This window comes from Amycolatopsis nivea (assembly GCF_004522235.1).
GTDB classification, from domain to species: Bacteria; Actinomycetota; Actinomycetes; order Mycobacteriales; family Pseudonocardiaceae; genus Amycolatopsis; species Amycolatopsis nivea.
Genome location: NZ_SDLT01000017.1, coordinates 56989 through 172331 on the forward strand (window position 1 = coordinate 56989; position 115343 = coordinate 172331).

Annotated in this window: 90 protein-coding genes and 1 pseudogene (2 of these 91 only partly in view); 32 read left to right on the forward strand and 59 right to left on the reverse strand. The window is 70.0% G+C overall.

Going from position 1 to position 115343, the window contains the following annotated elements; genetic code table 11:
* Nucleotides 1-12903: the 3' portion of a WXG100-like domain-containing protein gene (locus EIZ44_RS21050; RefSeq protein ID WP_134730632.1), read on the forward strand. It extends 2181 nt beyond the left edge of the window; 12903 of the gene's 15084 nt are visible here — the last part of the coding sequence; its start codon lies beyond the left edge, outside the window; the stop codon is at nt 12901-12903.
* 43 nt (nt 12904-12946) lie between these two features.
* Entirely contained in the window at nt 12947-13456 is a 510-nt protein-coding gene (locus tag EIZ44_RS21055) for a type VII secretion system-associated protein (protein ID WP_205673249.1), read from the forward strand.
* Nucleotides 13457-13538: 82 nt separating this feature from the next.
* On the opposite strand, the gene EIZ44_RS21060 is transcribed toward EIZ44_RS21055, so the two are convergent.
* A complete protein-coding gene (locus EIZ44_RS21060) occupies nt 13539-14549 on the reverse strand; it encodes a helix-turn-helix domain-containing protein (protein ID WP_037812648.1) in 1011 nt (336 codons plus the stop codon).
* A gap of 168 nt (nt 14550-14717) precedes the next feature.
* Between EIZ44_RS21060 and EIZ44_RS21065 the strand changes: the two genes are divergently transcribed.
* Nucleotides 14718-16610: a putative Ig domain-containing protein gene (locus EIZ44_RS21065; protein WP_134730637.1), complete on the forward strand. Its 1893-nt coding sequence runs from the start codon at nt 14718-14720 to the stop codon at nt 16608-16610.
* Nucleotides 16611-16882: 272 nt separating this feature from the next.
* Here EIZ44_RS21065 and EIZ44_RS21070 read toward each other — a convergent pair whose 3' ends face one another.
* Genes EIZ44_RS21070 through EIZ44_RS21085 form a run of 4 tightly spaced genes read right to left on the reverse strand, consistent with a single transcriptional unit; the run spans nt 16883 to nt 20606 of the window.
* Nucleotides 16883-17806: a ribokinase gene (locus EIZ44_RS21070; RefSeq protein WP_205673251.1), complete on the reverse strand. Its 924-nt coding sequence runs from the start codon at nt 17804-17806 to the stop codon at nt 16883-16885.
* On the reverse strand, nt 17803-18837 hold the full coding sequence (locus EIZ44_RS21075) for a phosphotriesterase family protein (RefSeq protein WP_134730641.1): 1035 nt from the start codon (nt 18835-18837) through the stop codon (nt 17803-17805). Before EIZ44_RS21075 ends, EIZ44_RS21070 begins: the two co-directional genes overlap by 4 nt.
* On the reverse strand, nt 18830-19825 hold the full coding sequence (locus EIZ44_RS21080) for a DMT family transporter (RefSeq protein WP_043834132.1): 996 nt from the start codon (nt 19823-19825) through the stop codon (nt 18830-18832). Before EIZ44_RS21080 ends, EIZ44_RS21075 begins: the two co-directional genes overlap by 8 nt.
* A 31-nt stretch (nt 19826-19856) precedes the next feature.
* Nucleotides 19857-20606, reverse strand: a complete 750-nt coding sequence (locus EIZ44_RS21085) for a glutamine amidotransferase (RefSeq protein ID WP_134730643.1) — start codon at nt 20604-20606, stop codon at nt 19857-19859.
* A 111-nt stretch (nt 20607-20717) separates the two neighbouring features.
* On the opposite strand from EIZ44_RS21085, the gene EIZ44_RS21090 reads away from it, so the two are divergent.
* Together EIZ44_RS21090 and EIZ44_RS21095 are read left to right on the forward strand one after the other, a co-directional pair.
* Entirely contained in the window at nt 20718-21707 is a 990-nt protein-coding gene (locus EIZ44_RS21090; protein WP_037812660.1) for a LacI family DNA-binding transcriptional regulator, read from the forward strand.
* On the forward strand, nt 21704-22762 hold the full coding sequence (locus EIZ44_RS21095; protein ID WP_134730645.1) for a M20 family metallopeptidase: 1059 nt from the start codon (nt 21704-21706) through the stop codon (nt 22760-22762). Before EIZ44_RS21090 ends, EIZ44_RS21095 begins: the two co-directional genes overlap by 4 nt.
* A 198-nt stretch (nt 22763-22960) precedes the next feature.
* On the opposite strand, the gene EIZ44_RS21100 is transcribed toward EIZ44_RS21095, so the two are convergent.
* From EIZ44_RS21100 to EIZ44_RS21120, 5 genes are all read right to left on the reverse strand, one after another.
* Entirely contained in the window at nt 22961-23602 is a 642-nt protein-coding gene (locus EIZ44_RS21100) for a GntR family transcriptional regulator (RefSeq protein WP_037812839.1), read from the reverse strand.
* Nucleotides 23603-23675: 73 nt separating this feature from the next.
* Entirely contained in the window at nt 23676-24140 is a 465-nt protein-coding gene (locus EIZ44_RS21105; RefSeq protein WP_134730647.1) for a ribose-5-phosphate isomerase, read from the reverse strand.
* Nucleotides 24137-25819 carry a dihydroxyacetone kinase family protein gene (locus EIZ44_RS21110; protein WP_134730649.1) on the reverse strand — a complete coding sequence of 561 codons (1683 nt, stop codon included), beginning with the start codon at nt 25817-25819 and terminating at the stop codon, nt 24137-24139. Before EIZ44_RS21110 ends, EIZ44_RS21105 begins: the two co-directional genes overlap by 4 nt.
* 27 nt (nt 25820-25846) lie before the next feature.
* Nucleotides 25847-26620 carry an SDR family NAD(P)-dependent oxidoreductase gene (locus EIZ44_RS21115; protein WP_134730651.1) on the reverse strand — a complete coding sequence of 258 codons (774 nt, stop codon included), beginning with the start codon at nt 26618-26620 and terminating at the stop codon, nt 25847-25849.
* A 31-nt stretch (nt 26621-26651) separates the two neighbouring features.
* Nucleotides 26652-27473, reverse strand: a complete 822-nt coding sequence (locus EIZ44_RS21120) for a sugar phosphate isomerase/epimerase family protein (RefSeq protein WP_134730653.1) — start codon at nt 27471-27473, stop codon at nt 26652-26654.
* Between the two features lie 187 nt (nt 27474-27660).
* Between EIZ44_RS21120 and EIZ44_RS21125 the strand changes: the two genes are divergently transcribed.
* From EIZ44_RS21125 to EIZ44_RS21135, 3 genes are read left to right on the forward strand one after another with little or no spacing between them, the layout of a single operon-like run.
* Nucleotides 27661-29004, forward strand: a complete 1344-nt coding sequence (locus EIZ44_RS21125; RefSeq protein WP_043834145.1) for an MFS transporter — start codon at nt 27661-27663, stop codon at nt 29002-29004.
* A gap of 27 nt (nt 29005-29031) precedes the next feature.
* A complete protein-coding gene (locus EIZ44_RS21130; protein WP_308196535.1) occupies nt 29032-29916 on the forward strand; it encodes a transketolase in 885 nt (294 codons plus the stop codon).
* A complete protein-coding gene (locus EIZ44_RS21135) occupies nt 29913-30908 on the forward strand; it encodes a transketolase family protein (protein ID WP_134730655.1) in 996 nt (331 codons plus the stop codon). The genes EIZ44_RS21130 and EIZ44_RS21135 overlap by 4 nt, the downstream gene beginning before the upstream one ends.
* Nucleotides 30909-30932: 24 nt before the next feature.
* On the opposite strand, the gene EIZ44_RS21140 is transcribed toward EIZ44_RS21135, so the two are convergent.
* Genes EIZ44_RS21140 through EIZ44_RS21160 form a run of 5 tightly spaced genes read right to left on the reverse strand, consistent with a single transcriptional unit; the run spans nt 30933 to nt 39348 of the window.
* A complete protein-coding gene (locus EIZ44_RS21140) occupies nt 30933-31661 on the reverse strand; it encodes a TetR-type transcription factor C-terminal domain-containing protein (protein ID WP_043834150.1) in 729 nt (242 codons plus the stop codon).
* A gap of 19 nt (nt 31662-31680) precedes the next feature.
* Nucleotides 31681-33213, reverse strand: coding sequence for an FAD-dependent monooxygenase (locus EIZ44_RS21145; protein WP_134666775.1), 1533 nt, complete (start codon nt 33211-33213; stop codon nt 31681-31683).
* Nucleotides 33210-34889 (reverse strand): (2,3-dihydroxybenzoyl)adenylate synthase, encoded by a 1680-nt coding sequence (locus tag EIZ44_RS21150; RefSeq protein WP_134730657.1) that lies wholly within the window; start codon nt 34887-34889, stop codon nt 33210-33212. The genes EIZ44_RS21145 and EIZ44_RS21150 overlap by 4 nt, the downstream gene beginning before the upstream one ends.
* A gap of 10 nt (nt 34890-34899) precedes the next feature.
* Nucleotides 34900-37221 (reverse strand): hydantoinase B/oxoprolinase family protein, encoded by a 2322-nt coding sequence (locus EIZ44_RS21155; RefSeq protein ID WP_037812686.1) that lies wholly within the window; start codon nt 37219-37221, stop codon nt 34900-34902.
* An 18-nt stretch (nt 37222-37239) separates the two neighbouring features.
* Nucleotides 37240-39348 (reverse strand): hydantoinase/oxoprolinase family protein, encoded by a 2109-nt coding sequence (locus tag EIZ44_RS21160; protein WP_134730659.1) that lies wholly within the window; start codon nt 39346-39348, stop codon nt 37240-37242.
* 195 nt (nt 39349-39543) lie between these two features.
* On the opposite strand from EIZ44_RS21160, the gene EIZ44_RS21165 reads away from it, so the two are divergent.
* The 4 genes from EIZ44_RS21165 to EIZ44_RS21180 are packed head-to-tail and all read left to right on the forward strand — an operon-like array spanning nt 39544 to nt 42402.
* On the forward strand, nt 39544-40290 hold the full coding sequence (locus tag EIZ44_RS21165; RefSeq protein WP_037812690.1) for a maleate cis-trans isomerase family protein: 747 nt from the start codon (nt 39544-39546) through the stop codon (nt 40288-40290).
* A gap of 23 nt (nt 40291-40313) precedes the next feature.
* Nucleotides 40314-40934, forward strand: coding sequence for a VOC family protein (locus EIZ44_RS21170; RefSeq protein WP_037812693.1), 621 nt, complete (start codon nt 40314-40316; stop codon nt 40932-40934).
* Complete coding sequence (locus tag EIZ44_RS21175) at nt 40931-41176, forward strand: hypothetical protein (protein ID WP_037812696.1); 246 nt, start codon at nt 40931-40933, stop codon at nt 41174-41176. Before EIZ44_RS21170 ends, EIZ44_RS21175 begins: the two co-directional genes overlap by 4 nt.
* The gene (locus tag EIZ44_RS21180; protein WP_134730661.1) at nt 41173-42402 is read left to right on the forward strand and encodes an alpha/beta hydrolase; all 1230 of its coding nucleotides are present in this window, start codon (nt 41173-41175) and stop codon (nt 42400-42402) included. Before EIZ44_RS21175 ends, EIZ44_RS21180 begins: the two co-directional genes overlap by 4 nt.
* 39 nt (nt 42403-42441) lie before the next feature.
* Here the strand turns inward: EIZ44_RS21180 and EIZ44_RS21185 are convergent, their stop codons facing one another.
* Complete coding sequence (locus EIZ44_RS21185) at nt 42442-43386, reverse strand: hypothetical protein (protein ID WP_134730663.1); 945 nt, start codon at nt 43384-43386, stop codon at nt 42442-42444.
* 143 nt (nt 43387-43529) lie between these two features.
* On the opposite strand from EIZ44_RS21185, the gene EIZ44_RS21190 reads away from it, so the two are divergent.
* Complete coding sequence (locus EIZ44_RS21190) at nt 43530-44492, forward strand: MFS transporter (protein WP_134730665.1); 963 nt, start codon at nt 43530-43532, stop codon at nt 44490-44492.
* Nucleotides 44493-44589: 97 nt separating this feature from the next.
* On the opposite strand, the gene EIZ44_RS21195 is transcribed toward EIZ44_RS21190, so the two are convergent.
* Together EIZ44_RS21195 and EIZ44_RS21200 are read right to left on the reverse strand one after the other, a co-directional pair.
* Nucleotides 44590-45669, reverse strand: a complete 1080-nt coding sequence (locus EIZ44_RS21195; protein ID WP_134730667.1) for a DUF6801 domain-containing protein — start codon at nt 45667-45669, stop codon at nt 44590-44592.
* 68 nt (nt 45670-45737) lie between these two features.
* Nucleotides 45738-46976 carry a DUF6801 domain-containing protein gene (locus EIZ44_RS21200; RefSeq protein WP_134730669.1) on the reverse strand — a complete coding sequence of 413 codons (1239 nt, stop codon included), beginning with the start codon at nt 46974-46976 and terminating at the stop codon, nt 45738-45740.
* 320 nt (nt 46977-47296) lie between these two features.
* Here EIZ44_RS21200 and EIZ44_RS21205 point away from each other — a divergent pair, with 320 nt between their 5' ends.
* The 3 genes from EIZ44_RS21205 to EIZ44_RS21215 are packed head-to-tail and all read left to right on the forward strand — an operon-like array spanning nt 47297 to nt 49518.
* Nucleotides 47297-47860, forward strand: coding sequence for a hypothetical protein (locus EIZ44_RS21205; RefSeq protein WP_240691364.1), 564 nt, complete (start codon nt 47297-47299; stop codon nt 47858-47860).
* Nucleotides 47857-49041, forward strand: coding sequence for a lipase family protein (locus EIZ44_RS21210; protein WP_134730671.1), 1185 nt, complete (start codon nt 47857-47859; stop codon nt 49039-49041). Before EIZ44_RS21205 ends, EIZ44_RS21210 begins: the two co-directional genes overlap by 4 nt.
* A gap of 3 nt (nt 49042-49044) precedes the next feature.
* On the forward strand, nt 49045-49518 hold the full coding sequence (locus EIZ44_RS21215) for a GtrA family protein (RefSeq protein ID WP_134730673.1): 474 nt from the start codon (nt 49045-49047) through the stop codon (nt 49516-49518).
* A 28-nt stretch (nt 49519-49546) separates the two neighbouring features.
* On the opposite strand, the gene EIZ44_RS21220 is transcribed toward EIZ44_RS21215, so the two are convergent.
* Nucleotides 49547-50728, reverse strand: a complete 1182-nt coding sequence (locus EIZ44_RS21220) for a PucR family transcriptional regulator (RefSeq protein WP_134730675.1) — start codon at nt 50726-50728, stop codon at nt 49547-49549.
* Between the two features lie 198 nt (nt 50729-50926).
* Between EIZ44_RS21220 and EIZ44_RS21225 the strand changes: the two genes are divergently transcribed.
* The 4 genes from EIZ44_RS21225 to EIZ44_RS21240 all read left to right on the forward strand — a co-directional run bounded on the left by EIZ44_RS21225 (nt 50927) and on the right by EIZ44_RS21240 (nt 56661).
* Nucleotides 50927-52126, forward strand: a complete 1200-nt coding sequence (locus tag EIZ44_RS21225; protein WP_134666801.1) for a PucR family transcriptional regulator — start codon at nt 50927-50929, stop codon at nt 52124-52126.
* Between the two features lie 822 nt (nt 52127-52948).
* Entirely contained in the window at nt 52949-53902 is a 954-nt protein-coding gene (locus EIZ44_RS21230) for an alpha/beta fold hydrolase (RefSeq protein ID WP_134730677.1), read from the forward strand.
* Nucleotides 53903-54098: 196 nt separating this feature from the next.
* Nucleotides 54099-55433 (forward strand): PucR family transcriptional regulator, encoded by a 1335-nt coding sequence (locus tag EIZ44_RS21235; RefSeq protein ID WP_134730679.1) that lies wholly within the window; start codon nt 54099-54101, stop codon nt 55431-55433.
* Between the two features lie 31 nt (nt 55434-55464).
* Entirely contained in the window at nt 55465-56661 is a 1197-nt protein-coding gene (locus EIZ44_RS21240; RefSeq protein WP_134730681.1) for a PucR family transcriptional regulator, read from the forward strand.
* Nucleotides 56662-56748: 87 nt separating this feature from the next.
* On the opposite strand, the gene EIZ44_RS21245 is transcribed toward EIZ44_RS21240, so the two are convergent.
* The 12 genes and pseudogenes from EIZ44_RS21245 to EIZ44_RS21300 all read right to left on the reverse strand — a co-directional run bounded on the left by EIZ44_RS21245 (nt 56749) and on the right by EIZ44_RS21300 (nt 68429).
* Nucleotides 56749-57369, reverse strand: a complete 621-nt coding sequence (locus tag EIZ44_RS21245; protein ID WP_134730683.1) for a hypothetical protein — start codon at nt 57367-57369, stop codon at nt 56749-56751.
* Nucleotides 57366-57872, reverse strand: coding sequence for an Rv1363c family protein (locus tag EIZ44_RS21250; protein WP_134730685.1), 507 nt, complete (start codon nt 57870-57872; stop codon nt 57366-57368). Before EIZ44_RS21250 ends, EIZ44_RS21245 begins: the two co-directional genes overlap by 4 nt.
* Complete coding sequence (locus EIZ44_RS21255) at nt 57869-58975, reverse strand: MlaD family protein (RefSeq protein WP_134730687.1); 1107 nt, start codon at nt 58973-58975, stop codon at nt 57869-57871. Before EIZ44_RS21255 ends, EIZ44_RS21250 begins: the two co-directional genes overlap by 4 nt.
* Entirely contained in the window at nt 58975-59946 is a 972-nt protein-coding gene (locus tag EIZ44_RS21260; RefSeq protein WP_134730689.1) for an MCE family protein, read from the reverse strand. Before EIZ44_RS21260 ends, EIZ44_RS21255 begins: the two co-directional genes overlap by 1 nt.
* Nucleotides 59943-60941, reverse strand: coding sequence for an MCE family protein (locus EIZ44_RS21265; RefSeq protein WP_134730691.1), 999 nt, complete (start codon nt 60939-60941; stop codon nt 59943-59945). Before EIZ44_RS21265 ends, EIZ44_RS21260 begins: the two co-directional genes overlap by 4 nt.
* Nucleotides 60941-61951, reverse strand: a complete 1011-nt coding sequence (locus EIZ44_RS21270; protein WP_240690791.1) for an MCE family protein — start codon at nt 61949-61951, stop codon at nt 60941-60943. Before EIZ44_RS21270 ends, EIZ44_RS21265 begins: the two co-directional genes overlap by 1 nt.
* Complete coding sequence (locus tag EIZ44_RS21275) at nt 61948-62964, reverse strand: MCE family protein (protein ID WP_134730693.1); 1017 nt, start codon at nt 62962-62964, stop codon at nt 61948-61950. Before EIZ44_RS21275 ends, EIZ44_RS21270 begins: the two co-directional genes overlap by 4 nt.
* A gap of 172 nt (nt 62965-63136) precedes the next feature.
* Nucleotides 63137-64321 carry an MCE family protein gene (locus tag EIZ44_RS21280; protein WP_134730695.1) on the reverse strand — a complete coding sequence of 395 codons (1185 nt, stop codon included), beginning with the start codon at nt 64319-64321 and terminating at the stop codon, nt 63137-63139.
* Nucleotides 64318-65133 carry an MlaE family ABC transporter permease gene (locus EIZ44_RS21285; RefSeq protein ID WP_134666823.1) on the reverse strand — a complete coding sequence of 272 codons (816 nt, stop codon included), beginning with the start codon at nt 65131-65133 and terminating at the stop codon, nt 64318-64320. The genes EIZ44_RS21280 and EIZ44_RS21285 overlap by 4 nt, the downstream gene beginning before the upstream one ends.
* Nucleotides 65134-65965 (reverse strand): annotated as a pseudogene (locus EIZ44_RS21290) (MlaE family ABC transporter permease).
* Nucleotides 65962-66708: a hypothetical protein gene (locus EIZ44_RS21295; protein ID WP_134730697.1), complete on the reverse strand. Its 747-nt coding sequence runs from the start codon at nt 66706-66708 to the stop codon at nt 65962-65964. Before EIZ44_RS21295 ends, EIZ44_RS21290 begins: the two are co-directional and overlap by 4 nt.
* A gap of 110 nt (nt 66709-66818) precedes the next feature.
* Entirely contained in the window at nt 66819-68429 is a 1611-nt protein-coding gene (locus EIZ44_RS21300) for a DUF6801 domain-containing protein (protein WP_134730699.1), read from the reverse strand.
* Between the two features lie 254 nt (nt 68430-68683).
* Between EIZ44_RS21300 and EIZ44_RS21305 the strand changes: the two genes are divergently transcribed.
* The gene (locus EIZ44_RS21305) at nt 68684-69619 is read left to right on the forward strand and encodes an ATP-binding cassette domain-containing protein (protein ID WP_134730701.1); all 936 of its coding nucleotides are present in this window, start codon (nt 68684-68686) and stop codon (nt 69617-69619) included.
* Nucleotides 69616-70449 (forward strand): ABC transporter permease, encoded by an 834-nt coding sequence (locus EIZ44_RS21310; protein ID WP_134730703.1) that lies wholly within the window; start codon nt 69616-69618, stop codon nt 70447-70449. Before EIZ44_RS21305 ends, EIZ44_RS21310 begins: the two co-directional genes overlap by 4 nt.
* On the opposite strand, the gene EIZ44_RS21315 is transcribed toward EIZ44_RS21310, so the two are convergent.
* The 5 genes from EIZ44_RS21315 to EIZ44_RS21335 are packed head-to-tail and all read right to left on the reverse strand — an operon-like array spanning nt 70446 to nt 82213.
* Complete coding sequence (locus EIZ44_RS21315; protein WP_240691365.1) at nt 70446-71588, reverse strand: glycosyltransferase; 1143 nt, start codon at nt 71586-71588, stop codon at nt 70446-70448. The genes EIZ44_RS21310 and EIZ44_RS21315 overlap by 4 nt on opposite strands.
* Nucleotides 71564-72340, reverse strand: a complete 777-nt coding sequence (locus EIZ44_RS21320; RefSeq protein WP_134730707.1) for an alpha/beta fold hydrolase — start codon at nt 72338-72340, stop codon at nt 71564-71566. Before EIZ44_RS21320 ends, EIZ44_RS21315 begins: the two co-directional genes overlap by 25 nt.
* Nucleotides 72328-72618, reverse strand: a complete 291-nt coding sequence (locus EIZ44_RS21325) for a phosphopantetheine-binding protein (protein WP_134666837.1) — start codon at nt 72616-72618, stop codon at nt 72328-72330. Before EIZ44_RS21325 ends, EIZ44_RS21320 begins: the two co-directional genes overlap by 13 nt.
* Nucleotides 72615-76451 (reverse strand): beta-ketoacyl synthase N-terminal-like domain-containing protein, encoded by a 3837-nt coding sequence (locus EIZ44_RS21330; protein ID WP_134730709.1) that lies wholly within the window; start codon nt 76449-76451, stop codon nt 72615-72617. The genes EIZ44_RS21325 and EIZ44_RS21330 overlap by 4 nt, the downstream gene beginning before the upstream one ends.
* Nucleotides 76445-82213: a type I polyketide synthase gene (locus tag EIZ44_RS21335; protein ID WP_134730711.1), complete on the reverse strand. Its 5769-nt coding sequence runs from the start codon at nt 82211-82213 to the stop codon at nt 76445-76447. Before EIZ44_RS21335 ends, EIZ44_RS21330 begins: the two co-directional genes overlap by 7 nt.
* A 272-nt stretch (nt 82214-82485) precedes the next feature.
* On the opposite strand from EIZ44_RS21335, the gene EIZ44_RS21340 reads away from it, so the two are divergent.
* The 4 genes from EIZ44_RS21340 (at nt 82486) to EIZ44_RS21355 (ending at nt 86218) form a co-directional block, all read left to right on the forward strand.
* Entirely contained in the window at nt 82486-83274 is a 789-nt protein-coding gene (locus EIZ44_RS21340) for an SDR family oxidoreductase (protein WP_134730713.1), read from the forward strand.
* 1 nt (nt 83275) lies between these two features.
* Nucleotides 83276-84238: an aldo/keto reductase gene (locus tag EIZ44_RS21345; protein WP_134730715.1), complete on the forward strand. Its 963-nt coding sequence runs from the start codon at nt 83276-83278 to the stop codon at nt 84236-84238.
* 271 nt (nt 84239-84509) lie between these two features.
* A complete protein-coding gene (locus EIZ44_RS21350) occupies nt 84510-85724 on the forward strand; it encodes an LppP/LprE family lipoprotein (RefSeq protein WP_134730716.1) in 1215 nt (404 codons plus the stop codon).
* Between the two features lie 71 nt (nt 85725-85795).
* A complete protein-coding gene (locus EIZ44_RS21355) occupies nt 85796-86218 on the forward strand; it encodes a hypothetical protein (RefSeq protein WP_134730718.1) in 423 nt (140 codons plus the stop codon).
* Between the two features lie 66 nt (nt 86219-86284).
* On the opposite strand, the gene EIZ44_RS21360 is transcribed toward EIZ44_RS21355, so the two are convergent.
* Entirely contained in the window at nt 86285-86653 is a 369-nt protein-coding gene (locus EIZ44_RS21360) for a cupin domain-containing protein (protein ID WP_037812704.1), read from the reverse strand.
* 133 nt (nt 86654-86786) lie between these two features.
* Between EIZ44_RS21360 and EIZ44_RS21365 the strand changes: the two genes are divergently transcribed.
* Both EIZ44_RS21365 and EIZ44_RS21370 read left to right on the forward strand, forming a co-directional pair.
* Nucleotides 86787-87407, forward strand: a complete 621-nt coding sequence (locus EIZ44_RS21365; protein ID WP_134730720.1) for a TetR/AcrR family transcriptional regulator — start codon at nt 86787-86789, stop codon at nt 87405-87407.
* A gap of 19 nt (nt 87408-87426) precedes the next feature.
* The gene (locus EIZ44_RS21370) at nt 87427-88296 is read left to right on the forward strand and encodes an SAM-dependent methyltransferase (protein ID WP_134730722.1); all 870 of its coding nucleotides are present in this window, start codon (nt 87427-87429) and stop codon (nt 88294-88296) included.
* Between the two features lie 20 nt (nt 88297-88316).
* On the opposite strand, the gene EIZ44_RS21375 is transcribed toward EIZ44_RS21370, so the two are convergent.
* Together EIZ44_RS21375 and EIZ44_RS21380 are read right to left on the reverse strand one after the other, a co-directional pair.
* Nucleotides 88317-89138, reverse strand: coding sequence for an MBL fold metallo-hydrolase (locus EIZ44_RS21375; protein ID WP_240691366.1), 822 nt, complete (start codon nt 89136-89138; stop codon nt 88317-88319).
* Between the two features lie 34 nt (nt 89139-89172).
* The gene (locus EIZ44_RS21380; RefSeq protein ID WP_134730724.1) at nt 89173-89808 is read right to left on the reverse strand and encodes a TetR/AcrR family transcriptional regulator; all 636 of its coding nucleotides are present in this window, start codon (nt 89806-89808) and stop codon (nt 89173-89175) included.
* 102 nt (nt 89809-89910) lie between these two features.
* Between EIZ44_RS21380 and EIZ44_RS21385 the strand changes: the two genes are divergently transcribed.
* Genes EIZ44_RS21385 through EIZ44_RS21395 form a run of 3 tightly spaced genes read left to right on the forward strand, consistent with a single transcriptional unit; the run spans nt 89911 to nt 91887 of the window.
* Complete coding sequence (locus tag EIZ44_RS21385) at nt 89911-90321, forward strand: DUF4345 domain-containing protein (RefSeq protein WP_037812712.1); 411 nt, start codon at nt 89911-89913, stop codon at nt 90319-90321.
* Nucleotides 90322-90351: 30 nt separating this feature from the next.
* Nucleotides 90352-90684: an antibiotic biosynthesis monooxygenase gene (locus tag EIZ44_RS21390; RefSeq protein WP_134730726.1), complete on the forward strand. Its 333-nt coding sequence runs from the start codon at nt 90352-90354 to the stop codon at nt 90682-90684.
* Nucleotides 90685-90723: 39 nt separating this feature from the next.
* Nucleotides 90724-91887, forward strand: a complete 1164-nt coding sequence (locus EIZ44_RS21395) for an FAD-dependent oxidoreductase (protein WP_037812714.1) — start codon at nt 90724-90726, stop codon at nt 91885-91887.
* Nucleotides 91888-91897: 10 nt separating this feature from the next.
* Here EIZ44_RS21395 and EIZ44_RS21400 read toward each other — a convergent pair whose 3' ends face one another.
* The 11 genes from EIZ44_RS21400 to EIZ44_RS21450 all read right to left on the reverse strand — a co-directional run bounded on the left by EIZ44_RS21400 (nt 91898) and on the right by EIZ44_RS21450 (nt 104527).
* Nucleotides 91898-92533, reverse strand: a complete 636-nt coding sequence (locus EIZ44_RS21400) for a hypothetical protein (RefSeq protein ID WP_134730728.1) — start codon at nt 92531-92533, stop codon at nt 91898-91900.
* 156 nt (nt 92534-92689) lie between these two features.
* Nucleotides 92690-93841 (reverse strand): acyl-CoA dehydrogenase family protein, encoded by a 1152-nt coding sequence (locus tag EIZ44_RS21405; RefSeq protein ID WP_134730730.1) that lies wholly within the window; start codon nt 93839-93841, stop codon nt 92690-92692.
* Nucleotides 93841-95508 carry an AMP-binding protein gene (locus EIZ44_RS21410; RefSeq protein ID WP_134730732.1) on the reverse strand — a complete coding sequence of 556 codons (1668 nt, stop codon included), beginning with the start codon at nt 95506-95508 and terminating at the stop codon, nt 93841-93843. The genes EIZ44_RS21405 and EIZ44_RS21410 overlap by 1 nt, the downstream gene beginning before the upstream one ends.
* A gap of 102 nt (nt 95509-95610) precedes the next feature.
* Nucleotides 95611-96201: a TetR/AcrR family transcriptional regulator gene (locus EIZ44_RS21415; protein WP_199818128.1), complete on the reverse strand. Its 591-nt coding sequence runs from the start codon at nt 96199-96201 to the stop codon at nt 95611-95613.
* A gap of 644 nt (nt 96202-96845) precedes the next feature.
* Nucleotides 96846-97619 (reverse strand): TIGR03084 family metal-binding protein, encoded by a 774-nt coding sequence (locus EIZ44_RS21420; protein ID WP_240691367.1) that lies wholly within the window; start codon nt 97617-97619, stop codon nt 96846-96848.
* 8 nt (nt 97620-97627) lie between these two features.
* A complete protein-coding gene (locus EIZ44_RS21425; protein WP_037819311.1) occupies nt 97628-98392 on the reverse strand; it encodes an enoyl-CoA hydratase/isomerase family protein in 765 nt (254 codons plus the stop codon).
* The gene (locus EIZ44_RS21430) at nt 98385-100370 is read right to left on the reverse strand and encodes an acetyl/propionyl/methylcrotonyl-CoA carboxylase subunit alpha (protein WP_134730734.1); all 1986 of its coding nucleotides are present in this window, start codon (nt 100368-100370) and stop codon (nt 98385-98387) included. The genes EIZ44_RS21425 and EIZ44_RS21430 overlap by 8 nt, the downstream gene beginning before the upstream one ends.
* Nucleotides 100371-100381: 11 nt before the next feature.
* A complete protein-coding gene (locus tag EIZ44_RS21435; protein ID WP_134730736.1) occupies nt 100382-101980 on the reverse strand; it encodes an acyl-CoA carboxylase subunit beta in 1599 nt (532 codons plus the stop codon).
* Complete coding sequence (locus EIZ44_RS21440; RefSeq protein ID WP_134730738.1) at nt 101977-102825, reverse strand: phosphate acyltransferase; 849 nt, start codon at nt 102823-102825, stop codon at nt 101977-101979. The genes EIZ44_RS21435 and EIZ44_RS21440 overlap by 4 nt, the downstream gene beginning before the upstream one ends.
* Complete coding sequence (locus EIZ44_RS21445; RefSeq protein ID WP_134666877.1) at nt 102822-103157, reverse strand: AtuA-related protein; 336 nt, start codon at nt 103155-103157, stop codon at nt 102822-102824. The genes EIZ44_RS21440 and EIZ44_RS21445 overlap by 4 nt, the downstream gene beginning before the upstream one ends.
* Complete coding sequence (locus tag EIZ44_RS21450) at nt 103154-104527, reverse strand: acyclic terpene utilization AtuA family protein (RefSeq protein WP_134730740.1); 1374 nt, start codon at nt 104525-104527, stop codon at nt 103154-103156. The genes EIZ44_RS21445 and EIZ44_RS21450 overlap by 4 nt, the downstream gene beginning before the upstream one ends.
* 195 nt (nt 104528-104722) lie before the next feature.
* Here EIZ44_RS21450 and EIZ44_RS21455 point away from each other — a divergent pair, with 195 nt between their 5' ends.
* On the forward strand, nt 104723-106309 hold the full coding sequence (locus tag EIZ44_RS21455; protein ID WP_134730742.1) for an AMP-binding protein: 1587 nt from the start codon (nt 104723-104725) through the stop codon (nt 106307-106309).
* On the opposite strand, the gene EIZ44_RS21460 is transcribed toward EIZ44_RS21455, so the two are convergent.
* The 9 genes from EIZ44_RS21460 to EIZ44_RS21495 all read right to left on the reverse strand — a co-directional run.
* Nucleotides 106294-106851, reverse strand: coding sequence for a GNAT family N-acetyltransferase (locus tag EIZ44_RS21460; RefSeq protein ID WP_134730744.1), 558 nt, complete (start codon nt 106849-106851; stop codon nt 106294-106296). The genes EIZ44_RS21455 and EIZ44_RS21460 overlap by 16 nt on opposite strands.
* Nucleotides 106852-106926: 75 nt before the next feature.
* Nucleotides 106927-108321, reverse strand: a complete 1395-nt coding sequence (locus EIZ44_RS21465; RefSeq protein WP_134730746.1) for an MATE family efflux transporter — start codon at nt 108319-108321, stop codon at nt 106927-106929.
* Nucleotides 108322-108341: 20 nt separating this feature from the next.
* A complete protein-coding gene (locus EIZ44_RS21470; protein WP_238605310.1) occupies nt 108342-109397 on the reverse strand; it encodes a PLP-dependent cysteine synthase family protein in 1056 nt (351 codons plus the stop codon).
* Nucleotides 109394-110734, reverse strand: coding sequence for an alanine racemase (locus tag EIZ44_RS21475; RefSeq protein ID WP_205673252.1), 1341 nt, complete (start codon nt 110732-110734; stop codon nt 109394-109396). The genes EIZ44_RS21470 and EIZ44_RS21475 overlap by 4 nt, the downstream gene beginning before the upstream one ends.
* The gene (locus tag EIZ44_RS45160) at nt 110725-111705 is read right to left on the reverse strand and encodes an ornithine cyclodeaminase (protein ID WP_205673253.1); all 981 of its coding nucleotides are present in this window, start codon (nt 111703-111705) and stop codon (nt 110725-110727) included. The genes EIZ44_RS21475 and EIZ44_RS45160 overlap by 10 nt, the downstream gene beginning before the upstream one ends.
* Before the next feature lie 292 nt (nt 111706-111997).
* The gene (locus tag EIZ44_RS21480; protein ID WP_134730750.1) at nt 111998-112756 is read right to left on the reverse strand and encodes an ABC transporter ATP-binding protein; all 759 of its coding nucleotides are present in this window, start codon (nt 112754-112756) and stop codon (nt 111998-112000) included.
* Nucleotides 112747-113829 carry a FecCD family ABC transporter permease gene (locus EIZ44_RS21485; RefSeq protein ID WP_205673254.1) on the reverse strand — a complete coding sequence of 361 codons (1083 nt, stop codon included), beginning with the start codon at nt 113827-113829 and terminating at the stop codon, nt 112747-112749. Before EIZ44_RS21485 ends, EIZ44_RS21480 begins: the two co-directional genes overlap by 10 nt.
* Nucleotides 113826-115007, reverse strand: coding sequence for an ABC transporter substrate-binding protein (locus EIZ44_RS21490; RefSeq protein ID WP_134730752.1), 1182 nt, complete (start codon nt 115005-115007; stop codon nt 113826-113828). The genes EIZ44_RS21485 and EIZ44_RS21490 overlap by 4 nt, the downstream gene beginning before the upstream one ends.
* 126 nt (nt 115008-115133) lie before the next feature.
* Nucleotides 115134-115343 carry the 3' end of a helix-turn-helix transcriptional regulator gene (locus EIZ44_RS21495; protein ID WP_134730754.1) on the reverse strand. The gene runs 627 nt beyond the window's last position, so only the last 210 of its 837 coding nucleotides appear in the window; its start codon lies off the right edge, out of view — the gene reads right to left on this strand; it ends in the stop codon at nt 115134-115136.

A 115343-nucleotide genomic window follows, 5' to 3' on the forward strand; every position in this document is an offset into this window, starting at 1 on the left:
CCGAACCCCGGGGCAAACACCAATCCCAGTGGCAGCACAAGCCCGTCAACCAGCACAAACACCAGCCCAGGCTCCACTCCCGCCAATCAAGGCACGAACGGTGCCGACCACCACGCCGCGCCGCCCCCGTCCACGCCGGACTCGGTCAAAACCGGGACCCCCACCCCGCCACCGTCCACACCCACCCCCGCCGGGCCGCGAGACTCGACCCCTTCGACCCCGGATTCACCGGCCAACCCCGCCACCAGCCCATCACCGAGCGGCCACCCTGTCTCGCCGCCCGCGACCGGCGCCACCCACACGCCCACCCCGCACCACGACACCGGCCTCCCCGGCTTCGGCGGCCAGAACGCGTCCCCGCACTCCGTCACCGACACCAGCCAGGCGAACGGCTCTTCGAACCCGACGCCCCGCCCCGGTCCGGACACCGCCCCCGACCCGTCCGGCCACACCGGCCCGGTTCCCTCGACCAACGCTTCTTCAAGCTCGTCGCCCGGCCCGAACGTCACCGCCTCCCCGGCCCCGTCCGCTCAGCATGGCCCCGAGACGAACTCGTCACCTGACTCCGTCCGCACCCCGAACACCAGCCCGAGTTCCACCAGCACCAACCCGGACCCGGCGACCGCCCAGCAGACCAAGCCGGTGCCTCCGCCGACGTCAACCAGCGTCAAGGGCATCGACTCCACCCCAAGCCCCTCCCCGAAAACCACCGTCGACGGCTCGAACCCCGCAACCGAACCGAGCCCCGTCCGGACCTCGGTCACCGGCCCGACGACCGGCAACCTCAACCCGGCAACCAACCCGGGCTCCAGCACCGATCCGAACCCAGCCGCGAAACCCGTCTCGAGCCCTGCCCCCGGCCCGGAGCCGACGACCAAGCCGAGCCCCACCCCGGACCCGAGCCCCACCGCCGACCCGAGCGCCCACAGCAATCCGGCCACCAACCCCAGCCCAAGCCCGGCCCCCAGCCCGGATCTGGCAGCGAAGCCCAGCCCCGCCGCGGATCTGAATCTCACCCCGTCTCCCAACCCGAACGTCACTCCCAACCCGGGCACCGATTCGCATCCCGCCACTAACTCCGACCCATCTCCGGCGACCAAGCCCAGCCCCGCCACAAACCCGAACAACGCTGGCAACCTGGGCACCCGCACCAATCCCCATCCGGCCACCAACCCGAGCCCGACTACACACCCGGACCCGGCCGCCAACCCGAGCCCGGCTACCCGGCCGGACCCGGCCAGCAATCCGAACCTGGCACCGTCTCCGGGCCCGAACCTGACCACCAACCCGGATCCGAAGACAGGCACTAACCCCGCTGCCGAACCCAGCTCGAGGCCGAACGCTCCCGGCAGTCCAAGCCCTGACCGCTCCGCCAATCCCACCGGTGACCCGGTCACCGATTCCAGCCCGAACCCGCCTGCGAAGCCAGCTTCCGAACCGAAGCCGTCCGCCAACCCGGCGCCGGCCGTGAATCCGCGCGCAGCCACATCACCGAAACCCGGCTCGGATTCCACCAGCTCTGCGAAGCCCCAGCCGACTCCGGACGACGCCAACAACAACCAACCGCCGAACCCGGCGAAGCCGATCGGCACGAAGCCCACTCCGGCCCCGCGCTCCCGCGACAACACCACGCCGCGCCGGGACCTTCACACTCCAGTCGCGTCACCCAAGAGGCCCGCGGCAACACCCGAGAGCCCCAACCTCCACACCCCAGTCGCAGCGCCCAAAAAGCCCGCGACAACACCCCAAAGCAGCAACCTCCACACCCCAGTCGCAGCACCGAAAAAGCCGACCCCCGCCGCCGGCCCGGGGCCGAATGTCGGCAAGCAGCCGCCTATCACCGGCGGGAAGGGCGACTTCGCTCAGCACCTCAAGAACTTCAAGTTCACCGTCGTGCACGAAACCGGCATCATCGGCAACCTCGGCACCCGCAACGAGAACAACCAGGACAGCATCGGCGTCGTAGCCACCGTCGCCGCGACTCCGGACGACAATCTCCAGGCCATCGCGGAAAAGTACGCAGGCGGGTTCACCGGGAACTCCGCCGACGGACGGTTCGGCCTGGTCATCGGGATCAACGGCACACCAGGCTCGGAACAAGCGATCAACCAGAAAATCCAGCAATTCCAGAATACCTGGGACAACCGCTTCCCGGTAGCGATTATCGGGTTCACCTGGAAACACCCGAGCAACCCGAACATCGACCAGAAGACCATCCCGTACGGCGGCATCCGCGAAACGATGGTCCGGAATCCGGTCACCGAGCAGCTCGTCGGGCAAATCCGCGAAGCGGGCGGGACCAACGAGGTCTACCTGCACACCGGCGACGCCGACGTCCACTCCCTCAACACCCGCACCGGGCCGCTGTTCGACGCGGTCAATACCGTGGTCCAGCAGAATCCCGAAGGGCCGCCGGAGGTGATCAGCGGCGGGTACAACGTCCGGCCCGAGGACGGGGATCTCGCGAATCGCGCGGCGCAACTGGATCTCGACGTGCGACAGGCGCTCGCCGGGGTGGACTCTCGGGCGGTTTACTTCCCGGAGCCGAACACTTTTGTCCGGATGGAGGGCAACAAGCTCGAGAACGACGCGACCTTCGGCACCAAAAACCCGAACACGGGGAATTTCGATTACGGTGCCAAGGAAGGCCAGGGCCTGATCGATTCAGTGCTGTCGCAACGCAATCCGAGCTGGCAATACAGCGACCATCCGACGGCGATCGCGAAGTTCTCGTCCGATCTTGCCATTCAGACCAACGGCACCCGGATCGCGAGCAAGGTCGGCACCGATCCGAACGGGATCACCGCACTGACTCAAAGCCACGCCAACGAAACGACGTGGTCCGATCTGCTTGGCCATTATCTCGGCAACCACACGACGCTCGACCCCAATCTGGCGAAGATCGCCGCGAAAGCCGCGTTCCACGGGATCACTCCGAGCGGGCCGAATCCGAACCGGCCGGAGGTGTTTTCCGAGGTTGTCGCGAATTTGCCCAAGAACGAGCGCACGTCGCTGGTCAAGGGCATGAAGGAGAACGTCGAGGACGGCAAGAAGCTCGCCGATCTGACGCTCGCCACCCGGCAGGCGCTGGTCGACAATCTCAGCGGAAATCGTCCGGCGACCACGCAAACTCCTGCTGCTGCGCCCAAAAACAACGGGCAGGCAAAGGAAACACCGAAGCCGAACCCGAAGACGCTGCCGGGTCCGAAAGACTGGAACGGTCGTCGCGACACCGCGCCGGTTACGCGGTTTTCCTCGGAGCGGTTCGATCCGATCAAGAAGATCGCCGGGCAATTCACCGGAAACCGCGACGGGCTCAAGGGCGGGCAGCTCGCCGGGGCGATGGCGCACATCCGGTTCGACGTGCGGCGGTTCGAGATCGCGCCGGGCCAGTGGGTGCGCGAGCACACCATTCCGATCGACCTGACCTCGCATTCCGGGTCGGTCACGCCGCAGCAGCGAGAGCAATTCGTCCAGGACCTGCGGCAGCATCTCGAAGACTGGGTCAACCAGTCGTCCCGGCTGCCCGGCGGCGACCAGCTGCATCTCCGGCTCGACGTCCGCGTCACCGACGACATCCACCCGGACGACACCGGCTGGCAGGCCGACCCCAGCCGCCGGGTCCCGGTCAACGTGCACGATTCCACTGTGGACCCCGACACCCCGGACACGAACCAGCTCAACTGGGACGTCCACGACTCGCCCTTCGGCGTCACGCACGAGCTGATGCACTTCATCGGCCTCGGCGACGGCTACAAGAACGACGAAATGCTCTTCAACCGCCAGGACCAGCCTGGCGTGATGGGGCCGGACGCGTGGCACGATTCGCGGCTCAACCCGGGCAACCTCGCGCAGATCGAGCAGGTCTCGAACACCGCGAACATCCGCGATCACCACCTCGGCGACGCCCCCGCACCGAACCCGACGCCGCACCAGGACGACCACCGCTCGCAGCCAGATCCGGACAGCAGGCCGAACCTGCACACCCCTATCAAGGCCCCGCAATCCGACAGCCAAACACCGAACCAGGACCACGCTCAGCCCGGGCCAGACCACAACGCCCCCACGAACACAGCGGAGCAAAACCAGAACCAGCAGGACGCCGTACTCGTAGCGGACGAGCAATCCGAGGAGGAGCCCGACACCCGTCCCCTCGCCGACCGGCTGCCCGAGTTCGTCCGCGACGGCAAAGCGCTCGGCTCCGTGGTCCCGGTCGACGTCCGCGGCGCCAAAGACGTCGGCACGAGCATCGAAAACCTGATCCAGCGCCTCAACCCGAAGCAGCAGAACCCGCCGCAAATACACGGCATCGACGCGATCACCGATTCCCTGTCCGGCCCTGAGTTCGAGTCCTTTATGGGCGACGGCCGCAAGCAAATGGTGCGCGCCGGCGAGAAATGGTACGAGGTGCACGTCACCGCGGAGCCGGACTTCAGCTCCGTCAACGCCGACCAGATCACCAAACTCCCGCAACCGACCATCGGCGACGTCAAGAACGAGGTCAAGACCACCCACGCAAGCCCGAACACCGACACTACCGCGAAAGTCGTCGGCTCCTCGTACTTCGCGTTGTTCCCGGCCGGACCGTACGCGTCCGTCGGCGGCACCGCGCAGCTCGCCAGCCCGTCCGCGGAGCACACCGGCACCACGACCGGGACCGATCAGCGGGTGATCCGCACGGCGGGCGACATGCAGCGGGCCGACGCTCCGGTCACCTACCGCATCACGGTGCGCAACGAAACCGGCGGCCTGGTCGGCTCCACAGTGGACGGACAAGTGGGACTCGTCCTCTCCACCGACCTGTCCAACCTGAAGCAGGAACCGACGGTCGGGCCCGCGGAGCCGAAGCCGGACTGGGCCAAGAAGATCGAATTCCTTTCTCCGGAAGCGGTCGACTTCGACGAGAACGCGCTCTTCGATCAGGTGAGCAAGAACCTGCATCCGTCGGTGACCAAATTCGGTGCCCCGGGCCGTACCTCGTTGCGGGAATTCCTCAGCCGCGGCGGGGTGCGCGGCATGCTCGGCACCGCGATGCAGGGCAGTCCGGTGGTGTCGAACGACCTGCTCAGCCCGCACGGTGCCCACCGTGACGCGGTCCAGCTGGCGGCGCGGCCGACGAAGGTCGAATACCTCGGCACAATTCCTGGCGACAGCGAACTGCGCTTCAACGATTCCTCGGTAAACGGCGGAAGCACCACCGTCTCGTCGAAATACGGCGGCGAGGTCAATGCGATCTTCGGCGGCGGTTCCTATGTACCCGGGACGGTCGGCGGCGTCGGCGGGGTCAGCGGCAGTTATTCCCGGAAGGTCAATCAACAGTCCACAAGCGGCACCAGCTTCACCAACAAGTCCACGGTGAACGCGAAGGGCGACATCGGCCTGTACAAGGTCACCGTCGACCTCGAGGTCACCACCTCAACCGGGGAAACGACCACGATCCAGGCCACTTCGTACACGCGGATGGGCTTGCCCGAGGCGAAAGCCCAGGGGCTTCCGGTGCCGAAGAATACCTCGCCGAAGTTCAAGGACGTCGGCGCGCGCTACGAACCGCCCTATCTCGCGGCGGCCATGGCGGCGGGCACTGCGCGGCCCGGATCGTTCGAACCGGCGACGCGCGTCCAGCCGCAGATCGAAAACGCGCTGCGGAACCTGCCGGGTGCGGACAAGTTCCTGCCCCGCTGGGACAAATTCCAGGGCGACAACCAAGGCTCCGGCCGGGACATCTCCGAGCGGTTCGCGAACCTGCGGAAGATCGCCTCCACGTTCTCGGTCGCCTCGCTGCGGGGCAAAATGGACAGTCTGTTCACGCAGGGCGTTTCAGCGCAGTTGAAGAAGCGCGGGCTGTTCACCGACGAGTACATCAACGTCACGGTGAAGGCGAAGCCGGGACCTGGCCGTCACCTCGGTCAGGCGGACGGCCGCTCGGTCAAGAACAGCAACGAAACCAGCCCCTCGCTGACCAGCGCGACCACCACCGAACGAGGCTGGTCGGTCGGTCTCGAAGGCCGCGTGATCATTCCGGGCGCCAGCGCCGGCGCGAACCTCGGCATCAGCCCGACCGTCAGCCCGCTGCAGTACTCGGACAACCGGACCTGGAAGAATTCCGGCGGCCCGACGGTGACCACGACGACCGGCAAGGGCGGCAGCCCGGATTCGCAGGTCTTCGAGCACGACGTCGAGTTCGAGGTCGAGATCACCAGCTACACCCGCCACCGGCCGTGGGTGCGGCGGCTGACGCCCGGCTCGCCGTTCCGGGTCACGCCGAAGGTGTCCACAGTGGCCAAAACCGGCGATCCCGGCCTGCCGAAGATCGACGGCAAAGTCGACTTGTGGATCAACGACGGCGCCGCGCTCGCCAAGGACCCGGCCGAATTCACACCGGGCAAGCCGGGCGTCGTCTCGATGTCGCCGAACGATACCCCGAGCATCGACGACCTGCTGACCCAGCAGCAGAACCAGACGCCGCCGAAGTTCCTGCACGTGGAAGCGTTTGCGAACACCGAGGCGCTGCGGGACGAGGCGCTGCGCCAGCTCCAGCGCGCGGCCGGCGGCGACGCGGTGCTCGGCCTGCCGGGCAGCGAAGCGCGCGCCCGCGTGGACCGGATGTTCTCCCCGGAAAACTTCCGCGGCCTCACGCCGAAGCTGCTCAAGCAGGGCGGTACCGCGAACGGATTCCGCTACGACCGCCGCGTCGCGGACCGAGTCGGCGGCCTCGGCGTGGGCGTCTCGCTGAGCAATCCGAAGCTCGTCGCGGTTTCGGAAACCGGCGGCGGGGACCGGACGTATTCCGGCGGCTCGAAAGCCAGTTACGAAGGCACGCACAAGCAATCCGTCGAAGCCAACGTGCAACTCGGCCTCACCATCCGGCCGCCGGGCAGCGACACCCACGGCCAGGGCCAGTTCTTCGGCACCGCGAAATGGAGCCCGTGGCAGCGCAGCTCCGGTTCGTCCCAGGAGATCACCGCGAGCGTCGACCACACCAACCGGTCCTCTTCGGACAGTCGCACCGTGCTGGTGCAGTACGATTCGAATGTCCGGCTGATCGCGGAAAGCCGCCAGGAAGGCCTGGTCAACGGATCGATTTCGCGCGCGGGTGCGGACGTCCATCTGCCGGGTTCGGTCTTCGTGGCGATGACCGAGGACGAGGCACGCGCGGAAGGATTGCTGCCGCCGGTCGAACCGCGCACCCCGGCACCCGGCACACTTTCGGCTCCGCCGCTGGTAGGCGGCAAGTCCAGCTCGCTCGGCTCGGCGGTGCTGGAAGACGCACCCAACCTGACGAAGCTGGTGCAGGACGCCCGGCAGCAGCTCGGCAAACTCGGCGACAGGCTGCTGCCGAAATCGGTGCTGAACGATTCGATGAACAACCTCCAGCGCACGCTCGACACTGCCTCTCCGGAAGCAGTCACGTCCCTTGTGGACAGTGCGCTCGACGGCGGCGTGTCCTTGCTGGCACAAGACGCGGGCGTGCTCTGGACCGACAATTACCAATTGCAGCTCAAAGCGAAGATCCTCGACACGCAGTTCCTGGGCGTGAAGCACGACGGCAGCGAGGTCGACCACGTCGTCAACTCGACTCAGACGGACAAAAAGAATTCCGGCCACGGCTCGTCTTACGGCGGACAAGTACGAGGCGCGGGCCGCGGTCTGTTCCAGGACAGCCAGCCCAAGGTCAGCGGCTACGACGGCGCGTACCTCGGCGCTACCGGGACCCGCGCGAAGACCGACCAGACCGTCGAGGCCAAGACCACGACCACCGCGTTGACCTCCTCCTCGAGCGGACCGTCGGCGCGGTACCAGCACCAGGTCCAGTTCGAGCTGGTCGTCGCCCGGGACGGGCGCACCTACCCGGTCGCTTCGCAGGAGGCGACCGTGACGTCGCGGTCGTCCGCGGACGACCACCGGATCTCCGGCGACGAGCAGTACCACACCAAACTGTACGGATCGCGGACGACCGAACTCAGCGCCACGGAGTCCACTCAGGACCGTCTCCAAGCGTGGCAGCAGGAAGGTTTCGGTCCCCTGCCGAAGTCTTCGACCGTGGAAGGGATCCGTGGCGCCGCGGATGTGCGGGCCGGCGCCATCCGCGCGTTGCGGCTCGCCGGCGCGGGCAACGGCCTCACCGGACCCGGCACTGGCGCGCACAACACGCTCTCGTCCTCAATCACCAACGAAACGCTGCAAGCGCATCTGCCGAACATGGTCGGCAAACCCTTCGCGACCCCGGATCTGCATTCCTCCGCGGTAACCGGCAGCAGCCACGCCTCGGTGAAGGTCTACACCCGCGTGGTGAAACCGGATCTGACCGGACTGAGCGATTCGGTCAAATTGGAGCGTTCGGACCAATCCGGATCCACTTTCACCGGCGAGGCCAAGGAAACGGTCACCGGCGAACAGCAGGGCAATATCGGCACCGGCGGCATCACCGACCCGGGCCGGAACACGCATGCCTGGGGCGGGCTCGACGTGCGCGGCCCGGTCGGGCAAAGCGATCCGACGTCCAGCACCGCCGCGGCGCAGCGGTCCGTCGTCGGCAAGGACAAGGGCCGGACCGGGCTGGTCGGGTTCGACGTCGAGTACCGGATCGTCGCGACGGTCGACGGCAAGACCGCGGCGGTCGAGGTGCGGGTGCCGCAGTCGTCGCGGACGCGGATGAGCGAAACGGACCTGGAACAGTCGCTCGGCCAGCCCTTGCCGGAGACGCTCACCTCGGCGCAGGACGCGGTGAAGAAGGCCGCCGAGGATTGGCGCACGGCGGAAGAGGAACTCGAAAAGGCACAGCGCGACTACGACGATGCGTGGCTGTCCGAAAACGACAACGTCCGCACTACGACCGACGGCGCACGCGGGCTGCACCTCCCGGCCGACGGCAATCCCGTGCAGCAAATGCGGCAAGCCGTACAGACGGCGCAGAACGAAGCTCGCGACGTGGGCCAAGCCTTGCGCGCAGGCAATGACGAGATCACCCGGCTCAACGAACTCGACGAGCAGCTTCTGTCGCTGGCTCTCGGCGAGGAACCGGGTTCTGTCGAGCAAAGCGATCTGGTCGCGAGGGCCTGGGACGCGCAACGGCAGGTCCAGCAGATCCGGAACGAGCAGGCGAACCTGGTCCAGCAGCGGCAGGCCGCGCAGGATCGCGCCGCGGAAATCCTGGCTGTGCTGGACGAGTACCGCAACAATCACACCGACCACACCGCGCGGCAGGACGATGCGGCCAACCGGATCCAGGAAGCCCGCGACAAAGCCGACGAGGCGCTGCGGAAATGGTGGCAGGCTAAGTCCGAAGTGGACAGCCAGATCAACGCGCACGCCTGGCCGCGTCCGGCGGAGAACACTGTCGAAGAACATCGCGAAGGCACTGTCGAAGCGAACGACACTGTGTCCGGTTGGGACACTGACACCGACCGGCCGTACAGCTTCGACCCGCACGAAATCCAGGTCCGCCAGATCACCGACGGCTCCGGCCGGGTTCGTGCTGTCTCGTTCCTTCCGGCGAACGAGCACACCGAAAGCGTCGAACGAGACTGGGTAGCCAACAATTCCGGTACGGTCAGCACCCTTCCGCAAGGCGCGACACCGGAGAAGTTCGATCCGCTTCTGAGGCAGGCCAACGCCAACGGGGCGACGCCAGAACTGTCCGGCCGCCGGTTCGGCGACTGGGCCGACCACACCGCGGCACCGTGGGACGACGACTCCCTCTTCGTTTTCGCCCACGGACGCGAACAGTCGGTCAAGGTGACTTTGCTGGGCGGCAAGACTGTGCGAGTCGACGGCGATACGTTCGCCCGGATCGTCGCGCAGGCCGCGCCGCTGGCGCAGTCCCATTCGGTCACGCTCATCGCATGCAGCACCGGCCAGACCGACGGACCAGGCGGACTGGCCCACGACTTCCAGCGAGCACTCAGCGAACTCGGCGGTCCGTCCACAGTGCACGCGCCGACCAAGCCTGCGTTGTTCGGCCGGGATTCGGCAACGCTCGGCAAGGCCATCGGCGCTAAGGACGGCTTCACCACAGTCACCGACGGCGGTCATTTCCGCACCTTCGGCGATCCTTCAATGCAGTCCACAACAGACAGTGCGACGCCCGTCGAGGAAGCCCGTTACTCCTCACCCGAGGATCTCGTGGCAGACCTTCGGCAGACCGCAGTCAACGGCCCAGCGCCAGCGCCGTTGCTGGGACCTGACCTGTTCGGCCTGTACCGCGCTCCGGAGCCGCCGGAATTCCTGCGCGGACACGACTTCCGGACCCTCACCGCCGGACAGGGCATCAGCTTCCTGGAACTGCTGGACCTCGCCAAGGGCTACCAGCTGAGCAGTGAACACTTCGATCCCGCCAACCTCGACGACAATCGCGACTGGACCCTCGAGAAGGAACGACCGGACGAGAAGCTGTCCGCTTGGGCGCCCGGCAACGTCGAACCGCTCGCCAAGACGACGTCCACCCCCTTGCTGATGCACTCGATCTGGCTGGGCGGACCGCTCAAGGACACCGGCACGATGCACGCCTTCCGCCGCAACTTCGGCGACGCGGCGGACCGGCTCGGCGACGGCATCGTCCCCGTACTGTGGACGGACGTCCCGCGCTGGCAAACCGAACTGGCTCTGACCACCACCGCCCCGGAAGAGGGCCCGGATCCGCTGCACGACGTCCGGGACCTGCTGCGCTGGGCCGGCGAGCACCGCGTCCAACTGGTCAATGTGGACGAAGTGTTCACCAGCGAGCATCCCATGCGGACACAGGAGTTCTATCTGTCCGAAGTGGCCAAACAGACCGGCCCGGGGTTCGCGGCGGCGAGCGACATCCTGCGGCTGGAGCTGATGCACCGGTTCGGCGGTCTCTACACCGACGGCGACAATGTCGTGCACGGCCTGGACGACGTCGTCCGCGCCGCCGAGTCCGACGCCGGCTACGCGGTGCACCGGGTCGGCGGGAACATCGCGAACTCGGCGTTCACCATGTCGAAAGGACACCCGTTCGCCTCGTCCTATTTGGACCAGCTGCGGGACAACTACGGGCAGACGCAAGCGAATCTGATGCCGCGCGAAGTGGACTCGCTCGGCCAGGGCTTCTTCGCCACGCCGCTGGGCCGGGTGCACCGGCAGTCGGTGATGTACCGTTCCGGCCCGGTCGCGATGACCGAAACGGCCCGGCGGATCGGCCTGAGCTCCGCGCTCGAACTCCCGGGCATGACGGAGATCCGGATGAACAGCGACCACAGCTGGCTCCTGCCGCCGCAGGGCGATCCGGCCCCGCTGGCGGACCGGTTCGAGACGCTGGAGCTAACCCAGCGCGTGATCCAGACGCTGGTGCGCGGCCTGCACAACCGGGACGGTGACCTGCATCTGACCGCGGTCGAACCCGCGGTGCACCGGCACGCCGACCCAGATCTGGTGTGGCACGCGGCGTTGTCCTACATCGCGGCGAACCCGGAGCTGTCCGCCCTCGTCCGCACCGTGACCGACCGCAGCAGTTACACCGGCAAGGTGCACGACGTTCCGCTCCCGCCCGCTGCCCGCGCGCTGCTGACCGTCGACGACAGCCGCGTGCACTACCACCTCGGCGAGGTCCAGCGCGGCGCGACGATGCAAGCCGCAGACGCCGTCCTGGTGGCAGATACGCCGCTGGATAACCTGATCTCCCGCCTGCGTTCGACGGACGGCCCGGTCCCGCCGGTCGAGGTCACCGGAACCGGACCGAACGGCCGAGCACACGCCACCGCCGCGGCGCGCGAACTGGCCGGCAAGCTCGCCGATGCCTTGGGTTCCGACGTGCTGGACCGCGTCCCGGTGAAGATCCGAGTGTCCGAGGGGGGCGGTCAAGTCAGGATCGCTTTCGGCCCGGGTATGTCGACTGGCACGCCAACGCCGAGGGTTTTCCGCGGCCTGGACGACTCCCCCGCACCCGCGACACCTCGGCCATGGACACCTGACGGCCGTACCGTGGGGGTCCACTACGGACCGTCCGATGTGTCCGTCCCTAATGGATCGTCCTTCTTGACCACTGACGCAACAGCGATCCGAAACTTCACCGAGCAGTTGCGTATCGACGGCACAGACCGTCCAGCCGACGCCGTCCGGCTGCCCGCGGCCGAACACCCGACTGCGGATTACTTGCTCAGCGGCACCCCCGACGCGGACCTGATGATCGAAGAACTGGTGCGCACCGCCACGCACCGCTGGTGGTTCCGTCCGACGCCGCCGGCCGGGCCGATCCCGCTGAACGACCGGGACGGCACCGCCAAGCTGCTCGGCTGGGTGCTCGCGGAACTCGGCCGCGGCGAATCGGCGGCTTCCCTCGCCGAGGACGTCGCGCGGCACGAACGACCGGACCTGATCTGGACCGCCGCCCGCGAACTCGCCGCGCTGTCCCCGCAACACGCCGACCTGGCCGAGCAGCACGCCGTCCTCCATCTGCACGGCGTGACCGACACCTTGCTGGGCAAGCCGGACGCCGCCGGAGTGCTCTCCGACCTCGCCCAAGCGACCCGAGACGGCGCGGACGTCACGCGGATCGCCGAGGCAGTCGAGGTCCTGGAACGGCATGGCGCCCTGGACGCCGTCCTGAGCGCCCCCGGCGGCCGAGCCTTGCTGCTCGAAGAACTCACCCGGCTCGCCAACCGTCCGAACCCCGATGGTTACGCCCGCGACCTGGCCGCCGTCATCCAGAAACTGGCCGCGAAGGATCTGCCCGCGGCCGCCTTCCGCACTGCGCTGCGGAATGCCCTCGACGGCCCGAGGACGCGCCCGAGGCCGCACCGGCTGAGCGTCGTCGGGCTGGGCTGGCTGGACCGTTGGCATACGGCCGCAGCCATCCGCCGGTACCAGGCGGAGGAACGCGCGGCGTCCGCTCGCCAGGCCGCTGAACTGGCCGAACTGGCGCAAGGAAGTCCCAGCCATGAGTGAAGCCCGCCCGGTAGATTCATCGGACGCGAAGGAGGCGCCAGCGATGTCCGAGGACCAGTGGGTGCTGCTGGTCGACCCAGCGTGGACGGCCGACGGCAGCGAGGCCCCGACCCCGCCGCCGGAGGCCGTGGTCGGCGGCTGGCTCGCGCGCGAAGACGGGTCCGTCAGCCGCTTCGAGCCCAACCCGTCCTACGAACCGTCGGCGGAAGACTCCCCGACCGACCCGCTGGACGCCGTGCTCCGCCTGACCGCGCGCGGCGAGGCGGACTTCGATCAACTGGCCGCCGTCTTCCGCGAATCGGCCTTCGCGGTGGCTGTGGATACCGATGAGTCTCCGCTCGTCGCGCCGTCGCCGGACAACATCCCTTGCCTGCTCGTCACGACCGCCCCGGCACACCGTCGCCGAGTGCGCGCCGCTGGTTGGCGTCCGGCTGGTCCTGTCGATCTGCTCCGTTTGCTGAACGACTACGACGGGGTTGACCTGCTTCTCAATCCTGGGGCGCCGGGGTGCCTTCGGCTGCTGGCTGACAGCGTGCGGGAGATCATGAGCTGACCGGCGGGTCGGTGCTCAGCGGACAGATCGCTCCGGGCTGGCGGCAGGCGGGGCGTGCACCGGACGCATGCCACCCCCCAGCTCACAACGGCACCGACCGCACCGGCGAAGCGCCTGGCTGGCTGTCCACCGAAAGCCAGTCGTTCCGCGTCGCGTGCAGAGCGAGCTGGAACCGGTTCGCCGCGCCCGTGCGAGCCATCAGGTTTTCCAGGTACCGGAACATCGTCCGCCTGCTCACGCCGAGCACCCGGGCGACCTGGTCGTCGGTGAGGCCGGCGGCGAGCAATGCCAGCAGCCGTCGTTCGCTGGGGCGGATCTCCGGGCCGGAGGTGTCGTCGGCGAGGCCTAGCGGCAGCGCGACTTGCCAGCACATGTCGAACAAGCCGGCCAGTGCGTCGAACAGGCCGCACGAGCGGATGAGCAGCACAGTGCGGTCCGCGCCGGACAGGGCTGCGCAGTCGTCGACGATCAGCAGTTTCACCGGGACCTCAGGCAGCACCCGGGCCTCCTCCCCGCGTTTGCCGCAGGGCAGGATGTTTTCCTCGACGTACTCGGGGCGTTCCAGCGCGAGCCGCCCGTAGACGGCGCGGTAGCGGACGCCGCGGGCCAGGTTCTCGAGTTCGATCTCGTTGGCGTCCGCGTCGGCGTAGTACGGCGGCGAGTCCAGGCCGCGGACCTCCTTCCGCGCCGCTCGTTCCAGTTGCTGCACCCGTTCGGCGGCAGTGGTTCCGCTGACTACCTCGATCATCGAGTCGGCGTCGTAACGGACCGCATGTCTTCGGTATTGCTCGTACAGCCGGGTCATCGCCGCGCGGGCTCCGGCCAGCTCGGCCTCGCGTTGCCTGCTCAGCACTTCCAGCACCGGTTCCGGGCGCAGCGCGGACATCGGCGAGCCGGGGCCGTCGACCGGGCCGGCCAGTCCGATTCCGGCGAGCACCGTCAGCACGCGGCGCACTTCGCCGGGGTCGCGGCCGGTCTCGTGCGCTAGCCGATCAGGCGGAACCGGTCCCGACGAAAGTAGGTCGAGATAGATTTCTGCTTCGTCCGCTTTGAGCCCGAGCGTCAGGAGATGGCCGATTGCTTCGGGAACCATTCGGAGGCACCTCCACCGGGCTTGCCGACACCATTGCGCCACTGGCACCAGCGCGTCACCGCCAGGGCTGAACGAACTGTAGACAACGGGGCACCGAATGGCCCGACGCCGTTCGCAGGAAATTCCCTGGGAGGGATCGTGTCCCGTTCAGCCCGAAGAATCCTTGCCATGGCCGGTTTCGCGGCCTTGGCCTTGACCGCCCCGGCCCTGCCCGCCGTGGCCGCGCCCGCCGCGGCGCATCCGACCGCCCGCGTCTGCGCCGAGAAGGCGAAGCCCGGCATGGTCACGTGTTTCGCCGAACGCCAGACCGACACCATGCGCGCGCTGCTCTCCCCCGGCGCGCTGCCCAGCGGGTTCGGCCCCGCGGACCTGCGCTCCGCCTACAACCTCACCGCCGCCGGCAGCGCCTCGGCGACGGTGGCGATCGTCGACTCCAACGACGACCCGAACGCTGAATCGGACCTCGCGAGCTACCGCTCCACCTACGGGCTCCCGCCCTGCACCACCGCGAACGGCTGTTTCAAGAAAGTCAACGAAAACGGGCAAACCAGTCCGCTTCCGTCCGCCGATTCGGGCTGGGCGGGCGAAATCTCGCTCGACGTCGACATGGTTTCGGCGATCTGCCCGAATTGCCACATTCTGCTCGTCGAAGCGAACCAGCCGAGCATGGCCGATCTCGGCACCGCGGTGAACACCGCCGTGTCGATGGGCGCGAAGTACGTCTCGAACAGCTACGGCGGCGGCGAGGACGGCTCCGAACCCTCCTCCGACTCGAGCTACTTCCACCACCCCGGCGTCGCGATCACCGCGAGCACCGGCGACAACGGCTACGGCATCAGCTACCCGGCCTCGTCGCAGTACGTGACCGCGGTCGGCGGCACCTCGCTGACCCGCAACAGCAGCGCCCGCGGCTGGGGCGAAACCGCGTGGAGCGGCGCGGGCAGCGGCTGCTCGGGCTACGTGACCAAGCCCGCCTTCCAGAACGTGACGACCGCTTGCAGCAAGCGCGCGGTCGCCGACGTCTCGGCGGTGGCCGACCCGCAGACCGGCGTCGCGGTGTACCAGACCTACGGCGGCAGCGGCTGGGCCGTGTACGGCGGCACCAGCGCCTCCGCCCCGATCATCGCTTCGGTCTACGCCCTCGCCGGCACGCCCGGCGCGTCCGACACCCCCGCCGCCTACCCGTACTCGCACACCGGCAACCTCAACGACGTGACCTCCGGCAGCAACGGCAGCTGCTCGTCCTCGGTGCAGTGCAAGGCCGGCCCGGGCTGGGACGGCCCGACCGGTCTCGGCACCCCGAACGGCACCGCAGCCTTCACCGCGGGCACCCCGAGCGGCGGCGTCACGGCGAACAACCCCGGCAGCCAGAACGGCGTCGTCGGCACCGCGGCGAAGCTGCAGCTCTCCGCGTCCGGCGGCAGCGGCGGCTACACCTGGACGGCGACCGGCCTGCCCGCCGGACTGTCGATCAGCTCCGGCGGCCTGATCTCCGGCACGCCGACCACCGCGGGCACGTACTCGGTGACCGCGACCGCCAAGGACTCCTCCGGCGCCACCGGCTCCACCACGTTCAGCTGGACGATCGCCCCGACCGGCGGCGGCACCTGCTCCGGCCAGAAGCTGGGCAACCCCGGCTTCGAGAACGGCACCAGCCCGTGGACCGCGTCCAGCGGAGTCGTCAGCACGTCGTCCAACGGCGAGCCCCCGCACAGCGGCAGCTACCTCGCCTACCTCGACGGCTACGGCAGCGCGCACACCGACACGGTCTCCCAGTCGGTGACCATCCCCTCGGGCTGCCACGCGACGCTGAGCTACTACCTGCACGTCGACACCGCCGAGACGACCACCTCGACGGCGTACGACAAGCTCACCGTCAAGGCTGGGTCGACCACGCTCGCCACCTACTCGAACCTGAACCAGGCGAACGGATACCAGCTGCGCACCGTTGACATGTCGGCGTACGCCGGCCAGACGGTGACGCTCACCTTCACCGGCACCGAAGACTCGAGCCTGCAGACGTCCTTCTGCCTCGACGACACGGCGCTGACCGTGAGCTGACCCTGCACCGGAGGAAGGCCGTCCCGTACGCGGGGCGGCCTTTCCTTGCGGGGCAAGGAACTTTCACCTCGCGCGGATGCGGAATGCCTCAGCCGGGCTCGGCGGCATGTAGATCAAGCAGGATGCCGCCCGGTCACGCGCAGCCCTCGGTACCCACCGGCGACCGGTCCAGCATTGCCAGACCGTCGCCGTCGATCATTGCCACGCCGTTGCCGTAGAACAAATCCGAGGCCACTCACCGGCGGCCGCTTCCCGGCCAGGAAGCCGCGGCGTCACACCTCGACCACCTCCGCCAGAGTCGGCAGCGAGGGATGCGCCCCGTGCCGCGTCACCACGACCGCGGCTACTTTCGCTGCGAAACCACAGGCCGCCACCACATCCGCGGTCGTCGGCTCACCGGAGATCTCCGCGAGCCGGGCAGCAAGCGCCCCGACAAACGAATCCCCCGCGGCCGTGGTGTCGACCGCCCGGACCGCAACGGCAGGGACATGCGCGGACGACGAGGCGTCGAGCACCGCGCACCCCTCCGCCCCCAGCGTCACGATCACCCATCGGCAGCCCGCCGCGAACAGGTCAGCGCTGCCGCGTTGCAACCCGTTGCTGTCGAAGGGATCTTGGCCGGTGAGCTGCCGGAACTCGATTTCGTTCGCCACCACCACATCGCTGAACGGCAGCAGCTTCCCGGCCACGTCGGCGGCGGGCGCGGTGTTGAGTACCGTCAGCACCCCGCGTGCGCGAGCAGCCGCGAACGCGCGTTCCGTCGCGTCGGGCACCGCCTCCAACTGGCCTACTGCGACTCGAAGACCTGGCATCGCGTCGATCGCCGCTTCGGCTGTCGTTGCGGGGATGTCGGCGTTCGCCCCGGCCACGACAACGATCGAGTTGACGCCCTCCGCGTCGACGGTGATCGCTGCTCGGCCGGTGGGCAGCGGCGACCTTCGCACATGGGTGACGTCCGCGCCCTCGGCGACGAGGGCTTTCAGGTACTCGTCGCCGTCCTCGTCCTGGCCGACGCATCCGATCACCGCGACGTCCGCGCCGAGCCGGGCGGCGGCGACGGCTTGGTTGCCGCCTTTTCCGCCCAGTTCCCGGCTCGCCGAGAATCCCATGAGGGTCTCCCCTGGTTCGGGTATCCGCGGTGCTTGGACGATGTGGTCGACGTTGAGCGACGCGACGACCGCTACGACGGCGCTCATGCGGTCAGCCATCGCACCGGGACATCCCGCATCAGCCGGGCGACCGCGTCGGCCGGGACGCCTTCGGCTTCGAGCAGATCGGCGAAAACAGTCGGCACGAAGACCAGCCCGTTCCCGCCGTTGTGCGTCCACATCTGCTTGAGGAACAGGTCGTGCGACAACATGATCTGCTCTCCGAAGCCCTCGTGCACCCATCGCGCCACGGCGTGCGCGGTCTGGGAAACCGTCGGGGCCACGCCTTCGCCGGGGAACGAAATGTCGAGGCCGATCATGTCGAACTCCAGCAGCACGCCGCGTTCGAGCAGCTCGCGCTGGTAGCCGGGATCGTCGCCGGACGGATCGCTGTGCGCCAGCGCGACTTTGCCCGGCAGCGCACCGCATTCGTCCAGCACCAGGTCGAGCACCTCGTGCCCGCGGCGTTGCCAGCCCGGCATGTGGATGTTGAGCCCGACGTTCGGCCGGGCCGCCTGCGCGAGCGCCGCGGCGCGCAGCGAAGCCCGTTCCCCGTCGGTGAACAGCGGCGAGACGCCGACCTCGCCGATGACGCCGGCCCGGATTCCCGTTTCGCCGACGCCCTCGTCCAGTTCCGAGAGAATGCGCGCGGTCTGCGCTTCGACGGCGACCGCGGTGATGCGCTCGCCCTCGAATTTCTCCAGGTACGCACCGGTGCCCATGATGACGGTGACCCCGGTGGCCTCGGCCACCGCCGCCAGCGCTCGCGGGTCGCGGCCGATCGCCGCGCTGCCGGTCGCGTCGACCACCGTGCCGCCGCCTGCCGCGGCAAACGCGGCCAGCTCGCGCACGACACTCGCGTGGTCCTTCACCGCCACGTTGTCGGCGCAGCAGTAGGGATCCTGGCGAAGCAGGAACTGCCAGCTAGGCCCCACTTCCGCTTCGACGAGCCGCCGAGTGGAGGCGTAGGAGGGTTCGGCGACGGCGGAGGACAGGTCGTTGAAGAGGTGCTCGTGCGGCAGCACCAGCCCGAGGTCCGCCGCCTCGACCGCACCGAGGACGCCGCGCACCTCAGCCACGATGCACCTCGGCGGGCTGGGCGAGGACCGCCGGTTCGGCCGTGTGCCGGGACGGAATCATCGCGATCGCCGCGGCCGCCAGTGCCACGAGCGCGCCGAGGACGGTGACCAGGTGCAGGCTGGACCCCGCCGCGGGAGCGACGACCTCGAGCAGCAGCGACCCGATGAGCTGGCCGGCCGTGGAGGCCAGCCCCAGCAGCAGCAGGCCCAATCCGCGCACCAGCAAGGCCATCAGCGCGATCGACAACAGGCCGAGCGGCCCGCCGAAGTACATCCACCACGTGCCCGGCAACGCGAAGTGCGCGCCCGAAGCCGCCATCCGCACGACGTACACGAGGCCGAGCGCCACGAAGCCGATGAGGAAGTTCCAGGTGATGGAGATGAACATCGAGCCGGACAGCAAGCCGATCTCGGAGTTGCCCGCGGGCTGCCAGCCGGCGAGCAGGCCGCCGACGAACGGCATGATCGCCAGCGCGATCATGTGCGGGGCCGACCAGTTCGGGGACACGACCAGCACCGTGGCGCAGATGGCGAGGATCGCCCCGGCGATGCGCGGCGCGCTCATCGCCTGCTTGAACGGGACGCCGATGCCGAGCCGGTCGCACACCACGCCGGAGATGACCATGCCGGAGATCAGCGAGGTCTGGAAGATCGCCACGCCGAGGAAGCCCACCGTCACGCCTTCGGAGAGCACGATCACCGCGCCGCACAGGCCCGCGAAGAAGTTCCACCGCGGGATCTCGCCGCGTACGAGCTGACCCGGCAGCCGGAAGAACGCGGCGCGCGTCCGGGCCCGCGCCAGCACGATGACCAGCATCAGCACCAGGCCGGTGCCGAAGGACACCAGCGCGGCGGCGTGCCCGTCGCCGAGTTCGGTGCCGAGATGTCCGTTGACCAGCGACTGCAACGGGCCGAGCATGCCGGCGAAGACGGTCGCGATCGTCAGCACGACGACCGAGGTCGCGCGCCGGGTGGGTGACGTACTCATCGAATCCTCCTTGATCCCGAGTGCGCGCGGCTCAGCTGTCGCGTCCGGCGAGCCAGGTCAGCGCCTGGGCGAAGAGCTTGCGGTAGCCGTCCCAGCTCATGAACTCCTCCGGAGCCCAGTGCGGGGAGATGTCCGAGGTGAACGCGAGGGTGCGGCCCTCGCCGAACCGCCGCGCGGCCAGCATGACGTCGCCCTCGACGGTGGCGAGCAGTTCGGCGTCCGGCTTCAGCGTGGTGTGCTGGTAGCCCAGCAGGATCGGCCATTCCTGATCGAGACCGGCGACCACCGGGTGGCCGGACTGCACGACCTGGGCGCGGACGCCCTCCGGGGTCTCGACGCGGTCGTCGAACGGGTCGATGTCGACCGGGAGGATCTCCTCGATCGGCGTCCGGTGGTAGTTGGCCTTGCCCTCGAAACCCTGGAAGCTCAGGTAGCCGCCCGCCATCATCAGGCCGCCGCCCCGGACCCACTCGCGCAGCAGCTTGAGCCGGTTGGGCGTCGGGCGGCCGCGGGTGAACGTGTCCGGGTGCAGCAGCAGCGTGTTGGAGCCGACGTCGGAGAGCAGCACGACGTCGTAGGCCCCGAGTTCCTCCAGCGTCTGCGGGAACTTCTCGGCCACGTCGTGCGAACGCAGGTGAGTCACCTCGACCCCTTCCGCCGCCAGCACCGCCAGCAGCCGCTCGCACCCGATCTCCACCTGCGTGTGCGCGAACGGGTCGTATCCCTTGTGGTCGATCGTCGCACTGACCCACGACTCCCCGGCTAGCAGGACCTTGACCATCGACGACTCCTTCGGGCGAAAGCTTTAGCGTGTGTTGCGCAACATAGCGCAACAACGCCAATATAGGATGCGGTTGCAGTCGCCGTCAACGCTCGAACGGGGAGGAGCCGGATGTCGCTGGCGAAGGTGGCCCGAGAGGCCGGGGTGGCGGTGTCGACGGTGTCGAGGTACGTCCGGGGCGAGCTCAACGTCGCCTCCGAGACGGCCCGGCGCATCGATGCCGCACTGTCCGCCGAAGGGCATCCGCCCGTCCAGAAACAGGTGACCGGGCTCAGCCTCGGCCTGGTGGTCCCGTCGCTGGACAACCCGTATTTCTCCACGCTGGCGGACGCGGTGGCCGACGCCGCCGCGACGGACGGCATCGACGTGTTCACCGCCCTCACCGGCTCGTCGCCGTCTCGGGAGCGCGCCAGCGTCGAGCGCCTGATGCGGGTGCCGGACGTGGGCGGGCTGATTTATTTGGGGATGAACAGCACCAACGAGGCCTTCGCGGGCCGGCTGGCGGGCGATTTCCCGGTGGTCTTCCTCGACAAGTACGTCGAAGCCGCCGGACCGAGGATCGCGCACATCACCGCGAACAGCTTCGGCGGCGCGTACCAGGCGACCACCCACCTGATCTCCCAGGGCCACCGGCGCATCGCCCACGTCGGCGGCCCGGCCGGGCTGCGGACGGCCGACCAGCGCGAGGCCGGGTACCGCGCGGCGCTGAAGGCGCACGGGATCGAGGCCGACGAGGCGATGATCGTGCGCGGCACGTTCAGTTCGGCGTTCGGCATGAACTTCTTCGCGCACATGGCGCGAGCCGGCGCGGAGCCGACCGCGGTGTTCACCGCCAGCGACATCGCCGCGGTAGGCCTGCTCGAAGCCGCCCGCCGCGCCGGGGTCGCGGTGCCAGGGGACCTGTCGGTGATCGGCTGCGACGGCATCACCCTCGGCGAATGGACCTCGCCGCGCCTGACGACCGTTGCGCAACCGACCGAGCAGATGGCCCGCAAAGCAGTCGACGAGATCACCCGCCTCGCGGCCGGGGACAGCCCCGCCGACCACGTGCTCTCGATGCAGCTAGTCGTCCGCGAATCGACCCGGGAGTACTCCGCATGACCGACGACGCCCTTGACCTGCTGCGCGACCTCGTGCGCCAAGACACCACCTCCGGCAGCAACGCCGCACAGGCCGCCGCCCAGGAACTGGCGACCTCCTACGCCACGGCTATTGCGGGCGTACGCGTGCTGCAACGTTCCACCACCGGCCGCCCGTGGGTACTGCTCGGCACCGGATCGGGCAGCGGGCCACTGTTCGTATGCCACATCGACACCGTCCCGGTCGGCTCCCCCGATCTGTGGGACCGCACCCCGTTCTCCGCGGACACCGACGAGAAGTACCTGCACGGCCGAGGCAGCGTCGACATGAAGGGCGGCCTGGTAGCCGCCCTGGAAGCGTTGCGCAACGCCGCGGAAGCCGGTGCCGACGCACAAGTCCTGATCACGAGCGACGAAGAAATCGGCTGCCGCGGCGCGGCGGAGGCCGCAAGCTCGCTGGAGCTGACGCCGCAGATCGTCGTAGTACCCGAGGCAACGCAAAACCGCGTCTCGCTCGGCCATCGCGGAGCCACGTGGCTGCGCCTCGCCGCGTCCGGCAAAGCCGCTCACGGGTCCACACCGCACCTCGGCCGCAACGCGATCCAACTACTCGCCGACCGGGCCCTGGGTGCGCTCGACTCGTTTCCGCTGTCCACTGAGGACTATCTGGGCAAGGAGACCGTCAACGTCGGCACCTTCGAGGGCGGAACCGCGACGAATATCGTTCCCGCTGCGGCAGTTCTGACGCTGGACGTGCGCACCGTAGACGGAGGAGCGCCCGCGATCGCCTGGGCGTCTTCGCTCGATCCGGCAATCAGTACCGAGGTGGATCTCGACCTGCCCGCCGTCCGGACCCCACGCCTGCCGGACGCGCTCTCCGACCAAGTCACCGCTCCAGCCGCCACCTACTTCACCGACGCCTCAGCATTGGCCGGATCGGTGGCCGGAGCCCCGATCGTGATCTGGGGACCAGGAGACCCACGCGAAATGCACGCAGCGAACGAAAAACTGGAACTGAAATCCTGGCAAGAGGCGTCGCGCAACTATCAAGAACTGGTACTTTCCGCCGCACGGTGACCCCACAGTCCAATATGGACTGAGACCCCGCCGCTCGACCCCCCAACCCAATACGCCCCCGCACCGATGCACCCAACGAGCGAGGCACCCACACCACCCCCGCACCCCAGACCGTCAGCACAATCAAGCTTCGGGGTGCCCCACGCAACCCCCACGGCAATGTCGCCGCCAGGCGACGAGCCGAACACGAACAGCCGACTACCCAAGATCAATACGAGGCCGAGTCCGCACAGTCCCGAACAACAACGCCTGCCCAGTAGCCGCCATATGATCCGAAATCACCTGCTGCGTCTTGACCGGATCCCCCGACTCAATAGCGGTGACGATCTCCAAATGCCGCCCAGCACTCATATTCGACAGCGCCCGCTCAAGCCCCCGATACATGATGCACATCCGAATCGCCCCCTCGAGCAGCTTCCAGGACCGCACCAGCGCGTCATTGTCCGTAAGCTCCACAAGCAGCTCATGGAACGCCAGATCAGCCTCGATCTGCGCCTCCAGCGACACCCGCTCCGCACGAGCCATCGCATCGACCGCTTTCCGCAGCTTGGCGCAGTGCTCCTCCCGGTAGTAACTCGAGGCCAGCGTCTCCCCCGCGAGCGCCTCCAGCGCGGCGCGCACGGTGAAGGTGTTGATGATGTCCTTCTCGTTGATCGAGCGCACGGTGACGCGACCCCGCTCGCCGTACGAGACCAGGCCTTCCTGCTGCAGTTCGCGCAGTGCCTCGCGCAGGGTGCCCCGGCTGATCCCGAGCTGTTCGGACACCTGGACCTCGCCGAGGTGGCTGCCGGGCGGGAACTGGCCGGTGGTGATCGCCTCGCGCAGCGTGTCGACCGCCATCTGGCGCAGGTTGCGGCCGGGTTGGCTAGCCGAAGCCGGACGGCTCACCGCACGCCTCCTCTCTGACTCGGCGTCAGCACCGTTCGTAGTCGTCGAGCAACTGTACCTTCGCCGCGCTCGGCGACCGGTCGTCGAAGGCGTACCCGAGCCATTCGCGCACGAGCCGGCGGGCGAGTTCGAGGCCGATCACCCGCTGGCCCAGGGCAAGCACCTGGCAGTTGTTGGACAGCACCGAGCGTTCCGCGGAGAACGAATCGTGCGCGGTGGCCGCGCGGATCCCGGGCACCTTGTTCGCCGAGAGCGCCATGCCGATCCCGGTCCCGCACACCAGCACCGCGCGGTCGGCCGTGCCCGCCCGGATCGCCTCCCCCGCGGCGAGCCCGATCTCCGGGTACGGCCGGTGTTCGTCCTCGGCGCCGCGGTGCACGCCGAGGTCGAGCACCTCTGACACCCGCGGATCCGCGCGCAGGTCGCGGGCGAGTTGTTCTTTGTAGTCCAGGCCGGCGTCGTCGCAGCCGACCGCGATCCGGTAGGTCATCGGATTCCTTCCGCGAGAGTGCGCACGATCAGTGCGAGGGAAACGGCACCGGCGTCCGGGGTGCCGACACTGCGTTCGGCCAGCGGGCGCGCCCGGCCTTTCTTCGGGGTCAGCGCGGCGGTGTCCCGCGCCGCGGCTTCCGCGACCGCGGCCGCTTCCGCCCACGGCTTCCCCACCACCAGCGCGGTACGGAACGGTTCGAGCGCGTCGACCATCGTCTTGTCGCCTGGTTCGGCACCGCCGAGTCGCACGACCCGGTCGGCGAACGCGTCGACCACGACCCGGACGTCGACGACACCCGATTCCGCGCCGATGGCTTCCCCTGCCGCACGCAACCCGGCGCCCCAGAGGACACCGGACGTGCCACCGGCCCGAGCGGCCCACTCGTCCCCGGCGGCCGCGAGGCAATCGCCCGCGCCCGCCCCGTCGTGCCAGGCGGACTCGGCACCCGCGAGAGCAGCGTCGATGCCGCGGACCATGCCGCGTCCGTGGTCGCCGTCCCCGGCGACGGCATCGATGGCGCCCAGCTCGGTTTCGGCTCCGTGCAAGGCTTTTCGGACCGCGCGCAGGCCGTCCAGCACCGCTTCGGCGAGCTTTCGCGACTCAGGCGAGGCAGCGGCGTAACGCGGCGCAGCGGGTTCGGCCACGACCTCGGCTACCGGGGCGGCGGCCGGTTCGTGCCGGGTTTCGCCGCGACGGAAGGCGGGCGTGGCGGCAGGCGCGCGCCACCAGCGTTCCAGTTCCTCGTCCAGCCAGGTCACGGTGAGCGAAACGCCTGCCATGTCGAGGCTGGTGACCAGCTCGCCGACCTCCGGGAGCACCGGGGTGTGGCCGGATTCCCGCAGCAGCGCGGCGATCCGCGTCCACAGCACGAACAGTTCCTCGTGCTTGACCGAACCGAGGCCGTTGAGCACCACCGCGACGCGATCGCCCGCACCGCCGGGCTTTTCGGCGAGGATCCGGCCGACGAAGTCCTCGGCCAGGACAGCGGCGGACGGGAGCGGGAGGTCGCGCAACCCGGGTTCGCCGTGGATGCCGAGGCCGAGGCCCATCTGCCCGTCCGGGACGGTGAACAGCGGGGTGTCCGAGCCGGGGAACGTGCAGCCGGAGAACGCGGTGCCGATCGTGCGGGTCGCCGCGTTGGCCTTGCGCCCGGCGCGCACGACCTCGTCGAGATCCAGGCCTTCTTCGGCGGCCGCGCCAAGGATTTTGAAGACCACGAAGTCGCCGGCGATGCCGCGCCGCTGCTCCGCTTGTTGCGGCGGGGCGCTGGCGATGTCGTCGGTGACCACGACGTGTTCCGCGCGGATCCCGCGTGCCCGCAGCGTTTCCGCGGCGAGACCGAAGTTGAGCACGTCGCCCGCGTAGTTGCCGTAGCTGAACACCACTCCGGCACCGGAATCCGCTGCTGCCGCCACCGAACAGGCGTCCTGCGTGGACGGCGAGGTGAAGAGGTTTCCGCTCACCGCGCCGTCGGCGAAACCCGGCCCGATCACGCCGTAGAACGCCGGGTAGTGCCCGGATCCGCCGCCCGGCAGCACCGCGACTTTCGGCCGGGCGGGCCGGTCCGCGCGCACCGCGCCGCCGGGCACCCGCCGCACCGCGCCGGCGTGCAGATCGCAGAACCCGGCGAGCGCGTCCTCGGCGAACGCCGCCGGATCGTCGTAGAGGTAGGTCATCGCGTGTGCTCCGTCCTCAAGGGAGGGTCAGTGGAGGAACGAGCCGCCGTTGACATCGATCGTGGTGCCCTGCAGGTAGCCCGCGTCTTCGGTGGCGAGCCAGGCGATCACCCCGGCGACGTCGTCCGCGGTGGCCTGCCTGCCGAGCGGGACGCTGCGGGTGATCGCGGCTTCCAGTTCGGCGGTGGTCGATTCGGCGCGGATGTCGGTCTCCACCGCGCCGGGCGCGACCGCGTTCACCGTCACCCCGGCGTCGCCCAGTTCCCGCGCCAGCGCCTTGGTGAAGCCGAGGATCGCGGCTTTCGCCGTGCTGTACGGGGTCCGGCCGAACACGCCGCCGCCCTGCTGCGCCGACACCGAGGACATGTTCACGATCCGTCCCCAGCCCGCCTCGATCAGGTCGGGCAGGAACGCCTTCGTGACCAGGTAAGTGCCGGTCGCGTTGACCGCCAGCACTTTGTTCCACAGGTCGAGCGTCGTCTCCAGGAACGGGACCGGAGAGGTGATGCCCGCGATGTTGACGACCGCGCCGACGCCGGGCAGGCGGCCAGCGTCGACCTCGGCCCGCACGGCCGCGTACGCGGCGAGCACGGACGCTTCGTCGGCGACGTCGACGCCGTGCGAGAAGGCGGTCGCACCGGTCGCCGCGAGTTCGCCGGCCACTTCCTTGGCGGCGGGCTCGTCGAGGTCGAGCACGACGACCGCCCAGCCGTCCCTGGCGAAGCGGGCGGCGGTGGCGCGGCCGATTCCGCGGGGCGCGCCGGCTCCGGTGATCACGGCGGTGCGACGGGTTCCGGTCATGTCCGTTGTCTCCTTGGCGTCAGAAGGGAAATCAGAGAGCGGCGAGGTAGGCGGCGGCTTTCACCGCAGCGGCCGGACGTTCCTCGTCGGTGACGTCCCGCGTTTCGAGTTCGAGAGAGCTGTGGCCGCGGTAGCCGGTGGCGCGCAGCGCGGCGAAGGTCGCGGTGAAGTCCACGTCGCCGTTGCCGATGCTCAGGTTGATCTGGCCCGGCGTCGCGTCGCGGAGGTGGACGTGCGCGATCCGTCCGGCGAACCGGTGCGCGAACGCGGCCGGGTCGCCGCCGGACGCGACGATGTGGCTGGTGTCGAGGACCAGCCCGACCGCCGGGTCGAGCCGGTCGGCCAGCTGACCGGCGAGGTCGACGGTGTGGCAGAGCCGGAACAGATGCGGCGCTTCGCACCACAGCTCGAGGCCCCGGCTCGCGGCCAGCGCCGCCGCCCGGCCCAGCTGGTCGGCGACGAGGTCCAGATCCGCTTCCAGGCTCGTCACCGGCTCGTGCGACGACGCGCCGCACGGCAGCACGAGCGCCCGCGCCCCGCACGCGGCGGCCAGGTCGAGCAGCCGCCGCAGGTGGGCCGCCCGGTCCGCCGCCTCCGCCGGGGCGAGCGGGCGGTTCAGGTCGCCGACGTCGCCGTTGACCGAGCGCACCGCCAGCCCGGACGCACGCACCTGCCCGGCGACGATGCGCACCGCCGCGTCGGTGAGGTCGTACGGCACGTGGTCGCAGACCCCGGGCAGCGCGCCGAGGTCGATCTCGGCGAAGCCGCAGTCCGCGACAACCGCCAGCGCGGCGGGCAGAGGCAGGTGCCGGAAGCTGATCGTCGAGCAGCCCGGCGCGGGGAGGCGTTCCATGGTCGGCAATGTTAACAGAGAAGTGTCAACAGACAAGGCCACGCCGAATGATCAGTTCTCACAAGGGATTATCTCCGGTATTCACTGTTGACAGAGCAGCCAGCAGAGCGCACGATACGCTCCATTGTTGACAGCCAGGCAGCTCGATTACTGTCGAGACGGCCGCTGGACGAGAGAGGCGATCGACATGCGCAGCGAAGCGCTCACCATGCGGGGCCCGGTGCACGGCACCGCGGACGCCCGCCGGGTGGCCTGGGGCTCCACCGCCGGGGCCGTGATCGAGAGCTACGACTTCATCGGGTTCGGCACCGCCGCGGCGCTCTACCTCGGCCACGCCTTCTTCCCCGGCGCGTCGCCCATCGCCGGCACGCTGTCGGCGTTCGCGACCCTCGGCGTCGGATTCATCGCGCGGCCGCTCGGCGGGATCGTCGGCGGGCACCTCGGCGACCGGATCGGCCGCAAGCCGGTGCTGGTCGCGTCGCTCATCATCATGGGGCTGGCGACCTTCGCCATCGGCCTGCTGCCGACCTACGCGACGGCGGGCGTGCTCGCGCCGGTCCTGCTGGTGACCGTCCGGATCGTGCAGGGCCTCGCCTACGGCGCCGAGTGGAGCGGCGCGATCCTGATGACCTACGAGCACGCGCCGTGGCTGCGCAAGGGCAGGTTCACCGGGATCGTGCAGTCCGGGTTCCCGATCGGGCTGCTGCTGGCGAACCTGGTGTTCCTCGTGTCGGTGAACCTGCCCGGCGACTGGGCGTGGCGGGTGCCGTTCCTGGCCAGCCTGGTGCTGGTGATCGTCGGGCTGGTGCTGCGGGCGAAGGTGCCGGAATCGCCGGTGTTCCAGGACGTGCGCGACAGCGGCGACCTGGTGAAGGCCCCGATCGCGGCGGTGCTGCGCGACGACTGGCGCAACGTGGTGCGCGGCATCGGCCTGCGGATCGCCGAGACGGCGGGCTACGCGGTGTCGATCACCTACCTGATCTCGTACCTGAAGTCGGAAAAGCTCGCCAGCAGCGGGGAAACGATCCTGGCGCTGTGCATCGCCTCGGCGATCGGCATCGCCGCGACCGTCGGCTGGGGCGCGCTCACCGACCGGGTCGGCCGCCGCTCGGTGTACGTCTGGGTGACGCTGTTCGCCGCGCTGTGGGCGATCCCGATGTTCCTGCTCGTCAACACCGGCACGCTGATCGCGATCGTGTGCACCGTCGTCGTCTCCTACGGCGTCTGCCAGAACGCGCTCGCCGGATCGCAGGGCGCGTGGTTCCCGGAGCTGTTCCAGGCGGGCACCCGCTCCTCGGGCGCCGCGCTGGCCTACCAGATCTCGGCGATGATCTCCGGTCTCACCCCGTTCGTCACGACGCTGCTGTTCCTCGGCATGGGCTGGCTCGGCCCGGCGCTGCTGTTCCTCGCGTTCTCGCTGCTCGGCCTCGTCTCGGCGCTGGTGACCCGGGAAACCTGGGGCCGCGCGGAGCGCGAGGCGGCCCGCGCGGCGGTCGCGAGCTCCGCGCCGGCCGCCCAGCCCGCCGCCTGAATCCCTGTCGCCGAAAGGAAAATCGCTGTGAGTCTCGACCTGATGACGCCGACTTCGTTCCGGCGACGGCTGGACGCCTGCGCGGAATCGGCGTACCGCATCCGGATGGGCGTCCTCGACGAGGGCGAAGCGCAGGGCGAGGGCTACGTCGGGCAGGCGCTCGGCGCGGCCGACCTTCTCGCCGTGCTCTACCGCGACGTCCTGCGCTTCGACCCGGCGGATCCGGAGTGGCCGGACCGCGACCGGTTCCTCCTGTCCGTCGGCCACTACGCCCTGCTGCTCTACTCCGCACTCGCCGAGGCCGGGGTGCTCCCCCGCGAAGAACTGGCGACCTACGCCGCGGACGGCTCGCGGCTGCCGATGTCGGCGATGGCCACCTACACGCCCGGCGCCGAGATCTCCGGCGGTTCGCTCGGCCACGGGCTGGGGCTCGCCGTCGGGATGTGCCTCGGGCTGCGCGCGCAAGGCCGGACCGGGCAACGGGTCTTCACGCTGTTCAGCGACGGCGAACTCAACGAAGGGTCGACGTGGGAGGCCGCGATGAGCGCGGCGAGCTGGCAGCTCGGCAACCTCGTCGCGTTCGTCGACATGAACGGGCTGCAAGCGGACGGACCGACCCGTGACGTCCTCGCCCTCGACCGCCAAGAAGACCGCTGGCGCGCCTTCGGCTGGCACGTGCAACGCGTCGACGGCAACGATCCCGAGGCGTTGCTGCGCGCGGTGGACGAGGCGACCGGCAACGCGTCGGCCGTCGGACAGCCGCACCTGGTCATCTGCGACACCGTGGTCGGCAAGGGCGTCCCGTTGCTCGAAGGCCGGGAAAAGCTCCACTTCATGAAGATCGCCGCCGAGGAATGGCCTGTGTGCAAAGAGCAGCTGACCGCCGGACACGAGAAGAGGACCCGCCGATGACCGTCGCCCAGCCGCAGCGCTCGGCCGCGATGATCGCCTCGATCGCCGACCCCGGGGTGCGCACGACGCGGGCCCCGTTCGGCGACGCGCTCGTCAAGGCGGCCGAGGCGGACCAGCGGATCGTCGGGCTCGCCGCGGATCTGGCGAAATACACCGACATGCACGTGTTCGCCCGCGCGTTCCCGGACCGGTTCTTCCAGATGGGCATGGCCGAGCAGGTGATGATGGCCGCCGCCGCGGGCATGGCCGAGGTCGGCCAGATCCCGTTCGCCGCCACCTATTCGGTGTTCGCCACCCGGCGCGCCTACGACTTCCTGTGCCTCGACATGGCCGAACCGGGGCTCAACGTCAACATCGTCGCGGCGTTGCCCGGCCTCACCACCGGCTACGGCCCGAGCCACCAGGCGACCGAGGACGTCGCGATCCTGCGCGGGATGCCCGGACTGACCATTGTGGACCCGTGCGACGCGGTGGACATCGAGCAGGCCGTGCCCCAGCTCGCCGCGGCACCCGGCCCGAGCTACACCCGGCTGCTGCGCGGCGCGGTCCCCCGGATCCTCGACGACTACGACTACTCCTTCGAACTCGGCAAAGCGAAACTGGTCCGGCCCGGCGACGACGCCGTTTTCGTCTCCTCCGGCCTGATGACCATGCGTGGCCTCCTCGCCGCCGAGCAGCTGGCGAAGCGGGGAATCGACGTGGCGGTCGTGCATTGCGCGACGCTCAAGCCGTTCGACGAGGAGACCGTGCTCGCCCAGATCGCGGGCGACCGTCCGGTGTTCACCCTCGAAAACCACAGCGTGATCGGCGGCCTGTTCGAAACCGTCGCCGCCGCCCTCGCCCGGCGCGGCATCGGCAAGAAGGTCGTGCCGATCGCCCTGCCGGACGAATTCCTGGCCGCCGGCGCGCTCCCGACGTTGCACGACCGCTACGGCATTTCGACGAACGCCGTGACCGACCGGGTCCGGGAGGAGCTGTCCGCGCGGGCCTGACCGAACTGGCGCGCGCCGGACGTCTTACGCCCGCCCGGATTCGTCCGGGCGGGCCAGCCGCTCGACCAGATCCAGCTCGAGCCGGACGTTGGCGAGAATCCCTTCCACCGTCGGGGATTCCGGTGCGCGGTCGTCGCTCCGGACGGTGCGCACGGCCATCTCCGCGAGCTGGTCGGCGGTTTCCTGGTCGTCGCCGCCTTCCTGGTGCCACCAGGCGATCCAGTTGAGCATGCCGATGACGCCGAGCGCCGCGGTGCGCGGGTTGACGTTGCGGAAGCTTCCGTCGGCGATGCCGCCGTCGATCACCTCGACGAGTTCCTTCAGCACGCGCCTTCGGCTCGCCCGGTAGGACTTCGCGAGGTGCTCGGGCAGATCGGATTCCGACCGGATCATCAGCCGGAACCGGTCCGGGTCCGCCATCTGGTGCAGCGCCAGCGTCTGTGCCATGCGCCGCAGCTTCGCGGACGGGCTCAGGTCCGCCAGCGCGTTGATCTCGCGGAGCAGCTGGGCGGGCTGGTCGGCGATCTCGCTGACCAACTGGGCGAACAGGTCGTCCTTGCTCGCCACGTAGTGGTAGACCGCCTGGCGGGTCAGGCCGGTCGCGTCGGCGATGTCCTGCAGCGTCGTCCCGGCGACCCCGCGCTCGGCGAACAGCCGGGCGGCGTTCTCCTTGATCTCCCGTTCGACCAGTTCGCGCCGCACGCTGGGGCGGCCCCGGCGTTTGGGCGGCGGGTCGGCGGCAGGGGAAGTCATAGCGGCCAAGGCTAGTCCATCACCCGGTGAAGGCCACGAGATCGACACGCTCGCTGGCGAGCGCGCCCGCGGCGACGGCCCGGAACCCGGCGGGCACGTCCGCGACCAGGAGCGCGCCGGTCGCGCGGCGGATGCGCTCGCCGAGGTCCAGCCGGTCGAGGGTCGCCTCCCGGTCGCCGGGGCCGGTCAGCCAGTACGCGCTCGCGGGTGGCAGGCCCGCGATCAGTTCGGCCGCCTCGGGGCTCCACGGCCGGACCGAGATCTCGACCGGCAGCGTCCCGGCCGCGGTCCGCAGCGCCTCCGGAGCGGTGCGGCCGGGGAACCTCCGCCCGCCCGCGGTCAGTGGCCGGTCGAGGATCCACTCCGTGACCGAGGCCGGGCACGGGACCTCGTCGGTCCCGACCCCGCCGAACGCGGCGAGACCGGGGACGGCGACCTGCGGCGCGGACTCCGCGAACCGGTCGACGGGCACCTTCCCGGCCCGCGTCATGTACGCGACCATCAGCTGCTCCACCGGCATCGACAGGCGCTCCGGGAACGAGTCCCACCACGCCATCGAGCGTTCGGCGATGGACTGCAGGTGTTCGACGGCGGGCCGCCGCTCCGCCTCGTATGCGGCGAGCGCGTCGTCGAGGCCGTCGGCGACGAGCACGGCCCGGTCGAGCGCGATCGCGTCCTCCATGGCGAGTTTCGTCCCGGAACCGATCGAGTAATGCGCGGTGTGCGCGGCGTCTCCGAGCAGGACCACGTTGCGCGTGTGCCAGCGGCGGCACCGGATCGTGCGGAACCGGAGCCATTTGGTGCGATTGCCGATCAGCCGGTTTCCTTGCAGGGTCTCGGAAAACGCCTCCTGGAGGTAGCCGAGCGAGCGCTGGTCGCTGTCTCCGTTGGGCGTCTCGCGGGTCGAAACGTCGAATCCCGCCCGCCGCCACGTCTGCTCGTCGGTTTCGATCAGGAAGGTGCTGCGGTCGGCGGCGTACGGATAGGCGTGCGCGACGAAGGTGCCGTGCTCGGTAGTGACCGGGGTGAAGATCGCCCGCGGCAGCGCGAAGTCGGTGCCGCACCACAGATACAGGCCCTCGCCCTCGGCGATCTCCGGACCGAACTCCTCGGCCAGGTCGGTCCGGGTCGCGCTCGAAATCCCGTCGGCGGCGACGATCAGGTCGGCATCGAGCTCCGACACCGCCCGGCGCTCGCCGAAGCGCAGCTCCACTCCGGCGGCTTCGGCGTGCTTTTGCAGTACGGACAACAAGGTCGCGCGTCCGATGGCGAGCAGTTCGCCGTGCGCGAGACGCACCTCCGAGTCGCCGACGCGCATCGACATCTCGTGCCCGTGCGAGGCGGCGACGATGCTGTCGAGCGATTCCTCGTCGGCGAGCCGCAAATTCCGCTGCGTCCGCGACGCCAGCCCGACGCCGAATCCGAAGGTCTTGTCCGGCACGCCTTGTTCGTAAACCGTCACCTCGGCGCCGGGATGACTGCGTTTGAGCAGCCGGGCGGCGTACAGGCCGCCCGGCCCTCCGCCGAGGACGGCGATGGTGTCGAGCTTCATGCTCCGGCTCCTCGCGGGGTCGGTCCGGCCGCGAGCGGTGCCGCCGCTTCGGCCCGGAGGCGCTTCTTGTCGATCTTCCCGACGTTGGTCTTCGGCAGTTCCGGCACCCAGACCAGGCGTTCGGGCCACTTGAACTTGGCCACGCCGAGCCCGTCCAGATGCCGCTGCACCTCGGGCATCGTCAGGGTCTGCCCGGTCGCGGACACCAGGAACGCGCAGGCCTTCTCCCCCAGCCGCGCGTCGGGCATCGCGACCACCGAGGCGATCGCGACGTCCGGGTGCTTCATCAGCAGCACCTCGACCTCCTCGGCGTTGACCTTCTCGCCGCCGCGGTTGATCAGGTCCTTGATCCGGCCCTCGATCGACACATGCCGGCGGCCGTCGACGACGTGGACCGCGGCGAGGTCGCCGGTGCGGTAGAAGCCGTCCGAGGTGAACGCGATCGCGTTGTGTTCGGGCGCGTCGAAGTAGCCCGGGATCGTGTACGGACCGCGGCAGCACAACTCGCCGACCGCGCCGTCCGGCACTTCGGTCTCGGTGCCCGGTTCGAGGATCCGGACTTCGTCCGACGGCGCGATCGGCGTGCCGACGGTCGTCGTGCGCAAGGCTTCCGGATCGCCGGCCCGGCTCGCCAGGAACATCCCCTCGGACATCCCGAACATCTGTCCCGCCCACCGCGTTTCGCCGTCGTCCACGCGCCGGAACACGTCCGGCGGGACCTTCGCCCCGGACAGCACCGTGCGCCGGACCGTGGGGAGGACCGCGTCGAACTCGGCTGATCGCAGCGCCTGGTAGTGGCCGTGCCCGATGAGGACGTCGGTCACGCCGTGCTCCGCCATCAGCGCGAACGCGGCGACGTGGTCGGGGTTGGCCAGGACCAGGGTCGCGCCGACCGAGTGGGCGGCGTGCAGTGCGCAGGAGATGCCGGCGTTGTGGATGACCGGGATGAGGTGCGCGAGCCGGGTGCCGGCGTCCCATCCCAGCGCCTGGGCGTACAGGAGCGCGTTGTTCCAGTACTCGGCGTGGATCCGCGGGATCACCTTCGGCACTCCCGTTGTCCCGCCGGACAATTGGAACACCGCGACGTCCTGCGGATCGGTTTCCGCCTCGACGCTTTCGACGAACGCCCGTGCTCGCGCCGGATCGATCCCGGCGCCGAGGTCCTCGATCCGGTGCGTTCCTTCCGCCGCGCCGACCGTGAGGACGGTGCGCAGCGTCGGATGTCCCTCGGCGACCTGGCGGGCGAACGCGACCAGGTCGAACCCGAGCCCGGCCTCGACCAGATGCGCCGCCGCGCCGACCTTGCGGCTGATGTGGCCGATCTCGTGCATCCGGTGCTGCGCGAGCGTCGCCACCGGCACCAGGCCCGCCTTGAGACAGCCGTACCAGGCGAGCACGATCGCCGTCCGGTTGGTCGACTGGAACAACACCGGATCGAGCCGACGCAGGCCCAGGCTGCGCAGCCCGGCCGCGATCCGGTCAGTGCGCTCGTCGAGTTCGCGGTAGGTGAGGACACCTTCGGCGGTAATGAGCGCGGGGCGATCGCCTTGCCGCAGCGCGGATTCGTGCAGCCGCGCGCTGATCGGCAGGTCGCTCCATTCGCCGCTCTCCCGGTAGCGGCGGGCGCGATCGGCGGGGTACCGGACCACTCGCCCGTCCCAGTCGAATGCGGTCACTGAATGCTCCTCAGTCGATCGGCGCGGCGGTCAGCAGCGCGGTCAGTTCGCCGACGTGGTCGGGGTGGTCGGCCGGAACGACGCCGGAGTAGACCGCGGACCAGCAGCCCGGGCAGCACTGCTGGCGGAACACGACCTCGGCGTCCACGTACTCCGACGGAGCCGAAACCACCTGCGGTCCCGCCGTGCTCGACGGCCCCTCGTAGCGGGCCAGCGCCAGCTTCCCGGATTTGGTGTCGCCCAGCAGCCGGCCGCAATGCGCACAGGCGATCACGCGGGCCTCGCCGATGGCGACCTCGGCCAGGTTGTCGTCGATCCGGCGCGCGTTGCGCAGATCCACTGTCGCCTCTTGGGAAAGCGGCGTCTCGGAACGGTCGCGCCGCTCGTCCAGCATGCTCGCACGCAATTCGGCGGTGGCGGACTCGTCGAGTTCGCCGTTCGCGATCACGACGCCGTAGTTGGTGCGGGCGCCTTCAGCGGTCACCTTGCCGTTCGCCACATCCCAGGCGACCGCGTCGGCATCGCGGCGCAGCGGATCGCCGTAGCCTCCGCCGCCCTGCCAGTGCATGTACAGCACTTCGCCGGGAGCCAGGTAACTCTCCGCGTAGCAAGCACCGATTTCCTTGGTGCCATTGAGTTCTTCGAGGTTGCCCGGCAGCTGGCCCGACGAAAGCAGTTCCTGCACCCCGGAATCGCGCGCCAGGATCTCGAGACCGGTGTTGCCGGGGAGTCCGCCCGCGAGGCCGCCGTTCTGCGCAACGGCCTTCCCTGCGGACGCGAACACCAGCCCCATCGGCAAGCTGCTGCCGTACGGGGTCACGGCGAGCGACGCACTCACCCCGCCGCGCATCCGCCCCGGTCCGCCCGAGTCGGGTTCTTCCCGGCGCCAAAGCGTCAGCAACGGGTAGAGGAATTCGGTCATTTCGGTGTCCGGGATCCGGCCCATCGGAATGCAGAACAGGCCGCCGGTGTCCATGCCGTCGGCCACCGGACGCGCGCCGTAGCCGCCCGCCATCGGCTCCATCAGGATGTTCAGGAACGGCGCCGGCTGCTCGCCGCGCTCGTCCAGCCCGGCGACGATCGCGGTGTCCCACGTCCCGCAGCACGATGCCTGGACGCTCTTGCCGAGGTCGACGTCGCGGTCGAGCATCTGCGCGAGGCATTCGGCGATCAGGTTCCCGGTGAGCCAGGCAGGTCCGATCGGGCCCCGGCTGACCGCGGCGGGGAAGGTGGCGTTGTTGATGGTGCCCTCTTCGGAGATCAGCTCGAAGCAGCGCATCAGCCCGCCCGCGGCCCACGGGATGTCGCCGGCCAGCACCGGCAGCACGGCGAGCATGACCCCGCCGCGCATCCCGGCGTAGGTGCAGTTGATGACGCCGGCCTGCGGGTCGGTGCCGGTGAAATCGAAGACCAGGCGATCGTCCGATTTGGTCATCGCGACGGTGATCTTGTGCAGCCGGCGGTCGCCGGTCGACGCCTGGTCCTGGTAACCGGTGGCCTTCCAGGTGCCGTCCGGCAGCCCGCGCAGCTTGGTGCGCAAACGCGCCTCGGAGTCGTTCATCATCCGCTTCATCACGGCCTTGACGGTGTCCGCGCCGTACTGCTCGATCACCGCGAGGAGCCGGTCGCGGCCGACAGTGTTGGCCCCGATCTTGGCGCGCAGGTCGAGGCCCACGAGCATCGGGACGCGCGAGCGGCGGGTCCAGGCGTCGGCGACGTCGCGCTGCAGGACGCGGTCGCGGACCACCTTGATCGGCGGCGTCGGCACCGATTCGGAGAAGACGTCCTTGGCCCCGGGGTCGAACGAGCCGAGGCCGGAACCGCCCAGATCGGGTTCGTGGCAGATCGCGCTGGTCCACGCGAAGAGCTTGCCGTCGTGGAAAATCGGCTGGTACACGATGACGTCGCTCTGGTGCAGCCCGCCGCCGACCCAGGGGTCGTTGCACAGGAACATGTCGCCGTCGGCGATGCCGGGGTTGGCGGAGCGGTGCTCCAGGGTCCAGTAGATCGCGAGGTCGACGGCCCCGACCAGCATCGTGTTGTAGAGGCCCACCTGGACCTCTTGGCCCACCTCGTCGCTCACGGCGAAGTCGAAGTCGTTGGCGTCGGTGACGATCGGGGAACCGGACATGCGCTTGAGCGCCTCCCCCATCTCGTCGGTGACCGACCACAGCCGGTGCCGGATCACCTCGTAGGTGAGCGGGTCGACGGCGTCGATCTGGTCCTGGGTGACGGTGTGCAGCGGGACGGTCCCGCCGACGGCCCGGCTGAGCGCGTCGGGGTCGAGCGGGCGGCTGGAGAAGATTTCCGAGCCGGGGATCGGTGCGGTCATGCCAGTTCTCCTTGGGGCTCAGGCCTGGTCGAGAGCGATGTGCAGGTTGCCGAGCCGGTCGACGGTCCCGGTCGTGCCGTGCGGGACCACGACGGTGGTGGTGGGTACCTCGATCACCGCGGGACCGCGCAGCACGTGGCCCGCGCGGAGCTTGGTGTAGTCGTAGATGGCGGTGTCGGCGTAGCCCTGGCTCGCGCCGAGGCACACCTTCCGGGTGCCGGTGAGCGCCGGGGACGCGTCCGCGGAATCCGCCTTTTCGAGTTCGGGCAGGGTCGGCGAGAACGGCAGGACGCCGGTGCCGCGGACGCGGTAGGTGATGGCCTGGATGCCGGCCTCGCGGAATCCGCTGTCCTGCCCGAAAAGCGTGGCGTAGCGGGCTTCGAAGAGATCCGCCGCCTTCGCCACGTCCTCGGCGGCCAGGTCGCCGCTGGGGATCGGGGTCGCCACTTCGGCCAGCTGCATCGTGTAGCGCATGTCGATCTCGCGCTCGATTTCGACGGCCGAGAACCGCATGCCCTGGCGTTCGAGCATCTCTCGGACCTCGGACTCGAGCTCCTCGAAGTTGCGCTGCACGCGGACCGGGTCGAGCGGAAGCGCCGCCGGGTCGGAAAGTTCCTTGGCCAGCACGATGTCCGACGAGGCGAGCCCGTACGCGGAGAACGCGGAAGCGACCTGGCCGAGCGGCACCACGACATCCGTGGCGCCGATCTCCTGCGCGTACCGGCCGCAGTGCGCGGGACCGGAACCGCCGAAGGCGTACACGATGAAGTCGCGCGGGTCGTGTCCGGCCTCGACCACCGTCTTCCGCAGCAGGTCGCCGGTCTGCGCGTTCTGCACCTCGTAGATCGCCGCGGCGGCTTCTTCGACGCTCAGCCCGAGCGGTTCGGCGATGCGGGTGCGGATCGCGTCGCGGGCCAGCCCGACGTCGAGCGCGCGCCGCCCGCCCAGCAGGCCGCGTTCGGGGATGATGCCCAGCACCAGGTTCGCGTCGGTGTTGGTGGGCTCGGTGCCGCCGTTGCCGTAGCAGGCCGGGCCGGGGACCGCCTGCGCGCTGTGCGGGCCGATCTGGAGATTGCCGCCCGCGTCGATCCACGCGATCGCGCCGCCGCCGGAGCCGATGGCGTGCACCTCGAGGGTGGGCACGTTGATCGGATGGTGGTTGATGATCGTGGTCGACGACCGCACCGGTTCGCCGTCGACGACGAGCCCGGCCAGGAAGGTGGTCCCGCCCGCGTCGGTGGCGATGATGTTGCGGTGGCCCAGCTGCTCGCCGAGCGACACCGCGCCGACCACGCCGCCGGTGAGCACCGAGCCGACGGTGGAGATCGCGTTGCCCGGAGCCTCGGACGCGGCGACCGCCCCGCCGTTGCTCTGCATCACCAGCAGCGGTCCGGCGAGCTTTTCCTTGCGCAGCTTGCTTTCCAGCTCGCCGAGGTAGTCGCGCAGGCCCGGGCCGACCTGGGTGCTCATGATGGTGGTCGCGTTGCGCGCGAACTCGCGGATGCGCGGGGACACCTCGCTGGAGATAGCGACGAACAGGCCGGGGTCGATCTCGTGCGCGATCTCCCGGATCCGCTGTTCGTGCGCGGGATTGCGGAACGACCACAGCAGCGACACCGCGATCGCGGAGATGCCGTCGGCGACGAGGGCGCGCACGGCGGCGCGGACCTCGTCCTCGTTCAGCGGGACGACGACCCGGCCGTCGCGGTCGACCCGCTCGGTGACCTCCAGCGCGTGGCGCTTGCGGACCAGCCCGTGCGATTTGCTCTGCCCGATCGGGTTCTGCAGCTCCTCCGGCGCGCGCCCGAGGTAGCGGCCCTCGACGTTCATGATGTAGATCGAGTCGCGGTGGCCCTTGGTCGTCAGGAAGCCGATGTCCGGGACCTGGTTCATCACCAGCGCGTTGAGCGACGAGGTGGTGCCGTGCGCGATGTGGTGGGTGCGGGACAGCATCTCCGCCACCGGGACGCCCAGCTGCTCCGCGAGCACGCCGAGCACGTCCATCACGCCGTCCGAGTAGTCCGGCGGGGTCGAGGCGGTCTTGCCCGCGAGCACCAGGCCCTCGCCGTCGTCGAGGACGGCGTCCGTGAACGTGCCGCCGACGTCCACTCCGATTACGTATGCCATGAGCTCCGCTCTCCCTTGAGCTGAACGATCCTAGGTGACCCAGATCACTGGTTCGACTACAATGACGATTATTCGACGCTTGCGCAGAAAAAGTCAAGGGGATGTGCGCATCGCCCCCTGCCTGCGCGGACGACTTGACTGTTTTACATGAGCGTCGAATACTCGTCGTAGACGCAAGGAAGTGAAGGGACCCGCATGAGCACCCACCGGATCGGGCTCGTCGTACCGAGCAGCAACGTCACCGTCGAGACCGAGATGCCGGCCCTCCTCGCGAGGCACCCCTCCGCGGAGTTCTCGTTCCACTCGACGCGGATGCGCATGCACACCGTGTCGCCGGCGGGCCTCGCGGCGATGAACGCCCAGCGCGAGCGATGCGTCATGGAGATCGCGGACGCTTCGCCGGAGGTGATCCTGTACGCGTGCCTGGTGGCCGTCATGGTCGGCGGCCCGGGCGAGCACCGGCGGGTCGAGTCCGCCGTCGCCGAACAGCTCGCCACCGGCGGGTCCGAGGCCCTGGTCCGGTCCAGCGCCGGTGCGCTGACGGAAGGTCTGCGCGCACTCGGCGCCCGGCGGGTCGCCTTGGTGACGCCGTATCTGAAGCCGCTCGCCCAGCAGGTCGTGGACTATCTCGAGGCCGAGGGGTTCGAGATCGCCGGCTGGCGGGCGCTGGAAGTGTCCGACAACAACGAGGTCGGCTGCATCCCCGGCGAACGGGTGATGGCGGCCGCGCGGTCGCTTGATCTGTCCGATGTGGACGCTCTGGTGCTCAGCTGCTGCGTGCAGATGCCCTCGCTCAGCCTGATCGAGCCCGCCGAGCAGGAGTTCGGGATTCCCGTGCTCTCCGCCGCGACCGCCGGCGCGTACAGCATTTTGCGCAGCCTCGGCCTCGACGTCTCGATCGACGGCGCGGGCAGTCTCCTGCGCGCCCGCGCCACTGTCTGATACCGCCGGAAAGGAGAACCAGCATGTCCGAAACACACCTGGTGAAGGGCGTCGACCACGTCGCCTTCCCCACGTTCGACCCGGCCGGGACGGTCCGCTTCTACCGGGACACCCTGGGTTTCCCCGTGGTGCACTCGATCTGCGCCGCGGGCTGGGGCCCGGAGCAGCATCCGGATTTCATCCACTTCTTCTTCGACATCGGCAACAACGACCGGCTCGCGTTCTTCTACTACTTCGGGCTGGACCAGTTCGACGGCGGCCCGCAAGGCGACGTGTACGCGAAGTTCGCCGAAGACGTGCCGCTCTTCTTCATCCGCTCGCGCCACCTCGCGATCCACGTGGACAGCGAGGAGCACCTCCTGGAGTACCGCCGCCGGCTCGACGCGAGCGAGTGGCCGGTCGAAATGCAGATCCAGCACGAGACCATCGAGTCGATCTACACGCACGACCCCAACGGATACATGGTCGAGATCACCCGGGCGCTGCGTCCGGTGACCCCGCAGGAAGACCTCGACGCGAACCTCACCATCGACGCCCTCCTCGACGTCGTGTCCGGTCCGGCGCCGTCGATGGACGCACTGCTGGTCCGCAAGGCGGAGCTCATCGTCGAGCGGTCTTCGGCGGCGGAGGTGCCCGCGCGATGACTGCCGTGTTCTTGTTGGATGTCCCCGAAAACCAGCCGATCGTGGCGGTCGCGGCCCAAGCCGACACCGTCACCGTCGACCGGGTCGGCGCGTATTTCAAAGTCAGCGCCCCGGGTCCGATCGTGATCGATCGCCGCGCCACCGGCTGTCGGCACGCTGTCTGGTACAGCAGCATCGCGGGCCTGCTGGACGCGAAAATCACGCAGTGGGACAAGGACGCGCTGCGGCTGGAAGCACGATGACCGCGCGACTCGGCGCTGGACGGTACATTGAGACCGCCGAAATCCCTTCTGGCACCGTCACTTCCGCCCACGAGCTGACCACATTAGACGGCGCGAAAGTCTCCGGCGTGCTGCGCGCACTGCCCGGTGCCGACACCGTCGTGTCGATCATGCATCCGCGGATGGACACGACCCACCACGTGCTCGTCCCGGAACTGGTGGCACGGGGTTTCGCGGTGTGGACGCAAGGCACGCGCTCGCCGAACAACGACCTGAACCTGATCCACGAACAGGCACTGCTAGACGTTGCCGCCGGTCAGGTTTTCCTGCGGGATAAGGGATTCTCCGCCCGGGTCACGCTAGGCCACTCCGGCGGCGGCACCCTGTTCGCGTTCTACCACCAGCAAGCAGGACTGCCGCCGGAACGACGACTCACCGCCGCCCCGTCCGGCCGACCGGTCGACCTGGCGTCCGCAGACCTGCCCGCCCCGGACGGTGCCGTGTTCCTCGCCCCGCACCCCGGCCAAGGTGCGCTGCTGCAACGGCTGATCGACCCGTCAGTTGCCGACGAGTCGGATCCGCTGTCCGTGCTCCCAGAGCTAGATCCGTTCTCGGCCGCCAACGGTTTCGCCCCTCCCCCGTCGTCTTCGGCTTATTCCGCTGACTTCATCGAGCGCTACCGCACAGCTCAAGCCGCCCGGATCGCCCGCATCGACGCGGAAGCCCGCGCCCGCGTCGCCCTCGCCACCGAAGCCCGCGCCCGGTTCAAGACCACCCAGGACCCCGCGGACCGCCGAGCGTCCCTGGCACCCCGAGTCCTGACTGTCTACCGCACCGACGCTGACCTGCGCTTCGTCGACCTGTCGCTGGACCCGAACGAGCGCCCGTACGGCTCCCTGTTCGGCCGCCGCCCCGACCTAACCGACTACGGCTTGGTCGGCTTCGCGCGGCTGGTGACCCCGGAAGCATGGCTGTCGACCTGGTCGGCGAACACGAGCAACGCCTCGTTCCTGCGCTGCGCGCCGGGCGTGCGGACCCCGTCGCTGTTCGTGGAACTCACCGGAGACGCGGCTTGTTTCCCTGACGATGCGAAGGCGATGGTCGCTGCGTTGGGCGCTGAGGATGTCGAGCATCGTCAGGTACCGGGGACCCATTTCGGCGGCCCGCTTCGGCCGGGCGAACCTACCGGGGCCAGTCTGGCGGCGGCGGAGATCGGCGAATGGCTTTCGGCTCGGTTTCCGGGGTGAAGGTGCGCTCACCGCGGTGCCGCAGGGACTCCGCCGACCTCAGCGCTTCACCACAACCCTGCGGTAATCGCGAATCCCCACGACGGTCAATGCCACCACGATCACCCCGGCTGAGCAAACCTGCGCGAGCACTATCTCGTCGAACGGGATGATGCCGTTCTTCAGCACCAGGTTCTGGACCAACGCCAGCGCGATGCACAGGGCCAGCGCGAACGTCCATGCCGGGCGTGGTTCGGAGCGGAGCCGGAGCAGCAGGTATCCGGTTCCGGCGATCGCGCACAGCCAGACGAGCGGGGACAACCCGGTGAGCCGGTCGAGGCCGCCCGGGAGCCCGAACCTGAGCGCGAGGACGGGAGCGAGGAGCAGGCTTCCGCCGATGGCCCACCACCACGGTCGCGTCGGGGGCAGCGGGGCGTCGGCGTGGAAGGCTGGCAGCAACAGCACCAGCGGAAGCCACTGCGGAGCGAAGTACGCGGCCGCTTCCGGGCTGGGATGTTTGATCAGGAACCAGATCGCGCCGGCGGTCAGGATCGTCACGGCAGCGACCCGCGCCAGGCGGCGCCAGCCGTCGACCAGCAGGACGAGCGGGATCAGCGCGGCGGCCAGCGGGATGAGCTCGGTGATCAGGTCCGATGTCAGCGCGGCGCGGAAGGTGCTCGGGTAGGGGCCCGAGAGGGTGCGGAGCGTCCAGAGCGTGTTGCTGACGTTGCAGGCCGATTTGAGCACGTCCCAGAGCAGGCCGAGGAGCGCGACCTGCCGGACGAGATCACCGAGGGCGACTGTTCGGGCGGGTGCTGCCCGGGCTGCCAACCGGGTGCGTACGCCCAGCGCCAGCACCGCCCACAGTTCGCTCCACAGCGCCTTGCGGTCCTGCTCGTCATGCAGGTCAAGCAGGGCTCCGACCATCTCGTCGCCTCGGTCGGCGCGGTACCAGGCCGGGAGGACGCGGACCAGGGCGCGGTACTTCGTCTCGGTGCCGATCATGCTCGTGCCTCCGCTGCGTGCCGGCTTCGCACCATGGTCCACATATATCCTAGGACGATATATAGCGGCGTACGTTGCTTCGTCGGCCGCGAAACTTCGCCGAAGCGGCGTTGAGGCTGCTCATCCGCCCCTACGGTCACTCCATGAAGTCTTTGCGGGATGCCCTCTCGCTGGATGAACTCAGGGGGAAGAAGGAACGGTTCTTTGCGGTCTCGATGGCGATCCTTTACCTCGGCACCGGCCTGTCCTACTCCGCGCTGGCGATCTACCTGATCCGCTACGTCGGCCTGCCTCCGCCGGTCTACGGGGCGGGCATGAGCGTCGCCGCGGTGGTGGGGATCGCGGCGGGGCCGCTGGCGGGATGGCTGGCCGATCGGCGCGACGGACATGCCGTTTACGCCGCGCTGGTGTGGTTGATGGGTATAGCCACCTTGAGCTTCACCGTCGTGCCGGGCTGGGTGGCGCTTGTTCTGCTGAGCGTGCTGGTGGCATGCGGCCGAGGCAGCGCGGCGGTGATCGGTGCGCTGATCGGGCGGGCCGTCGATGCCGAACACCGGGTGCCGTACCGAGCGGTGGTGAAGTCGCTGAGCAATGTCGCGATGGTCGTCGGCCTCAGCCTTGGTGCGCTGGTGCTGGGATTCGGGTCGATTGTCGCGTTCCGGGTCAGTTTTGCCGTCGAGGCAATGACTTTCGTGGTCGCCGGGATGCTGGTTCGGACAGCCGGGAAGCCCCTCGCGCCGAAGCGAGCGGATCCGGCGCGGACGGACGAGCCGGGTGCGGGCCGGGCGAACGTGGTGCGGGACCGGCGGTTCGTGCTGCTGACGATCGCCAACGGCGTGCTGACGTTGTCGGAATCGATGATCACCATCGCGTTGACCGATGTGCCGACGGCGGCCAGGGCGGCCCGGCTCGGTGCGCTCCTCCTCGCCGCGGCTGCCGTGCTGTTTCCGGTCGGGGCGCTCGCCGATCGCGGTGCTATCGCTGTCGCCGCGATCGCGCTGGCCGTCGTAGCGGAGAAGTGCTGTACGGCACCGCTTCCTGGTGCTTTCTCCACGACCCGGCGCTCGGCCGATCCGAAGGCTTCTGCAACATGGGCTTCGGCCTGACGGCCGCATTTCTGGCGACCGGAGCGCGCAGCCGGAACACGGCGCTCGCCCGACAGCCTAGGCGAGCACCGCGCCCCGCTTCCCGATCCCCCGGGGCCTACCGTGCCGTCAACGCGACAGCGAAAGCGTTCCCTTCCCCCTGAAACAACGAACTGAGGTACCCGGTGAAGGCACCGCAATCAGTCAACGGCGGGATCGCATACGTCCCAGTCACCGGGCCGCCGGCGGCCAACGCGAACCCGGTGCCAGTGCGCAAATCGACCGGGATCGGTGCGCTCGTACGGCAATTCTGGTCCGCGACGGGCAGGCCGAACAGCGACACTTGCGGCACCGCCAACGTGAGGTTCGTGTGCGCGACGAAACCGCCGTCGCCCAACGAGCCGGTTTGCTCGCCGTCTGGTGCGAAGCGCAGTTCGGCAGTTCCTGGCACGAATCCGAAGAGCTTGAACGCCGCTTGGGCCGGGTCGAATGCCGGGCGGTCGCTGAAAGACGGCTGCGTGGTGACGGCGAAAGAACCGTTGAGCGGCACCGTCGTGCCCAATGCCTTCACCGTCGTCGTGCCGGTGAGGCTGTAGTGGTAGCCGCTCTGCGTGGTGCCGACGTCGAAGCTCAGCAGTACCGAATCCTGTCCCGGGTCGAGTGTGCAGTCCGAGGTGAACGAGCCCAGTCCGGTGAACGATCCGTCGGCCTTCTTCGGGGTCAGCCGGGTGCTGAAGCCGCCGAGGGCGACCGTTGTCTTGCCTGCGTTCGGGACCACTATCGGCGGTACCGAGCCGGTCGCTTGGGCGGTGAACGGACCCGACTGCGGCAGCGTCGTCTTCGCCACGGTGAGCGGTACGGTCACGGGGAGGGTCAGGGAGCCGTTGGCCAGCGTTACTTCTGCGGCGGCAGTCCCTTCGACGCTCGCTGCGCCGACTAGTGCCAAGCCGCGCGTGGCCTTGTCCGGAACGATCACCGAGACGGCGAGACCCGAGGTCGTGAGCGTGCCGCCCGGTGCGGACGGTACGTCGAACGACGCCTTCACCTCGACGTCCAGTTTCTGTTCCCCGATCAGGGGAAACGGGCAGGTGTAGCTCAGCTTCTTGTCGACCTGCGTCGCCGCGGCCGAGGGAGAAGCCAGGCAGGCGACGGCGAGGCAGGCGAGACCCGCCGCGAGCAACCACCGGGCTTTCGGCACGGGTTTCCCCCTTTCCGAGGGCATGGCACCGGTCCCCGCCGCGGCGCGGCGGGGACCGGCAGATCGGATTACTGGCGGGCGAGGTTCAGGTCGAGCGTGTTGCCGTCGCTCTTGGCGAACGCGCTGATCCAGTCGTTGAACGAACCGCAGTTCTGGAACGCCGACAGCGCGTAGGTCCCGGTCAGCTTGCCGCCCTTGAGCAGGTCGAAACCGTCGCCGGTGCTCATCTCGCTGGTCGACGGGCTGACCGTGCCGCACTTCGGGTCGGTGCTGATCGGGAAGCCGAACAGGTTGACCGTGGGCAGGAAGACGTCGAACTTGATGTGCGCCTTGAACCCGGTGCCGACCAGTTCGCCGCTCTGCGTGCCGTTCTGCACGACCTTGACGTCCGCGCTGCCCGGCAGGAACCCGAGCAGCTTGAAGTCGGTCTTGGTCGCGTCGAGCTTCAGCGAGCCGGTGAACTTCTTGGCCGCGATGTCCACGTCGGCGTCGAAGCCGCCCTTGATCGGCGCGGTGCTGCCGAGCGCTTTCAGCGCGGTCTTCCCGTCGATGCCGAACACGAACTTGGTGCCCCCGGGCGGCGGCGTGTCCGACGTCGGCGGCGGGGTGGCCGAGGTCGGCGGCGGCGTGTCGGACGTCGGGGGCGGCGTGTCCGAGGTCGGCGGCGGGGTCGAGGTCCCGCCGCCGCCGTTGATGGTGATCGTGGCGAGGGTGTTGTTCTGGCCCGGGTCCTGGGTGCACGGCGCGTTGATGGTGCCGTCCGGGGTGATCCCGGTGACCGAGCCGTCCGCCTTGCGCGGGGTGACCTTGAGCGCGAGGTCGCCCACGGTGATCTTCGCCTGGCCGGGCTGGGTGAACGTGAGCGACGGCGTCTTGCCGGTCGCGTTGATGTTCATCTCGCCCGAGGGCGGGATGTTCGTCTTGTCCAGCGCGATCGGGACGCTGACCGGGAGGTCGAGGCCGGGTGCGGCCACCTTCGCGCTCGCGGTCGCGCTGCCTTCCAGGGTCGTGGCCCCGATCAGGCCAAGTCCGCTGACCGTGTCCGCGTTGATCGTGGACACGGCCTTGATGTCGAACGCCCCGGTCGCCTGCCCGGCGTTCACCGCGGGCGGCAGATCGGTGTTGATCACCACCTTCAGCGACTGCGATCCGACCAGCGGGAAGGTGCAGTGGTAGTTCAGGGTCAGCGAGATCGGGTCGGCGGCACTGGCCTGGGCCCCGACCACCAGCGCGGCGGCGACGAGCCCCGCCGCGCCCGCGGCCGCGGCGGCCACGACCGTCTTCTTCTTGCCTCTTGGGTGACTCACGATGGTCCTTCCGGGTATCAACAGTGATACGAAAAGGCGGAGCGGTAAAACGGTAATCGCTACCGGTCAGCAAGCTAGCGAGCGAGGAGAGCGCCGATCAAGGGCTGGCGCGTAAATCTCCCGGGCAGTCCGGCAAATTGTCATCCCGGCACGCCGTGCGGGCCGTTTTCCTAGCAGGCGCAGGCGACTTTCCCCGCGCCCGCCGCACGAACGGGGCGCTGACGCGGGTGACAAAACCGAATCCGGAAATGTTTACGCGCGTGCCAATCAGGCATTCCTTTCTTGCCCGCCCGCGACCGTGCTGCGTAGCCTCGAAAACCATGAACAGAATGCACAGCGCGGTGCTGGCGACGTCGGCCGCCGTGCTCATCTCGTGCGCCGCCTGCTCCTCGGCCGCGCCCGCCGACACCGGCCGGCACGCCGACCCCGCGGCGCTCGCGTGGGTCGACAAGGTGTGCACCAGCGTGGCCGCGGGCTCGGCGAAGCTCTCGCAGCCGCCCGCCGCCGACAGCGCCGCGCCCGGCAAGACCCGGGACGCGATGGTCGCCTTCCTCGACCGGCTGGGCTCGGCACTCGGCGACATGGCGAGCGGTCTCCGCGCGGCGGGCGTGCCGCCCGTCCCGGACGGACAGTCCGCAGTGGACAAAGCCGCCGCCAACCTGAGCGAGACCACGAACAAGATCGCCGCGACGAAGTCCGCGATGGAGCAGGCGAAGGTCGACGACCAGGCGAGCCTGCACCAGGCCATCGCCGCCGCCGAAGCGACGATGGGCCAGCTCACCGACCCGGAGGGGCCGATCAAGGACCTCAAGGCGAACCCCGAGCTGAACCTCGCCTTCGCCGAATCCCCCACCTGCAAGCGCGTTTACGGGACGAGTTCGTGACCGCCCGCCGCGCGCTCGCCGCGCTGGTCGCGCTCGTCCTCGCCGCGGCGCTCGCCCCGGCCGCCGCGGCGGAGCCCAGCCCGGGCCCGCCCGACGACTCGTTCTACACGCCGCCTTCCCCGCTGCCCGCGGGCAAACCCGGCGACGTGATCCGCTGGCGGCCGTCGAAGGCCGGGCCGCGCAAGGCGTCTGTCGATGCCTGGCAGGTGATGTACTTGTCCACCAACGCACTCGGGAAGCCGGACGCGGTCACCGGCACCGTGCTGGTGCCGAAGAACGCGGACCGGGCCAGCGCGCCGGTCGTCGCGTTCGCCCCCGGCACGCACGGTCCGGCCTTCGCCTGCGCCCCGTCGAAGATGATCGACATGGGCGCTTTCTACGAGCAACCCGGCCTCGACGACCTGCTCGACGCGGGCTACGCCGTCGCGGTCCCGGATTACGAGGGCTACCAAAGCTCCCCCAAGACGACGTACGTCGTGGGGCGGTCCGAAGGCCCGGCCGTGATCGACGCGGTCCGCGCGGCACAACGGCTCGCGCCCGCCGGGCTCTCCAGCACGTCGAAGGTGGTCTTCCGCGGCTACTCCCAGGGCGGCGGCGCGGCGGTGTGGGCGGGCGAACTGCAACCGTCGTACGCGCCGGAGTTGAATCTCGCCGGGATCGCCGCCGGCGGGGCGCCCGCCGACCTGGTCCAGGTGACGCTGCAACTCGACGGCAAGTTCGGTTTCGGCGTCTTCGCCTACGCCCTGCTCGGCCTCGACCAGGCCTACCCGGAGCTGAAACTCGATTCGTTCCTCAGCGACAACGGCCGCGCGAAGCTCGCCGAGATGACGCAGAGTGCGTGCACGTTCGAGCTGCTGACGACGTACGCGAATCAGAAGATCGCCGACTACACCACGAGTCCCGGCTACATCCAGCCCGCGTGGGCGGCTCGGCTGGCCGAGAACAAGCTCGGCTCCACCCCGCCGAAGGCCCCGTTGTTCCTGTATCACGCCACCGGCGACCAGCTGGTGCAGTTCGCGCAGGCCGACGCCCTGCACAAGACGTACTGCGCCGCCGGCGTCCAGGAAACCTGGAAGACCTACGACACCGACCACATCACGCTGGTCTACACCGGCAACGCCGACGTCCTGTCCTTCATCAAGGACCGGATCGCCGGCAAGCCGGCCACGTCGAACTGCTGATCCATGCCCGAGCCGCGCGCGCTGTTTCGCTTCGCCGTCGTCGGAGCGGCCGCCTACGGGGTCACCGTGCTGGTCGACTACAGCCTCAAACTCACTGTGCTGCAAGAGAAACCGGTGACCGCACTGGCGATCGCGACGGTCGCGTCGACGGCCTTCGCGTACTTCCTGTCCCGTCAATGGTCGTTCGTGGACAGAGGCGGCCACGGACGGCTGCGAGAGGCGACGCTGTTCTTCGCGGTCAATGCCGGTGCGGTCGCGGTGAATCTCGTGCCACTGCTGGTATCGCGGTACGTGCTTCGGCTCGAAGAGCCGCATATCGGGTATCTGGCACAGGAAATCGCGGACTTCGTCGCGGGGATGATCCTGGGCACGGCGGCGGGCACGGCGTTCCGCTGGTTCGGTTACCGGCGGTGGGTCTTTCCGCGACCGGCTCGTCCGAAGGAGATCGACGGCGAGCTGGTCGCTAAACTTCCGTAAATATCGCCCGGCGGAACGGGCGCTCCCGTCAGCCCCGCTCCGGGAGCGCCCGTTCCGCCAGCAGCGCCAGCTCGAGCCGGAGCCGCTCGCCGGGGTCGGTCAATCGGTTCCCGAACAATTCCGCGAGCGTTTTCAGCCGCGCGCGGATCGTTTGCGGGTGCAGGTCCAGCATCCGCGCGAGCTCCGGGGCGCTGCCTCGTGTCCGGACCAGCGCCAGCAGCGTCTCCGCCAGGTGCTCGCGCCGTTTCTCCGGAAGCCCGGCGAGCGGGGCCAGCGTCGTCTCGGCCAGCTGCGCGGCCAGGAATTCGTCCGCGAGCAGCAGCAGCGCGGGCACGTGGTCGCGGCACCAGACCACCGGGCCCGGCGCGTCCAACAACCCCCGGGCCGCCAGGCCGGCCGCGCGGCGGGCGACCCGGAACGACTCGGCCGCCGAGCCGGACGGCACCAGCGGGCCGACCGCCGCGGTCCAGCCCGCGGGCAGTCCGGCGAGTCCCGCCAAGTCGGCGTCCGGCGCGGCGGTGAGCGCCGCGGGCGGATCGCCCGCCAGGTCCGCGATGACGTGGTCCGGCAGCAGGTCCGGCGGAAGCCCGGGCGCTCCCGGGACCGCGCGGAACACCACCGCCGCGACCCGCTCGGGCAGCCCGGCCGGACTGTCCTCTTCGGTCCGTTGCCGGTCGCCGAGCAGCGCGCGGAGCACGCGGCGGTTCCGCTCGCCGTCGCCGGACAGCTCCGCTTCGGCCGCGCTGTAGCCCTCCGCCACCGCTGTCATCGCCGTCTCGACGTCGCCGAGCATGCCCTCGGCCATCCCGTAGACGACGTCGCCGGACAGGCCGGTTTCCTGGGCTATTTCGGCGATCCAGCGCCACATGACCCGGCTCGCGACGCGCACCGCGGCCTGCACCGACTCCCGGCTGAGCCCCTCGTGGAACGCCGTCCGCCCGTGCGCGCGGAAATCGGCGAGCCGGTCGCTCTGCCACATCGCGGGAGCGCCCACGCGGTCGATGTCCCGCTCGATCCCCCGCCGGGTCTGCTCGATCGCGGCGCCCCGCCCGGGTTCGCGGCCGAAGCAACCGGAATATTCCGGGATCTCGGCGGCGACGGCGTCGACGCACGCCCGGGCGATCTCCGGGATCCGCGGGCGCACCGCGTCGCCCAGCCGGCGCGGGATCCGCGCCCACACCGAGCCGTCGGAAGCGGCGGAACTGCGCATGGCGATTTAATCCCTCACTCGGAAATTGAAGTTTCAGGAATAACCGGCACCAGCCGGCACGGAGCGTAGAACGCGCACTCGTCCGTGTCAAAAGGACAGGTTCGCGTCGCTCTTTCGGGCGCCGATCGTTCATTTTTAGTGACGCACGTTTTCAGCTACGCTCACCTCCCTCCGTCCCAGCGCCTCGAAGGGGGATTCGTGGTCGAGTACCGCAGCTTCGCTCTGCTGGCCTCGCTGCCGCGCGCGCTCGGCGCGTGCCTGCGCCCGCACGCGGCGCACGCCGCCGCCGCGATGATCCAGGAGACCCAGCGCGCGGTCCCGGCCTACGGCCAGCCGCTCAAGGGGGTTTTCGGGAAGGTGCTGGTCCGCAGCGTCGAGTACGCGGTGCTGCACTGCGTGGACTCGATGGGCGCGCCGGACCTGCCGCACGAGCAGTGGATCGCGTTCTACCGCGCCCGCGGCGCGATGGAGTTCAGCGAGGGCCGCAACCTCGACGCGCTGCAGGACACCGCGACGATCGGGGCCAGGGTCGCGTGGCGGGCGATGCACCCCGCGGTGGTCGCCGCGGGCGTCGACCCGGCCGTGATCTCGGTCGGCGCGGAAGCGATCTTCGCCTACGTCGACGAGCTGTGCGCCACCGCGATCGCCGGCTACCAGCAGGCCCAAACGGACGCCGAGGGCGCCGTGCCCGCCCGGCGGCGACGGCTGCTGGAGCTGATCGTCCAGGCCCCGGAAGGCGCGGCGAGCAGCATCGCCGAACTGGCGAACGGGGCGGGCTGGCCGCTGCCCGAAACGGCCGCGATGGTCGCCCTCGAGCGCGGTCCCGAGGCCGGCGACTTCCCGGCCGAACTGCTCGGCGGCGGCGTGCTCGCCGACCTCGACGGCCCGGAGCCGCATCTGCTCGCCGTCGATCCGGACGCCGACCTGGCCCCGCTTGCGGCGATGCCCGGCGGCTGGCGGGCCGCGGTGTCGCCGACCGTGCCGCTGGCCGACGCGCCAGCCGCGTTGCGCACCGCGCGCCGGGCACTGCAGCTGTCCGGACCGGAGACTCCCGGGCCGGTCATCTGGTGCCGCGACCATCTGGCCACGCTCTGGCTGCTCGCCGAGGACTTCCTGGCCGCCGAACTGGCCCGGCAGAGCCTCGACCCGTTCGCCTCGCTGAGCGCCAAGCAGCGCGACCGGCTGAGCGAAACCCTGCTGGCCTGGCTGGAAACCCGGGGCGGGGCGCCGGAGATCGCGCAGCGCCTCGGCGTGCACCCGCAGACGGTCCGCAACCGGCTGCGGCAGCTGGAGGAGCTGTTCGGCGACCGGCTCAAGGACGCCGATGACCGGCTCGGCATGCAATTGGCCCTGCGCGCCCAGCGCCTCATGCGGGCACACCGTCCGACGGACAACTAACCCGCGACCGGTCCACGGGCGCGCCCCGGTGTCGCGAACGTCCGTAAAGGACTCCTTTTCGGCGACTGGCTCGGCATGCAACTCACCCTGCGCGCCCAACGCCTCATGCGGGCGCACCGTCCGACGGACAACTGACCGGCGACCGGTCCATGCGCGCGCTCCGGCGCCGCGAACGTCCGTGAAGGACTCCTTTTCGGCGACCGGCCCAAGGACACCGACGACCGGCTCGGCACGCAACTCGCCCTGCGCGCCCAGCGCCTCATGCGGGCACACCGTCCAACGGAGAACTAACCCGCGACCGGCCCACGCGCGCGGTCCTGCGCCGCGAACGTCCGTGAAGGGCTCCTTGAGGGAATCTGAGTCCGGCAAGGAGTCCTTCACGGACCTCAGCGAAGCGGGGCGCGCCCCCAGGGCCGCGCCGCCGGGCGCGCCGGAACAGGCGGAGCAGCCGCGCGGTCGTCATCCGGGGCAGTCCCCGGCCGGTGCCCGCTCCAGCCTGCTGGCAGGCATCGGCAGCATCCGCCGCCACGGTCTCCCGCGCGGCCGCGGCGAGGGCGGCCGGTGCTCTTGGCGGGCGAAATGAATCCTCGCGCGGCACGACATCAGCGCGTCCGGTGCGTCATTGCGACCATGCGTCGAGGATGACCCGGACCCCGCCGCGATGTCGACAAGCCGTTCGGCGGTCCCGGAAAATCCGCACCCGCGAACGTTTTTTCGTTTCTTTTACTGTCACGCGCGTCCCGAATTCCCGGAAAGTGGCGTTTGCCACAGCGGGGAAAGCGAGCGGCTGCCCTAATTTCGGATTCGCGAGAAAGGCTGCCGATGACACTCGAGACGTACACCCTCGTCCTCCACGGCCGACGGGTCCGGCTGCGCGAATACCGGCCCGCGACCGACACCGGCGACGAAGCAGTCGTGCTGCTGCACGGAATCGCGGGCAGCATGGCGACCTGGAACCCGGTTTTCGACCGCCGCACTACCTTCGACCGACGCGTGCTGGCACTGGATCTGCCCGGACACGGCGATTCGGACGCACCCCGCGCGGACTACGGGCTCGGCGCGATGGCGAGCATCGTGCGGGACGTGCTCGCGGTGTCCGGCGTCCGGCACGCGACCGTCGTCGGGCATTCGCTGGGCGGCGGCATCGCGATGCAGTTCTCCTACCAATTCCCGGAAATGTGCGACCGGCTGGTCCTGGTCGGCAGCGCCGGGCTCGGCACGGAGGTGAGCCCGGCGCTCCGGGCCGCCGCGTTGCCCGGCGCGGCGGCCTTCCTCGCGCTGGCCGTCAACCCTGCGACGCTCGCGCTCGCCCGCGAGGCGGCGCGGCTCGGCAGGCGGCTCGGCGGGTCGTTGAAAACTGAAACACGAGAGCTGGCCCGGCATTTCGGCTCCCTCGCCGATCCCGGGCGGCGGCGGGCGTTCCTGTCCATCGCGGGCAGCCTGATCGACCTGCGCGGCCAGCGCGCGAGCGCCGCGGAGAAACTGTACCTGGCCGAGTCGGTGCCGATGCTGCTGGTCTGGGGCGCGCGCGACCCGCTCATCCCGGTCGCGCACGGGCGGCGGACCGCCGAACTCCTGCCGCACAGCAGGCTCGTCGTCCAGGAAAACGCGAAACACTTTCCACACGTGGCCGACCCCGACGGGTTTTGCCTGCTGCTCAACGAGTTCCTCGCCGACACCGAGCCCGCGCGGCTCACCGCCGCCGACGTGGCCGCCCGGCTCGCCGCCTCGGTCGGGGACGCGAAAACGCCCGCCGGAAAATTGTCATCCGGATAGCATTCGCGGCGTCCGGAGGTATCACCTCCACCCAGGTGTTTCCACCCGTTCGGGTGTAGTCCGGACGGGCGACGGACCCGGCGGTCACCGGCCCGTTGACAGTGCCGTTCCGGGGAAATTATGTTGCCTGTGCCGCAAAATCTGGATCGGCTTCGACCGCGAAGAGGCCGGTTTTGTTGCCAGCAAGGATAAAAACATGACCGACGTGGACTCCGGGTTCGTCCGTCCCGCACCGCTGGGCTACCGGCCGCACCCCGGCGAACGCACCGCCGGACCTTCCGCCCGCCCGCGTTCCGGGCCGGTCCCGCCCGCCCCCCGGAGCCCCGCGGAAACCCGGCCGGTCCGGGCTTCCAGCGCGCTCGGGCTGTGGGCGTCGCTCCCCCGCGAGCTGGCGGTCCGCTTCACGCCGCGGGTCGATCCGCTGGCGACGGCCATCCTGCGCGAGGTCCAGCTGGCGGTGCCGGAGTACCGGCAGCCGATCGAAGGCGCGTTCGGGCACGTCATCACCCAGGGCGTGCGGCAGGCGATCGTGCAGTGCCTCGACAGCGTCGGCAAGCCCGCGGCCGCTCCGGCCGCCGCCTGGTCGGCGGTCTTCCGCGACCTGGGCAAGATCGAGTTCGCCGAGGGCCGCAGCCTCGACTGCCTGCAGACCGCTTACCGGGTCGGCGGGCGGGTGGCGTGGCGGCACCTCTCGGAGTTCGGGCAGACCGCCGGGCTCCCCGCGGAAACGCTCTGCACCAGCGCGGAAGCCATTTTCGCCTACGTCGACGAGATCTCCGCGCTGTCGATCGAGGGCTACACGGCGGCGCAGACCCGCGCGGCCGGGAATCTGGCCCGCCGCCGGCGCCGGCTGCTCGACCTGCTGCTCGCCGATCCGCCGTCCGCGCCGCAGACCATCGCCGCGCAGGCCGCCGCCGCGCAGTGGGCGCTCCCGGAAGAGGTCACTGTCGTCGCCCTCGAACCGCGCTCCGGGCAGCATCGCCTCGCCACCCCCGACCTCCATCCGGACGTCCTCGTCGACTTCGAAGGCACCGAACCGTGCCTGGTCACCGGAGCCCCGGACGAGCATCTGGCCGACCTCGCCGAGCGGCTGCCCGGCTGGCGCGCGGTGCTCGGCCCCGCCGTCCGGCTCGCCGACGCGCCCCGGTCGCTGCTCTGGGCGCGCCGGACGCTGCGGCTGGTCCAGCGCGGCGTGCTGGCGGACGCGCCGGTCACGCACTGCGCGGACCACCTGTCGACGCTGTGGCTTCTCGCCGACGAATTCCTGGTCCGCGAACTGTGCGAGCGCAGCCTGGAGCCGTTCCGGGACCTCACGCCGAAACAGCGCGCGCGGCTCGGCGAGACCCTGCTGATCTGGCTGCAGTCCCGGGGCAGCGCACCCGAGATCGCGAAGATCCTCAAGGTGCATCCGCAGACCGTCCGGTACCGCATGCACCAGCTCACCGAACTGTTCGGCGCGCGGCTCGACAACGCCGACGACCGGCTCGACCTGGAGATCGCCCTGCGCGCGGAAGCGCTGCTCGGCTCCTGAACCGCGTCATCCCAGCGAAGTGGTGAGGCATGTGACAGGACTGTCCGGCGAGACAGCCTTCGGACCGATGCTGAGCGGAGACGGACGGCCGGGGCGGCTGTGGGCGATGCTCCCCCGCGAACTGGCCGCCGTTTTCCGGCCTCGGCTGCTGGACGTCGCCGACGAGGTGCTGCGCGAAATCCAGCGCACCGTGCCCGGCTACGCGCAACCCCTCGAAGGCCCGTTCGGCAAAGCGCTGCGCGGCGGCGTGCAGACGGCGCTCCTGCAGTTCGTCGACCGGATCGCGGCGGCGGGCGCGGTGGCCGACGACCGCCGGAGGGTGTTCGTCGCGCTGGGCGTGCACGAGTTCGAGCAGGGCCGCAACCTCGACGTCCTGCAAGCGGCGTACCGGGTCGGCGCGCGCGTGACCTGGCGGCGGATGGCCGAGGTCGGCACCCGGGCCGGGGTGCCGTCGGCGACGTTGTGCCTGCTGGCCGAAGCGATTTTCGCCTACATCGACGAGCTGTCGGCGTTGTCGGTGGAAGGACACGCCGCCGCTCGGGCCCGGGCGACGGGCGCGCGGGAACGCCGCCGGCGCCGGCTGCTGGATCTGCTGCTCTCCGACCCGCCGACCCCGATCCAGATCCTCGAGGAAGCCGCCTCGGACGCGGCGTGGCCGTTGCCAGGGCGGTTGGTCGCGGTCGCTTTCGACGGACCGGCCGACGTCGTCGGGCTCGACGCTCTCGAAGACCTCGAAGACGCGGCGCCGCGGTTGTTGCTGGCGATACCCGAGGAACGAGGCCCGCTCACCGCCGCCTTGTCGGGACATCGGGCGGCGGTCGGCCCGCCGGTGCCCCCGCACCGCGCGGGCCGCTCGCTGACGGCGGCGCGGGAGGCGTTGCAGCTGGTCGCCGCCAACGTGCTCCCGGACGAGCCGCTGATCTGGTGCGCGGATCATCTCTCAACCCTGTTGCTGCACAAGGATCCATTGCTCCCGGCGAATGTCTCCCGCCGCCGGCTGGCTCCGCTGGCCGCCTTGACGGCGAAGCAGTACAGCCGGTTGGCCAGGACGTTGCTGGCCTGGCTGGAGACGCGCGGGAACGTCCGCGAGGTGGCGGACCGGCTCGCGATCCATCCGCAGACCGTGCGCGCACGCGCCCAGGAGCTGGAGACGATGTTCGAGGGCCGGTTGTGGGACCCGGACGACCGTTTCGAGCTGATCCTCGCCCTCCGCGCGACCCTGGTCTGAACGCTGCCCCGGCGCGGAGATGTGTGAGGGGAACCCTGACGGAATCAGATTCCCGCAGGGTTCCCCTCACGCACTTTGCCGGAGCGTTCAGGCGGCGGACATCCCGGTGATCCGCCACTTCCCGTCGATCCGTTCGGCGGTGACGCTCAGCTGCGCGGCCCCGGTGCTGCGCTGCCCGTCGCCGCGCGTGCCGGTCTGGTCGAGGAACACCAGCAGGGCCGCGCGATCTCCGTCCAGGAGCTTCACCCCGGACGCGACGGCGGTCGAGGTCACGACGAGCTTCTGTTCGGCGGCGAGCTGGCGGACCTGGCCGAACAACCGGGTGTACTGGGTGAGCGCGGACCCGGTCAGCAGGTCCTTGGCCGCCCGGTCGTTGCGGGCCGGATCGTCGTAGCGGTAGGAGAAAAGCGCGCCGAGCGCGGAGCTGATCTGTTTGCCCGCGTCCGCGGTGCCCGACACGTCGGACAGCGCGGTGTTGTGTGCCACCACCGCGTTCGTGTCGCGCGCCTCGACGGTGAACCACACCGCCAGCGCGGCCATCACGACGGCGACGGCCGCGAAAACCAGTGGTGCTCGGCGCTTCCGCGGCGACGAGGCAGGCTCCTCGACCAGTGCCGCTGGCTCTTCGACGGTGTCGTCCGGTTCCGGTGCCGGATCACCGTGGCGTCCGGCTACTTTCACGACCCGTTTCTTCGTTCGCGTGGTCACGGTGCCTCCCCTGCCGGGACTTGGCCCAGTGCGGTGACCCGCCATCCGTCCGGAGCGCGGGTCAGCTCGGCCTGGAACCGGGACCGTTTGGTCACCGCCTCCTGACCGGCGGGCGTCACGACCAGTTCCACGGAGGTGATCAGCTTCGCCGTGCCCGCGCCAGTGTCCACTTCGGTCACCGCGGCGTCGGTCACCTTCCCGGTGGTGACGGTTTTCGCCTGGGCGATCCGGTCGAGGCTGCCTTGGCGATCTTGCGCCAGCTCGTCGTGCAGCGCGCCGCCGGACACGTCCAGCCAGTGCTGGTATCCGGCCGCCGCCTGCCGGTAGTCCAAAGTGGTCAGTCCGGCGATCGCGGAACGCCCGGCTTGCAAGGCATCCTCCCGGACGACCGCGCGCGCGACGCCGTCGTCGTGCGCGGCTTGCCACCAGGTGTACCCGGTCCAGCCGGCCGCCGCGGTCGCGAGGACCGCGGCGATCTGGGCCAGCGACGCGAAAATCCTCACGGCTGTCCTCCCGGTGCGTTTTGCGAGCCGCGCACGTTCGTCGGGTCGCCCTTCGGCAGCGCGCACCGTGCGGCGGTGTTCAGCGGCCTGGTCGAGGTGTCGAGACCGTCGCGATACGGCGTCGTGTATCCCGTCGTGCACGGCGGCGGGTCGAAGAACGACAGCGACAGTCCGAAATGCGCCCCGTCCGGCCGGACGACCGCGCTGGCCGCGCCGACTGCCCGCGGCGCGGTGATCAGCAGCTGCCGGATCCCGCTTTGCCGGGATTCGAGGACGTCCGCGGTGGTGAGCAGGTTCGCGAGCAGCACGCCCAGCTGCGGACCGGAGTCGCGGATCAGCGAACCGACCTCGTTCGCCGCGGCGGGCACTGCCGGAATGAGCTTGCGGAGGTCCCCGTCGGATTGCTTCAAGGTCGACGCGAGCAGTTTGGCATTGGCGCCGAAGCTGCGGATCGCGTCCGCCTGCTGCGCCTGGGTGTCCAGCACGGTGTGTGCGTCGGTGACGAGCTGGGTCAGGGGCGCGACGTGCGCGCTCGCGGCTTGCACGAACTCGATGCCGCGGCCGACCAGCTGGTCCAGCGCGGGACCGGCGCCGGACGTCGCGTTGTACAGCTCGTCGACGACGGTGCGCAGGGCGGGCTTGGGCACCGACGACGCGAAAGAGTCCACAGTAGACAGCACGGTGTCCACCGGAAGCGGGATCTTCGTGTTGTCCTGGGTGATCACCGAACCGTCGTGCAGCATTGGCCCGCCAGCGGTGCGCGGCCGCAGGTCGACGTACTGCTCGCCGACCGCCGACCGATCGGCGACGACGGCTTCGGTGTCGGCGGGGACGGATGCGGTGCCGGAATCGATCTCGAGATCCGCTTCCATTCCAGCGGACGTGAGCCGGAGCTGCCCGACCCGGCCGATCGGCACTCCCCGATACGTGACCTCGGCGTTGGTGAAAATGCCGCCGCCGGTGGGGAATTGCGCCTTCACGGTGTAACCGCGGCCGAAAAACACCTTGTCCAGACCGGCATAAGTGGCCCCGACGTAGGCCACGCCGACAACGGCGATGACGACGAACAGCGTCACCTGGACGCGCACGAACCGGGTCAGCATCAGTGGCCTGTCTTGAGGAAGCCGTTGAGGTAGTCGCCGCGGATCGCGTCCAGCGTCGCGTCCGGGAACGGGAAGGTGAAGATCATCTCCATCGCCTTCGGCAGCTTGTCCCCGGAATCGGCCAGCCGCCGCAGCAGGGGCGCGAGGGCCTGGAGGTCGGCGACCAGGTCGTCCTTGCTGCGGTTGACCGTGGTGACGGCGACCGAGGTCAGCCCGTCGAGCGATTTGAGCATCCCGACCAGCGCCTCCCGCTGCTGGTTGAGCACGCTGATGCCCGGGGTCAGGCCGTTGAGCGTCGTGGTGATCTGGTCGGTGTGCGCGTTCAGCGTTTCGGCGAGCCGGTTGACGCTCTCGATCGCCCGGGTGATCTCGCCGCGTTGTTCGTCGAGCCCCTTGACCAGCGTGTCCAAACTGGACAGCAGACTGCGGGCCGCGGTTTCCTTGCCGCCGAGCGCCGCGTTGAGCTGGTGGCTGATGTTCTGGACCTGCGCCACGCCGCCGCCGTTGAGCAACAGGGAAAGCGCGCCGAAGACCTCCTCGATCTGCGGGGTCAGCGTGGAGCGGTCGAGCGGGATGACCGCCCGGTCCACCAGCCTGCCTGCCGGGGTCGCGTCGGGCGGCGGGGCCAGCTCGACGAACTTCTCGCCGAGGATGCTGGCCTGCCGCAGCCGCGCGACGGCATTGGCGGGCAGGTCGACGTCGCCGTTGAGCACCAGGTCCACGATCGCGCTGTGCCCGTCCGGCGCGAGCCGCACCTTGGTGACCTGGCCGACCGGCACGTCGTTGACCTTGACGCCGGACTGCGGCACGAGGTCCAGCACGTCGGCGAAGCTCGCGGTGACGTGGATCGGGTGGTCGCCGAGCGCGGCGCCGCCGGGCAGCGGGAGGTCGTACACGCTCACCCCCGTCCCGCATCCGGTGGTGACCAGGACCAGCGTCAGCACCGCCGCGGCCTTCGCCAGGGATTTCATTTCGTCTCCGGGAATTCGAGGAGGTTGCCGCGGCCGTCGATGACGCCGGCGTCCGGGTCGTAGGCTCCGAGCAGGTTGGTCAGCGCGTTCGGGGCGGCGCTCAGCGCCTCGGCGAGCGAGTCCTTCTGGTTCACCAGCACCTTCGTGACCCCGGCCAGTTTGTCCACATCGGACTGCACCTTGCCCCGGTTGTCCTTGATGAATCCCTGCACGACGCCGAGTGCCTGGGTCAGTTCGGTCAGCGCGCCGGAGAACTGGTCGCGCTGGTCGGCGAGGACCTTGCTGAGCGACGAGATCTGCGCGATGGCCTGTTTCACCTGGCCGTCGTTCGCGGCGAGCATCGCGGTGAACTTGCTGATGTTGTCCACCGAGCTGAACAGGTCGTCCTTGGAATCGCTTGCCGCGCGGGCGAATTCGCCGAGATTCTTGATCGCCTGCCCGATCGTCGCGCCGTTGCCGTCGAGGTACGCGGCCGACTTCGTGAGGACGTCGCTGACCGCGCCGTCCTTGTTGGCGCCCTGTGGGCCGAGCGCCGCCATCAGCTGGTTGAGGCTGCGCAGCAGATCGTCGACCTCGACCGGCGTCGCGGTGCGCTCGCGCGGGATCGACGCGCCGTCGGGCAGCTCGGGCCCGCCGGTGAAGACGGGCGTGAGCTGCACGTACCGGTCGGCGACCAGGCTGGGCGTGATGACGACCGCGCCGGCGTTCGCGGGCAACCGCACGTCCGGCTTGAGCGTCATGGTCACTTTGACGTCGGTGCCGTTCGGCTCCACTTGGGACACCGAGCCGATGGCGACCCCGAGGACGCGCACGTCCGAGTTCGGGTAGATGCCGACGGCGGCGCTGAAATACGCGGTCACAGTGCGCTCGCGCGGCGCGGTCGCCAGCTGCCATCCCGCCGTGACCAGGAGCGCGCACACCACGCCGAGCGCGAGCGCGCGCAGCCGGGCCCGCCGTCGCGCGTGGGCTCCCAGGTCGATGAGCTGGTGCGCCATCAGCGTCCCCCGTTCTTCGGTGGCAGGCAGCTGCCCGGTGCGGCGCCGTTCGGGACGAGCCCGCACAGATAGGTGTCGATCCAGCGGCCGTTGCCGACGGCGTTGCCGAGCAGCCGGTAGAACGGTCCGGCCAGGCGCAGGCTGTCCTCGAGCCGCCCCTGGTTCCGCTGGAGCACGGTCGCGACGCGGTCGAGCTGGTCGAGTGCGGGACCCAGGGTTTTCTGGTTCTCCGCGACCAGTCCGCGCAGCTGGATCGACAGATTCTTGATCCCGCTGAACAGCTTCGCGATCGCGTCCTTGCGGTCGTTCAGTTCCTTGAGCAGCGTGGTGCCGTCGCGGATGAGGGCCTGGATCTGACCGGAGCGCTCGCCGAGGGTCTTCGAGACCTTGTTGGTGTTCTGGAACAGCTTCACCAGCTCGTCGTCGCGGGACGCGAGCGTTTGGGACAGGGCCGCGATCCCGTTGAACGCGGTCCGGACGTCGCTGGGCGCCGACGCGCCGAGCGTCTCCGACAGCGTGCGGAACGCCTGTGCGAGCTGGCCGGTGTCGATGGCCCCGACGGTTCCGGCCAGGTCGTTGAAAACCGCGGTGACGTCGTACGGCGAACTCGTGCGCTCGACCGGGATCGGCTGGTCCGGGTTCAGCTCGCCGTTGCCGACCGGGTCGAGCACAAGGTTCTTCTGGCCCAGCAAGGTCTTGATCTTGATCGCCGCGGTCGTCCGGTTGCCCACCCAGGCGTCCTTGACCCGGAACAGCACCTCGACGTGGTCGCCGGCCAGCCCGACCTCGGTGACCTCGCCGACCTTCACCCCGGCGACCCGGACCTCGTCGTTCGGCCGCAGCCCGGCGGCCTCGCGGAACTCCGCCTTGTAGGTCGTGCCGCCGCCGATGATCGGCAGGTCGTCGGAGAAGAAGGTCGCGGTGCCGATCAGTGCCATGACCAGCGCGGTCACCGCACCGACGGCGATGGGGTTGCGCAGCCGGAACGGCTTGATGCGCGGCGGTTTCACCGGCACCTCGCAGCGGTCACCGGAATGCCGGGCATCGGCCCGCCGGGCGCGGGCTTCGCGTCGGTCTGCACGGAGCAGAGGTAGAAGTTCGCCCACGAGCCGTAGGAGAAGATCGTGCCGATGCGGTCGAGTTTCTTCGGCAAGTTGGCGAGGAACTGCTCGAACACCGGGGTGTTGTCGGCGAGGTTCTTGGACAGGTCGCCGAGCGCGGAAATGCTGTCCTTGAGCGGCTGGCGGCCGTCCTGCAGCAGCCCGGCGGTGGATGTCGTGAGTTCGCCGAGGCCGCCGATGGCCTGGCCGATCGGTTTCGCGTCCGCGGCGAGGCCGGTGACCAGTTGTGCTGTCGTGTCCACGAGCGCGTCGAACTGGTCGCCCTGCGCGTTCACGGTGTCGAGGAGCGTGTTGAGGTTGCCGATCACCTTGCCGATCACGGCGTCCTTTCCGGCCAAAGTGGACGTCAGCGACGCCGTGTGCTGCAACAGGCTTTCGATCGTGCTGCCCTCGCCTTGCAGGACCTGGATGATCTCGAAGGACAGCTGGTTGACGTCTTTCGGCGACAGGGCTTGGAAAAGCGGTTTGAAGCCGTTGAACAACGTGGTCAGGTCGAGCGCCGGTTTCGTCTTGTCCGGCGGGATCAACGCGCCGTCGCCGAGCGTCGGGGCCGTTTCGGCGGTGCCGGGGTCGACCGAGAGGTAGCGCTGCCCGACCAGGTTGCGGTAGCGGATCACGACCGAGGCCGCGGCGGTGAGCCGGTGGGTCCGGTCGACGGAGAAGGTGACGTCGGCGAGCCGGTGCTCGACCACGCGCACCTCGTCGACCTGGCCGATCCGCACGCCGGCCATCCGGACCTCGTCGCCGGGGTTGACCGAAGTCGCGTCGGTGAAGCGGGCGGTGTAGCCGACCGTCGTACCCACGCCCGAGTTGGCGATCGTGATCGCCAGCACCGCGGTGGCGCACACGGTGACGACAAAGAAAAGCAACCCCTTGAACGCAGGCCCCACGACGCTCCTCATCGGCAATCCCCGGAGCTCAAGGCGACGCGCGTCGATCCGGCTCGGCGACGGTTCGTGAGGGGAACCCTGAGGGAATCTGATTCCCTCAGGGTTCCCCTCACGAACGGCAGGCCGCGAGTACCGGTCGGGAGTCCGCTTCGGGCTGGGCGAGTGCGGCGCCAGACAGTGCTCCTCATCGGACAGTCACCTCCGTTCCGCGCAGTGCCGGTCCGATGAGGACACTGCTCCAATCCGGCACTTCCCCCAACGAGGGCCGCAGAATCTCGGCGACCAGCTGCCGCTCCCCCGGCGAGTTCGCCGGGCCGAGATCGCCTCCCGGGGCCGCGCCGCCGCCGTAGCACTTCGGGCCGCCGGTCGCGTCGTAGCGCGGGCTGTCGCGGCCGGGCACGTACTTGTCGCGCGGGTCCTGCACGGTCAGCGTCACGTGCAGGCCCGGTTCGTTCGTTCCTTTGCCGAGCGCTTTCTCCATCAGCGGCTTGAGCCGGTTGACGGCATCGAACAGGCACGGGAACTCGGGCGAGTACCGCGACAGCAGCTCCAGCGACGGACGGCTCGCGGCGGACACCCCGATGAGGTTGTCCGCGTTCTTCCGCAGGAAATCGTTCAGGTTCCCGGCGGCCCCGGTCACGCTCGAGTAAAGACTGCCCAGGTCGCCGCGAGTGTCCACAATGGTCTTCGCGGTAGTCGACAAATCGCTCAAGGCCTGGAGGATGTCCGGCGCCGCGCCGGTGTAGACGTCGGCGGCGTCGGCGAGTCCGGTGATGTCCGCCTTGAACTGCGGCAGCAACGGGTTCAGCTTGGCCAGCAGGTCCTGCAGCTGCACGATGCTGTCGCCGAGCGGTTTCCCGCGGTTGTCGAGGGCGAGCGAGATCGCGCCGAGCGAGCTGTTCAGCTTCTCCGGCTGGACCGCCCGCAGCAGCGGCAGCAGATCGCCGAGCACGCGCTCCAGCTCGATCGCGTTGGCCGAGCGGTCCTGCGTGATGACGTCGCCCGCACGCAGCGCGCCGACCGGGCGAGCGGGCAGCACGAGGTTGACATACCGCTCGCCGAACACCGTCTTCGGCAGCAGCCGCGCGGAGACGTTGCCTGGCAGCTGCCCGATCTTCGCCGGGTCGAGGGCCAGGTCGATCTCGGCTCCGGACGGCGTGCTGCGCACCGCCCGGACCTCGCCGAAGGGCACCCCCTTGACCTTCACCTCGGCCGTCGGCGCGAGCTGGCTGCCGACCCGGTCCGCTTCCAGCGTCACCAGCACGGAGTCGTCGAAATCCTTGTCGTAGATCGCCACCGCGAGGTACCCGAGCAAAGCGAGCACGCCGAGGAACGCGACCCCGGCCAGCTGCGTGGCCGCCCGGTTCATCCGGACACCTTGACCGTGGTCGTCGCGCCCCAGATGGCCAGCGAGAGGAACAGGTCGAGCACGCTGATCAGCACGATGGACGTCCGCACGGCCCGGCCCACCGCGACCCCGACGCCCGCCGGTCCGCCGCTCGCGCGGTAACCGTAGAAACAGTGCGTGAGGATCACGCCGACGCTGAAGACCAGCACTTTCCCGAAGGACCACAGCACGTCGCCCGGCGGCAGGAACAGCGTGAAGTAATGGTCGTAGGTGCCGCCGGACTGTCCGAAGAAGACGACCGTGGTCAGCCGGGAGCCGAGGTAGGAGATCAGCAAACCGATGACGTACAGCGGGATGATCGCGACGAACCCGGCGACGATCCGCGTCGTCACCAGGTACGGCATGCTCCGCACGGCCATCACCTCGAGCGCGTCGATTTCCTCGGAGATCCGCATCGCGCCGAGCTGGGCGGTGAACCCGCTACCCACTGTGGACGAAAGCGCGAGCCCGGCGACGAGCGGCGCGATCTCCCGGGTGTTGAAGTACGCGGTCAGGAAGCCCGTCATCGCCGAGATGTTGATCTGGTTGAGCGCGCTGAATCCCTGCAGCCCCACCGTGACGCCGGTGAACACGCACAGCCCGACCATCACGCCGATCGTGCCGCCGATCACCGCGAGCGCGCCGCTGCCGAACGTCACCTCGGCCAGCAGCCGCACGACCTCGCGGGAGTAGCGGGTCACCGCGAGCGGGACGGCCGCGAGCGCGCGGACGTAGAACAGCAGCTGGTCGCCGAGGTCGAACAGCTTGTCGCCGGGCTTGCTGAGGTTGACCACTCAGGTTCCCTTCGCCGGAACGAGTTGCAGGTACAGGGCGGTCAGCACGGTGTTGACGAAGAACAGCAGCAGGAACGTGATGACGACCGACTGGTTGACGACGTCGCCGACCCCCTTCGGCCCGCCCTTCGGGTTCAGGCCGCGGTAGGACGCCACCACCCCGGCGAGGAAGCCGAAGATGACCGCTTTCACCGAGCTGGCGACGAGATCGGACAGCTGCGCGAGCGCGTTGAAGCTGGCCAGGTAGGCCCCGGGAGTGCCGCCCTGGACGATGACGTTGAAGAAGTAGCCGCCGAGCACGCCGACCACGCTGACCAGTCCGTTGAGCAGGACGCACGCGAGGACCGCCGCCTGNTCCGTTGAGCAGGACGCACGCGAGGACCGCCGCCTGCACGCGCGGCACGACCAGCCGCTGGATCACCGAAACGCCGAGCACCTCCATCGCGTCGATCTCCTCGCGGATGGTGCGCGCGCCGAGGTCGGCGCAGATCGCGCTGCCGCCCGCGCCGGAGATGATCAGCGTCGTGACGATCGGGCTGGCCTGCTGCACGACGGCCAGCACGCTCGCCGCGCCGTTGAACTGCTGCGCGCCGATCTGGCTGGTGAGCGAGCCGAGCTGCAGCGAGATCACCGCGCCGAACGGGATGGAGACGAGGATCGCCGGCGAGATGGACACGCTGGCGATGAACCAGAACTGCTGGACGAATTCCCGGACCTGGTACGGGCGGCGGAACATCGCGAGGATGATGTCCAGCCCCATCGCGCACATCCGGCCGAACTCGCGCAGGCCGCTCGCCGCCCGTTGCGGGAGCTCGGTCAGCAGGGTCGTCACGGCGCCGTCCCGCACCCGTTCGGGCCCGAGCTGCCGACGCAGCGGAGCACCAGATCGGTCGTCAAAGTGTTGCCCGGTCCGGAAACCAGCCCGGTGAACAGGCGGCTGTAGTCCTCGTGGCCGACGCAGCCGGCGAACGGCGGCGTCGTGAAGGTGGTCGTCACCTTCGCCGGCGGTGCGGGGAAAGCCAGCGGCAGCAAGGCTTTCAGGGTCACCTCGGCAGGCTGCGCGGTGCGGCAGTCCGGGCCGACGTCGAGCGGCTTGCCGTCCACTTTGACGTTCGACAGCTTCACGAAGACCTTCGCAGTGACCTCGGAATCGGCGCAGAGGTTGGTTCCCGTCTGCTTGCAGTTGGTGTCCTTGCCGGTCAGCACCTGGGTGGTGCCGGTGACATCGCCGTCCGGGACGAGCTCGACCGTGCCGGTGGCGGGCATGAAGCGGAAGGCGACGAAATAGCTTTCGGTCACGGGGATGCTGAGCTTGCCGGTCAGCGGCACGCGGCCGCTGAGGCCTAGCAGGGCGCCGTCGAACCGGCCCTGCGGAAAGCTGATGTCCGAACCCAGCTTCGCGACGTGGCTGGTGGTGGGCTGCTGTGCGTCGCCGACATAGAACCCGACGGGGAAATTGACGGCAGCGGGCGCCGGTGCTGGCGCGTTGTCGCCGGGCGCGGCTTGCGCGGAGCCCAGCGAGAACGCGGCCAGCACCAGCACCAGCACCAGCGAGAACCGGGTCAGCGCAGACATTCGGACTTCCTCATCGAAGGCGATCCTTTCCGAAGCTAATGCCGATTCTCGTTGCCGCACAAGGATTTTCGCGTTCTTGTCACGCCGGTCGGCGTTTTCGCGGGACGAATTCACTTCCGGGTGAGCGTCACGTCCAGTTTGTTGCCCGGGCCGGAGGCGAGATCGGTGATCTGGCCGGTCAGGAAACCGCAGCCGGTGAATGCCGGAATGGCGTAGGTCGCGGTCAGCTTGCCGCCGGCGGTGGGGTCGAACCCGGACGCCGACGCGAGCGGCACCACGGCCGGAGTTTTCGTGCGGCAGGAGTTCGAGGTCATGACCGGGAAGCCGAGCAGGCGCACTTTGGCGAGCCGGACGTCCACCTTGGCGTTCGCCTTGGCCGTCCCGTTGGCGAGGGTGCCGTCGATCGCGCCGGCCTGGCTCAGCTTGACCGTCGCGGAGGCGGGGAGGAAGCCGAACAGCCGGAAGTGCACGTCCTCCGCGGGCAGGGCGAACCGGGCGTCGAACGTGCCCGCGGCCGCGTCGAGTTTCGCTTCGAGCTTGCCGGGGCCGAGCGGCAGGGTGGCGTGCAGTTGCTTGAGCGTGGTTTTGCCGCGGAGCGAGTAGGTGAAGGAGGTGCTGCCCGGCGGCGTGGTGGTGGGCTGGGTCGGCTGGGTGGTCGGTTCCGTGGATTGGGTCGGGGACGTCGGCTGGGTCGGGGACGTCGGCTGGGTTGGTTCGGTGGAGGAGGTCGGCGAGGTCGGTTGGGTCGAGGAGGTGGGCTGGGTCGGCTCGGTCGACGACGTCGGTGAGGTGGGCGAGGTGGGTTGCGTCGGCTCGGTGGAGGACGTCGGTTGGGTCGGGGACGTGGGCTGCGTCGGTTCCGTGGAGGACGTCGGCTGCGTCGAGGAAGTGGGTTGGGTCGGCTCAGTGGACGACGTCGGCTGGGTGGGCGAAGTCGGCTGCGTCGACGTGGGCTCGGTCGGAGACGTCGGCTGAGTGGGCTCCGTGGACGACGTCGGCGACGTTGGCGAGGTCGGCGAGGTCGGCTGGGTCGGCTCGGTGGACGAGGTCGGCACGATCGAGGAGGTCGAGGAAGTCGGGGAGGACGGCGTCGTCGTGCCTCCGCCGGGCTTGATCTCGAAGGTGCCCAACTGCTGGTTCTGGCCGGGGACGACGACGCAGTCCGAGGTGAACGTGCCGAGATCGGTGGGCTGGCCGGACGCGGTGCGCGGGGTCATCGTCGTGCTGAAGTTCCCGACGGTCACCGACGCGGTGCCCGCGCTGGGGAACGTCACGGCCGGGGCCTGGCCGCTGGTCTTGACGTGGAACGCGCCGGACGGCGGCACCGGCGTCGAGGGGATCGTGAGCGGGAGGCCGAGGTTCAGCGTCTTGTCGACGGGATACTTGAGCTGGGCCGCCGCCTTGGCCGAACCGTCCAGGGTTGTGGCGCCGACCAGCGCGAGGCCTTCGGTCGCGGTCTCCGGGACGGTCACGTCCACGTCGAACTTGATCGGCGTGGACGCCGAACCCGCGACCGCGTTGTCCGGCAGGTTGGTGTCGATCTTCACCGCGAGCACCTGGTCGCCGATGAGCGGGAACGGGCAGGTGTAGTTCAGGGTCAGGCTGGCCGGCGCGGCTTGCGACAGCCCGGCCCCGGCCAGCGTGGCGGCCGCCGCGGCGCTCGCGACGGTCAGGGCGGCCAGCGCACCGGCCGCTTTTCTCGACTTCCACGGAAACTTCACGGCTCGTCACCTCGGGGAATCGGGACAATGTTTCCGGAAAATACCGCCGCGATTGCCCGCGCACCACCTCCCGGACATTTCTTTGTCATGCCCGCCGGAATGCCCTGGCGGAAAAGGGTCACCTGGCTCATGACTTGTCACGCACGTGCTATTCGCCGCACGGAAAACTGTTACGCCGAGGACAGCGGGCGACCGGATTCTTGCTTTTCCGGTCGGCGGCTCGTTACCTTTTCCGGGAAAGGGAAGGAGCGGCCATGCGCCCGCCGGTCATCGCCGTGACAGACCTCGTCAAGAAGTACCGCGAAGTCACCGCGCTCGCGGGGATCAGCCTCGCCGTCGCCCCCGGGACGGTGCTCGCGGTCCTCGGGCACAACGGAGCCGGGAAAACCACGCTGATCGACATTCTCAGCACGCGGATCCGGCCGAGTTCCGGCACCGCCCGGGTGTGCGGGCACGACGTCGTCCGGCGCGGGCGCGCGATCCGGCGGCGGATCGGGGTCACCGGGCAGTTCGCCGCGGTCGACGACGCGTTGTCCGGACGCGGGAATCTGCGGCTGATCGCGCGGCTGCTGGGTGCGAAACCGGCGCAGGCGCGGGCACGCGCCGCCGAACTGATCACGTCGTTCGGGCTCGAGGACGCGGCGGACCGGCCCGCCGGGACCTACTCCGGCGGCATGCGGCGGCGGCTCGACCTGGCCGCCGGGCTGGTGGGCGCGCCGGAAGTGCTGTTCCTCGACGAGCCGACCACCGGACTCGACCCGGTGAGCCGGTCCGCGTTGTGGAACGTCGTCGAGGAACTGGCCGCGCGCGGCACCACGATCGTGCTGACCACCCAGTATCTCGAAGAGGCGGACCGGCTGGCCGACCACGTCGTCGTGCTCGGGCTCGGGCGCATCACCGTCTCCGGCACGCCCGCGCAGCTCAAAGCGCGGCTCGGCAGCCGCACCGCGACGCTGACCCTGGGCAGCGAACTCACCGTGCGCCGCGCGGTGGACGCGGTGTCCCGGCTCGGTCTTTCAGCGGGCCGCGCCGGGCTGACGCTGACCGTTCCGCTGCGCGGCCCCGGAGACATCACGATGCTGGTGCGCGCACTCGACGCGGCCGAAGCTCCGCTGCGGGACCTGACGGTGACCGAGCCGACGCTCGACGACGTGTACCTGTCCCTGCACACGACAGCCGCGAACTCGTGACGCAATCCCGCCACCGCGCACCGGCCGCGGTCCTCGCCGATCCGCCGAGGTGGCCCGAAACCACCTTCTGGACCCAAGTCCGCGTACTCGCCGCCCGCTCGCTGCGCACCGCGTTCGGCGACTGGCGGCTGGTGTTCTTCGGCTTGCTGCAACCAGTCGTTCTGCTGCTGCTCTTCAGCCAGGTGTTCAGCGGCGTCGGCGCGCTGCCGAGTGTCGCCGCCTATCAGGGATACGTGAACTTCCTGGTGCCCGCGACGCTGGTCAACATCTCGATGACGACCGCGATGAGTTCGGGCGCGGGTCTGCTCGCGGAGATCTACAGCGGGTTCACCGCGCGGCTGCGCTGCCTGCCGATCTCGCCGTTCTCGGTGCTGGTGGCCCGCACCCTCGCCGATTCCGCGCGGCTGTGCGTGCAACTGGTCGTGACCTCGGCCGCGAGCGTGCTGTTCCTCGGCTTCCGCCCGGCCGGCGGGGTGCTCGGGCTCAGCCTGGCCCTGGTGCTGACGCTGGTCGTGGGCTGGTGCCTGAGCTGGGTGTTCGTCGCGATCACGACGTGGCTGCGCAAGGCCGAGACGCTTCAGGCCGCGTCGTTCGTGGTGATGTTCCCGCTGATGTTCTCCTCCAGCGCGTACATGCCACTGGACTCGATGCCGCAGTGGGTCCGCGCGGTGTCGGCGGTCAACCCGCTGACGTACGCGATCGACGCGACCCGAGCGCTGGCCTTGGCCCGCCCGGTCGGCTGGTCGGTCGCGGCGGCACTGGCGATCGCGGCGGTGGCTGCGGTGGTGGGGAGCACGTTGGCTGCGCGGACGTTTCGCGACCGAAGCTAACGCGCCTGCACCAATGCCTCCAGCCGAGACGCAGCCTCCGGCGCGCCCCCAGCCGCGGCGAACGACGCGCCGATCCGCGCCGCACCCGCGCGATACTCCTCGGCCGATTCCACCGCCGCGCGGATGTCGGCAGCCCGCGCACGATCGAAACGCAACCGAACCCCCGCCTGCGCCGCGACCACCTGCTGAGCCAGCATCGACTGGTCATCACGGATCGGAGCGAGCACCAGCGGCAACCCGGCCGCCAGTGCTTCGCACACCGTGTTGTGTCCGCCGTGGCAGACCACCACCGACGCCTGCGCGAAGACCTCGACCTGCGGGATCCGCCACGCCAGCGTGACTTCCTCGCTCTCCAGCGTGCCGGTCGGATCGACGACCAGCCCTTGGACGTGCGGCATTCCGGCCAGCGCGGCGACGCTCTCGGCGAGGAACCGCTCTCCCGCCGAAGCATTCGACGTTCCGAGAGTCACGACCACGAGCGGTCGAGTGTCCACAAAGGACCGCGCGAACCCGTTGGGGGAAGCGGGAAGCACCGGGCCGACGTAACAGACCGGTGCGGAAACCCGTGGCCGCCCGGCCAGGGCGCGCGTCGTGAACGCCAGCACCAGGTGCGGGGAGAACCGCAGGTCGGCGACGCGGGCTCCGTGCCGTGCGCACAAACCCGTCTGGAGCCCGGCCACCCACGACGCGATCCTCGGCATCGAGGCAAGCGGATCGGCCAGTTCGGTGGACGTCGAGGCCGACGTCGCCCACGGCAGCCCGCGGCGGGCGGCGACCAGCGGGCCCGCCAGCGCCTGCTGGTCGGCCACGACGACGTCGGGGCGGAAAGCGTCGACGGCGAGCTGGACGCCCGGAACCATCGCGTCCGCGAGCGGGACCAGATAGGACTCCCAGAGGTACTTCAACGCGGCGAATCCGCGCAGCTCCGGAGGCCGCAGCGCCACCGAAAACGGCCGGGAGTCGCCCGCCGCGAACACCTGCCCGGCGACCAGTCCGGACACTCCCGGCGAGGGCCCGCACCAAGCCACCTCGTGGCCGCGCGCGGACAGCTCCTCGGCCACCCCGCGCAGCGGTGCGATGTGCCCGGCCAGCGGCGGGACGACGAGCAGGAACCTCATGCCGAATGCCGTCCGATCCATTCCAGCACCAGCTTGCGCACCTCGCGATGCTGTTCCACGAGCACCGAATGCCCCTGCCCTTCGAACACGTGCAGTTCGCCGCGCGGCAGCATCGAGGTGAGCGCTTCGAGGTCGTCGGCCTGGTAGCCGTGGCTGCCCAGGACGGACAGCACCGGGCAGCCGATCGCCGCCACCTGTTCCCAGGAGAGCAGCGGCCCGAGCGGGACCTCCTCGGCCATTTTCGTGGACGTGATCCGCTCGGCGGCCAGCCGCGCCAGCCGCCGGTGGTGCGCGCTGAAGTTCGCCTCGATCCAGTCGAAACTCTCCTCCTCCTGGAGGAATCGCACGGTGTGCGCGAGGATTTCGCTCATTTTCCCGGCCCACGCCTCGGTCGCGGGCTCCGATTCGATGCAGACGATGCTGCGGACCCGCGACGGGTTGGCGACCGCGTAGCTGTAGGCGAGCGTCCCGCCGAAGCTGTTGCCCACCAGGTGCACCGGCTGCTCGACGCCGAGCTGGCCCAGCAGGTCGTCGAGGTCGGCGACGAAATCGGCCAGGGTGTACCCGTGCACCGGCCGCTCGGTCTTGCCGTGGCCGCGCAGGTCGTAGCTGATCACGTCGATGCCCGCGGCCGCGACCGGGGGCGCGAGCGTCAGGTAGAAGCTCGCGAGGCTGTCGGTGCCCATGCCGTGCAGGAACACCACGGTCTCGGCGCCGCCCGCGCGGACGAGCTGCACGTTGGTGCGCAGCCCGTTCACCGTCATCGTGGGCACGTGCGCTCCCCCACGAACCGGGCGATGTCGCCGACGGTCAGCCCGATGACGTCGTCGAGGTCCTTCTCCGCCAGGTACTCGGCGAGGTTGACGTCCTCGCCGAAGTGCTCGGCCAGGATGCTCGCGAACGTCACCAGGTCGATGCTTTCCAGCTGCAGGTCTTCGTGGAACGTCGTGTCGGGCGTGATCTCGGCGCCGAGCACGTCGGCGTCGCCGACCAGCTCGCCGAGCAGTTCCGCGACGACGTCGAAGACAGCCGAGGCGTGGTCGATGGTCATGTCGTGCTCCTGAGTTGTGCGATGGCGGTGTCCCCGTTCAACTCGACGGAAACAGCGAAACGAGGCAGCTCCCGACCCCGACCGGACACCCGGCCGTCGGCATGCACGCGGATCTCGGCCGGGTAGATCTCTTCAGCCAACTCCGAGCGGACAGCGTCCTTCGCCGCGATCCGGGTCAGCAGCCAGCCACGCTGCTCGAGCGGTGGCACCGCGGCGAATTCGGCCCGTTCCTCGGCCGCGAGGTAGACACCGCCGTAAATCTCGCGCGCGGCGACAGTCGGCCAGCGGTCAGTGACAGACACGCGCCCGCCGTCCAAGCGCTCCGAAAGCAGGTGCTGGTGCGGGAAGGCGTAGACGCGATGGGCCGCGCGGTCGCACGGGAACCGGACGTCTCGCCAGCCCTCGACGGTCGCCAGCACCTGGCCGTCGCGCACCAGTTCGGCGTCCATTTCCAGCACGTCCGGCCGGGGCAGCCGCGTTCGCACCAGGCATTCGACCCGGGTGCCCGGTCCGGGTTCCGCGGCGTGCCAGGTGATCCGGCCGATCGAGCGGGGGAAGGCGAGCAGATCGTCGGACCGGGTCGCCATCAGCCAGCAGCCCAGCAGCTGGCCCACGTTGTCGAGCAGCCCGCCGGGAGCGGACGGCACCACCAGCTCGCCCCGGATGTGCTGTTCGCCGAGACCGGTCAACCGCGCCAAGCCTTGGTACGCCGGGCCGTGGAACATCTCGCGGCGCGCGTAGATTTCGGCCGCGGCCAACGGCGGCGGGGTTTCCGGCGCTGGAATCAGCGCGCGGGGCGGCGGTGGCCGGTACGAGCCCAGCTCGACGGTCAGCAGTGCGTACGGTCCGATCTCGACAGTCACCTGGTCGCCCCGGCGGCTGAGCGACAGCGGCACTTGCTGGGCAGGAGCGGCGATCAGCCACCGCGAGAACACCGCGTCGCGCACTGTGGCCGCGGTCGTGCCCGGCCACGTCCGTTCGACGGCCCGGCAGGCGAGGTCCACCAGCGTGGTCGCGGGCACCACCGGGCGGAAGTCGGTCTCGTCGGGCCAGTCGTCGCGCTGCCGGAAGAACCGGTGGTCGCGCAGGTACGGCATCGCGGCGAGCGATACGTCCACAGTGGACTCGACCGGACGCTGGACCGCAGCCGCGACGACGTCCGCCGCGCTCTGGCGGGTCTGGTCGAGCAGCGCGCGGAACTCCGCGGCGATCGCCTCGGGCGTCCCCGCGGGCAGCTCCGGCAGGCTCCGGTCCTCAAGCAGCCCACGCGCCCGTTCCCTTAGTGTCAGCAGCGGTCGCCCAGTGTTCAGTCGGATCCGCCGCGGCTCCGCAGCCGCGAAGTCGGGTGCGCCGCCTTCGGTCCACCACGCCGTCGCGACCCGGCGGAGCTGAGCGAGTCCGGAGCGGGTGCCGGATCCGGCGGCGACGACCAGGTGCCGCCGGTCGCCGAGTGTGTCGGCGACGAACGAGCCCAGCTGCCCGGCGCCGACCTGGACGAACACGCGGAATCCGGCCTGGTGCAGGGACTCGGTCAGCTCGCGGAAGCGCACCGGGCGCACGAGGTGCTCCAGGTACAGCCGGCGGATCGCGTCCGGTTCGGCGGGATAGGGCTGCGCGGTCGTAGCCGACCACACCGGCACGGCGGGTTCGCGCAGCTCCAGCTCCGCCGCGAGCCGCGTGAACGGCTCCAGGTGCGGCCGCAGCAACGGCGTGTGGAAGCCGGACCGGAACGGTAGCGTCCGCGCCACGATTCCCTTGCTGCGGCACGACTTGGCGAACGCCGCTATCGCGTCCGGCGGACCGCACACGATCGTCTGCTGCGCCGCGTTTTCGTGGGAGACAACGAGATCTTCGGTGAGCAGCTCTGCCGCTCGCCCAGCCGGGCAGCCCACCACCAGGTAGTCCGCGGCGGGCAGTTCGAATCCTTCCGGCCAGTACCGGTCCAGCAGATCCGGCTCCGGCTGGTACATCCCGGCGGCCTGCATCGCGGTCCACTCGCCGGCGCTGTGCCCGGCGAGCGCGTCCGGGCGGATCGCCAGCCGCCGCAACGCCTGGTCGAGCACGAGCCCCGCCGCCGACACGCTCGCCGCCCGCGCGGGCACGCTCGCGGTCGACCAGTGCGGACGGTCGAGTCCGAAGTGCCGGGCGACATCGGCGAGGCGCGGTTCGGCGTCCGCTTCCAATCCCGGGTACAGGAACACGGTTTTCCCGTGCGGCAGCAGCGGGTCGGCGGTGCACCAGAGGTCGGCGCTGCGCCACGCCCGGCCGGTGGCCGCGACCTTGCCGATCACCTTGCGGGCCATGGCCAGTTTGCGTTCGTCCGGGCCGACGATCCCGATCCGGCACCGCCCGTCCCCCGGCTCACCCGGCCGGTCGAGGCGGTCCAGCAGCTCCGCCGGGGAGTTCGCGGCCAGCCGCAGCACGCGTTCCGGCTCGGTGACGCGTGCTTTGCGTTTCGGCGCCGGATCCCCAGCCTCCACCACCAGGTGCGCGTTCACGCCACCGAATCCGAACGCGCTCACCGCGGCCACCCGCGGCAACGCGCCCCACGCCTCGGCTTCGGCCAGCACGCGGAACCGCGTCTTGTCGAGCAACGGGTTCGGGTCGCCGCAGTGCAGCGTCGGCGGAAGCACCTCGTGGTGCAGCGCGAGCGCCACCTTGACCAGCCCAGCGACCCCGGCTGTCGACAGCGTGTGCCCGATCATCGACTTGACCGAGCCGATCACCGCGCGCGGACCGCTGGTCGTGCCGAACACCTCGGCGACGGTGGTCAGCTCAGCCGCGTCTCCGGCGGGCGTGGCCGTGCCGTGCGCCTCCAGCAGGCCGATTCCCGCCGGGTCCATTCCGTCCCACGCCCGGCGCAGCGCGAGGGTCTGGCCCGCGACGGACGGGCTGAGCAAGCTCGCGCCCCGCCCGTCGCTCGACGTGCCGCTGCCCCGCAGCACGGCGTACACGCGGTCGCCGTCGCGCCGGGCGTCGGCCAGCCGCTTGAGCACGACGATCGCGGTGCCCTCGCCGATCAACATTCCGTCGGCACCGCGCGAGAGCGGGCTGATCCGCTGGCTCGGCGACAGCGCGCCGAGCTGGGTGAACAGCGACCAGAGCGTGTCGTCGTGCGTTTGGTGCACACCGCCGGCCAACACGGCGTCGCAGCGGCCCCGGGCCAGTTCCCCGATCGCCTGGTCGACCGCGACCAGCGACGACGCGCACGCGGCGTCAACGGTATAGGCCGGGCCGCCGAGGTCGAGCCGGTTCGCCACGCGGGCCGCGGCGAGGTTGGGCACCAGCCCGGCGGCGGTCTCCGGCCGGAACTCGCCCAAGGTTTCGCGCAACGCCGTGCGCAGCCGGTCGACCACGTCCGGGCTGGCGGACGGGACCAGTTCGCCGACCGTGCGGGCGATCTGCCGGACCGTGCGGACCCGCTGGTCGAATCCTTGCAGCCCCGGCGAAAGATAGCCGCCGCGGCCGAGCACGACGCCGATCCGTTCGGGGTCGCCGAGCCCGCTGAGACCGCCAGCGTCGTCCACTGCGGCCACGGCGACCGCGAGCGCCGTCAGCTGGTCCGGCTCGATCCCGGCCAGCGACGTCGGCGGCACGCCGTAAGCGGCTGGGTCGAATTCGAGCGTGTCCGGAGCGAATCCGCCGCGGCGGCCGTGCGTCCGGTCCGGCGCGGAGCCGTCTTGCCCATGGAACGCCGGGTCGCGACGATCCTCCGGAATCTCAGTGACGGCGTCAGCACCTTCGACAAGATTCCGCCAGTACTGGTCCACAGTGGACGCTCCGGGGAGGAAAACACCCATCCCGACGAGCGCGACCGGTTCCTGCCTCACCATAGCGACGCCGTGTACAGGACCGCGCGATCAGTTCCGTAGGCGAGTTCGCGCAACAGAGCCGCGACGCCTTCTCCGGCGTCGAGCAGGGCGACCTCCCGGCGTTCGTACTCGCGGGCCAGCTCCGGCGAAACCATCCCGCTGTGGTCAGCGCCGGGGGCCCACGGTCCCCAGTGGACAGTGACTGCGCGGCCGGGCCAGCTCGTGCTCAGCGCTTCCAGAGCGTCGTTCGCCGCGGCATAGTCGGTCTGGCCGCGGTTGCCGAGCACTGCGGCGATGCTGCCGAAGAAGGCGACGAACCCGGGTTCAACCCCGAACTCCGGCAACGCCGAGAGCAACGCGCGCGCACCGTCCACTTTGGTCTCGAAGACGGTGCGGAACGACTGTTCGTCCTTGTCCGCCATGAGCTTGTCGTCGATCACGCCCGCGGCGAAGACGACGCCGTCGATCCGGCCGTGCCGCGCCACGAGGTCTTTGACCAGTTGGTGCACGGCGTTCGCGTCGCGTACGTCGAGCGACTGGTACGCGGGGTCGCCGCCCACAGCCCGGATCTCGTCAAGGGTGCGGCCGATCTCGCGCTGCGCCAGGACGGTCCGCACCTGGCGTTCGATGTCGGCCACCGATCCGCCGCGTCCGGCGAGCACGGCCCGCATCGCGGCGGGGTCGGCGGGCAGGTCGTCGGGTTCGCCGGGCCACGGAGTGCGTCCGGCGAGTTCGATCCGGCAGCCGGACTCGGCGAACGCGACCGCCGCGCGGGCGGTGATCCCGCGCGCCCCGCCGACGAGCAGGACCAGGGAATCCGGGCCGAGGTCCAGCGCGGCGAGTTCGCCGCCGCCCGGCCCGGCCCCGGAGTAGGCGATCGACCCGAGTTCCTGAGGCTGCGGCTCGATCGTGAAGCGGCCGTCGTGGTCATGGCCGACGACGGACGGGCCGTCGCTGCAGGCTTCGTCGACCAGCACCTTCGCGAGGTCTTGCCCGACCTCGACCAGCCGGGTGACGCCCGCGCGTTCCAGCGCGGCCGAGCGGACCAGGCCGCGAAGCCCGGCAGTTCCCGGCTCCGCCGCGATCAGGACATCTCCATGCACGGCCTTGAGCCGGGTGAACAGCTCCGGTGCCTCGGCGCCTTCGGCGAGCAGCACGGTGAGTTTGGCGTCCTCGGTGACGATCTTCGCTCCCGCGCACGCGAAAGCCTCGCGGACCGACGCGTCGCCGCCCAGCACCGCCACGGACTTTCCGCGCAGCCGCGCGGGATCCGGGTCGAGCGGGAACGGCACTCTGGCCAGCCGGTACCGCTTCGGCGCGGCCGCCGCCGGAGCGGGCGACAACCAGCTCTCCAGGTGCGCGGTGAGGGCGTTCGCGGTCCGGTCGCGGCTGAGCTGATCGGTGCGGTCGTCGGCGGGCAGGCCCAGTTTGCCCAGCAGGGTTCCGGCGATCTCGGTCCGTTTGATCGAGTCGATCGACAGGTCCGCCTCGAGGTCGAGGTCGCCCGCGATCATCTCCGCCGGGTAGCCGGTGCGTTCGCTGATCACGCCGATCACGGTCGTCAGCACGTCGGCGGGCGCTGCCTCGATCGCCGCTGGTTCCGGTGCGGCCGCCGGCTCCTCGATCACCGGGGCGAGCGCCGGGACGAGGGCCGGGGCGGCTGGCGCGGGTGCGGTGCCCAGGTACCCGAGCATCACGTCGCGCTGCGCCGCGACGAGTTCGCGGGCGGTGCGCAGGAAGTCGACGACCGCTTGGTCGCGGCTGGGGGCGGGCTCGGTCATCGCGGTGCTCCGTATCCGTCGGGCAGGCGGGAGGGCGGGGGTTTCGGCGCCGGGTGCGCGGACGGACCGGCCGTCGACTGCCCACGCGGTGGCGGCGGGTTCGGGGCGCGACGGCCGGACCAGCCGTTCGGTGCGGACGGCGACGCCCGCTTGCGCGAGGCGGGACAACGCGGTCAGGAATCCGTTGAGGCCAGGTCCGCACGCGACCGCGGTGTGCGGGCGGTCTCCGAGGATCTCCCCCACCAGCGCGGTCAGCACGCGGCCGGGCCCGACCTCGACGAACGTCCGCGCACCCGCCGCGTACATCGATTCGATCTGGTCGAGAAACCGCACCGGTGCGCCGATCTGCACCGCGAGTTCGCCGCAGACGTCGCCTTCGTACGGTTGCGCCATCCGGTTCGACCACACCGGCAACCGAGGCGCGGAGAGGTCTTCCTCGGCAAGCGCCGCCGCGAAGGCGTCGCCAGCTCCGGCGACCAGCGGGCTGTGGAACGCGCAGGCCACCGGGATCCGCTTGGCCGCGATACCGGTCTCGCGCAGCCGCCGGATCGCGCGTTCCACCGCAGGCACCGGCCCGGACAGGACACTCTGCGTGGGCGCGTTGTGGTTGGCCACCACGACGTCCGGGCCGATCAGGGTCGAGGTGAGGACGTCGCGCGACGCCTTTACCGCGGCCATCGTGCCGGGTGCGGCGACGTCGGCGATGGCCTTCGCCCGGGCCCGGCTGAGCCGCACGAGGGTCGCGGTGTCGAACGCGCCCGCGACCGACAGCGCGACCAGTTCGCCGTAGCTGTGCCCGCCGAGGAAGTCCGGCCGGACGCCGACTTGGTCCAGCAGCCGCGCCACCGCGGTTTCGACCAGCCCCAGCGCGGGCTGCGCGACGCGCGTGTCGGTCAGCGCGTTCTCTTGCGCCGCAACGGAATCAGGGTCGAAGGCATTCGGCGGGAAAGCGGTTGCGGCGACGTCGGGGGCGAGGCGCAGGATTTCGGCCAGTTCGGGGAAGTGCACGAACAGCTCGGCGAGCATGCCGACGCGCTGGCTGCCCTGGCCGGGGAACAAGAACGCGACTTTGCCGGGGTCAGCCGCGCTCGGGACGATGCCGGCGAGGGTCTCCGCGGTTCCGGCGGGCCAGTCGCGGAGCCCGTGCCGCCGGTCGGGAGCGACCGGGCCCGCGCCGAGCACGGCGTGGAAATTGGTACCGCCGAACCCGAACGCGCTCACTCCGGCCAGCCGCGCCGGGTCCGCCCACGGCCGGGCCGAGGTGGTGAACGTGAACGGGCTGGCCGCCGGGTCCCAGGCCGTGGTGGGCTTGGTCAGGTGCAGCGTCGGCGGGACGACCTCGTGCCACAGCGCGAGCGCGGCCTTGATCAGCCCGGCCAGCCCGGCCGCGCACTTCGTGTGGCCGATCTGGCTCTTGACCGAACCGAGCGCGCAGGAGCCCGGCGCGGCCCCGGCCTCGGCGAAGAAGCTCGTCAAAGTGCGCAGTTCGGTCGCGTCGCCGACGACCGTTCCGGTGCCGTGCGCCTCCACCAGCCCGACGTCCGCCGGAGACACCCCGGCGTCGCGGTAGGCCCGTTCCAGCGCGCGGGCCTGCCCTTCCGGACGCGGCGCGGTGAGCCCCAGCGCCTTTCCGTCGCTCGCCGCGCCCACGCCCTTGACCACGGCGTAGATCCGGTCACCGTCGCGTTCGGCGTCGGCGAGCCGTTTGAGCACCAGGCAGGCGACGCCCTCACCGAGCGCGATGCCGTCGGCGGACGCGTCGAACGGACGGCACCGCCCGGTCGGCGACAACGCGCCGGCGGCGGTGAACATCAGGTAGTCGTGGATGCCGTTGTGCAGGTCGACCGCCCCGCACAGCACGAGCGAACTGGTTCCGCTCCGCAATTCCTTGACCGCGAGATCCAGTGCGGCCAGCGAGGATCCGCAGGCGGCGTCGACGGTGTAGTTCGCGCCGCCGAGGTCGAGCCGGTTGGCGATCCGGCCGGAGATGACGTTGGCGAGCGTGCCGGGGAAGGTGTCCTCGGTCGGTTCGGGTAGCTGGTCCCGGAGTTCGCTCGGGACGTCCTCGAAGTAGCCGTCGAGCAGCGAGCGCAGCGTGCCCGCGTTCGCGAGGTCGCCGCCGGCCTCGGCACCGAACACGACGCTCGTGCGTTCCCGGTCGAACTCCCGGTCTTCGTACCCGGCGTCGGCCAGCGCGCGGCGCGCGGTCTCCAGCGACACGAGCTGCGCCGGGTCGATGCTGCTCATCGCGGACGGCGGAATGCCGTAGTCCAGCGGGTCGACCGGCAGCGGCGGCAGGAAACCGCCCCACTTCGACGTCGACTGTCCGAAGTAGACCTCCGGGTCCCAGCGCTCGGGCGGCACCTCGGCGACCGAATCCTCGCCGCGCAGGATGTTCGACCAGAACGCTTCGAGATCGGGCGCGCCCGCGAAGGTACCGGCCATGCCGATGACCGCGATGTCGCGGCTCGCCGTCTCCGCCTCTTCGACCGGGCGAGCGAACGTCCGTCCCGAGGAGACTTCGGCGTGCAGTTCCGCGATTGTGGTCCGGCGGTCGCGCAGCACGGCGACCTCCCCGGCCATGTACATCCCGTCGGCGAGCTGAGTCTGCGCGCTCAGCCGCGTTCCGTCGCGGCGCACGCCCTTGCTGGCGATCCGCGACCGTCCGGTGTTCAGCTCTTCGAGCCGTTGCCAGGCCTCCCGCGCGGGCACGTCGGTCAGGTCTGCCTTGAGCTGCTGGAACTCCGTCGTGTACGGGCTGAGCAGGCAGCGCGTGCGATGGCCCGGCGCGGTTTCGAGGGTGACTGTGGTGTCGGCGGCGAGCACGCATTCCTGGAACAGCCGAGTGATCGCGCCGTGCTGCACGGCTTCCTTGGTGAAGAGGTAGGCAGTGCCGAGCAGAACGCCCGCACCGTCAAGCGGCGCGGCCATCGCGGCGACCATCGCGGCCGAACGGGCGTCGTGGATCCCGCCCGCGAACAGCACCTCGACGTCCTTCTCCCCCGCCAGGACAGCCAGCTGCTCTTCCCACAGCTCGAAGCTCGACCGCGGTCCGACGTGGCCGCCGCATTCGGCTCCCTCGAACACGAACCGGCGCACCCCGGCGTCGAGGTACTGGCGGAGCAGGATCGGCGAGGGAACGTGCAGGAAGGTCGCGATGCCCTCGGCTTCCAACGCCTTGGCCTGCCCCGGTTTCCCGCCCGCGATCAGCACGCAGCGCGGCCGGGCGGCCCGGATCGCGGCGAACTGCTCGGCGCGCAGGTCGTCGGGGACGAAGCCGAGGATGCCCGCGCCCCACGGCCGGGCGCCGAGCCGTTCGGCGGTGCCGCGCAACAACTCGGCCGTGCGCGCGCCGTTCGCGGTAGCCACTGCGATGAACGGAAATCCGGCCGCGTCCGCGACCGCGGCGGCGAACGCGGGCTGGTCGCTGACGCGTGTCATCGGGCCCTGCACGATCGGCAGCGCGGTGCCCAGCGTGCGGCACAGCCGATCGCCCAACGCTGCCGAGGGCAGCTCCGCCCCGATGACCCGACGGACGCTGGCCTCCGTCGCGGACGGCAGGAGCACCCCCGCCGCGCCGCCCGCGAGCGCGCCCACTGCCGTCCGCTCTCCGGCCGCACGGCCCCACACCGGGACGTCGAACCTGCCGAGAAGCTGTTGCAGCAGAACGAACTCGCTCAACTCGCCGACCCCGGCGACGAGCCCCAGCGCACCGCCGCGGACCGCTTCGGCGGCGGTTGCCGCGTCGGTCACCTCGGCGAGCGCGCCCTGCCACGGCGCTTTCGTCCGGATCGCGAAGGCCGCGCCCGCGGGCAGCGGTCCGTCCGTGCGCACGCCGTAGGGCACGCGAACCCGGGCCGCGACCAGGCGCAGCTCGACCGGGTCGGCCCCGTCGAGCACGCCCAGCCCGCCGCCGCGCGCGACGGCCGCCACCGTGTCGGGATCGCCGACGCCCAGGCACCGCAGCCGTCGAGCGTGCGACGGCGGGACGAGCTCGACCATCGGCTGACCTCCTGTACCGGGATGGGCAGTGGTGCGCGGACGATCGCCGCGGAACCGTTTACAGCAATAACGCATGGGCTGCGGAAAACGCAATACCGGCCGGGAATAATTGCCGCGGAGCGTACCACCGGCCCCCTCGCCGTGCTAATGTCCGAAACCGTGGACCGACCCCTCATCAAGCCGCTGAGCAGGGCTTTTGTCATGCGAATGACAGTCCGGAAATACACTTTGCTCACCCCGGTAACACTGTCGCCGAAAATAGTGGAGAACAGGTGGAACTGATCGGACGGGTAGTCGTGCTCACCGGCGCGGCGCACGGAATCGGCGCCGCCATGGCCCGCAGATTCGCCGCCGAGGGCGCGAGCGGAGTGGTCGTGTCCGACCTCGACGCGGACGGCGCCGAACGCGTGGCGGCCGGGATCCGGGACGCGGGCGGGCGGGCCGTCGCGGCGGTGACCGACGTGACGTCCAAAAAGGACTTGAAAGCGCTGGTCGCGGGCGCGCGAGCCGAGTTCGGGCCGGTGGACCTGTTCTGCGCCAACGCGGGCGCCGCGTTCGGCACCGGCGTGCACGCCGCGGACGAACAGTGGGCGAAATCCTGGGAAATCAACGTGATGCAGCACGTGCACGCGGCGCAGGCGGTGCTGCCCTCGATGCTCGCCCGCGGCGAGGGCTGCCTGCTGCTCACCGCGTCGGCCGCCGGCCTGCTCGGCGTGCCGGGCGACGCGCCGTACTCGGTCACCAAGCACGCGGCCGTCGCGCTCGCCGAATGGCTCGCGATCACCTACCGGCCGCGCGGGGTGCGGATCAGCGCGCTCTGCCCGCTCGGCGTGCGCACCGCGCTGCTGGAGCCGGGCCTCGCCGCGGGCCACCCGGCCGCGCTGGCGATCGCGGCCGCCGCGCCGCTGCTCGAACCCGAGGACGTCGCCGACGCGGTCGTGCGCGGGCTCTCCCGGGACGAATTCCTGATCCTGCCGCACGAAACGGTGCGGGACACGTTCTCCCGCAAAGCCAGCGCGGTGGACGCGTGGATCACCGAGATGGCCGCCCAAGGAGGCTGAAGTGGAATACCGCAGGCTCGGCACCAGCGGCCTCGCCGTCAGCGAAATCGCCTACGGCAACTGGTACAACCACCACGCCCCCGGCTGCGTCGCCGCGGCGCTGGACGCGGGCGTCACGACGTTCCACACGGCAGCGGCCTGGGACGGCGGCGCCGCGGAAGCCGCTTTCGGCACGGCGTTCGCCGGCGCCCGCCGCGACGATCTGGTCCTGTGCACCGGAGTGTTCTGGCCCGAAGGCCCCGGGCCTAACGACGCGGGCCTGAGCCGCAAACACGTGATCGCGTCCCTCGAGGGTTCACTGCGTCGGCTGCGCACCGATTACATCGACGTCTACCAGCTCTTGAGATTCGACTACAAGACACCGGTCGCGGAGACGTTCCTGGCCCTGTCGGACCTCGTGCGGCAAGGCAAAGTGCGCTACGTCGGCACCGCGGAGTGGACGGCGGACCAGCTGGCGCAGGCAGCCGAGGCGGCCGCGCGGTACGACGTGCCGCTGATCTCGAACCAGGCGCACTACTCGATGCTGTGGCGCGTGCCGGAGGCACAGGTGATCCCGGTGTCCGACCGGCTCGGCATCGGCCAGTTCGCCGCTGTCCCGCTGGCACAAGGCGTCCTGACGGGCAAATACGGCAACGGCACGGTCCCGCCGGGCTCGCGCGCGACCGGACCGGCGTACGCGCGCCCGCTGCGGTACCCGGAACTGGTCGACCGAGTCGAACTGCTGCGCGGCGTCGCCGACGACGCGGGGTTGACCATGGCGCAGCTGGCGCTCGCCTGGACCCTGCAACACGAAACCGTCGCCGCGGCGGTGGTCGGGGCGAGCACGCCGGAACAGCTGACCGAGAACGCGAAGGCCGCGGGTGTCCGGCTCGATCTGGATGTGCTGATGCGAGTGGACCAACTGCTGGGCAGCTTCGTGCAGACCGATCCCCGGCTGGTGTGGATGCCGCCGCCGGGGAACTGACGCGACGTCGGCGGCAAATGGGCACCGCTGGACCACCAGCCGCAGCCGCGCGGCAGCGCTGGTGCCGAGTGCCGCCCGGATGACGCCTTCTCGTTGATCGACAAGGTGTTCTGCGCCTGAGCGACGTCCGATGGACAGCCGAGTACAGGCGTCTCGCGGACAGCGCAACCCGCTCCAGCCTGTGCCGCTCGAGCAGCACGAGTATTTCAGCGCTCGGTAACACGCTCCGGGATCCCGCCGTCTGTCCTGGTACAGACGAGGAGTTCACGCGATGATCGGTTCCCATTCTGGCGGCCCCGCGCCGTGGCCGGGCGCGGTGCCCGCCGCGTTCCCGTGCCCGTACTGCGCACAGCAGGTCCCGGCGGGCACGGTGCGCTGCTGGCGCTGCGGCAACCGGCTGGCTGCCGAGGCCACGCCGGGCGACACTTTCCGGCGGTTCGCCGCCGCGACCGGGCTGGCCGCGGGCGGCGTGCTGGTCGGGGTGTCGCCGGTCCTGCCGTGGTTTCAGGTCGTGCTGGTGGGGAACGCGAGCCTGTTCGACGTCGCTCGCCTGGCAAGCAGCCGAACCGTGCCGCTCGTCTTTCTTCCCGCGGCTCTGGCGGTCTGCGGGGCCGCCGCGATCGTCGCGGCCGTCGTGCTGCGGGAGGGCGTCGCGGTCCGGGCGACTGGCTTCGTCCTGTTCGGCGTATCCGGTGTCCTGGGCGGATTGCTCCTCTTCAGCCTGCTGAGCGGTCTCGACGGCGCTGGCGGCCTCCTGCACATCGGGCTGGGCCCCTGGGTCAGCGTCGCCGGTGCGCTCTTCATGCTCGTCGGCGCGGTGGTGCCGCAGCCTGCCGTCCGGCCACCGCGCACCGACGGCCGCACCGTCTTCTCCGCCATCACCTGCGCGGTCGCCATCGTGGTCGCCGCGCTGGGACTGACCGCCGTCACCGGCATCGACAGAACGACCCGCAGCACTGCGGACGGCGCGACGGCCCCGACGCTGGCCGCCCCCTCGTCGCCGGAACCCGTTCTCCCGGTGCCGTCCACCAGCGACCCGCAGCCAAGCAGCGCCCCGACTTCCACCGTGACCAAGGATTCAGCGCCCCCGGCCGCCCCGCGCGACACCCTCGCCGACGCCGAAGCAGTCGTCCAGGCGAAGGGCTACCGCCCCTATCCAGCCACCTCCTGGGAATCGGCCGACGGCCTGCAGGTCGTCCTCGCCACCATCGCCGAGTCGGCTGACGGCTACGCGAACCGGGCCTTCTTCTTCCACGACGGCAAGTACCTCGGCACCGACACCTCGGTGGACAGCGCCGGCATCCAGGAAGCGTGGTCCACCGACAGCACCATCGCCCTCTCGTACGAGATGTACAACGCCGAAGACCCGCAGTGCTGTCCCACCGCCGACGCGGCGACAGTCCGCTACCACTGGACAGGAACCCGCCTCGTCCCCCTCGACGCGATACCGCCCGCCGACCCGAGTGCGAGCCCGAGCCGACGCTGACCTGAACTGCCGGAACCGACCTATATCCGCAACAACCCAGCTACGCGGCCGAACGTGAGATGGAGTCGCCGTTGCCCACCCTTTCAATCCCTGACCGAGACAGTGGACCGAGCGGGGCTCTTCCCCTCACGTTCGACCGCGTTTTTCGCCCGTGGCGCTATGCCGTCAGCCATTCGGAACTTCGGTTGCGCACCGTCGACACCGAAGCCGGCGACCTGATCGAAGCCGCCTTCTTCGGGGTGGTCGGGATGAAACTCAAATCCCTCTACCAGTCCCTGGCCATAGACTACGCAGACCGTGCGCAGACCGCGGAAATACTGCGGTTCGCGGACATCAAAGAGAAGTCCGCCCATCACGTGCGATGTTTGACACTCCACTCGACCGGCGACAGCGGATTCATCGCATGCCTCAGCTTTGTCGTCAGATCCTATCCCTCTGGATCCGACCCCGACCGCACCGACAATTCTGCTTTGATCGCGAGGAGCAATCGATAAGGTCCCTTTCTGACACTTCGTTAAGCCGGATGCGAAAGCCTCGTCCAGCGTGTGCCCCGGCAGGCCTCACTCCACCGCGGGACCGATCGGCCCGAGCACCCCGGTCTCGGTCCGGACCCCTTCTTTGAGTTCGATGAACAGGGCGTGACTGTCGGTGTCGCCGATGTTGTGCCCGGCGTGCTGCTGAGCGGCCAGCCAGCCGACCTTGCCCGCGGTCAGCTCCAGGTCGTGCGTGCTGTCGTCGGCGGCGTACATCCGGCGGCGGAACGAACTGAGCACCACCAGCACGCTGTCGGGATGGGCGTGGCGGGTGGTGCGGTCGCCGGGCTTGTCGGTGTATTCGAGCACGCGGACGCGCTCGTTCTCGAACACCACGTGGTAGTGCTCCGGGTTGGTGACAGTGGGATCCAGGGCGGTTGCCGCATCGATGGTCATGACTGCCTCACCGAGAAGGTTCGAGGTCCGCCCGGCGGACGCCGGACGTGCGGCCCGGCCGCCGTCGCGGCGGGTACCGCAACGGAGGATTTTATTGCACGCATGCGTGCATGTAAATGAGTAGACTGGACGCATGCCTCGCCGTTATTCAATGCAGACCCGGCGCCGCGCCAGCGAAGAAGCGCGGACCCGCATCTTCGACGCGACCCTGGACGCCCTGGTCGCCTCGGGCGGGCAGCAGGTCACCATGCAGGAGATCGCCGAGCGGGCCGATGTCGCGCTGCGCACCCTCTACAACCACTTCTCCAGCCGCGACGAACTGCTGACCGCGGCGTTCGACCACCACACCGCGCAAACCCGTGCGGCCGTGGAGGATCTCGGCTTGCCCGACGCCGCGCCCGAACATCAGCTGCAGCACATCATCGAGGTGTACTACTCGCGGTACGAGCAGATGGGCCCGCGCCTCACCGTCCTGCTCGCCCAGCAGGACGCACCGGAACTGGACGAGCAGATCCGCGCGATCCGCCGATGGCGGCGCACCCTCCTGAACAGCATCGTCGAACGCGCCCACCGGGACGGCAGACTCGCGGTCTCCGCGTCGGCCGCCCTCGCGCTGGCCTACACCCTGACCAGCCACGCCGGCTGGCAAACCCTGCTCGACACCTTCGACGGCGACACGGCATCAGCTGCGCGCGCCGCTACCGAGGCGCTAACCTCCGCGCTGTTCCACCAGCAGCCCAGCGTCGATCATTGACCTGACCGAGGAGCACCTCATGGCAACCGGAGCCGACCGGACCGCGTTCGGGCCGATGGTCATCGTCGCCGCCGACCAGCACGAGGCCCGGCCGCTGATCGACGACCCGTGGGCCCGCCGCCTCCTGCCCGCCAGCGGGAGGCTCGCCGCCGCGCTGACGAAATACCGGCCGATCCGGCGAGCGCTGATCGCCGCGACCGAGAAGAAGATCCCCGGCCTGTGGGCCAGCATGCTGTGCCGCAAACGCTATGTCGACGACGCCCTCCGCGCGGCTCTCGACGAGGGCGGGATCGAGGCGGTGGTCATCCTCGGCGCGGGTTTCGACACACGCTCCTGCCGCCTGCCCGCGCTCGCGGAGATTCCGGTCTACGAGGTCGATCTGCCCGCCAACATCGGCCGCAAACGCGCCGCGCTCACCAAGGCGCTCGGCCGCGTCCCCGCCAACCTGACGCAGGTGCCGGTCGACTTCAATACCGAAAACCTCGCCGACGCCCTCGCCCGGCACGGCTACCTCCCCGGCCGGACTTTCTTTATCTGGGAGGCAGTCACCCAATACCTCACCGAGGACGGCGTCCGCCGCACGTTCGACTTCCTGGCCACCGCGTCCGCGGGCAGCCGCCTGGTGTTCACCTTTGTCCGCAAGGACTTCCTCGACGGCACCCGCCTTTACGGCGCCGAAGCCGCCTACACCGAGTTCGTTCGCAAGCGGCCGCTCTGGCGCTTCGGCCTGGCCCCCGACCGCGTCGAAGCGTTCCTCGCCGAATACGGCTGGCACGAACGAGAACAAGCCGGGCCGGAGGAATTCGCCGCCCGGTACCTGCGGCCCGCCGGACGGGACCTGCCGGTGTCGGAGATAGAACGCTCGGCGCTGGCCGAGTTCACCGGCTGATCCCCGCCCGCGGAAGCCGGTCAGGTCAGATGGTCGAATTCCCCGCTGACCCAACGGATATGCGCGTCGGCGGAACGATGCACGACCGCCTTGGCGTCCGCGTCGATGGTGTCGCCGCCGAGCGTGTACAGCCGGTCGTAGGACCAGCCGTCGAGCCGGTCCACGATCCGCCGGACCACCGCGGCGGACAGCGGGATGTGCTTCGGGAAATTGCGCTGGAACGACACCCAATTCGGCGCCAGACCGCCGCTGATCGAGTCGCCGGAGAGGATCGTGCCGTCCTGGGTGCGCAGCACGGCACTGCCCAGCATGTGCCCGCCGACCTGGATCAGCTCGACCCCCGGCACCGGCTCGGCGTGCTCGGTCCAGAACTCGAGCACGGGATCGGTGCGACCCAGCCATTCGCGGCCAGCGGCGTTCACCAGCACCGGAATCCGCCCGAACGCGTGACTCCAGCTGACCTGGGCGGCGAACATGTGCGGATGGCTGGTCGCGATGGCGGCGACCTCGCCGAGCGCCCGAACCGCGGCGAGCGTGTCCGGCTCGATGGAAGTCGGCGGATCCCACAACACGTTCCCCCGCGCGGTCCGCACGACGAACGACCACTGCCCGATCCCCACCACCGGTTCCCGCCGCAGACTGTGCACGCCACGGCCGTGGTCCCGCTCCCGCACCACGTGCGGTTCGGCGGCAAGCTGTTCGTGAGTGCGCCAACTCCCCGAATGCGGGCCCAAGTCGCCGCGCTCCTCGATGCCGACCTCGCCGCGGTCCAGCACACAGTGCGGGGGTTCCGGGGAGCCGGGTTGTTCGATGCCGCATCGGTCGCAGATCCACAATGTCATGATCGAGATTCTTGAACCTCGACCATGGTGGAGGTCAACCTCCGATCGACGAACCACGCCGGTTGCTCCCCCGACCTGGCTCGCGAGCTACCGAATCCTCCAGCGCCGCAATCATTCCCGTCAGCGCGCCGAGGCTGACGGTCCGGACCTGGTCGCGGGTGAGGCGGTCGTGTTCGAGCCATTCCAGGCACAGGGTGTGCACGAACATCAGCCAGGACGTGAGCGCCGCGGACATGGTGGCGCGCTGTCCGCCGCTGAGGCCGGTGGCGGCGAGCATGACGTCGTGCATGGCCCGGTGGTCGCCCAGCACGATGGCTTGCACGACGGGGTCGCCGGCGAGATCGCGGTTGGCGGCCAGCACGGTGTGGCGGTTGGCCGCGAAGTAGTCCATGTGCGCGTCGAGGCCGGCGGCGATCTGGCCGGTCAGCGGCAAGTCTGGCTCGATCCGGATCTCGGCCTGCAGCTGCTCGGCGGCGCGCTGGTAGATCGCCGCGAACAGGACGCTCTTCTTCGGGAAATGCCGGTACAGCAGGGCACGGGAGACCCCGGCGCGTTCGGCGACGCGGTCCATCTGCACCTGCTCGTAGGGCAGTTCGGCGAACAGCTGCGCGCCGACGTCGAGGAGTTCGGCACGGCGCTGGTCCGGAGCGAGACGGCGGCGAGGCGGCATCGCCCCACCTTAGTTGACGCGCGTCCACTAGCGCGGTTACGCTTCGGCGGCTTAGTAGACGCGTGTGTACTAGTGGCGCGCATCCGGGACCGGGAGGCGATCATGAAGGCCGTATTACGGTGGTATCTCGTCGTTTTCGGGATCGCGTGCGCGCTGATCGCGCTGGCGCACATCCTGATCGGGCCGAGCACGATCATCGGGGCGAACACCCCGAACGCCACCCTCGACGGCGATCTGCGGTTCTCGATGCTGCTGTTCCTCGCCTACGGGATCGCCTGCGTGTGGGCCGCCCGGGACCTGGACCGGCACGCCGGCCTGATCCACCTCCTCATGCTGGTGTTCTTCGCCGGCGGGCTGGTGCGCTTGCTGACCGTCGCCTACTCCGGCTGGCCGCACTGGTTCTACGTCGCGATGCTGGTTGTCGAACTCGTCACGCCGCTGATTTATTCGCCCCTGCTGCAGAAAGCCACCGGACGCCCGGCGACCGCGGACCTCGCGGCGTTGACGCGATAGGGCTTCCCGTTGCGAACTAAGGAAAACATCATGCTGGCCGGTTTCATCGCTTACCACTATCCGCATCCGCATTACCGCGACGAGTTCTTCCGGCGGGTGGAAGGCGTCGCCCGGGTTTTCCGCAGCGCGCCCGGATTTCTGTCGGCGGATTGCTGGCTCACCACAGACGGGGAAACCATCGTGTGCGTAGCCAAAGCCGAATCTCGCGAAGCTCTCGAAGCCGCCATGATCCTGCGCCATTCGCCGCAGACCCGGCTCGCGCTCGACGCGGAGTTCGGCGAAGCGCCACCCGGGGTCGTCGACGGCACGAACACCGAACTGTTCGCGCGCCCGCACTTGGTTCACCAGCTCGTGTCGCGGTAAATCCGGCTCGTTTCCCGGTCAACGGTGAGGACAATCGTGATGAATGCGCAAGAACCCGCTCGCATCGAGGTTTTGGTAGTCGGAGCCGGTCCGGCCGGAATGGCGGCAGCGGCCTCCCTGTCCGATCAGGGCGTCGAAACGATGGTCGTGGACAAACAGGCCGAAATGATGAACACCTCACGGGCTGCGGTCGTGCACGCCCGCACGCTTGAGGTGCTCGAGGAAATCGGCGTCACCGAGGAACTCGTGGCACGCGGCATCCGCGTCTCGAAATTCACTGTGCGCGAGCACGATCGCGTGCTGCTGCACATCGATTTCGACCAACTGCCCAGCGCTCATCCCTATACCCTGCTGGTGCCGCAGGACATTACCGAGCAGGTACTGCTCAAGCGGCTGCACAAGGCAGGCGGGCAGGTGACCCGGCCCAGCGAGGTGACCGCGTTGGCGCAGGACCCCGCAGGCGTCACCGTCACCCTGACCACCGGCGAGCAGATCCGGGCCGGATACGTCATCGGCGCCGACGGGATGCACAGTCTGGTCCGCGAGCAGGCCGGCATTACGTTCCACGGCGACAGCTACCCGCAGTCGTTCGTCCTCGCCGACGTCGTCCTGACCGGCGACGTGACCGACGCGGAAGTCCGGCTCTACTTCGCCCCCGAGGGAGTCACCGTGCTGGCACCCCTGCCCGGCGGCCGGCACCGAATTGTGGCGACGGTCGACGACGCGCCGCCGCACCCCGACCGTTCCCAGGTACAGGCGTTGCTGGACACCCGCGGTCCGCGGACCGGTTCGATCGAGGTGACCGATCTGGGCTGGAGTTCGCGGTTCCGCGTGCACCACCGCCTCGCCGACCGTTACCGCGCCGGACGCGTCTTCCTTGCTGGCGACGCCGCGCACGTCCACAGTCCGGCCGGCGGCCAGGGCATGAACACCGGCGTCCAAGACGCACTGGACCTGGCCCGCCGACTGAGCGCGGTACTGCGCGGCGGCGCCCCAGACAGCACCCTGGACGGCTACGAAGCCGAGCGGCGTCCGGTCGCCGAGGAAATCGTCGCGTTCACCGACAAAATGACCCGGGCAGCCACCCTCGGCAGCCCCGCGCTGCGGGCCATGCGCAACACCGCGATGCGCACGCTGGACTGGCTGCCCGCGGTCCATCGCAAGATGGCACTGACGCTGTCCGAACTCAAGACCGGCCACTGACCCCCGCGAGTTACTTGAGGCGCAACAGATCCGGGTGGGGCTGAGAAGGCTGCGGCATCTGCTCCGCACGCAGCCCGTGGAGCTGGCCAATGGTCAGCGGAACCGAGAAATCAGCACCATATTTCTCGCCGCGCGTCTGGTGAAACTCCAGACCGTCCGGAGAAATGCCCACGCCGACAGTCGCCAAGTAGACAACGTCCAATTCGTCACTGAGCGCCAGCCAAGCGCCCGCGAAGTGCAGCACCGCTGCCTGCACGCGGACGCCGTCCACCGTCCACATCGAACGCGGCCAGCTGGACAGGTCAGCGACGCGCTCGGCCAGATGCGCCTGAACAGCCTTGCGAAGAGCGGCGCGATCCGCACCGGGCGGGGTCGGTTCGATGACGTTCAGTAGCTGCCCGAGCGCCATGCCGGGCGCACCCCATTCCAACGGCCCCGTACCCGCCGCGAACGCTCCGCGCGGCAAGGTGCCCACCAGCGCAGCCCGGTCTCCGGCATCGGTCCGGTGTCCGAACCACACCGGCGTCGTAGGCGAGTTTTCGATCGCCGCGACCCACTGCTTGTGCGGACCGGGAAAGTCCAGGTCGTACACCGGGTCGACGGCGGGCGCGGCCTGGTCGTCTGCGTTCATCCGCTCGGCTTTCACAGCACGAGATCCTCTCGACGGGGTGTGCACGCAGTAGAGCACATGCACGCGCTGAACCGCCTCAGCCAGGACCGAATGAGCAGCGCAAGCGAGCGTGGAGTCACGATGAAGCTGTCATTCAGCGATGACTTCCGCTTCCGGGGCCGTTTCAGCGGGTCAATACGACCGCGGCAAGCCGAGTGTGTGGCTCGCGACGTAGTTCAGGATCATCTCCCGGCTCACCGGTGCGATCTTGAGCAGGCGCGCCATTCCCCACAGGTGCGCGAGACCGTATTCGGTCGCCATTCCGTTGCCGCCGTGGGTTTGGATGGCTGCGTCGAGGGCTTTCAGGGCGGCATCGGCGGCGCTGTACTTCGCCATGTTCGCCGCCTCGCCCGCCGGGCGGCCCGCGTCGTGCAGCCACGCGGCTTTCGCGGTCATCAAGCGTGCGAGTTCGACGTCTACCGCCGCCTCCGCGAGCGGATGGGCCACTCCCTGGTGCGCACCGATCGGCGTGCCCCAGACCGAGCGCTCGTTCGCGTAACGCGCGGCTTTCGCCAGTGCGTACCGCGCGATACCGGTTTCGATCGCGGCGCCGCCGATTCGTTCCGGGTTGAGGCCGCGGAAAACGATGCGCAGTCCGTCGCCGACCTCGCCGATCCGGCGGTCGTCGTCCACCCGGACGTCGTCGAAGCTGAGCGTGTACTGCTTCTCCGGCGCGCGCATTTCGACCGAGATCCGGCTGCGGTGCAGGCCGTCGGCGTCCGTGGGCACGACGAACAGCGTCATTTCGCCCTGTCCGGAGTCGCCGGCGCCGGTGCGGGCCACCACGAGCAGGTTCGCGGCCTCGTCCACTCCGGAGATGTAGTACTTCGTGCCCGACAGCACCCACCCGTCGCCGTCGCGGCGCGCGGTGGTGCGCAGCTGGTGGCTGTTCGACCCGGCGTCCGGTTCGGTGATCGCGAAGACCATTTTCTCCGCGCCGGAAGCCATCGCGGGCAGCCACCGGCGCTGTTGCGCGGGCGTGCCGAATTCCTTCAGCACCTCCCCGGAAATCGCGGCGGACACGAGCAAAAGCAGCAACGGCATCCCGGCCGCGGTGGTCTCCTCGACCACGATCGCGAGTTCGGTGATGCCCGCGCCTCCCCCGCCGTGCTCCTCGGGCAGGTTCACGCCGACGAAGCCCGCGTCGCCGAGGGCGTGCCACAGCTCGTCGGTGCGCCCGTCTTCGTCCAGCACGCGCCGGAAATACCCGTCGCCGAACCCCGCGCAGATCTTGCCGACCGCGGCCCGCAGATCGGCGTGCTCGGGCGATTCGTCGAAATCCATCAGTGCCGTCCCGAGGCTTCCGTGGCCGACGCATACTGTCGGCGCAGCTTGTACTTCATGACTTTTCCGCCGACTGTTTCCGGCAGCGCGTCCACGAACCGCACTGTTTTCGGGGTTTCGAAGCCAGCCAGGCGTTCCCGCGCGAACGCGATCAGCTCTTCCTCGGTGACCGCCGCGTCCTCGGCCAGCACGACGAACGCCGCCACCCGCTCGCCCCAGCGTTCGTCCGGAACACCGATCACCGCTGCCTTCGCGACGCCTGGATGCAGGTGCAGTGCCGACTCCACGCGAATCGTCGAGACGTTCTCGCCGCCGGATTTCACGATGTCCTTGTACCGGTCGACCATTACGCGCTGGCCGCTTTCGCCGTACGAGCAACTGTCGCCGGAGTGGAACCAGCCGTCGCGGAACGCTTCACGCGTGGCCGCTTCGTCGAGGTAGTAGCCCGCGGTGGTGACGGGCGAACGGTAGACGGCTTCGCCGGGCACGCCTTCCTGTCCCTCCAGGGAAACGCCTTCCGGATCCACGATCTGCGACGCCAGCAGCGGACTGGGCGCTCCGACGTAGTTGTCCTGCGGCGCGGTCCGTTCGTACAGGTCCGGATGCTGGTCGGGCCAGAACCGGTGGCAGGCAATGGATTCCGTCTGCCCGAAGATTTCCGTGACCGTCAACTGTGGACAGTGCTCGCGAAGACCGGCGAGCACCGCGGGCGGGAGCGCGGCCCAGCCGTAGACGGCGATCCGCAGGGACGACACGTCACGCGGGTGCGCGTCGAGTTCCTGCCGCAGCGCGCCGAGCATCGCCGGGGAACCGCCCCACAGCGCGGTGCTCCGCTCGCGCTCGATGCAGTCGGCGGTCGCGACCGGGTCCGGCCGCCGGCCGATGACGGCCGAGCCGCCTGCCGCGAACGCCGCGAGGAGAAATATCTGATGGCCGACGTGATACATCATCGGCAGGAAGCTGGCGACCTTCACCGCGCCCTCGAACGGGACCCCGCGGGTGAGGGTGAGCGCGAAGCCGTGCGCGGCGAGCGTGGACGCCGCGTGCGAGCACATCACGCCCTTCGGCATCGCCGTCGTGCCGGAGGTGAAAAGGATTTCGTAGATGTCGTCGCCGTGGATCGTGGTGTCCGGCGCGGTTTCGGAGACGCCGGAGACGAAGTGCGAGAACGACTCGCTGCCTTCCGGCGCGGGTCCGCCGATTTCCACCGCCACGTCCGGAGAAACCCCGGCACCGCGCCACTGCTCCGGCGCGGCGGCCCAGATGTCGGCGTCCACGACGCACATTCGCGGCTGGACCCGGTCGATCAGGTAACGCACCACGTCTGGCGCCATGGCCGGGTTGATCGGTGCCGCGACCATGCCCGCCTTCGCGACGCCGAGCTTGAAGGCGTAGCCCTCGACGGAGTTCTCGCACACCATCGCCACCCGGTCGCCCCGGTGCAGACCCCGGGCGAGCAGGGCGTTCGCGACTTGGCTGGTGAGCGCGTCGAGCTCGGCGAAGGTCAGCCGGGCGAAGCGGGGATCGCCGAACGCGCCGGGCCAGCCCGCGATCGCGGTCGCGTCCGGGACGCTCCAGGTGAGGCGTTCGACCAGATCGGACACGCAGATGCGGTTCCAGCGGTCGTCCGCGCGGCGGTTGTAGAGGCTGGTGACATCGAAGGCCATGAAGCTCCCCCTTTGGAACTCCGCGGTGAGCACGCCGCGTGCTCGGATGCCCCTCACCTTAGAGAATCATCATTCACTAAGCAAGGGGCTCCGCGGCCGGGGTCACTGGTCCGCGGCGATCTCCAGCACGAGCTCGGCGGCGCGGGCGAGGCAGTCGAGCAGCCGGTCGGCTTCGAGGCCGACGTTGTGGAACAGGTTCGACTGGACGGCGCCGACCGCGGCGTGGACGAGCGTGCGCGCCACCGCGTCGTCGAGGTCCGGATGCGCCTCGCGGGTGAGGTGCACCCACTCCTCCAGGTACAGCCGCTGCTTGCGGCGCAGCCGGACCTGGTCCTCGGCGGGAAGGCTGCCGATCTCGTTGTGGTAGACCCGGGCCAGCGCGCGCTGGCGCACGACGAACTCGGCCTGCCCGCGCACAAGCCGCCGCAACGTCTCGCGCGGCCCGGCATGCTCGGCGAGCGCGACCTCCTGATCGGCGATGAGCCGGTCGATGATGTCGTCGAAGAGCGCGACGAGGATCGCCGCCTTGCTGTCGAAGTGCCGGTAGATCCCGGAACCGACAATCCCCGCGTCGCGGCCGATCTCGGCCATCGACACCGCGTGGTAGCCGTTGCGGCTGATCAGATCGCCCGCCGCGACGAGAATCTTCGCTCTCCGGTCGGGATCCCGCGTCCGGGTGGCCGAACGTGCCACACCCACCACCTCCAGCCTGTCGCTCCCGCCACGATATCGGCCGCGCGACGGGCACGCCGAAGCGGACCCCGCGGGGTGAACGGCGGGTCACTCAGGGTTGGCGGGATTGCGGCGGGAGGACGGGCGTGGGCGGGACGGGCTCGGGTGGAAGGACGGGCGCAACGCTGGAAGACCCACGCGGGCCGGGAAGCCCGAAGCGCCCGCCGTCGCAGCGAAGGGTTGGCCACGAAGCGCCACGCGGGCACTGGCGCGGCGAAGCTTGACCGCAAACCCACGAGCGAACGCCTGGCTTAAACCCCCGCCCGGGCCCGGCTCAGCCGCGGCGCTGCCCAGACCACTGACACTCCCCGGCGAGGGCTCGGCCGCAAACCCGCAGCGGCTACTCGGCCACATCCCGGCCCGGACCCACCTCAGCCAGGGATCTGCCCCGGTCACCGACCCACCCCAGGCGAACCGGCGAGCACTCGGCCACAACCCAGCCCCAGCTCAGCCCCGAGCCTGCCCCGCCACCGACCCTCCCCGGCCAACCGACGAACACTCGACCACAACCCCGCCCGAACCCACCTCAACCAAGGAACTGCCCCGGCCTCCAACCCTCCCCGGCGAACCGGCGAACACCCAGCCACAACCCAGCCCGGCCCAGCTCAGCGGCGAAACTGCCCCGCCCGCCGCCCAACCCCAGGCGGGCCAGCGAACGCCTGAGCCACCCGCATCCATTCCCCCGCGATATCACCGCGCGTGCGCAACGCCGTGTCCGCCACGTGCCGTCGCTGGGTCACCACCAGGCAGAAGTCCTCGGCCGACCCGGTCACCGAGTTCGGGGAACCCGGGTCGCCCCAGGTCCAGTAGCCGCCGTCCGGGGCGGTCAAGGCCACGTGCACCTCGGCGTCGGGCACTGGCCGACCCTGCGCCCGGTAGCTGTTCGGGAAGGCCAGCACTCCGATCCGCGCCACGTGTCGCAGCCGTGCGGTCGCCTCGCGGCGCACGCCGAAAGTGTCGGCGACATCCTGCCCGTGCGCCCAGGTCTCCATGATCCGCGCCGTCAGCTTCGACGCCAGGCTCATCGACGGCCCGAACCACGGCACCCGGACCGCGGGATCCGCCGCCTCGGCCGCCGCGCGCAAACGGCGGTGTTCGTCGTTCCACCAGGCCAGCATCTGCGCACCGGGACGATCCGCGTGCACCGCTCCGATGCCGTCCACATAGGACTGCAGATCTTCGAGCGAATCCCGCAGTGCGACGAATTTCTCCGGCTCGCCGACGCACAGAGCGGTGACTCCGTCGAAATGCGCCAGGTGCGCGATCTGGTCGCGAACCGTCCAGCCAGGCGCGGGCGTCGGCGCGGACCAGTCGCGGTCCGGGCGTCCGGCCAGCAACGCGGCGAGCGCGTCGTGCTCCGCCGCCAAGTCTGTCAGCAATCCGTCGATCATCGCGCCCGCCACTGCGGCGCCCGCTTCTCGGCGAACGCGCGCGGACCCTCCTGCGCGTCCTCGCTCAGATAGACCGGTTCCCAGATCCGCTCAGCCACCTCGAAGGCATCCGACCGGCCGTGCTCGGCGACCGCGTACACCATTTCCTTCGCCGCCCGGACCGAAAGCGGTGCGTTGGCGGCGATGCGGGCGACCAGTTCCCGTGTCGCGTCAAGCAGTTCCGCGCCCGGCACCACGCGGTTCACCAGCCCGATCTCGTAAGCGCGCCGGGCGCTGATCGGCTCGCCGGTCACCAGGATCTCCATCGCGACGCGCGGCGGGACCAGCCACGGCAGCGGCGCGGCCCACGGCGAGCCGCGGCCGACTTTCGCTTCCGACACCGCGAACTTCGCCTCTTCCGCCGCGATGACCAGGTCCGCGGACTGTGCGAGCAGGAAGCCGCCGCCGTACGCGCCGCCGTTCACCGCGGCGACGACCGGTTTGGCGAGCTTCAGCGTGCGGCCGGGTTGGGGCACGAAGTCCGGCGGTGGCACAGTGAGCTTGGTACTCGCCATCTCCTTCAAATCGCCGCCCGCGCAGAACGCCCGGTCCCCGGCCCCGGTCAGCACGATCACCGAAACCGCCGGATCAGCGTCCGCCTCCTCGAAGCGCGCTTTCAGGCCGCGCCGGACCGCCGCGTTGAGCGCGTTGCGCGCCTCCGGCCGGTTGATGGTGATCCACGCGGCGCCGTCTTCCACCGCGTATCGGACCTCGTCAGCCATTCTCGCCTCCCGCACCGGTTTCCTCGAGCACGATCAGCACGGTTCCGGTGTCCACAGTGGACCCTTCAGCGACCGGGACGCTGCCCACGACGGCGTCGGCGGGCGCGGTGACGGCGTGCTCCATCTTCATCGCCTCCAGCACGATCAGCTGCTGCCCGGCCCGCACCTGCTCGCCGGGCGCGACCGCCACCCGGATCACCGTGCCCGGCATCGGCGCGACCAGCGACCCCTCCAGCAGATGGTCGGCGGCGTCCGGGAACCGCGGCAGCACCGCCAGTTCGACCGTCCCGCCCGGCCAGCCCGCGTAGACGGTCGCGCCGGCCCGGTCGATCGAGAACGCCCGGCGCACGCCGTCCACGACGAGATCCGCGTGCTGCGGCGTGCAGGCGTGGATGACGACCTCGTGCGGCTCGCCGTCCACTTCGAACCGGACGTCGCGGCCGAGCCGGTAGCCGACGGCCAGTTCGCGGTCCAGGTGCCGGTACGACCGCGTCTGCAGTTGCGCGGGCGAGGACCGGAAACCCGACGTCACGTGCGGCAGGACCCGCGCCGACGCCCGTTCGTGCGCTTGCTCGGCCAGCGCGGTCGCGAGCGCCGCGGCGCGCACCACCTCGGCGTCGTCGACCTCGATCAGCGTCGAGGGCCGGCGCCGGTCGAGGAAATGCGTGTCGATCCGCGCTGCGGCGAACTCCGGGTGTTCGAGGATGCCGACCAGCAGCGCCCGGTTGGTGGTGACGCCGTGCACGCGGGCCCGCCGGAGCGCCCGGACGAGCCGCGCGGTCGCTTCTTCCCGCGTCCGCCCGTAGCCGACGACCTTCGCCAGCATCGGGTCGTAGTTGGTGGACACCACCGAACCCGACTCGACGCCGCCGTCGACCCGCAGCCCCTCGGTTTCCGGGATCTCGAAGCGGTCCAGCAGACCGGCCGCGGGCAGGAAATCGCGCGCCGGGTCCTCGGCGTAGAGCCGGGCTTCGATCGCGTGCCCGCGGATCCGCGGCTCGTGCGCCTCCGGCGGCAGCGGCGCCCCGGCGGCGACCTCCAGCTGGAGCCGCACCAGGTCGAGGCCGGTGACCAGCTCGGTGACCGGGTGCTCCACCTGCAGCCGCGTGTTGACCTCGAGGAAGAAGAACCCTCCGTCCGGCGCGACGATGAACTCCACCGTGCCCGCCCCGACGTAGCCGAGCGCGCGCCCGGCGTCCACCGCGGCCGCGCCCATCCGGGCCCGCAGCTGCTCGTCCACCACCGGCGACGGGGCTTCCTCGACGATCTTCTGGTGCCGCCGCTGGATCGAGCACTCCCGTTCGTTCAGGTGCACCACGGTGCCGTGCCGGTCGCCGAAGATCTGGATCTCGATGTGCCGCGGATTGTCCACGTAGTGCTCGAGGAACACCGTGTCGTCGCCGAACGCCGCTCCGGCCTCGCGGCGGGCCGACGCGATCGCCTCGAGCAGCTCGCCCGGTTCGCGCACCACCCGCATGCCGCGCCCGCCGCCGCCGAACGACGCCTTGACCAGCACCGGCCAGCCGATGTCGGCGGCGATGCCGAGCACCTTGTCGTCGGCGACGCCGGTCAGGTCGCGCCCGGGCAGCACCGGCACGCCGGCGCGCTCCATCATCTCCCGCGCGGTCAGCTTGCTGCCCATCGCGGCGATCGCTTCGGCGGGCGGACCGACGAACGTGACGCCCGCGGCCTCGCACGCCCGCGCGAATCCCGCGTTCTCCGAAAGGAAACCGTAGCCGGGGTGGATCGCGTCCGCGCCGACCCGTTCCGCTGCGGCCAGCACCCGGTCGGCGCGCAGGTACGACTCGGCCGGCGTAGCCCCGCCGAGCGGGACCGCTTCGTCGGCCTCGTGCACGAACGGCGCGTCGGCGTCCGGATCGGCATAGACCGCGACCGTGGCGATGCCGAGTTCGCGGCACGTCCGGAAGACCCGGCGGGCGATCTCGCCGCGGTTGGCGACCAGCACCTTGGTGATCATGTGTCCCTCGCCTACATCCGGAAGACCCCGAACCCGCGGGTCCCCTCGATCTCGTTGTTGTGGCACATCGACAGGGCGATGCCGAGCGTGTCCCGCGTGTCGCGGGGGTCGATCACGCCGTCGTCGTAGCACTGGCCGCTCATGTACAGCGCGAGCGATTCGGCCTCGATCCGTTCCGCCAGTTCGGCGCGGCGGCGCGCGTCGGCCTCCTCGTCGAACGGCCGCCCGGCCGCGGCGGCGGCTTGCCGGGCGACGATCGACATCACCCCGGCCAGCTGCTCCGGGCCCATGATCGCGGTCTTCGAGTTCGGCCAGGTGAACAGCAGCCGCGGATCGTAGGAGCGGCCGGACATGCCGTAGTTGCCCGCGCCGTAGGAGGCGGCCAGGTTGACCGTCAGGTGCGGCACCCGGCTGTTGGTGACGGCGTTGATCATCTTCGAGCCGTCCTTGATCATGCCGTTCTGCTCGTACTGCGTGCCGACCATGAACCCGGTGGTGTTCTGCAGGAAGACCAGCGGGGTGTCGGTCTGGTTGCACAGCAGGATGAACTCGCTGCCCTTCTTGGCCTCCTCGTTGAACAGCACGCCGCGCGCGTTCGCCAGGATGCCGACCGGGAAGCCGTGGATCGAGGCCCAGCCGGTGACCAGAGCCGTGCCGTAGAGCGGTTTGTACTCCTCGAACCGGGAGCCGTCCACGATCCGCGCGACCACCTCGCGCGGGTCGAACGGGACCTTCAGGTCGACCGACGCGATCGACAGCAGGTCCTCGGCCGGGTACAGCGGTTCGTCGGCCGGTTCGGTCGGGCCGGGGCCGAGCTTGCGCCAGTTCAGGTGCTCCACGATCTCCCGGCCGAGCGACAGGCATTCGTGCTCGTCCCGGGCGAGGTAGTCGGCCAGCCCGGACGTGCGGGCGTGCATGTCCGCGCCGCCGAGGCTTTCGTCGTCGGCGTCCTCGCCGGTGGCCATTTTCACCAGCGGCGGGCCGCCGAGGAACACCTTCGCCTGGTTCTGCACCATCACCGCGTAATCGCACATGCCCGGCACGTACGCGCCGCCCGCGGTCGAGTTGCCGAAGACCAGCGCGATGGTCGGGATCCCGGCCGCCGACAGCGCGGTCAGCTCGTGGAACAGGCGCCCGGCCGGGACGAACAGCTCGGCCTGGCGTTCCAGGTCGCCGCCGCCGGACTCGACCAGGTTGATCACCGGGAGCCGGTTCTCGCGGGCGATCTGCATGGCCCGCAGCACTTTCTTCCAGGTGTAGGGGTTCGACGCGCCGCCGCGCACGGTCGGATCGTGCCCGACGATCATGCATTCGACCCCGCTGACCACGCCGATGCCGGTGACGACGCTCGCGCCGACCGGGTATTCGGTGCCCCAGGCCGCGACGCCGCCCAGCTCCAGGAACGGCGCGTCCCGGTCGAGCAGCAGCTCGATCCGTTCCCGCACCAGGAGCCGGCCGCGTTTCCGGTGCCGTGCCACGTATTTCTCGCCGCCGCCGTCGACCGCGCGGCCGAGCTGGCGGCGCAGTTCGGCCAGCCGTTCGAGGTTGCCCTCGCGGTTGGCGGCCGCGGTCGCCGAGGAGAAGTCGAACGTACTCGTGAGTGTCTTCATCCGGCCTGGATTCCTTTCCCGCACCGGGTCCGCGCCGCCGCTCCGGCGAGCAGCGCGGCGGTTTCGGCGATGTCGCCGGCGCTGCAGCCGCGCGAGAGGTCCGCCCAGGGCCGGCGCAGGCCGAGGACGAACGACCCGAGCGCCCGGGCGCCGCCGACCCGTTCGGCGACCTTGTACGCGATGTTTCCCGCCTCCAGCGACGGGAAGACCAGCACATTGGCCCCGCCCGCCAGCACCGAGCCGGGCGCCTTGCGCGCCGCCACGCCCGCGTCCACCGCGACGTCGAACTGGATTTCCCCGTCGGCGACCAGGTCCGGCCGAGCCGCGCGCAGCAGCCGGGTCGCCTCCCGGACCTTGTCCGCGCGCGGGTGGACCGCGCTGCCGCTGGTGGAGAACGACAGCAGCGCCACCCGCGGCTCGGTCCCGAACAATGCCTGGTGGTGATCGGCCGCCGCGGCGGCGATCCGCGCCAGCTGCGCCGCGTCCGGGTCGGGCACGACCACGCAATCGGCGTAGGTGGCCCACGTGCCGTGGTGGCGGATCGCGAAGCAGCCGCACACGAGGTCCGCGGTCCGCAGCTGTCGGATGCCCGCCCGCAGCACTGCCGCGCTGGTGGTGAGGCTGCCGCTGACGCCCGCGGCGAGCCCGGCCGGTTCCAGCACCCGGGCCAGGTAGTCCACTGTGGACTCGCCAGGCGGCGGGGTCAGCTCCTCGGCGCCCGGGGGTACGGTGCCGGGCGCGGCGCCGATCAGCACCGGCGTGATGCCGCCCTGCTCCACCAGCCGGGCCGCCGCTTCGATCACCCGCTCGTCGCTCGCGTCGGCGAGTCCGATTCGGACGGTCATCGCGCGAGGTCCGCGGGAACGTCGAATTCCATTTGCAGCAGCCCGAGCGAAAGGGTTTTGCCTTGCGCGTCCGTGCGCAGCGAAGCCGCTCCGCCGCCGTCGAGCGCGTCGTGGAGGATGAAGTTCAGTGCCCGCAGGTTCGGCAGTTCGTAGCGTACGACCTCGCCGCGGCACAGCGCGCGGAAATGCGCGGCGACGCGTTCAGCGGTCAGGTTCTCCCGGAGGAACTCGTACGCCGCGTCGGTTTCGGTCCAGACGCCGATGTTCGCGTCCGCGCCTTTGTCACCGGAGCGCGCCGAAGCGAACTCGCGCAACTGCGTCGTCCTGGTCATGCCGCCACCTCGCTGACTCGCACTGCCGGGCGCACCGCGGATTTCTCGAGCAACGCGGGCCAGAACCCGACGATCGCGCTGGCCTTGGGCCGCCCGCCGGCGAAACCGGTCAGCCCGGGCGGGCCGGACGTCAGCAACGAGGCCAGTTCCGCGCCGAGCCGGTCGACCGCCGCCTTGTCCTGCGACCGGACCGACACCCGCAGCACGACTTCCGACGGCGGCGCGGCCGGCTCCGGCAGCATTCCCTCGTACAGCACGTTGGTGCCGACGACCTCCACCCGGCAGTCTTCCGCGGGAAACCGCACGCCGTCCTCGGCGAGCCGCGCCAGCAGAAGATCAGCGGTGCAGCGCGCTTTCGCCGCCGCGTCCGGGCCGCCGACGGTCAGCTGCGCGGTGGTGCGCCAGCCGTCGAGCGTGCTGACGGAAACCTTGTAGGTGTCGGTGGGCGCGCTGCCGCGCACGCCATGCACGCGGACGCGGTCCGGGCCGTCCTGGGTCAGCTGGATCGAGGTGAAGTCCGCGACGACGTCCGGCGTGAGATACCGGGCGGGGTCGCCGAGTTCGTAAAGCAGCTGCGCGGTGACGGTGCCGACGTCGACCAGTCCCCCGGTGCCCGGTTTCTTGGTCAGGACGAATTCGCCGGATTCGCCGACCTCCGCGATCGGGTAGCCGATGCCGGCCAGGTCGGGCACGGATTCCCAGCGGTCGTAGTTGCCGCCGGTGCTCTGCGTGCCGCATTCGAGCAGGTGCCCGGCGACGGTGCCGGCCGCGAGCCGGTCGTAGTCGCTCGCGGTCCAGCCGAACTCGTGGATGAGCGGGGCGAGCACGAGCGACGGGTCGGTCACGCGCCCGGTGACGACGATGTCCGCGCCGTCGGCCAGCGCTTCGGCGATCGGGAACGCGCCCAGGTAGACGTTCGCGCTCTGCACGCGCGCCAGCTCGCCGGCCAGCGGAGTGCCGGTCGTGAGGTTCGCCAGCGCGTGCCCGTCCTCGATGAGCGCGGGCAGCCTGGCGAGGATGTCGTCACCGCCGACCGTGGCGACCCGGACCGGGACGCCGAGCCGCCGCGCGACCTCCTCGACCGCGGCCGCGCACGCCGCCGGGTTCACCCCGCCCGCGTTCGCGACGATCTTGATGCCGTGCTCCGCGCAGTCCGGAAGGATCCGCTCGAGCTGCGCGACGAAGTCCGTCGCGTACCCGGCCTCGGGGTTCCGCGCCCGCAGCTTCTGCATGATGCTCATCGTGACCTCGGCCAGGAAGTCCATCGTCAGATAGCCGATGCCGCCGCCGCGCACCAGCTGCAGCGGCCCGCGCACCGAATCGCCCCAGAAGCCCTGGCCGTTGCCGATCGAGACGGTTCTGCCGGTCATGACCCCTCCTCGCTAGTGAATTGCTATTCACTATGGACATCCCGCTCGCGCCTGTCAAGACGAGCCCCGCGCCGTGATCGCCGCGCTGGCATCCGGCCCGGGCACGCGTTACAGTGCCGCATTAGTGAATGGGAACTCACCTGAAGATCCCGGAGGACCGCCCCGGTCGGGATTCCCGCGATCCGTGGAGGAGCAATGGAGCTCGCCGCCAACCTGATCCAGCGCGTCAACGTCGCGGATTCCCTCCGCCGGAGCGCCGCCGCCCGCCCGGACCGCCCGGCGCTCGTCGACGGCCCGCGCGCCTGGACCTACGCCGAACTGGACGACTGGGTCGACCGCCTCGCCGGCGGCTTGTCGGCGAAGGGCTACGAGCGCGGCGACGTCCTCGCCCTCGCGTCCGGCAACAGCGCGGAATTCCTCGCGGCCTACTACGCCTGCGCCCGGCTGGGCGTCGTCTGCGTGCCGATCAACCTGGGCTGGCGGCCGAAGGAAGTCGGCTACGTGCTGACCCACTCCCGAGCCCGCGGCCTGGTCGTGGAAACCCAACTGGTCGCGACGATGGCCGAGTCGCTCGCCGAATGCGCCCAGGTGTCCGACGTCTTTGTCGCGCCCGGCACCGATGCGCAGTGGTCCCCGGCGCCGACGGACCGCTCCTGGACCACGCTGGAGGAGGTCGCCGCTGGACCGGCCGCCCCGGGAGAAACCCTGGTGGCCGACCGCGATCCGCTGAGCTACCTCTACACGTCCGGCACCACGTCGTTCCCCAAGGGCGTCGTCGGCACGCATCTGGGCATCTACCTGGAATCCATGTCAGCCGCCCTGGACAACGGCTGGAGCGCGGCCGACCGGTTCCTGGCGATGATGCCGATGTTCCACACCGCGCAGCTCAACGCGTTCTGCACGCCCGCGGTCCTCGTGGGCGCGACAGTGCACATCCATCGCGGTTTCGAGCCCGAACGCTTCCTCGAAACGATCGAAGGCGAAGGGATCACCCAGGTGTTCGGCCTGCCGATGATGTACCGGGCAGCGCTGGAACACGCGTCGTTCGGCGCGCGGGACCTGTCTTCGCTGCGCCGCGCCACCTACGCGATGGCCCCGATGCCCGAAGCCCAGATCAAGGCCTGCCTGGACGGCTACGGCTGCGAATTCGCGCTGCTGTTCGGGCAGACCGAGATGTCGCCGGTCACCACCCTGTTCCGGCCCGAGCACCAGCTCACCCACGTCGGCGCCGTAGGCACCCCGCTCACCGGCGTCCACGTCGCGATCATGGACGAGCAGGGCGAGCTGCTGCCTCGCGGGGAAACCGGCGAGATCGTCTACCGTGGACCGTCCACAATGGAGGGATACCTGCGCGACCCGGACGCGACGGAAACCGCGTTCCGGCACGGCTGGTTCCACTCCGGCGACGTCGGCCGGTTCGGCCCCGACGGCGTGCTGTGGTTCACCGACCGGGCGAAGGACGTCATCAAGACCGGCGGCGAGAACGTCGCGTCTCTGGAGGTGGAACGCGCGGTCTACGACGCCGAGCCGAACGTCGCGGAGGTCGTCGTCGTAGGGCTGCCGCACGAACGCTGGACGGAGGCGATCACCGCGGTCGTCGTCCCGAAACCCGGCTGCCGGATCGACGCGGAAACCCTGCGCACCGCGCTCAAGGACCGGCTGGACGGGTACAAGGTGCCGAAGGCGGTGATTGTCGCCGACGAACTGCCGCGCACTTCGACGGGGAAGATCCAGAAGAACGTGGTCCGGGAACAGCACGCGAACCACTACGGGGAGCGGTGAAGGAGCCCCTGTTCGGCACACCACTCCTCAGCGAGCAGCCCGAGCACGACCTGGTCGGCGAACTCCCCGGCGACCCACGCGGCGCGCCGCAAGGTGCCCTCCGGCACGAACCCCGCCGCGGACGCGGACCGGATCATGGCGACGTTGTCTGCCAGCGTTTCGGCTTGGAGCCGCTGCAGACCGCGGACGGTGAAGCCGTAGTGGCACAGGATCTGTACCACGTCGGCACCGAGGCCCTGACCTCGATAATCCGGGCGGAGAGCGACACCAACGTGCGCGGTCCGGTTGTGGAGATCGATGCCCCACAGCAACGCTTCTCCCGCCAGCGTGTTGTCCGCGAGCCGTACCACTGAGAAGCACGCGGCGTCGTCGACGGGATCGGACACCGCATACGGAGACTTCGCGGAACCCGGCGGAATCGGCCGCCACGGGCGGGAATCGGCCCGCGAGCGGACCGCGACGTCGTCGTAGAGTTCGGCTTGCAGGATCGAGACGTCGGCCTCGTGCCGGGCGCGGAGTCCGACCGATTTTCCGGTGAGCATTCCCGGTTCTTACCGGATTGTGCCGCGAAATCCCAATCTATTTCCGGCGTCGGGCGAAGCTGGTGTCGTCGCAGATCACACCGCGGACAGTGTCGGCGTACTAGCGAGCTCCTGAGCGAACTTCCGCAGCAGCAGCACCGCGGTCGCGCCGAAGCCGAAGCACAGTCCGAGCCAGATCCCGGGTCCGTGCCAGCCTAGGCCGAAGCCGCACAGCACCATGACGGGAATGCCGATCACCCAATAGCCGAGCAGGGTCGCACGGAAGCCGCTTTTCGTGTTGCCCAGGCCGCGCAGCAGGCCGACGCAGACGTTCTGCGCTCCCTTCAGGTACTGCTGCGCGATCCCGAAAAACAGCAGCGTGTGCGCCAGCGACAGCACTTCCGGCGGCGGGTGCTTTTCCAGGAACAGCCCGAGCACCCAGCCCGGCGCGACGAGATACACCAGGCCCGCCGCCGTCATCGCGGTCACCGACAGAGTGAGCGCCTGTCGCGCGATCCGGGTGACCTCGGGACGGTCGTGGCGGCTCACCGCCCGGCTGATCAGGATCGACGAGCCTTGGGACAGGCCGATGTTCAGCTGGTACACGATGTAGACGAGCTGGTTCACCACGCTTTGCGCGGCCAGCGTCACCGGGCCGAAGCTGCCCATGAGCACCGTCGCGACGGACGTGATGCCGGCTTCGGAACCGTAGGTGAGGCTGATCGGGATCCCCAGCCGGAGGATTTCCCGCGCCGTCGGCAGTTCCCGGCGGCTGAAGCCCGCCGACAGCAGGGGCGCGAGATGGTCGTCGCGGCGCAGGATCAGCAGGAACGCGAAGCAGTTCAGGAACTGCACGATCGTGGTGGCCAGCCCGACGCCGGGGGCGCCGAGTTCCGGGAACCCGAACCAGCCGTAGCCGAATCCGCCGTCCAGCAGGATGTTGACGCCCACCGAGCCGATGGTCACCCACAGCAGGGACCCCGGACGGCGCATGCCGACAGCGAATTGGCGCAGCACGTTGAGCCACAGCATCGGGATCAGCCCGGGGGCGAGCGCGAGCATCGTCGGGCGGGCCAGTGCGAGCACGTCGGCGTCCTGGCCGAACCAGGCCAAGGCGTAGCCCAGTCCGATCAGGACCAGCGCGGCCAGCAGGCCGACCGCCGTCGCCACGAGGAAGGACGCGCGCACGGTGTCGCGGACCTCGGTGCGCGCCTGCTCGTCCAACTGGTCGGTGCCAGCACGGGTTTCACCGCGGCCCGCCGCTGCGGCGACGAGGTTGCCGACCGCGGTGACGGTGCCCACGCACATTGTGCGGACCTGGTTGTACAGGGTGATCGCCAGTCCGCCCGCCGCGATCGCGCGCACGCTCATCCCGCCGAGCATCGCCAGGTCGGTCGTGGTCAGCGCGACCTGCGCGAGCTGGATCCCGGCGATCGGCACGGACACGGCGAGCAGCGGGCGGTACCCGGCCAGCCAGCGGGTCGGGGGCATTGCGCGGTCCTTCCTCGTGTTCACGACACCCACTGCAGTGCGTGGCCGACCTCAGTATGTCGCGTCAGCCGTTCCAGGACTCGCTCTTCGACGTCCGGCGCGAGCAGCCCGTGCTCGCGCAGCCATTCGTCGTCGTAGACGCTGTCCAGGTATTTCTCGCCCGCGTCGCACACCAGCACCACCGCGGTGCTGCCCGGCGGCAGTGCGTCGATCCGTTCCAGCGCAACGTGAATCGCGCCGCCCGCAGATCCGCCGACCATCAGGCCGGTGTGCCGGGCCAGCGCGCGTGCGGTCGCGAACGCGTCCACATCGGACGCTTGCACGCCCTCGTCGATCAGCTCCGGGCACACGTTCTTCCCGACCGGGAACCCCGCGGGACTGCCGCTTCCGGTCTGCCGGTACGGGCCCGGCGGGGCGCCGAAGATGATCGAGCCGTCCGGTTCCACGGCGATCGTGCGCGCCGGGCAGCGCAGCCGGCGCAGCTCCCGGGCCGTGCCGCAGAGGGACCCGCCGGTGCCGATCGCGCCGATCAGCCAGTCGACCTGCCCGGCGTCGGCGAGCAGCTCCTTCGCCAGTTCGCGGTAGCCGCCGCCGTTTCCGGGATGGTTGTGCTGGTCGGGCCAGTAAGCCTCGCGGTCCGCCGCGACCAGCTCGGCGGCGACCCGGCGGCGTTCGACCGAGCGGAGCGTGCCGCTGCCGTCGTCGGCCACGTAGACGAGTTCCGCGCCGAGCGCTTTCATGGCGCGCAATTTGTCTTTGCTGGCATGGTGATCGACCACCGCGGTGAACCGGTATCCCCGTTCGAGCGCGGCGAGAGCCAGCCCCAGCCCGGTGTTGCCCGAGGTCGGTTCGACGATCCGGCCGCCCGGCCGCAGCCTGCCCTCGCGTTCCGCGTCGGCGATGATCTGCTCGGCCATGCGCACCTTCGCCGAACCGGTCGGATTGAACTGTTCGAGCTTGAGCAGCAGGCGAACGCCCGAGGCGGTCGTGCACAGCTCGAACAACGGCGTGCGCCCGATCAGCTCCGACACGTGCGAGACGATGCCGCGGCCGCGGCGCGGGATGAACTCGTTCACCGGCCCTCCCCCTCGATCCGCCAGCCCGCGCCGGGCAGGTCCAGCACGACCCGCGCGGGCAGCGGAAGGCCGTGGAAACGGGTTTCGTTCTTGTCCATCTGGTATCCGGCGGTGTTCGGGTACACGAGCAGGTCGCCGTGCGCGGGCGGCCGGGGGAACGGGATCTTCCGCCAGCTGAGCATGTCGTACTCGAGACAGCTCGAACCGCCCACGCAGGCCGCGACCGGTTCGCCGGGCCCGTCGGCGGGCCACAGCACCGGGTCGGGCAGGAACTCGCTGCCCTTCCACTGTTCGGAGACGCTCATGCTGAGCCCGGCCACGGTCACGATCCCGTAGCCGCCGCGTTCCTTGAAGCCCTGCACCGGGAAGACGGTGAACCCGGCCTGGTCCAGCAGCGCCCGTCCCGGTTCCAGCAGCAGCTCCGTCCCGGTCCGGGCGAATTCGGCGGCGATCGTCGCCCCGCCGGACGCCGGGCTCGCCAGCACCTCGGCCAGCATCTCCGCACCGGTCGGCGACTGGTGATAGGGATAGAAATGGGTGAACGTCTGTCCATTGTGGAACCAGGACGGCCGGTACTCCTCGGTGAACCGCGTCCAGTCCGCCGGTTCGAGATAGCTCGCCGCGAACCCGCCGCCGATCGAGACCGCCGCCGCGGGCAGCCCGAACTCCCGCGCCCGCAGGCACTGCGCGAGCGCCGCCGCGGCCATCCGCGCGCGCGGCGCGACCTCGTATCCCCCGAGATGGAAGGAAAATCCCTCCATCCGCACCGCGGAACCCGCGTCCGCGCACCGGTGCAGTGCCTCGGTCACCTCGTCCGGGGTGAGCCCGAACCGGCTTCCCAGCGCGGTGTCCGGCACCAGTCGCAGCAGGATCCGGACCGGCTCGGCGGAACGGCCGATCGCGAGCACCCGATCCAGTTCGTCGAGCGCGTCGACCGCGACCAAGCTGCGGTGCCGGGCCGCCAGCCAGACGAGATCGCCGCTCTTCGCCGCCCCGGTGACCATGACGTCCTCGCCGCGCACGCCGCCCGCCAGCGCCGCCACCAGCTCGGGCACGCTGGCCACGTCGACGCCCGCCCCGGCGTTCGCGCATTCGGGCGCCCAGCAGGCCGAACGGTTCGCCTTCTTGCCGAAATACACCTGCCCGGACACTCCCGCGGCGACGAGCGCGTCGGTGAACGCGGCGAGGTTGTCCGCGAACCGCCGCGGGTGCAGCACGTGGAACGGACCGCCCACCGCACGGGCGATTTCGCCCAGCAGCAGCGGATCCTCTTGCGCCTGCCGGGCCCAGTCCGCCTGGCGGGCCGGCAGGGAGATCGTCGACGTCGTCAGCTCCACAGCCGCACCCGCGTCCCTCGGCCGGCCTCGATCGCACGGGTCGCCAGCGCGTGCGCGACCGGGATGTCGGTGATCACCATTCCGCTGCTGAAGGCGAACACGCGGTCCGACGCATGACGCCGTCCGGGTTTGCGCCCGGCGAGAACGTCCGGGAATTCCGCGTCGATGGTCGCCTTCCCTTCTCCGTCGTCGAAACGGGAACCGGTCACGCCGAGCTGGCCCTCGCTCGTCGCGAGCGCGTAGTCGGCGTCTCGCAGCGACGAGGAGTCGACTCCCTTGCTGGACACCGAAATGAGCAGCCCGCCCGGTTTCAGCCAGCTCGTCTTGACCTTCGGATGCGCGGCCCGCCCGGACGCCGCGACCGCGATGTCCGCCTCGGCGACGGCTTCCGGCACGTCGTCGACGATTTCGACCTCCCGGTCCGGGAAATACCGGTGAAACGCCTCCACGCAAGCCTGGATCCCCTCCGGTGCGGTGCCGAAGAGCATCAGCCGTTCCAGGCCGGGCAGCGCGGTCTGCAGATACGGCAGGGTGAGCTGGCCCTGCACTCCGGTGCCGATCAGCAATGCCGACCGAGCGTCCGGTTTGGCGCATTCCAGCGCGATCAGCGCCGTGGTCGCCGGGGTCCGGGACGCTCCGACGCGGTCGCAGTCCATCAGCGCGAACGGCATTCCGGTCGTGTCGTCGTACAGGCTGATCACCGTGTAGTACTTGTCCCGGTTGTCGTTTCCCTGCCGGTACGAGGTCTTGAATCCGACCTGCTGGGAATTCGCGTCGAATCCGAGCATCGAATAGGCGACCGCGTCCCGCGCCTGGTCCGGCAGCGGCATCATGAGCTTCGTCGGACAGCGGGAATCCCCGGCCGCCAGCGCGAGATATCCTTGCCGTACCGCGGAAATCACGTCCTCCGGGCCCAGTGCCACGTCGGCCAGATCGCTGCGGGTGAACACGTGGAAATCGGGCTGCGTCATCTGAAAAATCCCTCACCATCGAAACGGGGAACCGTGCGCGTGGAAATCGGGTCTCCGGCCGGGAAGCGCATTCCCGGCGGTCCGCGGGCGGCTGCGCCGACCGCGTCGCAGCGACGGTAACCGACCCGTCACACTTAGGCAAGGCTCACCTAACTTTCTCCGGCTGTCGAAGTATCCTCCGGCACCGCGGGCCCAGCCCGGCCTGGGAAAACGGTCCGCCCCAGCACTCGCGTCGTGAAGCACCTCACACCGCTGCCTCGCCCGGCAAACCGTTGCGGCACAAGAAAAGTGTTCAGAGGCTGTCGGCGATCGCGACCGTCAGCACCCCGTTGGCGGCGTGCTGGACGGTTCCCTCCACCTCGTAGACCTCGCCGAGCAGGTCCGCGGTGATCACCTCGGCGGGTGATCCCGAGGAGTGCACCGTTCCTTCGTGCAGCACGACGATCCGGTCCGCGATCCGGGCCGCGAGCGACAGGTCGTGCACCACCGCCACCACCGCCGCGGGCTGGTCCCGGGCGAGCTCCCGGACGATCCGCAGCACCCGCAACTGGTTGCGCAGGTCGAGATTGCTCGTCGGCTCGTCGAGCAGCAGCACGTCGGGTCTGCGCGTCATCGCCTGCGCCAGGCCGACCATCTGCCGCTGCCCTCCGGAGAGATCGGACAGCCGCCGGGTGGCGAGCCCGTCCAGGCCTAGTGTCAGCAGGGTCGCCGCCACCCGGTCGTCGTGGTCCCGTCCGCCGCCGCCCAGCTTCCGGGCGACCAGCACCGCCTCGAAGACCGTCAGCGAGCTCGGCGGCGGCGGATCCTGGGGCAGGTAAAGGATTCCGCCGCCGTCCGGGCGTGCGGCCGCGTCCCGCCCGGACAGCCGGACGTGCCCCCGGACCCGGTGGAACCCCGCGACGCACCGCAGCAACGTCGACTTCCCCGAACCGTTGGGCCCGACGATCGCGGTCACTTCCGGCGCCCGCACCTCGGGCAGCGTCACCTCGCGCAGCACCGGAGTGCGCCCGTAGCCGAACGCGAGCCGTTCGACGTGCAGGGTCAGGTCCACAGGGTCCTCCTGCGGGACAGGATCAGCCCGAGAAAGACCGGCACCCCGACGATCGAGGTGACGATCCCGACCGGGACGAGCACGCCGGGCACGAGCAGTTTCGCCACCAGCGACGACGCACACAGCAGAAACGCCCCGCCGAACAGCGACGCGGTCACGAAATAGCGCTGGTCCTCCCCCACCAGCATCCGCGCGATGTGCGGGCCGACCAGCCCGACGAACCCGATGCTGCCCGCGATCGACACCGCCGTCGCCGCGACGAGGGAAATCCCCGCCAGCACCACGATCCGCACCCGCTCGACCCGCACGCCCAGCGCCCGCGCCCGGTCGTCGCCGAGCCGCATCGCGGTCAGCTTCCAGGAAGCCCGCAGCACCAGCGGAACCGCGACGAGCACGACGACCGCGAGCATCCCGACCTGCGGCCAGGTGGCCCGGCTCAGGCTGCCCAGCGTCCAGAACACGACCTGCTGCAGCTGCGCTTCCGACGCCACGTACTGCATCAGCGACAGCAGCGCGGTGAACAGGAACACCATCGCGATCCCCAGCAGCACCATGGTTTCCGTGTGCGGGCCGCGCACCACACTGAACGCGATGATCACCGCGCTGGTCAGCATCGCGAAGATCCACGCCATCCCGGCCGTGCCGACCAGGCCGAGAACCGGGATCGCCGACACGCCCGCCACCAGGCTCAGCGCCGCCCCGAAACTCGCCGCGGCCGACACCCCGAGCGTGAACGGCTCGGCCAGCGGATTGTTCAGCACGGTCTGCATTTCCGCCCCGGCCAGCGACAACGCCGCGCCGACGAGAATGGCCGTCGCCGTCATCGGCATCCGGAGGTGCCAGACGATCTCCGTGTCCATCGCCGGCGCGTCCCACGGCGTGAAGATCGCCCGCACCGTGTCCCCGATCCCGAGCGCCTCGCCGCCGACCGCGATGTCCGCCACGGCCACGGCAATCGTCAGCAGCACCAACGCCGTCACGGTCAGCCGTTTGCGCCGGGCCCGGCCGCGGTGTGCGTCGACGACCTCCGCGACGCGGACTTCCGGGCTCGCCAGTTCAGCCTGAGCCGTCACGGCAGCTCCGTCCAGAACGTGCCCTGGTACGGGACCGGCAGGAATTTCGCGTGCAGTTCACGGATCGTCGCGTCGGGATCGACGTCCTGGAACAGGTCCGGGTGAAGCCACTTGGCGAACCACTCGACGGCGAGGAAGTTGTACGGCGAATCGTAGAAGTGGTGCCACGCCGCGTACGTCCGATGCTCGCGAACCGCTTTCAGCTGCGGAAATCCCGCCTGTTTCTGGACGATCGACTGCAACTGGGCCTTGGCGTCCTCCGGCTTCTCGGCGTATCCGAGCGACACGAACGAACCCGCCTTCGCCGGGGTGCCGGGCGCCCAGTCCGCACCGGTCGCGATGACGACGTCCGGGTTCCGGCTCAAGACTGTCTCCGGCGAAACCGTCCCCTGCCGCGTTTTCAGCACGTCGTCGGCCAGATTCGCGCCGCCCGCGAAGGTGACGATCTTGGCGAGATTGGACTTCGCGAAGCTGGAACAGCAGTCGAAATACCCCGGCGCACGCCACAGGAACGTCGGCGTCGGCGGCTGGTGAGCATTGTCCAGCCGCGACCGGACCCGATCTATGGCCGACTGGTAATAAGCTGCGAACGCGTCCGCCTGGGCGGTCCGGCCGGTCAGCTTGCCCATCAACTGCACCGACGGGACCGTGTTCCCGAGCGGATTCTCGAAGTAGTCGACCACGACGGTCGGGACCCCGACCCGGTCGAGCTTGTCCACGACGCCCGAATCCTGCGCCGCCTTGAAGTTCGCCGCGCTGATCACGAACACGTCCGGCCGGAGCCGGAGCGCCGCCTCGACCGAGAACGACCCGTCGTACACCTGTCCGGTGCGCTGGATCCGGTCGAGCCCGGGGAACGCCTTCCGGTACTGCTGCCAGGAATCGGGATCGTTCTGCTCCAGGTCGTTCGGCAGCCCGACGATCCCCCGCAGCGGATCCTGCTTGTCCAGCAACGCGGTCGTGTACAGCATCCGCGCCCCGTCGAGCAGAATCCGCTTCGCCGGCACCGGAACCTCCACCTTCCGCCCCAGCACGTCGGTGAGCGGCTGTTTGGCAGCCCCGGCGTCCGCGCCTTGCGGCGCCGAACACGCCCCGGCCGCCAGGACCGCCGCCAGCAGGACTGCGCCCGGCCGGAGCCGTTCCGGACGTCGACGAAGCCAGGTCAGGAAGTTAGGCATGCCTTACCTTAACAGCGGACCCGCCGTGCGCAATGCCCTGACCGAATCGCCCCGATTCGGCCGGATTCATCCATGCGAAACCGAGAATGCGTCCCGCCCGATTCCGCGGACCAGAAGAACTGCGTTTCAGCGAGCTTGCTCGGGAGACCACTGCAGCAGGAATCGCAGCGCCTCCTCGCTCAGCGAACCCGGTTCCGCGGTATAGGCGACCAGCAGCTGCTCCGGATGAGTGTCCACTGTGAACTGCTGCACGTCGAGTTCGAGCCGCCCGGCGACCGGATGGCGATAGACCTTCGACAGCGCACGCGGCCCGCGCACCTGGTGATCCGCCCACCA

What these genes read in the sequence shown, in the direction of transcription:
- EIZ44_RS21105 (WP_134730647.1), bottom strand. Translation starts at nt 24,140, where the DNA reads ATGACCTACCGGATCGCGGTCGGCTGCGACGACGCCGGCCTGGACTAC.
- EIZ44_RS21315 (WP_240691365.1), bottom strand. Translation starts at nt 71,588, where the DNA reads ATGGATCGGACGGCATTCGGCATGAGGTTCCTGCTCGTCGTCCCGCCG.
- EIZ44_RS21165 (WP_037812690.1), top strand. Translation starts at nt 39,544, where the DNA reads ATGAGCACCCACCGGATCGGGCTCGTCGTACCGAGCAGCAACGTCACC.
- EIZ44_RS21385 (WP_037812712.1), top strand. Translation starts at nt 89,911, where the DNA reads ATGAAGGCCGTATTACGGTGGTATCTCGTCGTTTTCGGGATCGCGTGC.
- EIZ44_RS21305 (WP_134730701.1), top strand. Translation starts at nt 68,684, where the DNA reads ATGCGCCCGCCGGTCATCGCCGTGACAGACCTCGTCAAGAAGTACCGC.
- EIZ44_RS21185 (WP_134730663.1), bottom strand. Translation starts at nt 43,386, where the DNA reads ATGATCGGCACCGAGACGAAGTACCGCGCCCTGGTCCGCGTCCTCCCG.
- EIZ44_RS21120 (WP_134730653.1), bottom strand. Translation starts at nt 27,473, where the DNA reads ATGGAACGCCTCCCCGCGCCGGGCTGCTCGACGATCAGCTTCCGGCAC.
- EIZ44_RS21490 (WP_134730752.1), bottom strand. Translation starts at nt 115,007, where the DNA reads ATGCCTAACTTCCTGACCTGGCTTCGTCGACGTCCGGAACGGCTCCGG.
- EIZ44_RS21230 (WP_134730677.1), top strand. Translation starts at nt 52,949, where the DNA reads ATGACACTCGAGACGTACACCCTCGTCCTCCACGGCCGACGGGTCCGG.
- EIZ44_RS21275 (WP_134730693.1), bottom strand. Translation starts at nt 62,964, where the DNA reads ATGAGGAGCGTCGTGGGGCCTGCGTTCAAGGGGTTGCTTTTCTTTGTC.
- EIZ44_RS21375 (WP_240691366.1), bottom strand. Translation starts at nt 89,138, where the DNA reads ATGACATTGTGGATCTGCGACCGATGCGGCATCGAACAACCCGGCTCC.
- EIZ44_RS21215 (WP_134730673.1), top strand. Translation starts at nt 49,045, where the DNA reads ATGCCCGAGCCGCGCGCGCTGTTTCGCTTCGCCGTCGTCGGAGCGGCC.
- EIZ44_RS21395 (WP_037812714.1), top strand. Translation starts at nt 90,724, where the DNA reads ATGAATGCGCAAGAACCCGCTCGCATCGAGGTTTTGGTAGTCGGAGCC.
- EIZ44_RS21115 (WP_134730651.1), bottom strand. Translation starts at nt 26,620, where the DNA reads ATGACCGGAACCCGTCGCACCGCCGTGATCACCGGAGCCGGCGCGCCC.
- EIZ44_RS21190 (WP_134730665.1), top strand. Translation starts at nt 43,530, where the DNA reads ATGAAGTCTTTGCGGGATGCCCTCTCGCTGGATGAACTCAGGGGGAAG.
- EIZ44_RS21455 (WP_134730742.1), top strand. Translation starts at nt 104,723, where the DNA reads ATGGAGCTCGCCGCCAACCTGATCCAGCGCGTCAACGTCGCGGATTCC.
- EIZ44_RS21090 (WP_037812660.1), top strand. Translation starts at nt 20,718, where the DNA reads ATGTCGCTGGCGAAGGTGGCCCGAGAGGCCGGGGTGGCGGTGTCGACG.
- EIZ44_RS21350 (WP_134730716.1), top strand. Translation starts at nt 84,510, where the DNA reads ATGATCGGTTCCCATTCTGGCGGCCCCGCGCCGTGGCCGGGCGCGGTG.
- EIZ44_RS21390 (WP_134730726.1), top strand. Translation starts at nt 90,352, where the DNA reads ATGCTGGCCGGTTTCATCGCTTACCACTATCCGCATCCGCATTACCGC.
- EIZ44_RS21410 (WP_134730732.1), bottom strand. Translation starts at nt 95,508, where the DNA reads ATGGCCTTCGATGTCACCAGCCTCTACAACCGCCGCGCGGACGACCGC.
- EIZ44_RS21175 (WP_037812696.1), top strand. Translation starts at nt 40,931, where the DNA reads ATGACTGCCGTGTTCTTGTTGGATGTCCCCGAAAACCAGCCGATCGTG.
- EIZ44_RS21055 (WP_205673249.1), top strand. Translation starts at nt 12,947, where the DNA reads ATGTCCGAGGACCAGTGGGTGCTGCTGGTCGACCCAGCGTGGACGGCC.
- EIZ44_RS21280 (WP_134730695.1), bottom strand. Translation starts at nt 64,321, where the DNA reads ATGAACCGGGCGGCCACGCAGCTGGCCGGGGTCGCGTTCCTCGGCGTG.
- EIZ44_RS21155 (WP_037812686.1), bottom strand. Translation starts at nt 37,221, where the DNA reads ATGACCGCACCGATCCCCGGCTCGGAAATCTTCTCCAGCCGCCCGCTC.
- EIZ44_RS21255 (WP_134730687.1), bottom strand. Translation starts at nt 58,975, where the DNA reads ATGCTGACCCGGTTCGTGCGCGTCCAGGTGACGCTGTTCGTCGTCATC.
- EIZ44_RS21145 (WP_134666775.1), bottom strand. Translation starts at nt 33,213, where the DNA reads ATGAAGCTCGACACCATCGCCGTCCTCGGCGGAGGGCCGGGCGGCCTG.
- EIZ44_RS21460 (WP_134730744.1), bottom strand. Translation starts at nt 106,851, where the DNA reads ATGCTCACCGGAAAATCGGTCGGACTCCGCGCCCGGCACGAGGCCGAC.
- EIZ44_RS21445 (WP_134666877.1), bottom strand. Translation starts at nt 103,157, where the DNA reads ATGACCAGGACGACGCAGTTGCGCGAGTTCGCTTCGGCGCGCTCCGGT.
- EIZ44_RS21060 (WP_037812648.1), bottom strand. Translation starts at nt 14,549, where the DNA reads ATGGTTCCCGAAGCAATCGGCCATCTCCTGACGCTCGGGCTCAAAGCG.
- EIZ44_RS21430 (WP_134730734.1), bottom strand. Translation starts at nt 100,370, where the DNA reads ATGATCACCAAGGTGCTGGTCGCCAACCGCGGCGAGATCGCCCGCCGG.
- EIZ44_RS21360 (WP_037812704.1), bottom strand. Translation starts at nt 86,653, where the DNA reads ATGACCATCGATGCGGCAACCGCCCTGGATCCCACTGTCACCAACCCG.
- EIZ44_RS21380 (WP_134730724.1), bottom strand. Translation starts at nt 89,808, where the DNA reads ATGCCGCCTCGCCGCCGTCTCGCTCCGGACCAGCGCCGTGCCGAACTC.
- EIZ44_RS21265 (WP_134730691.1), bottom strand. Translation starts at nt 60,941, where the DNA reads ATGGCGCACCAGCTCATCGACCTGGGAGCCCACGCGCGACGGCGGGCC.
- EIZ44_RS21170 (WP_037812693.1), top strand. Translation starts at nt 40,314, where the DNA reads ATGTCCGAAACACACCTGGTGAAGGGCGTCGACCACGTCGCCTTCCCC.
- EIZ44_RS21260 (WP_134730689.1), bottom strand. Translation starts at nt 59,946, where the DNA reads ATGAAATCCCTGGCGAAGGCCGCGGCGGTGCTGACGCTGGTCCTGGTC.
- EIZ44_RS21135 (WP_134730655.1), top strand. Translation starts at nt 29,913, where the DNA reads ATGACCGTCGCCCAGCCGCAGCGCTCGGCCGCGATGATCGCCTCGATC.
- EIZ44_RS21450 (WP_134730740.1), bottom strand. Translation starts at nt 104,527, where the DNA reads ATGACCGGCAGAACCGTCTCGATCGGCAACGGCCAGGGCTTCTGGGGC.
- EIZ44_RS21070 (WP_205673251.1), bottom strand. Translation starts at nt 17,806, where the DNA reads ATGAGCGCCGTCGTAGCGGTCGTCGCGTCGCTCAACGTCGACCACATC.
- EIZ44_RS21095 (WP_134730645.1), top strand. Translation starts at nt 21,704, where the DNA reads ATGACCGACGACGCCCTTGACCTGCTGCGCGACCTCGTGCGCCAAGAC.
- EIZ44_RS21110 (WP_134730649.1), bottom strand. Translation starts at nt 25,819, where the DNA reads ATGACCTACCTCTACGACGATCCGGCGGCGTTCGCCGAGGACGCGCTC.
- EIZ44_RS21205 (WP_240691364.1), top strand. Translation starts at nt 47,297, where the DNA reads ATGAACAGAATGCACAGCGCGGTGCTGGCGACGTCGGCCGCCGTGCTC.
- EIZ44_RS21085 (WP_134730643.1), bottom strand. Translation starts at nt 20,606, where the DNA reads ATGGTCAAGGTCCTGCTAGCCGGGGAGTCGTGGGTCAGTGCGACGATC.
- EIZ44_RS21330 (WP_134730709.1), bottom strand. Translation starts at nt 76,451, where the DNA reads ATGGTGAGGCAGGAACCGGTCGCGCTCGTCGGGATGGGTGTTTTCCTC.
- EIZ44_RS21325 (WP_134666837.1), bottom strand. Translation starts at nt 72,618, where the DNA reads ATGACCATCGACCACGCCTCGGCTGTCTTCGACGTCGTCGCGGAACTG.
- EIZ44_RS21065 (WP_134730637.1), top strand. Translation starts at nt 14,718, where the DNA reads ATGGCCGGTTTCGCGGCCTTGGCCTTGACCGCCCCGGCCCTGCCCGCC.
- EIZ44_RS21295 (WP_134730697.1), bottom strand. Translation starts at nt 66,708, where the DNA reads ATGTCTGCGCTGACCCGGTTCTCGCTGGTGCTGGTGCTGGTGCTGGCC.
- EIZ44_RS45160 (WP_205673253.1), bottom strand. Translation starts at nt 111,705, where the DNA reads ATGACGCAGCCCGATTTCCACGTGTTCACCCGCAGCGATCTGGCCGAC.
- EIZ44_RS21220 (WP_134730675.1), bottom strand. Translation starts at nt 50,728, where the DNA reads ATGCGCAGTTCCGCCGCTTCCGACGGCTCGGTGTGGGCGCGGATCCCG.
- EIZ44_RS21125 (WP_043834145.1), top strand. Translation starts at nt 27,661, where the DNA reads ATGCGCAGCGAAGCGCTCACCATGCGGGGCCCGGTGCACGGCACCGCG.
- EIZ44_RS21100 (WP_037812839.1), bottom strand. Translation starts at nt 23,602, where the DNA reads ATGGCGGTCGACACGCTGCGCGAGGCGATCACCACCGGCCAGTTCCCG.
- EIZ44_RS21160 (WP_134730659.1), bottom strand. Translation starts at nt 39,348, where the DNA reads ATGGCATACGTAATCGGAGTGGACGTCGGCGGCACGTTCACGGACGCC.
- EIZ44_RS21435 (WP_134730736.1), bottom strand. Translation starts at nt 101,980, where the DNA reads ATGAAGACACTCACGAGTACGTTCGACTTCTCCTCGGCGACCGCGGCC.
- EIZ44_RS21465 (WP_134730746.1), bottom strand. Translation starts at nt 108,321, where the DNA reads ATGCCCCCGACCCGCTGGCTGGCCGGGTACCGCCCGCTGCTCGCCGTG.
- EIZ44_RS21180 (WP_134730661.1), top strand. Translation starts at nt 41,173, where the DNA reads ATGACCGCGCGACTCGGCGCTGGACGGTACATTGAGACCGCCGAAATC.
- EIZ44_RS21335 (WP_134730711.1), bottom strand. Translation starts at nt 82,213, where the DNA reads ATGGTCGAGCTCGTCCCGCCGTCGCACGCTCGACGGCTGCGGTGCCTG.
- EIZ44_RS21440 (WP_134730738.1), bottom strand. Translation starts at nt 102,825, where the DNA reads ATGACCGTCCGAATCGGACTCGCCGACGCGAGCGACGAGCGGGTGATC.
- EIZ44_RS21365 (WP_134730720.1), top strand. Translation starts at nt 86,787, where the DNA reads ATGCCTCGCCGTTATTCAATGCAGACCCGGCGCCGCGCCAGCGAAGAA.
- EIZ44_RS21235 (WP_134730679.1), top strand. Translation starts at nt 54,099, where the DNA reads ATGACCGACGTGGACTCCGGGTTCGTCCGTCCCGCACCGCTGGGCTAC.
- EIZ44_RS21405 (WP_134730730.1), bottom strand. Translation starts at nt 93,841, where the DNA reads ATGGATTTCGACGAATCGCCCGAGCACGCCGATCTGCGGGCCGCGGTC.
- EIZ44_RS21080 (WP_043834132.1), bottom strand. Translation starts at nt 19,825, where the DNA reads ATGAGTACGTCACCCACCCGGCGCGCGACCTCGGTCGTCGTGCTGACG.
- EIZ44_RS21140 (WP_043834150.1), bottom strand. Translation starts at nt 31,661, where the DNA reads ATGACTTCCCCTGCCGCCGACCCGCCGCCCAAACGCCGGGGCCGCCCC.
- EIZ44_RS21425 (WP_037819311.1), bottom strand. Translation starts at nt 98,392, where the DNA reads ATGGCTGACGAGGTCCGATACGCGGTGGAAGACGGCGCCGCGTGGATC.
- EIZ44_RS21370 (WP_134730722.1), top strand. Translation starts at nt 87,427, where the DNA reads ATGGCAACCGGAGCCGACCGGACCGCGTTCGGGCCGATGGTCATCGTC.